Below are 111,430 nucleotides of genomic sequence, written 5' to 3' on the forward strand. Positions count from 1 at the left end.
GACCGCCGATCCCGCCGCGTCGCCTCTCAAGCACTTTGGGAGTGAAGTCAAGATTGAGCGTGAGCGGTTGGGCATGAAGCGCCAGACGCTGGGCAAGGCGGCGCACTGCGGATACTCACTTGTGGCCAAGATCGAAGCTGGGGAGCGCGTGCCAGCACTGGCCTTCGCCGAGGCGTGCGACCGCGTGTTTCCGCACTCCAACGGACGCTTCGTCAGGTTATGGCCGTTAGCACTGCGGTACGCCTTCCCACCCTGGTTCCGGCGGTATGTGGAACTGGAGGAAAAGGCCATAGGGGTGCGCATGTTCCATCCGCAGCTAGTACCTGGTTTGGTACAGACGCCAGACTATGCAAGGGCCGTATTGCGTACCGGTCGGCCAACTAACCTTGATGACCTGGTGACTGCGCGGATAGAGCGACAGCGCATCCTGACTCGCGAGAAGTCAGCGCGTCTGTGGCTGGTGCTGAACGAAGCGGTCCTGCGGAACGCCGTTGGTGACGCGGAGCTGATGCAGGGTCAGCTTGCGCACCTTCGGGACCTTGCGGAGGACCCTGCCCACCGAGTTCAGATCATTCCAGACAAGGGCAGGCACCACGGTTGGGCAAGCCCGTTCGGCCTTCTGTCGTTCACCGAAGGCGCTGACGTTGTGCACGTTGACGGGTTTCCCAAAGGGTATGTACTAGCCGAAGCGGACGACGTGGCAAGGGCGCAGGATGCTTATGATCTGCTCAAGGCCATGGCCACACCGCCGGACGAGTCGGCAGAGCTGATCGACTCCATCTCGAAGGAACGCTACTCATGACCCACGAGACCCTTGACTGGACCAGCTCCAGCTACAGCCAGAACAACGGCGGCGAGTGCATCGAGTGGGCACCGACCAGCGCCGCCGCGACTGGCATCGTCTCCGTCCGTGACTCGAAGGCCCCGCAGGGCCCGCAGCTCGTCTTCCCCGCGTCGTCCTGGACTGCGTTCGTCGCCGACATCAAGACCGGTGACTTCCGGGGGTGACCCGTCGCTAATCACTCCGGCTCCCACGCTGAACGAGCGGTCGTGAGCCCCGCGGGAACGACAAAGCGCCCCGGTCCTCCCAGCGGTGGGAGAACCGGGGCTCTGCTGTCATGGCGCCAGCACCGGGCGTTCGGGTGATCGTTCGGCGTCTTCCGCCGCCATCATCATGGCCGCGCCTATTTCGCGGGCCAGGCCGGGGAGCATGGGGAGGACGGCCGTCTGGCCGCTCCCGTCGTGTTCGTATCCCACCTCCAGGGCCACGACCCGCCGCCCAGTTCGGTCCTGGGTGGCGTAGGCCCCGCCGTGGGTGTGGCGTACGGCACTCACCGTGGAGTCGTTCACGGCCGGCCGCCCTTCAGGTAGTCAGCGACGCGGAGCACGTCGTCCAGGGACGCCGCGGGGCCGGCTAGCTTCCTGGCTGCCAGGAAGCTTTCCGCCGCTGTGGGTTCGGCCCCCGCCGGGTAGTGGAGGGGAGGGGCGGTTCCGTCGTCCAGGGATGCCCGAGGTACGTCATCCAGGGCTGTTTCGTGGCACGTGCGGCGGAGCGGGCAGTCCACGGCACACGGCTTGTTGCTGTCCGGGCAGGGCTCCGGTACGGCGTCGCTGATGTCTTCCCCCTCCAGGCTGAAGGTCGTCAGGGTGACTGTCCGGGCCAGGCGCCGGGCGGTGTCCGGTGTCAGGAGTACACCTCTGTTGTCTCTGGGGTGGTCGTCGGGGTCTGCGACTGGTCCTACGGCCAGTTCCACATAGCCGTCCGGGTCTTCCGAGACGGAGAGTTGAGTCTTTCCATCCCACTCGCATTCGTAGGTCTCGCTCATGCGTCCCGCTCCTTCAGGGCTTCTTGTTCCCAGGGGTCCGGCCACTGTCCGGACTCCGGCTCCGGGGCGTCGTCCAAGTCCATCACGGAGGCGCCGGCCAGGGTGGCGTCTTCCAAGGTCATGAATCGCATGCGCACGGGACGGCGCTTCCTTCGGTCAGGGCCCAACAGGCCAGGATGTGGGTGTACTTGGTTGCGTTGCAGGTGCGGCAGGCGGCCACGACGTTGTCCGCCGTGTCCCGGCCTCCGCGGGCGAGGGGGAGCACGTGGTCCAGCTCTTCGGCCGGGCCGTCGCAGTAGGCGCAGCCGGACCAGCGGGCCAGGACTTCGTCCCGGTCGTACGGCGGAGGTCGGCGCCGTCGCGGCGGGCGTCGAGATGGCGCCAGGCGCCTGCGGCGTCGGGTCACGCGGCCAGTTCCACGTCCAGGTCCACGCCCTCCAGGGCGAGCGTTTCGACCCTCGCGCGGAGGCGGTCCAGGGCCCGCTTCAACGTCTGCCGAGAGGCGGCCTGGGTGATGCCCAGGGCCTCCGCTATCGCGGCGTGGTCGGGTATCGGGAGGCCGTCGTGGTCGTAGCCGTTGAATAGGTGGGTCTCCGGCTCGAACCCGAAGACCATGCGGACGATGCGCCCAGCGTTGCCGGTCAGCGTCTCTAGGAGGGCATGGGCCAGGGCGGCCTTGCGCTCTCGGTCCTGGCGTGCGAGGTCGGAGGAGCCCGCTAGGCCCTCCGGCACCACGAGGGCATGCGGATCTGCCAGCGCCTCTCCCAGAGAAAACGTTTCTTCGTTGCCGGCCGGGGCATCCAGGGACTCCACGCCCTCCAGGGCCAGGCGGGCCAGATGGGCCGTCGCCGGACTCATCCGGTGACCCGCTCCAGGGAGGACCGTTGCCAGGTACTCCGCGGCCTCCATGTCGCCGCCGACGACGCCCAGACAACCCTTGAACGTGGCGAGGGTTTCGTTCGAAACCGTTGGGCCGGAGGCCGGGTTAGTCGCAAAGGACATCGCCCCCCGTATGTAGTGGTGGGCGTACGTGGAGAACTTCGACCCTCGTGACGGGTCATGGCTGGCCAGGGCCTCCAGGACCGCCACGCGGCCCTCCTGGCGGAGGTCTTCCACCCGGTCGGTGAAGTCGGGCCGGTGCCGGAGTCGCTTCTCCGCCAGGTGGTAGATCATCCCTTCCAGGCTGTTCAGCACCTGGGCAGTTGCCTCCGTGTCGCCGTTCTGGGCAACACGAATCAGGGCAGGGCAAAGCATGGGGTGGTGCTCCTTGGAAGGGGGGCCCGGATGACCGGCTCGGGGTCATGCGCTGGGGGCCGTGACAGGCAGAATCCGCACGCCTGTTCGAATGAATGAGTAGGGAGCCGCCCAGAGGGGGCGCACGCATGTTCGAATACGTGGGTAGGGGTGTGCCTTGGCGGTGCGCGGGCAGGGGGAGTGCCACGCGGGGCCGCGTGGCGCGGAGGCGTGGTCAGAGAGAGATGGGGGTCAGCTCAGAGCGAGCGGATACAGAAATGCCCCCGTCGCGGCGTGGAGCAGGTACGGGGACCTAGAGAAGGGAAAGTCCGTCCGGCTTAGAGCTGGGACGGTTCAGCAGCACCTGCGGCCTGGGACAGCCGGGCGAGGTAGGTACGCGCGCAGGCACGGTCATGCGTCACGCAGGCCATGCAGACGTGGAGGTGCCGCCGGGTGGTGCGCGGCAGGTAGCGCAGGCGGACCCCGGGGCGGGGGCGGGCTACCACGGCGAGACGCTGAGCCATGGCACGCAGAAGGCCACGGCGGAGCCAGAGGTGGAACGCGACAAGTCGCGCGGGGAGCGGAGCGCGACGGGCACGCTCAACCCGTCGCCGGATGCATTCCAATGCGTGCGCACTGAGAGTGAAATGATCTTTGATTTCGCCAAGCGAAGGGTGCAGTGCCACAATCCTGTCCGTGGTAGGCGTGAGCCCGCGGTCACTGGTCAAGGGTGAGCGGGTCTCAAAGGCTGAACATGGGCCCCCAGCAAGGGGGTGACTGGGCCGGCGCCCGGGGGCTGCAACCCCGGGGCGCCGGTTTTTCTTTACCAGTCAGTGCCGAATGCCGATCAGCTTGCGAGCACCATGCCGCTGCCCGCGATTTGCGCACCCCGCGCAGGGTCGAAGGTGAGCTGGCCCATTACGTCATCGTTGACGACGCCGGGAAGGCTGTACCGCCAGATGTCCGTGATGTATTCGTAGAGGTCGCGACGGTCGGCGAGCGCCTGCGACATGTTTTGCACTCCCGCAAAAGACGCCACGAGAGTTCTGGCGGCCCGCTTAACGTCCACGCCGGGCCGGACCTCTCCATTTTTCTGCGCCTCGGCCAGGATCGATACCGCGAATTCGACCCACAGTTGCATGGCCCGCGCCCGGTCGATGGGGTCAGTCCCCTGCTCCATCGTCAGGCGTGCAGCACCCCGCTGGATCGGATCGTTTTGCAGCCCGTAGGCGAGCAGGTAGCCAGCGTCTACGAGTTCCTGCATCCGCACGCGCTGCGGCGGTATGACCATTCCATCGAACTGCTCTTCAAGAATGGCGGCGGCGATGTACTGCTTGTGGCGGAAATGATGATAGAGGGCACCCCGCGTCACCGCGGCCTCTTTTGCAATGTCTCCCACTGCGGTTCCGGAGTAGCCGCGCCGGTCGAAAAGGGTCCCCGCACATTCGAGGATGCGCCTACGGGTGCGGATCGAGCGCTCCTGCTGAGGAGTCCGTACCGCCTGGTCCACACGAGTCACTACACGCTCCATTTCGCCTTCGTCGAGTCACGCGGTGTGTCCGAACTACTTACGAAGGTAGTTAGCATCCCGTTAAGATCACCAATGTGCAGGTTTCCTACACCTAACGGGCGAAGCGGACTGAAAATGATCCGGCGATCGGACGTTTTAGCAGGTCAGAGCCCATGTTGGTGCCGATTCGGACAGTTTGCTACCAATGACTTCGAGCACCGCAAGGGTAATCGCGTGGCGCAGATCACTGAGCATTCCACGGAGGGGGGTCTTCGCGTTTGCGGAAGACTCCGCCACCTGTGCGGGCGCCCCTCTGTAGCAAACGGCCCCCGAATCGCGCGGCTACAGCCTGGGCTCACTGCACGCGGAAACGAACCGCCTCCGGTGACGGCCGCCGCTACCTCACGGGGTCTTCGGGGCCCATTCGAGAGGCAGGCCGTATCCTCCGGCCCACGACTTGCCGTAGACCTCCGCATCAGTACTGATGGGCACTCCGAACAGGTCCATGCGGACAGTCTCCGCCACTTCCCGGGCGATCTCGGCCGCGTCCGCCAAAGGGGCCGTGCCCAACACCTCGTCATGCACCCACAGATCCAGGTACTGGGTCAGGCCCTTGGAATGAAGGTCCAGGAGCGCTTGCCCCATGGTGTCCCGGGCAGTGGATTGGCACAGATAGGCCACGCCCTTGTAGAGCTTGTCCCGATCAAGAACTAGGCGCCGGCCGACAGGAGTCCGGATCTCGCACCCATTACTCAAGGCATGGCGTTGGAGGCCACGGGCCCAACGACGAATTCCCGGATAAGCCCGTGCGTAACGGGCCAGGGTGTCCTTCATAACTGAAACGGGAAGTCCGGTCTGCTTCGCCAGCGTCGCCGCGCCCCCCTGGTACGACGTACCCAGGCCCGCAATCTTCGCCAAGCCGCGTTGGTGCTTCGTGAACTCGTCCCCGAACATCAAGGTCGCGGTGAAGTCATGCAAATTCCTCCCGTCCCGGATCGCCTGGCACATGCGCGGCTCCTGCGACAGGGCCGCCAGGACCACCAGCTCCACCGACGACTGATCCACGCTGAAGTAGACGGCGCCGGATTCCGCCACGATGCCCCGGCGTATCTCCCAGCCTTTGGACGGGAGTTGCTGGAGCGGTGGGTCCGAAACGGAAGCCCGACCCGTCTTGGCCCCGAGGGTGTTTATCCGCGGGTGAATACGATCCCGGGCGTCCCGGTTCGTCAGCATGGCCACGGCGTACGACGTGCGCCACTTGGACGCCCGCTTGGCACGGAGCACGGCGTCCGCCAGCGGGTTGGGCCTGCGGACCTCCAGCCGCTCCCACTTGTCGTTAAGGTCTGCCAGGGGGAGCAACACGTCCTTGGCCACCGACGGGGCCCCGGAGTCGGTCGTCTCCGCCCAGGTCTCCCCCATGCCCTGGAGGGCGGCCACCACCTGACGGTCCGAGTTGACGTTCTCGACGCCGTACCGGGCCGCCCTGGCGGAGTGCGTGGCCGCCTGCTCCTGGAGCCGGTCCACCAGGCCCTCCGTGTACGGCACGTCCAGGAGCATCCCGCGACGCTCCATGGCTGCGCAGATGGTCATGAGCTGGTGCTCGTACTCCACCAGCGTGTCCGGGATGCCGTGGCGGACCAGCTCCTGTTCCAGGCGGGGGCGCAGGCGGGCGGCCAGGAGAACGTCCAGGCCGGCGTAGCGCTGGTAGACCTCGTCCCGGTATGGCACTTGGGCCCAGCCGGTTTCCTTGGTCAGGCCGTAGCTGCGGAATATCTGGGTCAGGCCGGCCTGCGTGTCCGGTGCCGTCGGGTCCACGTACCAGGCGGACAACGGCTTGAGGCTGACGCCCACGCCCCCTTCGAAATCCTGCCTGCTGTCGGAGAGATGGGCGAGGATCTTGGTATCCCGCACCCTCGGTGCGACGGCCTCCAAGGGCGCGACGCCGTGGCGATCCAGGACCAGGAGGTCGTAGGCCGCGTTGTGAATCACCAGCTCCGGGCACCGGGTCACCACCGTGCGCGCCAACTCTGCGAAGGCCGGCCCGCGTTCGACCGGCACGACAAACGCCGTCTCCGCGGTGCCGTACTGGACGGTGCGCAGGCGGTGACCGGGGCTGAACGTGTCCAGGCCGGTCGTCTCGGTGTCCAAGGCCAGGGAGCGCGGCTGGTGTGTGGTCAGCCAGTCCCGAGCCTGGCGTACATCGTCCTCTGTCTCCAGGGCGTGGATGGTGGTTTGGTCGCCGGCCAGTTTGTGGCGGTGGGTGATCAACGCGGGCTCCGTGATGGTGCGTCGGCCGCCGACCCACGCCGTGGCATGCGAAAAGGGGCCGCCCCGCCTGGGACGACCCCTTGATCACGCGCCTACGTGGTCCTGGGCTGGCCGAAGATGTCTTGGCTTCCTCCATCTGCTGGGGTACGTGACAGGGCCCGGCAGTCCGCCAAGTTGGCCATGATGCGGATTCCATCGGCCTTGGATTCCCGGACGCCGGGGAACGTGCGCAGAGCGTCGTAGAATCGGTTGCGTGTCATCGGGTGACGGATGCCGCAGTCCTCGACCCACGACCGGTAGCGGTCCCAGGTCTCCGTCTTCAGGACGTGCGCGCCCACCTGGACCACGAACTCCTCCCCGATGAACCCGGCCAAGGGATGGGACGTGTCTCGGTAGTGGGTGGTCCGCCGTTCTACAGCCTCCGGGAAGTCCAGGCCCCGACCTGCCTGGTACTCCCGGTGCCAGGCCATGGCCCCGCGCACCGCCCATGCGGCGATGCCTTCCCGCTCTTGCAGCAGCGTGGCTTTGAGGTGCTTGTTCTCCCGGCCTCGGAAGTCCTCCAGCCACGGGACGACGCGTACGCGTTGCCACAGGGCTTGGTCGGTGGCGTCAACGTCGGGGGCGTAGTTGGTGTCCACCTGGACCAGGCACACCGGCCGGAAGGTGATTTCCTCCCTGGCGTACACGCCTCGCGCGGTGATCGACTGGTCTCCCGTGACGGCCTTCATGAGCGCTTGGTCAAGGGGCATGTTCGCGGGCCACTCGGAGGAGATCACCAGGCGCCGGCCGCGCAATCCTACGATGTCCGCGCGGGGGCCGCCGGACTCCCGGCGCTTTTGGAACAGGCTCGGTTCTGTTCGCTTCGTGATCTCGCCGAACACCTTCTCCAGGGTTTCCGTGAACGTCGTCTTACCGTTGGTCGTCTCGCCCACGTGCATGACGAAACACCTCTCCACGCCGTACCCAGTGATGCCGTAGCCAGTGAGCATTTGCAGAAAGGCCGACATGTCCCGCGAGTGCGGGTGGCACTCCTCCAAAAACCGTTCCCACTGGGGTGCTTGAGCCTCTGGGCGATAGTCCACGTCCAACACGGCCGTGATCATGTCCGTCGGATCGTGCGGCCGTGTCTGGCCGGTGCGGAGGTCAACCACGGCATTGCGGAATGCAAGGAGGTTCGGGTCCGCATCGAACCGGTCGGCGGTCGCGTACACGCCGGGGATGCTCGCCAGCATCTCCACCATGCCCTTGACCCGCCCGCTTTCCTGCGACTTCAGGGCCCACCGGGAACGTTTCTCCAGGTCGCGCCCGCCCTCGTCCTCCAGGGCCTGGATCACGGCCCGCACGTCGGCGTACAGAGCTTCTTTCGGTACGTGTTGCCAGCGCATCCCGCACCACTTGTAGACCCCCACGCCAGGCACCATGCGTACATGGCCGCCAAGTTGGCGGTAGAGACGCATCGCATTGCCCAGGTCGGTAAACGGCAGAGCGTTCCCGTCGGCCGGCTCCTCAGGTGAAGGGGTGTTCGGCTTCGCCTGGTCGATGACGTGGAGCGGTGCCCGGCGGACGGCCGCGTGGAGCTGCCCGGGGAATGCCTCCGGGGCGCGGGCGCGCCAGTCGGTTATGTCGTCCCCGGCATGGGGGATCTCCAGGCGTCGGACCATGACCCCGGAGCGGACCAAGGCGTCCGCCAGGGCCTGGGTGAAGGCTGCGCCGGCAGTGTCCCGGTCGCCGGCCAGGACCACGTCCCGGTCCTGGAGGCCCTTGGCCAGTTCCTCCACCAGTGCGTCATTGCGGGCCAGGCCGGCTCCGCGGATCGCCACGGCGTCGTAGCCGACGCCCACGGCCGTCAACGCGTCGCCGGGGCCTTCGGTGATCAGAACGGTGTCGAATCCGCTGTGAGCGGTGAACACGCCGTACTTGGCCCAAGTCGCGCCCTCTGGGCTGCTGATCGACAACCAACGGGCCGGACAGTTTCCGGTCAGGTCCCGGCCTTGGAGGCCGCGGGGACGGCCGCTGAAGTCGTGTAGGGGCACAGTCAGTCGGGCATGCCGCGCGTACGCGGTGGAGCGGTAGGGGAACCGGTCGTCCAGGCCGGGGTAGTCCAGGCCCAGGCCCAGGTCCACCGCGCGCTCAGGCTCCAGGCCGAACCGGTGGAGCACGTAGTCCCGGGCCGCTGGGCGCTCCGGGTCCATGAAGGCCAGGTTTGTGGTGTCCACGTACTGGGCCAGGGCGGCCAGGCATCCGGGGTCCAGGTCGCCCGGTGCGGGTTTGGCCGACACCCGTGCGCCGTCGCCGGGGGTCCAGTCGAACAGGTCCCGGGCCGACATGCCCAGGGCCGCCAGGATCGTGTCCCGGTCGCAGCCGGCCCAGCACCGGACCAGGAGTCGGCCGTCCTCTTTCAGACGGAAGAACAGCGACGGGGTCTGATCGTCGTGGACGGGACAGTGGACCCCGTACTCCCCGCGCTCCTCCAGCACCTCCGGGAAGCGGGCCAGGAACTGGGTCAGGTCCTTGGTCGGGGTCGTCAAGGGATCTCCTCATGCGAAAGCGGGCGTGTCCGAACCCGTTTGATGGGGTCCGTGACACGCCCGCTTCGGGGAGGTCAGTCGAGATTGCGAAGGGCCTGGAGGACGCGCCCGAACGTCACCAGGTCCATCACTGCGTAGGCGTCCTCCACGCGGCGCCGGGGTGCCTTGACGACCGCCACCCCGTGAGGGAATCCCGCGTTGGCGGCCTCTCTGTTCGCCTGGCGTACGTAGTCAGCCAGGCGGATGGAGCGTTCAGCCTTGCACTCGACGACGAACGGCCGGGCGTGGAGGTCTCCCACGTCCCGGGTGCCGGTCTGCGCCGGCCGGGTCACGTTGTCCGGGTCGTGGGGGTCCTTCCAGGGGTAGGCCATGTCTTTCCAGTGGTCCACGTACTGGCCAAGGGCCTGGTTCAGGTAGTGCCGGACTTCCTGCTCCCAGGCGGTCCCCTTGGCCTTGGCTCGGTTCGTCATCGACGGCTCCGTCGCACGGCCGCCAGCCCAGCCAGTCCAACAGCCATGGTCAGCAGGAAGCACGCGATGCGGCCGACGATGAACACCGCCAGAGCGATGACCGCCAGGACCAGGAGCACGTCAAACACCGGCAACCACCTCCGCCGGTACTGTCACAGCCACGTGCTCCGCCGCCACCGTTTCCACCCGGAACGTGGACCGCTTGACCCAACCGGATTCGTTGCCGGTCGGCTTCACCTTCAGCATGGGAAGAACGCGTCCCTTGTAGTTCTCGGTGTAGGTCCGCAGGACGATGGCCTCCACCATGCGGACGGAGTTCCCGCGCCGGGCCGCGTACACCAGGGTGTCTCCCTCGCGGATCTCCTGGCCGGTGAAGTCGTGGATATGGCCTCTCTTGGCCACGCTGCTCTCCTTTTTGTGCTGGAGAAGGGGCCAGCCGCGTGCCGCATCGCGTAGACGGCTGGCTCCAAGTCCACGGCCTGGAAAGGTGGTTAGAACGGGACAGCGTCCGCGGTGACGTGGGACAGTGCCGGTATGGCCTGCGCGGGGCCGTGCACCGTCAGTTCCGGCTTGCGGTAAGACACGTCCACGCCGGCCTTGGTGGTGAACTGGACCGGCTCCAGCGACAGGGTGCACAGGGCGGGGCCGCCGACGGCCTCCAGCTCCCGCCAGAGGGATTCCAGGGACTTCATGAAGTCCCAGCTCCCAGTCATCATCCGGAACTTGCCCAGCTTCGGAGCGTCGGCCAGTCGGAATTCCACGCGCTGGTCAGGCTTGGGACCCCGGTCCGCCCGCGCCGCCGCCTTGCGCTCCTGAAGCGTGGTGGGACAGCCACACGGCTGGCCGTTGCGCGGGTCCTCCGGATCGGTGAACTCCACGCCGTCGCAGGCGTGAATGGGCGTGCCCGCCATGCCGTACAGCGCCATCCGGAACGTCACGGCGTCCGGGCCGTCCACGATGACCTTGACACTGTCCGTGTCGGTCAAGACCTCTAGGGAGTCTTCCTTGGTGGTTTCCCAGGGCTGCGGCGTACCGCCGTACATCTCCGCCACGGTCTTGCCCACCTCCGGATCACCGGTCGTGATTCGCCACGCGTTTAGGGCGACGGGGCGGTTGTTGAGTTGCTGCCCAGCGCGGAACCGCCCCACGTAGTCATTGGTGAACGTCTTGGGGCGGGCGTTGGGGTCGGTGTCGAACACACGGAGGGTGCGGGCCACTGTGCTGGCTCTCCTTGGGGAAGCGCTTGGAATGAGACAGCGAAAAGGCCCGACCGCGTGGGCCGGCCTCTCGCTACTTCCATGCGCTGGGGGCCGTGACAGCCCCGGCCGGCCTACGTCGCACGCCGCTGGGTACCGGTCTCCGCCTCCCCGCCAGTGGCCACCGGCCTGCCGATCACTCCGCGCTTGCCTCCGCGCTCCCAGTCGAACACCGCCCGCAGATGAAGGAAGGTGGCGAACAGCTCAGGCGTGTGACCCACCGGGACCAGCTTCCAGCCCTCCGGCCGGACGTGGAGGACGGCCGCCGCGTCGATCCCGGGGATCGGGACGGTCTCCCCGGTGTCCGCCCGGACAATGCGGTCCGCGTTCGCATACGCGGCGAGTTGGAGCGCGACCTCCTCATGAACGCCGCTCCTGGTGGTCTTCCAGTCCAGGACCACGGTCTCCCCGCCGATGCGCGCGATAGCGTCGAACGACCCGGCGTAGTTGTGCTGGTCGGACCAGACCGCGTCTTCCAGGAACAAGAACTCTGGCTGGATGGCGTCCAGGAACTCCCGAAAGTGGGCGGCGTAGGGGCGGAGGTCCGGGTGCACCCGGGCCACGTCCTCCCCGCGGGCTAGCCGCTCGAACACGTCATGGGCCGCCGATCCGGTATCGGCCGCCTGCCTCGTCAGACGCCGGGGCGCGCCCTTCAGGTAGTCGATGGCGCCGCCCCGGTCGTTCATGGCCAGGCCCACCAGGGAGCCGATGTTGTCCACGGCTGCCGTGGCCACTTCCTTGGCCGCCCAATACTGAAGGAATCCCTTCGGGAGCATGGACAGAATGGACGTGACGCCGGGTGCCTTGGCGCCGGTCTCGGGGTCCACGTAGAACCGGCTGCCGGATCGGCTAATGGTGTTCAGTGCCGCCACGGGTCTCTCCTCGTTCGCCGGCCCGCCGGGCCGTGCTCAGTTGCTTACGGCGGAATCTGCTGGGGGTCGTGACAGGCACCGTCTGGGGCCCAAAAGCTGCGCTGGCACCCTTCTCTTTCTAAACAGACCGCTCGTGCACTGGGGCAAGATACTCAATGGCGGCGAAGTCACGGGGGCCCAATCGGGGGCGACACGAAGATCATTTACCTGAATACGGAAAGCGGTCGTCCGGTAGGTGAGGTGTTTTTCCAGCCCATGCCACGTCTTGAAAGCATCTAGCCGTAAGATCTTGCCGCCACCTAGGGTTCCGGTGATCGCAACACTTCCAGCAATAGCCTCACAAGGAGAGTTAAGATGAAAGCGAAAGTAGCCCTCATTGGGGCAGCGTTGCCTGCTGTGATGGCCCTGACTGCCGCTCCCGCACACGCGGACAGCAGCAAGCCGGGAGGCCCCAGCGGTCTCCTTCAAGCGAAGGAAGCCGCTGATATCGGCTGCTGGTACCGGGCCGATTCCCCGTACTTCTTAACCGGCGGCGGTACAAAGATATGGGCTACGGCAAAGATAACTGGCTGCACGTCAACCCCGCCCGACCGCTGCCACCTGACCGTCTCCATCGCCGGCCCCATATCCGATGTGGCGCATAAGGACGATGGATGGAAGCCGTGCAGCAAGAAGACCCTTAAGGTGGGTTACAACTGTCCCAGCCTCGTCAAAAAGTCGCAGTACACGACGGTGGCTACTCTCGCAATGGAGTATAAGGGGCGAACCAATTCGCACGTATTCTCAAGCAAGGAAGTAACTCTATGGTGCGGCTGAGTTGATCGGCTAGAATACGCTTGAGTAACTGGCCGACCGCTCTTGCGGTCGGCCAGTTATCCTATTCCCACGACTCTAGTAGCGCTTCAGCCGCCGCAACTTCTTGATCGCTTGATTCGATATGGAATACATTGCCGCCCGGGTCAGCCATGACCGCCCATCCAACATTGAGCTCCTCGTCGGCGGTCCATTTTTTCGCCAAGAAGGTGGCGCCCAGCCCTGTAAGGCGTTCCACTTCCTCGGTCAATGTTGCATTCTCTGCTCGAAGGTGTATGAACGGCGTACGTTCAGCACGTTCACCGTCGGGGCATTCCATGATGTAGAGGAAAGTATCTTCGTTGCCGCCGAACTTGATGTACACGCCATCGCGTCCGGGGCCGATAGGTGATTCGAGGACTGCACTCCAAAACCTGCCTAGGTAAATCGGATCTGAAGCCTTGATCACTACAGTCTTTAAGCCGACGCCCACTGTTCCCCTCCGCGTGCTACTCCATAGTGCGGATGAGGATATCGGAGCGTCGCCACAGGGGCCAGATGTGAAGGATTTGCGCAGGTTAGGCGCTACAGTCACTAGTAAGGCAAGTAAGAAGAAGGGCGTGAGGGCAGCTTTTCTGCCCCCCCTTACCGCGCGCCCAGGCATGGCAAAGGCCCGGACGGAACACTGTCCGTCCGGGCCCTACTGTCATCGACCGGTGCCGTCGCCCACCGACTCCTCCGGCACGGATGCCGGGTTGTACTTCGCCGCCACCTTCCGCGACGCGCCCTCACCCAGGACCAGGATCACCAGGAACGTGATCGCGTCCATGGCCTGGTCATTGACGGCCACGTCGGCTACGGCGGGAATGTAATGGCCCACCAGAACCAACAGTGCGCCTAGGGCCGTGCGGACCCTGACCGGGTTGTCGCGGATGGCCTGGCGGATCAGGTCGAACATTCAGTCTCCCAACTTGTCGAACAATGCGCGGACGCTGACGCGGAGTTCGGACAGCGTCCCTGTGTTGCGGAGCACGTGGTCCGGCGTCACGCCGTCCAGCTCCAGTTCTGAGGGGTGGAGCCCGGCGTCGCCATCCAGGCCGGCGCCCGATCGCTCCACCCGGACGACCACGGCGCCCTCCGCACGGAGCGCGTCCAGCTCGTTGGCGTAGCGGGCGTCCGCCACGACGCACGGCATGTGCCATTCGCTGCCGTGGCGGACCTGGGCCAGGACAGGGCGGACCCAGAAATCCGGGTCGCGGTCGCGGATGTCCTGGCCATACTCCTGAAGGAGCCGCCGAACCTCGGGATGGGCCTTGGCGCCCTCCCACCCGGCGTGGTCATCCAGGGCGTCCGCCAGCCGGTAGTTCTCGCAACAGGAGGAGAAGACAAGCGGGTTCAGGCGAACAAGGGCCGCTTTCAGTTCGTCGGCGAACGCCAGCCGGGTGTAGGAACCGTGGCGGACCAGCATCTGGGCCACGGTGTCTTTCCCGGACCGGGCCTTTCCAACGAGGGCAATGTGCGAAGGCATGGCTTCTCCCGTGCGCAAGGGGGCGGGCGTGCTCCTTGATGCGCTGGGGCCCGTTACGCTCCGGCCGCCTTGGCCAGGGCCGCGATCAGCGTGCCCAGGGAGGTGATGGCGGCCAGGGGGAGGGCGTAGCGCCATCGCTCCAGTCCCCGCAGCCGGCTCTCGTGATCGGCCAGGGTCTGGCTCACGGCTTCGTGGGTCTGGGTCAGGCTCCGCACGTCGCCGCGCAGCGCCACCAGCTCGTCGTAGATCTCACGGGCTCCGATCATTACGGCGCCCAGCTCGTCGCGGTCGCTCACCTCTACCCCTTCACGGTGAACCCGTGCTTGTTGCCCAGCAGTCGGAGCGACGCGATGCCGGGGATGCCGTCCGGGGGGCCGCCGACGCGGGCCCGCTGCTGCCAGTTCGCGTACGCGATGCGGGTCATGGACCCGAACGAGCCATCGCACCAGCGGGAGTCCAACAGGCCCTCCGCCTTCAGCGCCGACTCCACAGGGCGCACGTCGGCGGGGTAGGTGGTGCCGCCCTGGCCCCGGTCCGGGTCGCGGACGGCCGCCGCGCGGATATGGGCCAGGGACACCGTCGGCTTGGCCTGGGCCGGAGGCTTGGCGCCCTTCTCCGGCACGGTGATCTCGTCGCCGGGGTGGATCACGTCAGGATTCTTCACCTGCGGGTTGATCGCCAGGAGCGCGGCCAGGGAGACGCCAGCGGATGCGGCGATCTTGCCCAGGGTCTGGCCGGTCTTCACCACCACCGTCTTGCCCTTCGACGATCCGGCGTGCGAGCCGGACGTAGCCGGCCCGGAGGCCGCCGCCTTGAACGTGAACCCGCTCCTCCCCTTCAGGGCCAGGTCCGCGGTGGTCACGCCCTCCGGATACTGCGGCAGTCCGTATCCGTGGACGTAGGGGTCTCGACGCTGCCGCTTCTTGAGGTAGACGCCGTCCCCCTCAGCCGACCCGCTCACGTTGGTGTTGCCCTCCACCGTCGTGATCGTGGTCGCGTCGTAGGCAACGACCATACCCGTGTGGGAGTTGGCCGACTGCCCGAAGATCACCATGGAGCCGATGGCCGGGTACGCGGAATACCGGCCCCGGGACTTGAACCAGTTGTACGCCGTCCACACCGACGCGGTCACCGGGAACAGCGACGCCGCGCCGGCCTGCCGGGCGCACCAGGAAACGAACGTGGCGCACCACGCCTGGTTCTGGGACCACTCCAGGCCCGGCACGGCCGGGCTGTAGCGCTGGTGGTTGTTCCAGTGGCCCCCGCTGTATCCCTCGCGGTAGCCGATCTCTCCGCGCGCTGTGCGGATCACGTCTGCGGCCTTCGCCAAGCCGCCCTCCTTCTGTCGTGCGTGGAAAGGCCCCGCCGGTAGTGCCCGGCAGGACCATGGTCGTGGGTAGGTCAGGACGCGACGCCGTACAGCCGCTGAACGCACGCCCACACGGTGGACGACGCCTTGGCGCGGGCCTGGAGCTTGATCTCCGGATGCGCCCCGAAGGTGTAATTGGGGATCTTGAACGTGGCCTGGATGGTCTTGCTGGTGGAGCCGGAGGCCACGGTCTGGCCATCCACGGTGATCCGGATATCTCCACCGGCCCCGTTCGCCAGAGCCTGGGCGAAAACCTCCATCCGCGGGTGCTGAACCTCGGGCCAGGCCACCTGAAGGTCTGTCCAGTCGGTGGCCTTGGTGGAGGGCCAGTCACCTCCTTGGGCCGGGCTCATCACGACGGGCAGGTGTGGGCGGGCCAGGCCGCCGGCCACCACGTCCTCCGATAGCAGCTCGTTCCCCTGGGCGTCCTTGATGCGGACAGCCTGGGCCTGCACCGTCGTGGTGCCGTTCCATACTGAAATGGCCACGCTGCCGTCCCGGCGCCGTACGACCAGCGCGTGTTCCCCCGCGATCGGGCCGACTTCGCCCGCACGGAAGGTCTCCGCGCCTCCAGGTTGCTTGACCGAGAGGCTGCCGCCCTCCCCGATCTCCACGTCTCCGTGAAGGACCTGATTCATGGCCGGCCGTCGGTTCGCGGCCGTGGTCAGCATCCGCAACTGCGCCTCCAGGCGCCGGATGCGGTCGGTCAGATCCTGCGGGATGATCGCCACTAGGCCGCCTCCAAGAACAGCTCCGCGGACTCCTGCTGGCCGCGTTGGTCGGGGGTAACGCTCAGCCCGACGACCCGGAACGTGGCGTCCAGGCCATCGGAGAACCACGTGTCGCGGATGCGGAGCCGGACGGTTGCGCCGAGGAGCACGGGCGTCACTTCTCCGTCCAGACGAACCCGAATCGACGGGATCACCACGGGCTCCTTGGCGCGGGCCAGGTCGGCCTTTGCGTGCTCGTCCAACGTGGTCAGCCGTTCCACGGTGGTGTAGTCGCTGTGCCCGTCCAGGCGGGGCCAGCCCTCCGTCAGCTTCTCGGGGTAGGACCACTCCGTGGAGAGCAGGGGGTTCGACTGTTCGGCCTGGTTCTGGTTGTCGGTCGCGCCTCGGCTCTGCCAGGTGTTGGCCATGCCGGTGGCGTCCTGCGGCCAGGAGTAGGCGAGGACGTTGCCCGGGTACGTCAGCATCACCGGCACCGCACCAGACCGGATCTTCGGGTAACCGAGCTGAAGTCGCTTCACGCGCTCGCCGGTCTCCGCCTCCCGGTAGACCTGGACGCGCCACTCAAAGCCACCTTCGACGGCCGCCAGCCGGTCCAGGGCCTCCCGCACCGGGGTCGCGTCGTACCGGGAGTACGTCCGGTCCCGCCGGACACCGGACGTGCCGGTGTAGTCGATGCGGATGCCGATGTCCCCGCCGGCCTCGTTCGCGGCGTAGGCCGCCAGCTGCCGGGCAACGTCGAGCTGGTCCAGCTGGCGGGCCTCCAGAGTGTCCCGGATCTCGCGGCGGTCCCAGTAGGAGTCAAAGGTGGCCGCCTGGAGGGCGACCGTCGCCGCACCGCGCTCGTCCACGGCGGGCGTGGCCGTCCAGACGATGCCGCCCCACCACAGATCACGGCCCCGCTCCACCCACAGCGCCGTCCGGCCGGGCACCACGGCCCCCTTGATCCGGGCAGCCGTCGCAGCATCCGGCACCGCGAGGGTTCCCCGAAGTGATCCGGTGCGACCGATGTAGTCGTCGAAGGTGACCTGTTGGACGGGGAGCACGTCCAGGAGCTGGTCCGTGAGCAGGTCCGTGAGCAGGAACCGGTAGCCGGCCGGGGAGTGGGCGGTGGTCATGCTGGGCCTTCCCACCGCAGCGCGGCGTAGCTGTACCGCCCGGGGACGCTGTCCAGGGCAGCCGCTGAGTAGACGTTCACTTCGATGAAGTCTCCGGCCTGGAGCACAACGGGGAGGGATGCGGCGTGCCCTTGCCCACCGTTGGACCGGGCGACGAACAACATGTGCCATTCCCCGACGCCGGCGTTCTTGGTGACGGTGACGCGGGCCTGTTCGGCACCACCGGGCCAGGTCTGCTGGGCGTACACGGTGTAGAGCCCCCCGACAGGGGCCACGAGGCGCGTGGGGCTCGTCGGCGTCCACATCGATGCGTCGGTACGCGCATCGACGCCGCTCCAGCGAACGGGGGTGTAGCGGTTCGCCGGCAGGTTGTAGGTGTCGGTTTTGCGGACGGCGACGTAATGGCGTTCCGCCACACTGCGCCAGCTCACGCCGTCCCAGCGGTCCAGGCCCCGGCCGTTGTCCCGGTACTGGCCGGGGTACGCGCCGCCGTAGTTCAGGCTCCAGTCCCCGGCCTGGATACCGCCCAGGGACACGGTGGTCCGGCGACGGTCGGAGACGGCGGTGGCCCAGTCGATACCACCCGTGCCGGCAGAGGTGCCAGCGGGAACCGTGATCTCGTACAGCTTCTCTGCTGTGCCGGAGGCCGCGGGCGCCTCCGGCGTGGGGGACGGGGCGCCCTGCGCGACGATTAGGGCGGCCGTGGACTGGTCCGACCCGTCGTAGGCGGAGTCGTAGACCCGCAGGAGGACGCTGTCCTTCCGCGGATACTGCGCGTCGCCGTCCGCGATCGTCAGCGTCTCCGGCTCCGTGACCGCCATCGGATACGTGCCCTGTACGGAACTGCCGCTGATCAGGGCCCGGCCAGTGCCGATCGTGCATTGCATCGCGCCGGCCGCAGTCAAAGCGAACGGAGTTCCGCCGGGGACGACGCCGCCGCGCGAGGTGAGTTCGGCCTCCGGGGTCCAGGTACCGACGGGCACCAGCCGGGTATCCGCCCGGGTCTGTCCACCGCCCGGGGAGTCCCGGTTGACCAGCCAGCCACTACGTACAGTCATGTTGCCTCTCACCAGAAAGCCGAACGCCACCGAACGGTGACGGACGCCAAGGGGTCGTAGAAACCGGGCGCCGCCCGGAAGGCCAGGACGGAAACCCCGGGGTCGAACGTGAACGTCTGCTCCGGCACACTGGACGCGGTCACGGTGTAGAGCCGTGACGCGGTGTCGTTGAGGACGGCGGTCCCCTCGGCGCAGTCGATGCGCAGGACGTCCGACTCCGTGAGGGTGATGTCGTACTCCAGACGCCAGCCGGTGTTGAGCTGGAGCAGCGAGGGACGGACCACCGGGCCGCGGAACTCCACAATCGGATGCGTCGGAGCCTCGCCGAGGTTGGGCGCCGCGAGAGTGCCGGTGGACCCGGTGATGCCCCACTCCAGGGGGTAGTCCAGGCCGTCCGTCCAGTCCAGGCCGGGCTCCGGGGCAGGTAGCCCGCAGGTCACGCGGTTCTCCTGCGGTTCGTACCGACGGGGGTCGGAGCACTCCCACACCACCGACCCATACGGCTCCCCTCGGGTGTACCGGCGGTCCGCCGGCAGGGCCCGCCGGATCACCCGCCCCCGCATCAGCCGCCGTGCCCCGGCGAGTTGAACTACCAGATCCTGTTCCCGCTGGGTCGGAGCGGTCGCCCGGCGCAGGTCGGCCAGGAGCGCGGGGAAGCGCTCCTGGCTGTCCGGCAGGACCATGAAGTCCCACTGGAGAACCCGGGTACCGGCCAGGAGATGGCTGGGCCAGCCCCCGTGTTGGGTTGGGCGGAGAACGGTGGCCGACTCCATGTCGGGGAGGTCGTCCCATCCGGTCAGTTGCTCGCCTGCGTACTCCGTGGTCTCGCCCATGAGCAGACCCGCGAACTCGATCTGCCCGTCCTGGGTGACCTGGTCACCCGCTGCATTCAGTAGTTGTGGCACGTCACCCCCGGGCCTTCATCAGCCAGTCAAGTTCACGCGCGACCTGGGCGGGCTGCATGTCGCCAGCGTGAAAGTTCTCGATCGTGATTGCGGCCGACGAGCGGCCCCGCGGCATACCAGGCCGGGCCTGTTCGGCAGGGGCCAGTACCGGCCGTGTGCCAGCCATGGCAGGCATGTCGGCAGTGATGCCGCCCAGTTGACGCTTGAGCGCCGGGACCTGGTCCTCGATGCCGCGCATGAAGCCCTTCAGCAACAGCCGGCCGTTCGGAGCCAGGATGCGGGCGTCCAACTCCGCCGGGCCCTTCCAGTCCGGAAGCATGGACGTGATACTCCCCAGCTTGTTCTTCAGGCTGCTGATCATGGACGAGATACCGTCAATGAAGCCGCGGATCAGGCTCGCGCCCGCGTTCCACAAAGTGGAGCCCAGGTTGCCCAGGGCATCCCGAGCCCGGCCGGGAAGGCTGCGGATGGTCGCAACAGCGGACGAGATGCCGGAGGAGATCCGGTCACCCATGGACGACAGGCCAGAGCGGGCCGCCGAGACAATGTTGGAGCCCATGGTCTTGACCTGCGCCCACGCCCGTGACGCCAGGTCCGCGAAGTAGCCGACCACGGCGGAAACTCCGGACAGGACGACGGAGCCAATCTTGGTGAAGATGCTCCCGAAGAACGACGCCAGCCCCGACAGTGCCGACTTGGCTGCGTCCAGCGCTCCGGAGAAGTCGCCACGCAGCAACGCCACAATGGCGTTGATCGCCGGGACCACGATGGTGGTGATGTACTTCGACGCCAGTTCGGCCAGGACACCGGCCACCTTGCCCACCAGCGTGATCACCGGCGTAATGACCGGAACGAGGGCCTTCAACGCACCCGCCAGCAACGTGCCCAGGGCGGTGATCAGCGGACCGCAGGAGACCAGGAGGTCACCCAGTGCCTTTCCGATCGTCGCCAGAGCAGGCGCCAGGGCACTGATCAACTGGCCCACCAGGTCACCCAGGATCGGCGCCAGCTCTCCGATCACCGAAAGGATCGGTCCAAGGATGCTCGGAAGCTGGGCCAGGATCGGCTTCAAGGCCGTCAGCAGCGCTCCAGCGATCTTCGCCACCAGGCCACCGACGATCTCCAGCACCGGCCCCAAGGCCCCGGCCAGTTGGCTGATCAGTTGGGCCGCGATCGGTAGGATCGCGGCCAGGGCCTGGGCAACCACCTTGACCACCGGAGCCAGACCGGCCCCCAGGCTCTGGGCCAGTTGAACAAAGACCGGGGCCAGGGCCCCGGCCGCGCTCTGCAACGGCCCGGCCAGAGTCGTGACCAGCGTGTTCAACAGCGGCATGGCCGCCTTCAACGCGCCACCCAAAATCGTGGAGACGGCCTTGCCGACCGCCGACACGGTCTCGAAAAGGGCCCGGAACGTCTCCTGGGCCTCCGGCGTAGCCGTGACCCGCGCCGCCGTGGCTGCCAGCTCTGAGAGGACCTGAAGGGCCCCGCCCCCGGCGTCGGCCGCCGCGCCCAGGACGTTACCCAGGGCCTTGCCGACGTTGGCCAGGACACCGCCAAACTCCTTGGCCACGCCTACGGCCGCCTCGATGTCGCGTTGCATCGCGCCGGACTCGAACGCCGCGGTCATCTTGGCCCGGAGGCGGTCCAGGCCCTGGCCCATGGAGGCCGTCATCCGCTCCCACGTCGGAGCCGCCGCCGCGCCAAGCTGGACCAGGCCCTGAAGGACCGTTCCGGGAAGGCCCTTCATGTTCTGAAGTCCCCGGGTCGCCCCGCTGAGGGCCCGGCCCAGCGCGCCGTCCTGTGCCAGCGTGCGGGCCGTGGCCAGGGTGTCCTTGCCCATGGCGTTCAGTGCGGAGGCGGCGCCGGACAGCTCTGTCCGCAGCACAGGCAGGACCGCGTTCGCGGTCCGGGTGAGGGTGTCGCCCAGGCCCTGGAACAGGGAGCCTTGGACGGAACGCTTCACCTCGTCCCACGCCGGCCCCAGGGCTTTGGTCTGCGTGACGAAGTCCTGGGCAGCAGGGGCGAGTTCGGCCATGGCCTCCGCGTCGCCGGCCAAAGCGTCGCCCAGGCCGGACATGCCCACCTTCAGGGCCACGCCCGCCGATGCCAGGGCCAGGACGGCCGGCGCGGCGAACGCAGCCGCGGGGCCCATGGACGCGATGGAGGACGACAGTCCCGCCACCGCCGGAATGCTGGAGGCGGCCGTGGACAGCTTGCCCAGCGTCCCCACCAGGGACAGCACCTTGCGGCCGGCGCCGCCGGAGCTGTCTCCCACGTTGGATACGTCCCGGGCCAGCGTGGCCAGCCGGTCCCGGTCCGCCTCGACGCGGGCCGGGACTGTCATCGGCGGCCGGATGCGCGCCAGCTCCCGACGCAGCCGGGCTATCTCTCGCTCGTTGACCTCCAGGCGGACGCCAAGGCCGGCGTTCGCACCCTGGAGACGTTCGCGGAGGGTGGAGCGGAACTGGGACAGGTCCGGGTCCACGTTGACGCGGACGCGAGCGCGGACGCGCGCCAGCTTGGCGTTCAACCTCTCCCGGAACCCGTCCAGGTCCGGGATGGCCTGGACCTGGACGCGGGCCCGCCGCTCGATGCGGTCAAGGTAGCGCTGGAGACTGACGGCGAAGTTGCTCGTGTCGGGAAGGACACGGACCGAAAGGCGCCCTACCTCGCGGCCTCCGGGGCCGGCCATGAAATACCCCCTGGTGCAATGGGCTTGGCCAAGGGGTGCGTGGACAGGTCAAGGCGTGGCCGCTCGTGCTTGTCCGCCTTGACCTGTGGAACGGGAACGGGAACCGGTTCCCGTTTGAGGCGTCCGCCGGAGACGCGGACGTTGTTGGCGTCGGCGAAGCGCACGGCGTCCAACAGGGCGGCCAGCAGGTGCGTTTGCACCGTCCAGCCGCGATGTTCGAGCCCGCCAGCCAGCGATGCGGCCAGGGCGGAGTCCGGGGGCAAATGCTCGGTGAGCTGCCAGGCACGGCGAGGCGTAAGGGCACCCCTCCACAGGTCGGCCAGGTCCAGGTCGTAGTAGCGCTGGAGGTCCGCCCGCAGTGCTGCGCCGTGGCCCTGATCGATTAGCTGTCCGAGCGCGGAGCTTCCCCCACCTGGGTCTCCTCCTGCCACTCACCGATGGTGCGGACGAACACGGCCAGCGGCCAGTCCTTCATCTCCGTCTTCAGCGCGGCGGGGTCGTCGGCCACCAGGAGGAGCAGGTCACGGATCTTCGGGACCAGCTCCTCCAGGTCCGCCGACCCGGTCTCACCGAAGCGCGCGAGGATGGCGCGGGCCGCCTTCAGGCCGTCGTCGGGAAGCATGAGGATGTTGCGGAGGTGAACCGTTTCGCCGGCGCGTGTCTCCAGCGGAAGAGCCTCGTACTCCGCCGCAGCTTCCGCCATCATGTCCGCGCAAGAAAGTGCCAAGGGTCGTCCCCACAGGTCGTGTTGGTGATCCCAGGAATCAGTCCTCCGCCTGGAGGGACCGGCCAGGCAGGAGATGTTCACGAACCGTCGGCAGACGGGTTCGCTAGTCGCCGCTGTGCGGCGGGGGCGGGGGCGTCGGAGCCGCGACCTGGGCCCATTCGCCGATGGCACCGCCCAGTTTCGTGGAGCCCAGGAATGTGCCCTTGATCGGGAAGGACACGAAGTCGTCCGATGACATGCCCACCGCGTCGGAGCCCAGGAGGGAGACGCGCGGGTGGTACAGCGGCAGGTAGCTGGTGCCGTCCACCAGGACCACCAGGAGTGCCTTGGTCTGCGGGGTGGGCGTGGCCGGGATGCGGAACGACTTGTCCGCCTGGACGGCTGCCGGGCCCGCGCCGAAGTAGAGCTGATAGGTCAGGGCCGTGGCCTGGATGGACTGGAAGGTGACGGAGTACGTCACGTCCGGGGTCGTCGCGCGGAGCTTGGCGTTCTGCCAACTCCCCTTGATCTCCGGGTCGTCGCCGTCCCGACCGAACTCCGGGAGCTGATCAAGCTTGGTGTGCCCGACGTGCTCCCACGCACCGCCCGGGTTGGTCGGGTCGGCCAGGTCGCCGGGCTTCTCGGTATCAGGGTCAGCGATGAAGATGTACCCGCCGGCCGGGACAATGGCGGCGTTGTCGATCAGAGCCAAACTGTTCTCCAGGGGTAGGTCAGAGGGGCCGCGCGGTCACGCGGTAGGTGGCCTCGAACCGGAACAGGTCCGGCCCGGCCTGCGGTTCACCCACGCGGATCTCCGCCGGCCCCGATACGTCCTCGAACCGGCTCAGGTAGCCGTCGGCACCGCGGAATTGCGCTCTGCACGCCTCCGCCAGGGCGACCCGGGCCGTGCGGGCCAGGCGGGACGCGTCGCGTCGGTCGGTGGCCGCGCACTGCACGTCGATCAGGGCCACGTCGATACCGAGAGGGTTCGAGGAGCCGCCGGGCACCCGGCGAGCCACGACCAGCGGGAGACGGTCGGCCCAGTCGCCGGGCCACAGCACGCGGACCGTGGCGCCGCTCAGGCCGGCGCGAAGTGCGTCGGTCACCAGGGCGTCCACATCGGGAAGGACTGGTCTCATAGGCCCGCCTCGATCGCGTGGATGCCCGGCACCCAGCGGCCGTTGGGGGCCAGGTGTCCGTAGTTGATTGCGTACACCGCCGGGTCCTCCAGGGTCACCGTGGAGTCCGTCCGGTTCGTGCGGACCCGGGTGTGGGCCGCCAAGGCCCCGGTGTGCCGGTGCGCCTCGACGACCGCCCGCACCCGGTCGGCCCGGTGGTCCAGTTCGTCCGCAACCGCGTCCCGAACGCCCCGCAGGTGCGCCACGACGCTGTCCGCGTTGGCCTTCACCGTCGCCATGGGCTCACCCTCGTTTCCGGATCGTCGCCACGTCGTGGGCCAGGCGCCGGTCCCCGCCGAAGCGCTGAGGTTCCCCGACCACGGCCCACGTGACCCCGGCCCACTCGACGCGGGACCAGGGCCCGGCCGGCAGGGACCGGGCGTACACCCGGTACTCCGTGCCGGTCAGGTAACCGGCCTCCCCGCTCTCGTCCGTGGTCGCCGGTAGGACCCGGGCGCGGAGCGTTACCGGGGCGCCGGGGCCCGGCTTGGTGCCGCCGTACCCGTCGTCCACGTCCACCGTGGGGTAGACCGTGACCCGGTCCGGGCCGGAGTTCAACAGACTCACAGCGCACCCCCCAGGGACTCCACGGGCACCGCGAACACCCCGGACGTACCGACGGCCGCCCGGATCATCCGCGCTTCGCCGTCTGTCAGGCCGACCCCAATCGGGAGCGACGCAGGAAGCTGGTACTGGTAGGCGCCTTGCAGCTCCGACCGGTACCCCTCGGGGTTGCGGACCCGCCGCTCCGCAGCCGCCAGGACGATGGCCACCGCGACGGCCGGGGCCCGGCCCGGATCGGGCCAGGCATCCCCGTACGCCCGCACCAGGGCGGAGGCATCGGCCAACGCGGCCTCCGCCTGGACGCGCTCCTCCCCGACCAGCTCCCGCCCCAGGCGTTGTTCCAGGGCCGCTACGTCTGCCAGGGGCTTCATGCGGCTCCTACTTGTCGGCCGGGGGCTTCGACGCGGTGGGCATGTCCAGCTTCACCGCGCGCACCAGCCGCTTGGCGGGGTTCTTGCCGCCGCCCACCGGGTCCGTCATCACGTTGAACCCGGCGTACAGGTTCACGATGGAGCGGTCCCGCAGCTTGGCCGCGTCGTAGTCGCGCACCCACCGCATGGCCAGGCCGTTGTAGGACTGGGAGGAACCCGTGGTGACACCGGCCGGAATGGCCGGGGCGCGGGTTGCCAGGACGAACGCGGACGGAACGAACGCGTACGCGGCACGCGGGTTGATCGCGTTGGAGGTCACGAGGTTGAAGCCGGCCAGGTTGCCGATCATGGCCTGACGGAGCGCCGAGTCCGAACCGGACTTCGACACGTCGTTCAAGCGCCCGGACTTCAGCAGCGCGGTTTCCACGTCGGCCCCGATCAGGAGCGTCCGGTCGTTGGTCGGCACCTCGTTCTTGTTCAGGGCCGCGCGGGCGTCGATGAAGGCCGGGAACGGGTCCTTCTCATCAATGGCGATCGCCGGGACGCTGTACGTCGCGGTCTCGATCATGTTCGCCACACCCGCGTCAATGGCCTTGGCCACGGCGTTGACCTGCGGCTGGAGAACCTGGGAACCGAAATCCCGGATATCCAGGGTCAGTTCCTCGTCCGTGACCGCCACGGCGCTGTAGATGTCCTTGTTGAGCTGGACGGTCAGAGAGTCCTCCGCCAGCTCGTCCAGGACGATGTCCTCCGACCGGTCGTTTCGCCAGTCGTACTCACGGGCGTTGAGCTGGGCCGGAATCCGGACCGTGACCGAGTCGGCCTTGGCGCCGGTGAAATCAAACCCCGCGTTCGACCAGACCAGGTTGGAGAGCACCAGCTCTCGTTCCAGGAGCCCAAGGGCCGTGGCCGCGATGGTCTCCGACTTCAGAAATGCGTTTGCCATGTGCTCCGCTCAGGCTGGGCCCCGAGCCAGCACGCAGCACCCCCAGGGCCTTGGACATGAACCCTTGGTTTTGGTGCTGCTGTGAAAATGCCTACCGACGGGCGCGCGGGATGCTGGCCGCCAGCTCTCCCGGGTCGCTGGGGGCCGGCGTGACCGACGGATCAAGGCCGCCCCGGCCCATGCCGCCGGTCCTGCTGTGGAACAGCTCCGCCAAGGTCTTGGCGTCGGCCTCGCGGGCATGGTCATCGGTACCGGAGATCCGCTCCGCCAGCGCGTCCGGAAGGCTGTACTTCCGGGCCAGGCGCTCCCGCTGGAGTTCCGTTTCCAGCTCCGCCGCGCGGTCCGCCACCGCCTGGTACTCCTCCGGCGTCTTGGCTGTCTTCAGGGCCTCCGTCGTCTCCCGGGCCTTGACCCGGTATCGCGCCGCCTGGTCGCGGGCCACCTTCAGCTCCGCGCGGAGCGCGTCGGCGTCCAGCTCCTGGCCATCGTCCTGGCGCTCCGCCTGCTGGACCTCCTGGCCGTCGTCAGACGGAACATGTTCCGCCGGGGAGTCGGTCGGGTTGGGGGTGGCGGTGTCCGCCATGGGGCCTCCGTCAACGTCGTGATGATTCGATGTGGCGCCGCCAGGCCGCGCGGGCTTCCGCGCCTGCCTTGCCGCGCGTGACCTCCTGCCATTCCCGGTCGAACCGCTGGGCGTCGGGGGTCATGAAGTCGTTCCGGCTGAACACCGGGACCGTCTGGCAGTGACACCCGTTGTGGTAGCGGGTCAGGTCTTCCCGGGACACCGGGGGCCGCCGGTTCGCGCGAGCGCGCCCGTCCGGGGAGCCTTTCGGCTTGCGTCGGCCGCCACCGGCCGCCGTGGTCTGGGAGCTATAGATGGCGCCCCTGGAGGCGAGCATGGCGCAGAACGCGCACGGGTTGCCGTCGGTCACGCGGGCCCAGCCGATGGCCTGCCGGTCCTGCCTCGACGCCCGGTCGATCAAGTCCCGTCCGGCCCTTAGTGCCTCCCGGTCTGCCGCTCCGGCGGACGTACGGCCCGCCGTCCGTGATGCGTCCTCCAAATCCTGGAGGAACCCGGCCTCGTCCAGCCTGCCGCGCGCCTGCTCGTCGGCCACCTGGGCCACGTTCTGGCGCAGCTTGGCGGGGCCCTGGGATACCAGGGACGCGACGGCCGCGCGGTCGTGGGCGTCCTCCGGTTCCTCCGGCCAGTCGAAGCCGTCCAGCCGGATTTCCTCGCCGTCGTCCGGCTCCGGGGTGCGGATTGTGTCCGTCTGCTGGGCCCAGTCCTCCCGCAGCTCCCCCAGCGTCGTGGCCTCGCCCACGTGCTCCCCGGACAGGGGCGGGAGAGTGCGGCCGGTTTCCAAGGCCCGGTAGAGGCGATAGAACCCCGCCGCCTGGCTCCGGGACCTGCGCCGCTCCCCGCGGATCAGCGCCAGCATCCAGGTCAGCCACGCGGCCCCCGACTCCTCCAGGGAGTGGGGGTTCACGCGCGACCACTGGACCAGGCACTGGGCGGAGGCATCCGCACCGATGCGGGCCTGTGCGCGCCAGTGCTCATCGAGGAGGGCCGCCGTTGCTCTACTCACCGCTACCGCCGGCCAAGCGCTCCGTGTCCGGCGCCGGGGCCACGGCCGACGCCATCGCGTCCGCCATGCGTAGGCCGGGGTCGTCAGCCTCCTGGATCTGCGCCCACTCCTCCACATCCCGAGCCGTGACGCCGGGAATGCGCGACCACATGGCGCGGGCCGGAACCTGGAGCATCTGAACGGCCTTGCCCAGGGCGTCCACCGTCTGGGCCAGGGAGCGGCTTTCCGCGTCCTTCCAGAGGACTTCTGCCTGGGCGTCCGGTGCCGCGCCCACGACCGTAGCGCACAGGAACAGGACTAGTTCCCAGGACTCCCCAAGGGCGTGCTGGTACTCGTCCACCGCTCGGGAGAGCGCCATCTCGGCAGCCGCCATCGCCTCCGCCGACAGGTTCGTCAGCGACCCCACGCCCAGGTACATCGGAGGGAGCTGGGAGAGGGCGGCCAGGTGCTTGGTCGCCAGCTCGATGGCGTCCAAGAACCCCGACAACGGGGTTTCATCCAGCTGAGAGAACTTAGTGTCCACGTCGGGCGCCACCAGGAACCGGCTTGCGTCCGCCTGAATCGGAATGACCTGAGGACGCCCGTTAGCGTCGTAAAGGATCTCCCCGGTATCCGGATCACGCCGGAATTCCGGCGCCATGCCGCTGATCGTGCGCACCTTGAACGACCCGAACGTCTGCGAAACCAGCAGGTCAAACACCGTCTGATTGACACGGTCCTGGATCGGGATCATCGGCTCCACCACGCCCGTGACCCGGCCCTCCAGGTCGATGTCCGGCGCGAACCGCACGACCGGGCACACGCCCATGCCGTGAAGCCGGGACGCCAGGAGCCGGGGGCTGCCCTTCCCGCCGACCAGGAAGTCATAGACGTGGGTGGCGTCGTACAGCCAGGCCCGCGCCTCCACGCCCTCCGCATCGGGGACGGTCTCCACCTGGAGCGCCCACAGCGGGAGCGCGTCGGCTGCCGGGTCCTCGTAGGACGTGTGCATGAGCCGGGGCGACACTCCCCGGATGACCGGCCGGGCCGGGTCCGTCGGGTCGCGGAGGACCGTGGCGAACGCCTGGCCATAGGTGAGCGCGGCCCGGTGGACGGGGGTCTGGCGTGCGTCCATGCGGTTGTCCTGCCAGGCCCGCCACTCCACCGGAGTCTCCTCCGGCGTCGCCTCGTCCGGGCCTGCGCTGCGGCGGTAGCCGTCCACGGCCATGGCCTGGGAAGGGGTCTTGACCAGGAGCGGCAGCCAATTGGAAATAGCCCTCTTGGCCAGCAGCTTGTATTCCTCCGTGGCGCTGCGGGGGATGTAGGGCCCGTCATGCTCGCCACGCATGTACCGGTCTATTCGGTCCAGCCGCTCACGGTCCGCGCGGAGCCGGGAGAACCCCAACTCCGCCAGCTCCACGGGGGAGGAATTCGTGACTGCCAAAACGCTGCGCCGCTCCTAGAAAAAGAAGACGGCCCCCGATCGTTCGGAGGGCCGCGTCTTGCCGGATTCGATGAGTCGATGTCTCGCCAGGTCGGCCAGCAGCGTGGCGGCGTAGGCGTCGATCTTGTGGGCGGACTCCCGGTTGGCCTTGCCGAAGCTGAGCCCGTAGCGGTTCGGCCGACGCCGGGTGTTCAGCACGTGCCGCCGCAACGTGCGGCCAAGAGGAAACGTTTCTCCGGAGTGGCGTACCTGTCCGTTCTCGACGGCCGACACCAACCGTTCGTTGGCCAGGGTCAGTTCCTGGAGACCGCCGCGCATGTCCCGGCCCACTGCGGATTGCGGGCTGGCCTTGATGACCAGCCGCTCCCGGTAGTCCTCGCTCCAGGCATCCACGTAGCTCTCCCAGAGCGCTACGTCCGCGTGGAACGCCTGCACGTCGTACCGCTCCATGGCGTTGCGGACCGCGCCGTCCACGGCCTGGCGGTCCACCTCCCAGCCGTCCCCGGCTGGGCCGTCGGGCTTCTCCCACACGCCCAGGGGGACGATCAGGCGATCCCGCACGCGCATGGCCACCAGGGCCGTGGCGTCGTCGGTTCGCCCACCGTCGAATCCCAAGGTGATGGCGTCGCCACCCTCCAGGCGGTCATCCGTCGCGCACTCGTCCCAGTCCTCCGGACTGATCAACTGGTCCTCTGCGGTCACCAGTTGGTTCAGGAACATCCGCTGAGACCGGCTCCGGGGCATGTGGCCGGAGTAGATGGTGGAGACGATCCACTCCACATCCAGCCAGTCCGCGTCACCGCGCGCCGCGAGAATGCCGGCCCGGAGCTGGTCCGGGTCCGCCAGGTCCACGGGCGGGGACTCCACGGAGTCGTAGTACATGCCGGAATCCCGGCTCTTGCCCTCCGCGAACTTCGACCAGGCGTGCCAGGTCTGTTCCGCCACGGAGTCCTCGCCCGGCAACGGCGCGTTCGTAATCTCCATGGTTCGAGCACCGCCACCACGGGACTTGCCGACGTTGCCCGCGATGGTCATCGCCATTTCGTGGCCGCCATTGGACGAGATCCAGTGATGGGTCTCGTTCATCACCACGAACGTGGAGCAATAATCGGCCGCCCTCCAGCGCACGGGGCGAACTGGTGACGGCCTCAATCACCGCCCCACTGCGGGCGTAGATGATCTCCTTGCCCAGGTCGATGCCGTATTCCGCGATGCACTCCGGCGAGAACATGCCGGGGAACAGACGCATCGTGTTGCGGGTCTGGTCTTTGCTGACCGCGCAGACCTGGACCCACGGAGCCGGGTGCGGCACCGCGATGGGAGTCCCGTCTTCCCGCCATCCGCCGAACCGGCACGGGCCGACGAACTCCACGGCGCACAGGGCCGCCAGGAACGGGTCCTTCCCCCAGCCCTTCAGGCGCCGGATGGTGCCCTGCCGCCGGGTGAACTCCCCGGCGTCGTTGATCTCGAACCAGCGGAGCACAATCCGGACCTGTTCCGGGGTGAACCGCCAGGGCTGGCCCGCATCGGGGCCGTCCGGCTGGAGGAGGTAGCGGGAGGTCCACAGGAGCACGTCCCAGCCCAGGGTCCGCGTCAGCTCCGGAACGGTGTCCGGAGTCGTGCGCACGGGCTCAAGTCGCGCCACCACCGCCCGCCGCCGCCTTCCGGTACGCATCCATGAGAGTCACGCGGGCCGTCTCTGCCGGGTCCTCCCCGGCGCTGTCCCGCTCCAGTTCCACGCGGGCCCGACGCCGGGCCCCCTCCGTGGTGAGTAGGTCAGTCATGGCCGACATGACCGACTGAAAAAGTTGGGCACTGAACTTGGACTGGCCCAGGTTCCGGCTCATGGCCTCCGCCACGTACACCGCTGTGAGCCAGTCGCTTTGCTCGTAGAACTGGGCCTGGCCGGAGTCCTTCAGAGACTGGAACCACCGCTTCGCGATGGGGTGCCAGTCACCGGACACCCGAGGGATGGTCGGGGCCCTACCGGCCTCCACCTTCACCAAGGCCGGGCCCTCATCCGTGTTGCGCCTCCGGCGCTGGTCGGACCGCTTGGGCACGGGTCCAGGCATGGCAGGCACCCCCGGGGCCATCGGGCCCCGAACGGGGCGTTACGTACGTCTGTCGTGGTCACACTCCGGGACCGTCCGACCAGGTCACGGCGCTACTCGCTGTAGCCAATGCCCCCCTGGTGGACCTTGGAACCCGTACAGATTCCGAGCCGCTATCACCCTTCGGTCTTCCTGCCAGGCCAGAAGGGGGTTACCCCCACCCCAGACGGCCGGGACGACCACCGCGGATGCGGTGCTCATTGCGTCTTGGATGGAGAAGGCGAAGAACACCGTGGGCTGGCCACTCAGCCCAGGTCTCCCGGATGCCGGCCGACCGGCCGTCGCCGGGACACCGGCCTCCGCCGCGCCGCCGCGCCCTCCGCGCTCGACTTCCGCGCGTGATGCCACCGGCACAACGCCTGAAGGTTCGCCGAGTCGTGGTCGTCGCCCGGAACGACGTGGTCCACATCAGTGGCCGGTGCCGCACACCGCGCCCCCGTGTCCCGGAGGACGCCCCGGCACTGGAAGCCGTCCCGCTTCAACACGGACAGACGACGGACCGACCAGTCCGCCGGGAGGCGCGAACGCCGGTCGCTGCCATGCCAGGCCAGGGGTCCCCCTCAAGGCTTTTAGAATCCGTCACATGGTCGAAAAGAAGCTGACTGGGCCCGCCGTCACCACGTTTGTGGTGACCTTCAGAGACGGAAGCACGCAGACCGTAGAAGCCAAGGACGTGGACTTTGTGGAACACGGCGTTCTGTTCACCGGGCGGAAGCATCAGCAGTCGAAGGTGTTCGTGGCTTTCGTGCCGTACGACGATCTGCGGATGGTGGAGGCCCAGAAATAGAAGAAGCCTCCCGCGCGGGAGTGAGCAGTACGCTCCGGCGTATGACTGTCTACGGGTACGCGCGGACCGACTCCGCCCAGATCGACGACCAGGCCGCCGAGCTATACGAGTCGGGGTGCACCACCGTGTTCTCCGACTTCCGGATCTCCACCGACGAACCCGGCACCGGATGGCGGGACCTGGTGGGAACCGTGGAGTCCGGCGACACCGTCCGCGTCCTAGAGTGGTCCAGGATCACCCGCTCCGCAGACACCGCCCGGTTCATCCGGGACACGCTGGCGGACCTTGGGGTCCAGGTCGAGACCATCAAGGGACGGCCGTAAGCGACCCCGGCCAGAATCGAACCGGCGACCACCCGACCGACAATCGGGCGCTCTCCCATTGAGCTACGAGGTCAGGGGCTCAACTCCCGCGCAGCATCCCGGAAGACACCGGGGCGCGCGGGAGGAGCCGGGCGGGCGGGGCGCTCACGCCTCCACGTCGAACGCTGGAGTGTGCGGCACGGAACCCTCCTTCACCTGAATTAGATGGGGACCGTGACAGGTCGCCGGGAAGCCTCGACCCCGCACTCTGGCCTCAGGGCCGAAAAACGGCCCTACGCAACTACTTTCTTAGTCACGGATATAGAAAAGAAGGTTGCTAGGGCCGTTTATCGGCCCTGGAATCCGACTTTTGGCCACTCTCCGTACGCAGGACTAGCCCACCGTGAGAGGGAGTCGCACCCTTGGCGGGGCGACTCCCTCATGAAGTGATCCAGGTCTCAGTCCTGCGCGTCGTACACAATCACGTCCGCCTCCGGGTCTTCCCTCTCGATCACGAACCGCACCCGGCTTTCGTCCATCTGCGGATCGCGCTTGTCGCCGCCGGACTGCCCCTTGCTCACGTAGATCTTGACCTCAGCATCTATAAGCATCTGGCGGCGCTCGCCTATCGCCTCGCGGTGCGCTTCGTCGTACGCCTCCCAGGCCCGGACATCGGCCTGGAGGGCCGCCACATCGGCCTCGCTCATGTCCTCCAAGGACTCCGGCATGACCGGCTGATCCGACAGCAACTCACCCGGCTTGACCTTGGACCTGGGGATGGCCGGCGCCAGGCTCCGCCAGTGCTGGGCAAACGTCTCTTCAGTCTCGATGACCTCCGTGCGGGCCTCCACCTTCGGCGTGGCCTCCAGGGTGGCCGCACGACGTTCCAGCGCGTCTACTTCCTCTTGCCAGATCATGCGGCCTGTCCGGGACTTTCGGGCATCCTTGTCCTTGTACAGCTCCCGAAGCTCCCGGGTGACCTCCGCCAGCTCCGGCCCGGGGTCGTACCCCTTGTACGTGATCGTTTTAGTCATCCGGGCTGGGCCGACCAGCTCCAGGAACTTCCGTTCCCCGTACTCCTCCAGCCAGTCCGCACGGATACCGGCCGGAGAGGGGCATTTCACGCCGTGGGCCGCTGCACGGCAGTTGTAATCAGACAGGGGCACGCTCGTGCGCGGAGCCTTGTACATGCGGGTTACACACCCCTCACAGTGCGCCACCTGCAACAGCAGCGACCGGGTGTCCTTCCGACGCCGGGCACGGTGAGGCGTTCGACTGCTCAGCACTTCTTGAAGGTTGTCGAACTCGTCGCGCTCCAGGACCGGTTCGCCTATCAGGATCGGTACGCCGTCCTTGTCTCTGACAGTCTTTCCTTTGTGGGTCTTGTGGCCCATGAGGGTCGGGGTTCGCAGCACCTTGGACAGGGTGCCAGCCGTCCACTTGAACCGCTCAATCATGCGTCCGTGGCGCATCCCACCAGGCTTCCGCCCTAGGAGAACTGCTTGGTAGTCGCGCGGGGCCAATACCTGACTGTCGTTCAGGTCGAACGCGATGGACTGAAGGCTCTTGCCATCCAGCACGTTCCGGATGATGCGCTCAAGGACCTCTACAGCCGTCCCATCCGGTGCGAGTTTCCAGCCGTCGCCGTCGCCCCAGGGGCCAGGCTGCCACAGGGGGTGAACCCGTACGGCAGTGCCGTTGCCGGTTGGCTCGCCTACGACGCGGCGCGCGAGCTGTCCGAGCAGCGCGTTCTCCTCTCCGTCGAGCCCGACACCACATAAACAATCTGTTCACAACATTCCGTTGACATCGACTCATGTGCCGTCCATGCTGACCGCATGTCCTCAACTCCCGGTAAGCCCACGGGCCAGCCCACCGCCCCGTCCCCCGCCCCAACCGCCACCCCGTCCACCGACCCCTTCACGCCCCCGCACCCGGGCCAGGCGCGAGCGCATCGCGTGTACGCGTCCTTGTTCCGTATCGCCGAGCGGCATGCGGCCACCGACGAGCAGCGGCGCCGGCAGGTGCACCCCACGGCCATCGGGCCCCATGAGGCGATCAGGCTGGTGTCCTTCCTGCTCAGTGGTGCCGCGCGGGCCGATGAGGGCGAGCCGGAGGTGGACCATGCCGATATCACCGCCGCGCTGAGCCTCGTCCCGCGGGCTCGCGGGGAAATGGACGAGCTGGAGGCCGGGCTCCTCCAGATGGCTCGGGGGCGCGGCATGACGTGGCAGGAGATCGCCTTCGGGCTGGGGCTCGGCACCCAGCAGGCAGCCAGGCAGCGCTACGAACGGCTGGTCAGCCGTACCACCGCAGGCGCGGACACCGGCGCGGAGCAAGAACAGCGGTAGCGCGTGGCGAAAGGTGCGGGACAGGGGAGCGGCGGCTCACTCGTTCGGATGGCCGGCGGGGTACCGGCGCGTCGGGCACGGCCGGCGGCGTAAGGCTGGCCGCTGTCCGTGCCGCCGGCGAAAGGGGCCGCCCATGTCACCGCCACCCGAGTGTCCGGATCCGGCGTGCGGCCGTCGGCTCCTGTGGAAGGACACGACGCACACCAAGCACGGGCCGGAGTTCTGGAAGTGGACGTGTACGGGGTGCCGGAGGCAGTACGAGCCCACCCACCACGACCGTCGGCGGTACGCACACGCCGCCCCCGGCTCGGTCACCGCGGCCCCGGTCGTGCACAGCAGCCCCGGCCCGCCGCGGCCGCCTCGACAGTCCGGCCGGTGACGCCGACGCGGTGAGGACGGCCGCCGCCCCGTCCGTGTCGGTCCGCCCCGCACCGTGTCCACCGGACCGCCGTGTCCACCGGACCACCGTGTCCACCCACTCACCAGGCCCGCGGGCTCACCGGCCGGTGGCGACGGCCCCGGTGGGCCGGGATTCCCTCCGGCCCCATCACCTCCCCCGCCCGCACACCCGTACGCTTTCCGGAATGGAGATACTCGCCGTCCGCTATGACCACCCCGATGCGGTCAAGCTCGATGAACTGGTCCAGCAGGAGTACGTCCGGCGCTACGGCGACGGCGACCTGACGCAGCTGGACGCGGAGATGTTCGCACCGCCCAACGGCACGTACCTGATGGCGTACGAGGACGGGCAGCCGCTGGCCACCGGTGGCTGGCGGGTGCAGGAGGACGTGGCGGAGGGATACCGGGTGGGCGACGCCGAGATCAAGCGGATGTTCGTGCTCCCGCAGGCCCGCGGACGGGGGCTGGCGCGGCGGATACTGTCCGCTCTCGAAGCGGACGCGCGCGCCGCGGGCCGTATCCGCATGGTGCTGGAGACCGGCACCGAGCAGCCCGAGGCGATCGCGCTCTACGGCTCCAGCGGTTACCGCACGGTGGAGAAGTTCGGCTACTACCGGACGTACGAAGAGAGCATCTGCATGGCCAAGTCGCTGACCGGCCGACGGGGCGACTGACCGACGGGCGCCGGCGGGGCAACCGGCTGACGGGACGACCGGCGGGCGATCGGCAGACCCGACCGGTGGACCCCGCCGGGGCACCCATGCGGGACCGGCGGCGACCGGGCGAGGCCACGGCCGCACCGGTCGCCGCCGCCCGCCGCCCCGCCATCCCCCACCCCGCCATCACCCGGCCCTCCGCCGTCGCCCGGCCCGCGCGCCCTCGCCCGGCCCCCGACACCGTGCTACCGCCCCCTCGGCTGACGAAATCCACCGGGCCCCGAGTCGTTTGACAGGCATCCCGGCCGCTCTCCATACTCATTCCACTAATCAACTAGCTAAAGGGGGGATCCGGGTGAGCGACCCGAGCCCATGGGCGATCGAGGCCGACGGCCTGGGGAAGAAGTACCGCCGCGGCTGGGCGCTGCGGGACTGCTCGTTCCGGCTCCCGGCCGGGCACGTCTGCGCCCTCGTCGGCCCCAACGGAGCGGGCAAGAGCACGTTCCTGGGTGCCGCGACCCGGCTGGTGCAGCCGACGACCGGCACGCTGCGGCTGTTCGGGGTGCCGGTCTCCGACCCGGCCGTCCTGGAACGGGTCTCCTTCCTCGCCCAGGACAAGCCGCTCTACCCGCGCTTCACCGTGGCCGAGACGCTGCGGCTGGGCCGTGAGCTGAACCCGCGCTGGGACCAGGCACTGGCCGAGCGGATCGTGCGGTCCGGAAACGTGCCCCTCACCGCCCGGATCGGCACCCTCTCCGGCGGCCAGCGCACCCGCGTCGCCTTCGCGCTCGCCTTCGGCAAGCGGCCCGATCTGCTGCTGCTCGACGAGCCGATGTCCGACCTCGACCCGCTCGCCCGGCACGAGATGTCCGGGCTGCTGATGGCCGAGGCCGCCGAGCACGGCACGACCGTGCTGATGTCGTCCCACATGCTCTCCGAGATAGAGGACATGTGTGACTACCTCATCGTCCTCGCCGAAGGCCAACTGCGGATGGCGGGCGAGACCGATGTCCTGGTTCCCGCGCACATGCTGGTGACCGGTGTGGCCGTGGACGGCGGCGTGCCCGAGGAACTGCGCAGCCGGCACGTCGTCGTCGAAGCCCGCGTCACCGGGCGGCAGTTCAGCGCCCTGGTCCGGCCGCACGGCCCGCTCTCCGACAGCTGGGAGGTGATGTCGCCCAGCATGGAGGAGGTACTGCTCGCCTACCTGCGCTCGCCCGACGCGCCCACCCTGATCTCGGACGAGGCACGGTTCGACGGCAGCCGGGAGACGGCGGCGTGAGCGGCGTGAGCGGGACGAGCGACACGGCCGGCCGGAGCGGTGCGGCCGGTGCGGGGCGGACGAGCGGCGGAAGCGGAACGAGCATCATGGACGGTACGGGCGGCGCCCTCGGTACGGGCGGCAGGACGAGCACACCGGCGGCCGGGGGCGCGGCACCCGCCACCGCCCCGGGGCGGCGCCTGCTGCGCGGTCTCCCCTGGCTGGTGTGGCGCCGGAACCGTACCGCCCTGGGTATCGGTCTGCTGGTCACCCTCGGCGCCTGCGCGCTCTTCGCGTACGAGCGCATCGGGGTGATGGATTTCCTCCACACCAAGGGCTCTTCGCCCGGCTCCACGGGGGATCTGCTCATGGAGTTCCAGAACGAGTTCAGCTCGATGTTCAGCAGTGACACCGGGTTCCTCACGTTCGTGCCCGCCCTCGTCGCCATCTTCCTCGGCGCCCCGCTGATCGCGAGCGAGCAGGAGCGCGGCACCGTCAAGCTCGTCGCCACCCAGTCGACCGGCCGCAGCCGGTGGATCGCGACCACGCTCGCCCTGCCGCTGGCCATCGCGGTGCTGTGCACCACGCTGCTCTCCGCCGCCTTCACCTGGATGTGGTCACCGGCCCACGAACTGGCCATGTTCGGCGACTGGCTGCAAGGCGGCGCTTTCGACAGCACCGGCCCCGTCCCGGTAGCCATGACCCTCTTCCTCACCTCCTGCGGCATCGCCTTCGGCATGCTGATCAAGCGGGTGGTGGCGGCGATGGTGGCCACCGCCGTCTTCGCCGCGGCAACGTCCCTCATCTGGACCGAGAAGGTACGCGTCCACCTCGGCACGCTGCGCAGTTACACCTATCCGTTCGACGGCGAAGGTTCCGTCCTGCCGCGCGGCTCCGTACCGGTCGATGACTGGCTGGCGAGCGCGGACGGCAAGCTCTTCGGCATCAACACCTGCAACGCACCCGAGGCCACCGCCGACGCGTGCCGGGCGAAGCTGGGCATCGTCAACCGGGTGATCCAGTACTTCGACTACGGACAGATGGCGGGGATGCAGTGGCTCGGCGCGGGGATTCTGCTGGCGCTGACCGTGCTGGTGCTCGGCTTCGTCATATGGCAGGCCCGCCGGCGGCCGCTCTGAACGGCGCCGGAGGCAGCGACGGATACGGGGCGGGCCGCGGACGGGCGCCCGGTGGCCCGCCCGCGGGGCCGGGTGGCGCTTTGACACCCGGCACGGCCGGCCCGATCATCAAGCGGTCGGGCCGGACGGTCCCGACAAGACGGACAGCGCGGACAGCACGGACAGCGCGGGGAGCAGAGGCAGGAAGGTGGTGAGCGCCGTCGAGTTCCGTATCGACCGCCGCAGCGGCGTCGCCACCTACCTCCAGATCGTCCAGCAGGTCCAGCAGGCACTGCGGCTGGGCATCCTGGTGGAGGGCGACCGGCTGCCGACGGCCGCGCAGGTGGCCGCCACGACCAAGGTCAATCCGAATACGACGCTCAAGGCGTACCGCGAGCTGGAACGCGAGGGGCTGGTCGAACCGCGGCCGGGGCTGGGCACCTTCGTCAGCCGTACGCTCGCCCGTCCCCAGTCCGCGGCGGACGCGCTGCTCCGCGAGGAACTGCGCTCCTGGATGGACCGGGCCCGCGCCGAGGGCCTGGCCCGCGAGGACGTACAGGCGCTGGTGAACTCCGTGTTGCAGGACCGGTATCCGGATCGGTGACCGTTCGTCCGGGGCCGGTAGCCGGTATCCGGACCGGTGCCTGCCTGGGGTTGCCCCGGCCCGTGACGGCCGGGTCAACCCCGGGCCGGCACCGGGGCAGAGGCAGGCACCGGGGCAGAGGCAGACACCGGGGTAAGAACAGAAGCAGGCGCAAGAACGGTCGTGGGGACACGGCGGGCATCGGCTCGCGGTGTCCCCGTCCCCTTTTCCGGCCCGCACCCTTTTCCGGCCCGCATTTCTTTACTGGCCCGCACCCTCTTACTGGTCAGCACTCCCTTTCCGGCCCTCGCCCCCTTGCTCGCCCGCGCTCCCCGCACCCTTGTCGCCGTCTCCGCCGTCTTCGCCGTCCGCCGTCTCCGTACGCAGCGATCCGTTCAGGTCGAGCGTGGCCTCCGCGCCGCCGCCGGGCGGGTTGGCGAAGGCCAGCCGGGCGCCCAGCACCCGCGCCTGGCCGGCCGCGATGGTCAGCCCCAGGCCCAGCCCCGGACCGCCCGAGCCACCGCAGGTGCGGAACCGCTGGGGGCCGTGCGCCAGCAGCGCCTCGGGGAACCCGGGCCCGGTGTCCCGCACCCGCGCCACGCCGCCCTCGATCTCGACGGCCACCGGCGCGGCGCCATGCCGTAGCCCGTTACTGATCAGATTGGCGAGAATCCGCTCCACCCGGCGCGGATCGGTCTCCACCAGCCCCTCCCGGAGCACCCGTATCCGCACGGGCGGCGCGGGCGCGTCCGGGCCACCCGCCGCACCACCCGCCGCGCCGCCCGTACCGCTCCCGCGGCCCGCTCCGCCCCCGTACACCGTCGCCGCGACCGCCCGCCGGGCCAGTTCGCTCAGCGGCCGGAGTTCCCGGTCCGCCTCTTCGGTGCGCGCGTCCAGCCGGGCCACCTCCAGGACGTCCTCCATCAGCCCCCGTACGTGCTGTGCCCGTTCCTGGACCATCTCGGTGGGGCGGGACGGCGGCAGCAGACCGGCCGCCGCGACCAGCCCGGCGACCGGGGTCCGCAGCTCGTGCGCGATGTTCGACGTGACCTCGCGCTCGGCCTGGAGCCGGGCCGCGAGCGCCTCGGCCATGGTGTTCACCGCCCTGGTCAGCTGCCCGATCTCGTCCTTACCGGTCAGCGGCAGCCGCGCGCTCAGATCCCCCTGGGCGATCCGCTCGGCGGTCGCGGCGGAGGCGGTCAGCCGCCGGCCCAGCCGGTGCGCGACCAGCAGGCCCACCACACAGCCCAGCCCCGTACCGGCCGTCCCGGCCACCCACAGAATCCGGTCCAGCCCCGCTACCGTCTCCTCTTCCTTCAGATACGTGCGTTTGAGCGCGACGACGTCCTGGCCGAGCGGGCTGGCCGCCCACAGATTCGGCGTCCGGCCGCTCGTATCCAGATAGACGCCCCGTTTGCCCTGCTCGACCACCTTCCGCAGGGGCGGCGGCAGATCGCTCGGGTTGATCAGCGCCCGCCCGCTGTCCACCCCGGCCGCCCGGTCCTGCACCGCGGTCTGCAACCGCCCGTCGAGGGAGCCCGCGGCGATGTCGAGCTGTGCGTTCACCGTGTGGTGGTGGACGAGCAGGCCGACGAAGACCGCGACCACCGCGGCGGTGGCCGCAATGGCGAAGCCGATCTTGGCGCGCAGACCCATCCCGTCCCCGTCCTAGAACTCGGGGGTGTGCAGGCTGACCCTGCCCAGCTCGGCGGCTTTCGCACCGCGCAGTTCCGGCGCGACGACACCGGCCCGGGAGTAGTACGCGTGGGCCTCCTGCCGTTGCACTCCGCTGAGAGTGACCTTCACGCGGTACGGCTTGTCGGTGCATCCCGGCACACACCAGGTCCCCCGGAGATCACCGGTGGCCTCCGCGGTGGGCCCGCCCCAGTCCGTCCAGTGCAGCCCGGACACCATGGTGGACTCGTTCAGCACGAAGGAGTCCGGGCGCTTCACCGGCCGCCCCTCGTCGTCCGCCATGTAGACGGGGCCGGCGGGTATGGAGGGCGAGACGGCCGGGCCGATGACGCGCAGCCCGTGCGGTTCCGCGCACCCGGCGAGCAGCCAGGCGGTGAGAACCGTGATGACGCAGACGGTCGCGGTGGATGATCGCACGGAATCCTCAGGCAGCCGGACGGGGCATGGGTACACAGGATCGACGGGCCGTTTCCAGACAAATGTATCCGCGGTCCACCCGAAGCGGGGGCGGTGTCCGGCGTTGCCCCGGTCACCTCTCCCCTACCGACTCTCATCACTTGATTTCGGCCCATAAGTCCACATACCCCCCTATATCTCCCTGCTCTGCCTCTCTCCGTCCCGCTCCATCTCGCTCCGTCCCGCTCCTCATTCGCGTCGAAACGGGACAGCCTTGACCCTCACCCCACGTCAGGGCGCAGCATGAACGACGACACGGACGCACGGCGCGGACACGCCTCACGGACGTACGACAGGCGGGCAGCGGCCCGGCGACCCATCGACGACAGGAAAGGCGCTGCCATGGGCTACTCGGTCGGGCAGGTCTCCGACTTCGCGGGGATCACGGTGCGCACCCTGCACCACTACGACAAGACCGGGCTGCTCTCGCCCACCGAACGCAGCGCCGCCGGCTACCGCCTCTACAGCGACGCCGACCTCGCCCGGCTCCAGCAGATCCTCTTCTACCGTCAGCTCGGCTTCGCCCTCGACGAGATCGCCACCATCCTGGAAGACCCGCAGGCCAACGCCCTCGGGCAGCTGCGCGCCCGGCACCGTCTCCTCAACCGGCAGATCGCCGAACTGTACCGGCTGGTCGAGGTCGCGGAGCGGGCCATAGAGGTCCAGCGGACCGGTGTGGAGCTGACGCCCGAGGAGCGGTTCGAGGTCTTCGGGGAGATCACCTTCGACCTCAGTTACGCCACCGAGGCCGATCTGCGATGGCAGCACACCGAGGGATACCGGCACTCCATGGCACGGGCCGCCGCGCACTCCAAGGAGGACTGGGCGCAGCTCATGGCCGAGGCCGCCGCGTGGCGGCAGCGGCTGACCGCCGCATTCGACGCCGGGGAACCCGCGGCCGGGGAGACCGCGATGGACCTCGCCGAGGAACACCGGCAGCACATCACCCGCTGGTTCACGCCCTGCCCCACCGATATGCACGGCCGCATCGCGGATGATTTCGCCGCCGACCCACGCGCCTTCGCTCTGGTCGTCCCACCGGCCGAACAGCGGCCCGGTCTCGCTCCGTACCTGCGGACGGCCGTGCACGCCAACGCCGTACACCGGCCGCCCACCCAGAACACCTGACGGCCGCCCGCGCCGCCACCCACCGCCGTACACCGGCATCGGCCGACGCACCCGCGCCAATCCCTCATCCCCCACCCCCTCGATCCCCCATTCCCTCGATCCCCCATTCCCTCAATCAAGGTTGATGGTCGAAGCCCGATGAAGATCCTGATCACGGCCGCCGGATCGTACGGCGATGTCGCCCCCTACACCGGTGTCGGCGCCGGACTCCGGGAGGCCGGTCACGAGGTCACGCTCGCCACCCACGACACCTACGCTCCTCTCGTACGGGCCGCGGGGCTGTCATTCCGCCGCCTGCCGGCCGACCCGCGCGCCGCCCGCCCCGACCCCGGCCGGGCACCGGCGCCCGCCCCCAACGGCAAACGGGACCTCATGCGCAAGGCCGCCGCCTTCATCCAGGAACTGGGCGGCGGGATCGCCGAAGCCGCCACCGAGGACACCGAACTTCTCCTGCTCTCCACCACCACGGCCCCGCTCGGCCGGCACCTCGCCGAGGCGCTGGACATCCCGTCCCTGGACCTGGCGCTCCAGCCCAACGCCCCCACCGGCGACTTCGCGCCGGTCATCGGCGGCGGCCGCTCGCTGGGCCGCTGGGGCAACCGCGCCATGGGCCACCTCTCCCTGCGCGTCATCGACCGCCTCTACGCCGGCGCGGTCCGCGACCTCCGCACCCGCCTCGGTCTGCCGCCCGCCACACCCCGTACGGTCCGCCGCCGCGCCGAAGCCGCCAACCAGCGGGTCCTGTACGGCTTCAGCGAGCTCCTGGTGCCCCGGCCGAAGGACTGGCGCAGCGGTCTGGACATCGTCGGGAACTGGTGGCCCTGGCAGGCCCCGGACGCCCAACTCCCCTCCGCCGTCGAGGACTTCATCGCCGCGGGACCGCCCCCGGTCTTCCTCGGCTTCGGCAGCATGGCGGCCGGCGACGGCGCGCGCCTGAGCACCCTCGCCGTACGGGCCCTCCGCCGCGCCAAGGTCCGCGGCATCCTCCAGTCGGGCTGGGCCGGGCTGACCGCGGACACCGCCCCCGGCGCCCACCCCGACATCCTCACCGTCGGCGAGGTGCCGCACGCGCTCCTCTTCCCTCGTATGTCCGCGGTCGTGCACCACTGCGGCGCGGGCACCGCGGCCGCCGGACTGCGCGCCGGAGTCCCCACCGTTCCGGTACCGGTCACCGCTGATCAGCCTTTCTGGGCGGCCCGGCTGGCGGCCCTGGGCGCCGCCACCGCCCCGATCCCCTTCAAGGACCTCGCCAACGTCCCCACCGACGCCGCAGACCGCTCCGACAACCACTCCGACGAACCCGACGAGCGCGCCGTCGCCCGCCTCGCCGAGGCCATCACCCGCGCCACCACCGACCCCGCCCACCGCGAACGAGCCGCCGAGGCCGCCCGCCGCCTCGCCACCGAGGACGGTACGGCCGAGGTAGCCGCGGCCGTCGCCCGCCTGGCCTGAGCGCACCCCGGCTGAGCGGCCGACCGGCCAACAGACCGACAGGTCGGCCGCTCAGCCGCCGGGCCGGACAACCGGTCAGCCGCGCCGCACCGCACTCCCGCGCTCCCCCGCCGCTCCCTCCGCCTCCTCGGCCTCGCCTTTCTCCCGCTCCTCCTCCCCCTCCCCCGCGGATTCGTCGCACCGCCGCTCGCGATGCCGCCGCTCCGCTTGATACCGCCGCTGGTCGCGCTCACGCCAGCGCTGCGTCGCGGCGCCGCCCATGACCGTCATGACGACGTCATGGGCGAGCGAGTCGGTGACCGGCAGATGACCGAAGAGCACCCGGTAGTACGTGGTGGCGCCGAGCATGTCCAGGAGCAGGCCGATATCGGCGTCGGGGTGGAGGTCACCGCGTTCGATGCCGCGCCGCAGGGCCGCCTCGGTGGTGGCCCGCCTCGGGTGGAAGACCGTCTCGGTGAAGGTGCGGTCCAGCTCCGGGTCGTCGGCCAGTTCGGCCACCAGGGCGGGCAGGGTGCGACGGCCCAGACTGCCGCCGAACGCGCGGCTGAGCGTCCCGATGCCCTCGACGAGATCGCAGTAGGTGCACCCGGTGTCAGGGGTGGGGGCGGTGCCCATGGTCTCGGCGAGGGCCGAGATGACGAGGTGCTGCCGGGACGGCCAGCGCCGGCGGATCGCCGGTTTGGTCGTGCCCGCACTCCGCGCGACCGCCTCCATCGTCAGGTTGGGGTAACCGACGTCCTCCAGCAGCCGCAGCGTCGCCGCCAGGATGGCCGCGTCGAGCCGGGTGTCGCGCGGCCGTCCGGCGGAGCGCCCGACGCGGGCGGTGGAATCGGGAGTTGCCATGGGGGTCAGTATAGGTAAGGTAATTTCGTTACGTACCGGATCGGAATGTAAAAACGAACGGGGAACCATGCCCGCCTTGCCCGAACAGGAATCAACCGTCAGCCACGCTCCCGGCCGCCCCGCCGCCACCCCCGACGCCGGCCGCGAGAGCGTGTTCCGAGCCCCCTACGCCGCGCTGACCTGGGGAATCGTGCTGTCGGTCGGACTGGTGGCGTTCGAGTCGATGGGCGTGGCCACCGTGCTGCCCGAGATCGCGGGGAAACTCGGCGGCCTCAACGCCTACGGCTGGGGCCTGTCCGCGCTGATGCTCGCCAATCTGATCGGTACCGTCGCCGCCGGCCGGGCCGCCGACCGCCGCGGCACCGCCCGCCCGCTCGCCATCGGCCTCGCCGTCTTCGCGGCCGGCTGCGCACTGGCCGGGGCCGCACCGGACTGGCCCGTCTTCCTGGCCGGGCGCTTCCTCCAGGGGCTGGGCGTCGGCGCCGTCATGGCACTGGCCTACACCGCCATCTCCCTGGCCTACCCGGAACATCTGCGGGCCCGGATGTTCGCACTCGTCTCGGGCGGCTGGACCCTGCCCTCCCTGGTCGGCCCGACCGTCGCCGCCCTGATAGCCGACCGGATCTCCTGGCGCGGCGTGTTCGTGATCCTCCTTCCGCTCATCGCCCTCGCCGCCGCGCTGGCCCTGCCGCAGCTGCGCCGCCTGGGCCACCCCGGCCGGGTTCCGGCCGCGGACGGCCGGTGGTGGACCGGACCGGTGGCGCGCAGCGTGCTGCTCGCCGCGGGCACCGGCATCCTCCTCACCGGGCTACAGCTGAACGAACCGGCCCTGCTGGTCCCCCTGGTGCTGGCCGGAGCCGTCGCCGGGATCCTCGCCCTGCGCTCGGTCACGCCCGCCGGCACCCTCTCCGTACGGCGCGGGGTGCCGACCGGTGTGGTGCTGCGCTTCCTGCTGTGCGGCGCGTACTTCGGCAGCGAGGCGTTTCTGCCCCTCGGCCTGGTCCAGCTGCGCGAGCTGAGCGCCACCGAGGCCGGACTCGGGCTCTCGGCGGGCGCGATCACCTGGGTGCTCGGGGCGGCCTGGCAGGGCAGGGCCGACGACCGCTGGCGCGGCCGCTCCCGTGCCGTACCGATCGCGGCGGGGTTCGCGGTGCTGCTCGCGGGCATCGCGGTGATGGCGCTGGGCATCCTGGTCGACGCGGTACCGGCGCTGACCGCCGTGGCCGGCTGGGCGATCGGGGGCGCGGGAATGGGCGTGGCCTTCAACGCCGCGACCACGGACACCATGGAACAGGCACCGGCCGACCGCCAGGGCGGGACCAGCGGGGCGATGCAGCTCGCCCAGACCCTGGCGGTCGCCGTACTCAGCGGCCTGGGCGGGGCCGCGGTCTCCCTGGCCGGCGCCCACGGAGCCGCCGTCTCCACCGCCCTGACGGCCACCTTCGCCCTGACCGCCGCCCTGGCCGCCGCCGGGATCTTCGCCGCCCACCGCATCAGGCCGCACACCGCGTGACGCGGAGAGGTGTCACCCCCTGACGCGGGGAGCGAAGACCGGCCCGGCACCTCGGGCCGGTCCCGGCCCCACCCCGCCAACCGCCCCGGCCTCTCCCCACTCCCCCGCCCCACCCACGCGCCCCGCGTCCGGCGGACAGATCAGCCACGCCATCACCCGCGTCGCCCGCGCCCACCGCACCACGGCCGGGAACCTCCTGCGCCACCTCGGGCTCTACCCGGGGCAGGAGCTACTGATGATGCGCCTGTGGGAGGCCGGCCCCCAGCGCCAGTCCGAGCTGATCAAACTGCTGGAGCTCGACCCGTCGACCGTGACCCGCATGGTCCAGCGACTGGAGCAGCCCGGCCTGATCGGCCGCCGCCCACACCCCGGCGACCGCCGCGCCGTCCTGATCGAGACGACACCAGCGGGCGAAGCCCTGCACGAGGAGGTGGAGCGGGTCCGGCATGACCTGGAGGAGCACACGACCGCCGGCCTCAGCGACAAGGACCGCAGCGACCTCTCCCCCCTGCTGTCCCTCCTGGCACGCGAATCCGCGCGGACCCGGCAGCCGTTACGGAAGCGGACATGCGAAAGCCCCCACCGGATGGTTCCGGCGGGGGCTTTCGTGTGCGGTGGACCTGAGGGGACTCGAACCCCTGACCCCCTCGTTGCGAACTACGGGCGGGAAGGCTGCTCAGGCCGTTCGGCCTGATCACCCGGCCTGTATAGGCCGACGACGGTCACCTGAAATCGTCACGGTTGCTGTACTTCGCTGCTGTACCGCAAGATTCGGACGTGGACATCGTGGAGCTCATGGAGTGGTTGGCCGAACGCGGGTGCTCTGCGGTCTTCAAAGCTGATGGCGAGCGTTCCCCAGGAGCGCGGTGGATGGTGGTCGTTTCCGGCGGCGACCTGGGCGAGCAGTCGTTCTTCCGCGCTGACCTGGCATCCCCCGAAGCATGCCTTCAAGCCCTGCTTGATCACCTAGAGACAAGTGGTCTCTCGCCGTTCGCATGAGCTTGGGAAGCTCGATTGATCTGCGGGTAGTTGGGCGCCTGACCTGAGGGTACGTGGCCTGACGATTCTTGGCGCCAATGGCCCGTTTCCCGCCATTCCCCGCGGCTCCCCGTCCAACCGGGCACGACGGTGGCACAGCCCCAGGTTGTTATGGAGACCCGGCATCCGGGTTAGCCACCATCTTGATTGAGCACGCGCCAGACGCAACCAACGCGATTAGCCAAGATCGGCACCACAGTCAACTCCATGGCGGTGCAGCCAAGTTACGGAGGATCGACTGTCAGTCCCACCCTCTAAGGTGGGGATCGCTGGCTGGCCGGAACAGGCATAAGGAGATGTAACTTGACGGTCGTTCCTCCCACTCACCTGGTGGACCGGGCTGGGGTGTCTCGGGCCGCATACTTGGTTACCACTCAATTGGGCTGGCTCTTTCGTGAGCAGGAGACCAGCGATATTGGCATTGATGCCCATATTGAAGTGGTGGACGAGGCTGACGTCCCTGCCGGGATTTCCAGGCGAGGGACGGGCCGCCTGTTGGCCGTACAGATCAAGTCTGGCGCCAGTCAGTTTACGAAGTCGACGGATCTCGGGTGGTGGCTTTATTGCGATGCCAGCCACATTGAATATTGGAAGAACCACTCGCTTCCGGTCGCTCTCATGCTGTTCGAACCAGAATCTGAGCGGGTCTACTGGCAACATGTAAACGACGCCACAATCATTACCGCCGGGAAGAGCTATAAGGTGCTCGTCCCCCTGAAGAATCGATTGGACGGATCATGCAGAGATGAGCTAGGCGTTCCAGCTCGACGCCAGACCGGTGGCGGGGTGGCGATCGCCAAACCCACGCGAGAATCATCTGTGCGGCAGGCGGACCACGAGCTGGCGAGCGCCATCGACCTGCTAGTTGCTGGTATGGGGAAAACGCTCGAAGAAGCGACCCCAAAGGACTTCCGATTCGCTTTTGCTTCTCAGCTGCGCGCGCTATATCGCCGCGTCGGAGCGCCCAGGCTTGATGTCTTGTCTGTGAAGACCGGGTATGAAGTTGCGAAGCTAGCGGCCTACCTTGAGGGAGCAACGCTCCCTAGTAGAGGTCGGGTTGTCGCAATCGTCGAAGCGCTCATTGAGTGCGCATACGAAAAAGGAATCAAGATCCCTGGTTATTTGATGGACGTGCGCGCCTGGGAAAGGATGTGGCGTGTCGCAGATAGGCCGGGGATGCAAAAGATCGTCAAAAACAAAGCACGAAAAGGCGCTCCCCTGTCTTGACGAGCCTAGGCTCTTTCGCTTCGCACAGAGGGTCGACTACCCGACCCCGCCACTACATATCCCCGGCTTCCATCCCGTCCGCCGTCGACCCACACACCGTGGAGCGGGCGCGGTTCATGGCGTCCAGGTGGAGCGCACCACTGTACGAACGACCTGGACGCCATGGGCCGCGTCTGCTCGGCTCTGCCTGGGTCGATGGTGGACGGGATGGGAGCGCACCACGCTCGCCACGATGCGCCCGCAGCCGGGAACGGCGCCCCTCCATCCCGGTGCCGGCCGATCCCCTGCCGGAGGCATGCCGTTGACCGTGGGCCGCGTACGTCGGGTGCTCGACTCATGCCACCAGGCCAATCCACATGTGGGCGGGCGTCGGCGAAGCCGGGGCGGAGCGGGCCGAAGGCAGGAGCGGCGCCCCGAGCGGAGCCGGGAAGCCCGCCCGGCGGAGCGGAGCGCAGCCGGGTGCTTGAACCCGTAGAGAAGATTGTTACTCAGCAAGGCGTGGAGGTTTTCGGCCGTGGCGTGAACTTCTCAGCGCAGGCCGGGAGTTCGCCAGCCTCACGGTGGACCAGGCCGAGGAAGAGTACGGGCCGGGCGGTCCACTCGATGTGGGTGTCTCGGTGGCTGATGGTGACGATGTAGGGCGTGGTGTAAGCGAGGGCCTCGATGGCGCTGACGTAGCCGCCGGCCAGCCAACTACGGGCGCATGCGGCTGTCTCAGGTTCGAGGGCTGAGGTGATCCCGCGGAGTGCGACGCGGATCCATCGGACGGCTTGAACGGCGTTGCGGGCCTCGCAGGAGGCGAGTAGGACAGGGTCCTCGCCAGTCGCCGGGCTCTGGGTCCAGCATTCGCACCAGTAGCCGGGGCGAAGCGTGGGCATGGCTTCGTGGTTCATTTCGTGTTCCATGCGGGGCTCACTGACAGCGTGTAGCGGGTGGCTTCATCGGAGATCGCGAAGAGGTAGGAGTCGCCTCGCGCGAGGGTGAGCAGCGCGTACTCGTGGGCGGCGTGATCGCTGAGCCAGTGGTGAACCGGTCGGGCTACCGGGGCGTCGAGCTGGTCGGCGATGTCGATGGCTCGGCGGCGAAGCCAACGCAGAGCGAGGCGTGGAGTGGCCGCGAAACGTAAGCCGAGGGAGATGGAACGGCTCTCGTGAGGTGTGTGGGCGACGGCTTCGCACCGGTAGCCGGCACCGATGCCAGCTGCTTGATCACGGCCGATGCCGCACGCTGTCCGTCCACCGTCGCCAAACTGCTCCAGCGAACTTGGGCATTCGAGTCCAACAGCTAGGCGACTGCTCGTATACTCGTGCATACAAGCTCCTTTGCGCTGGTAGGCCGCTATGGGTAGTGGGTTCGTGCTAGATGAGTTTCACGCCGTCGTGCGCTCGCACAGCGGGTGGCGACGCCGCGTCCAGGGCGTCCAGGACGCGGATCGCGTACGCCTCGTCGGCGAGCTCGGTGACTTCTTCGCGGGTGACCCAGCGCAGGGCGCGAGTCTCCTCGCCGGTGGTTGGGGTGCCGTCTATGGCTTCGCAGCGGAAGACCATCGAGACGATCAAGCCGGTCATGTTCTTGTAGATGCCGGTCAGGGTCGCCGGGAGGGCGATCTTGATGCCGGTCTCTTCGAGTACCTCGCGCTGGAGGGCGTCGAGGATGGTTTCGCCTGGTTCGAGTACGCCGCCGGGTGGTTCCCACTGGCCGTTGTCGCGGCGCTGGATGAGCAGAGCCCGGCCCCGGTCGTCGACGATGACGCCGGCGACGCTCACGGAGTGCGGGCGCTCGGTGCTCACGGAACTTCGATCCCCTCGGCTGGCTAGGCTTCCCACCGTAGCAACAAGTGTCAGCCGCTCGTCTAGATACCTAAAGGAGTCAAAATGCCCGCACAGGCCACCGCCCCGCTCGGTGCACTGGACCCCACCAGTGACCGCGCGGTGTTCCGGCAGATCGCCGATCAACTTCGCGAAGCGATCGACAAGGGCCGGTTCAAGGAGGGCGACAAGCTCCCGTCCGAAACTGAGCTGGTTGAGCACTACGGCGTATCGCGGATGACCGTCCGCAACTCCCTGTCCCTCCTCCAGGGCGAGGGCCTGGTGGTCTCCGAGCACGGCAAGGGCGTCTTCGTCCGGCCGCGTCCGCCGGTCCGGCGGCTGGCCTCGGACCGATTCGCCCGGCGGCACCGGGATCAGGGCAAGTCGGCGTTCACCGTGGAGGCGGAAGCCGCGGGGAGCCGGCCGGAGGTGGACAGCCTTGAGGTGAAGGAGGAACGCCCCTCGCAGGACATCGCCACCCGCCTGGGCGGGCCGCGCCGGGTGCTGGCCCGTCGCCGCCGCTATCTGCTCGACGGCCGGCCGGTCGAGTTCGCCACCTCGTACATCCCGCTCGACCTGGCGACCGGCACCCCGATCGCCGAACCCAACCCCGGCCCCGGCGGCATCTACGCCCGGCTGGAAGAGATGGGCCACCGCCTCGACCACTTCGACGAGGAGATCCGCGCCCGGATGCCCGCCCCCCAGGAGGTCAAGACGCTCCGGCTGGCCTCCGGCGTCCCGGTGATTCACCTGGTCCGTACCGCGTACGACACCGAAGGCCGCGCGGTCGAGGTCTGCGACACGGTGATGGCCGCTGACGCTTACGTTCTCAACTACCAGCTCCCGGCTAACTGACACTTGGGCGGATGGAACGCTGAGGTGCTTCCGCTCCCTTCTCCGCCGACTCGTACACGCGAGAGTGGGTTCTTGTATAGACGAGTAGCCGTCTCTATGTCATAGTTGCCGCCAGGCTCCCTCGCCATAGGGGCCGCAGACAGCAGCTTGTCTAGATGACTAGCTGTCGATGGAGAAGGAGAAGGCATTGCGTTCCATCCGTGTGGAGACCTCGGCGGCCACGATCCTGCTGACCGAGGCTCCGGAGAAGAAGCTGAAGGACCGGCGGACCGGTGAGGTCGCCACCGACGCCAACACCGGTGACGTGCTGTGGACGCTCGGGGTCGTCTACATCGAGGACGGCGAGTCGTCGCTGGTCAAGGTCACCGTGCCGGAGAAGGGGCTGACCGAGGGGCTGGCGGTAGGGGCTCCGGTCTCGCTGGCCGGTCTGGTGGCCCGGCCGTGGGAGTCCACGTTCAACGGTCAGGCGCGGCACGGCATCGCCTTCCGGGCCACGGCCGTGATGCCCGCCGAGTTCCCCGTTCCGGCCGCGACGGCGGCCTGATCTCCGTGTCCGATCTGCTGACGTTGCTGGAGGTGGGTGCTCCGGTCGCCGCGTTTGGTGGCGGGGGCGCCTACCTCAGGGCGAAGCATCCGGCCGCCTTCTGGTGCACGGCCGGCCTGCCGATCTCCACGGCCCGGCTGCTCGGTACGCACGGCTCGACTATGGAGGCGTGCGGACTGACCGTCCAGCGGTCCCGCCTCCGCGCTCTGCTCGTCCAGGCCGCGACCCGGCGCGAGTACGACCGGTTCCGCCTCGTCGGGGATTGATCCGACCGACCTCGACGGGCATGCGGGTCCGGCTTCGTCTGGCTCCGGGCCAGGAGCCGGCAGACGTGGCGGCCTCGGCTGACAGGCTGCGGCACGCCTGGGGCGTCCACGCAGTTTACGTATCCGAGGTCAAGCCGGGCGTGGTCGAACTGCGGCTCGTCGGCTTCGACGTGCTCCGCAAGGTCCGGATGCCGCGGAAGACCGAGGCCGGGTTCCTCAAGGTGCCGGTGGCACTGCGGGAGGACGCGACCGCGTACGTCCGCGACTACCGCACGATCCCGCACCAACTCACCCTGGGCGCCACGCTCTCGGGCAAGTCGATGTTCCTGCGCCACCTGGTCGCCGGCCTCGCTCCACAGCCGATTGCCCTGGTCGGAATCGACTGCAAGCGAGGTGTGGAGCTGGCGCCCTTCGCCCCACGGCTGTCGGCACTGGCCACGGACCCCGGGCAGGCGGCTGACCTGCTGCCGGTGCTGGTGCGGTTGATGGAGGACCGGTACGACCTGATCAAGGCCCGGCAGAGCATCGCCCCGGGGACGCCGGACGAGGAGATCACCTCCGACATCTGGGGCCTGCCGGAGTCCGAACGCCCGGTGCCGGTGGTGATCGTCGTCGATGAGGTGGCCGAGTTGTTCATGGTCGCCACCCGCAAGGACGAGGAACGGCGGGACGAGATGGTCACCCAGCTCATCCGCCTCGCCCAACTCGGCCGCGCCGCCGGCATCTACCTCGAAGTGTGCGGTCAGCGCTTCGGCGCCGAGCTGGGCAAGGGCGCCACCATGCTCCGCGCCCAGCTCACCGGTCGCGTCTGCCACCGGGTCAACGACGAAGCCTCGGCCAAGATGGCACTGGGCGACATCGCGCCTGAGGCGGTCTCCGCAGCCTGCGGCATCGCGCCCGAACAGCCCGGCCTGGCCGTCGCCGGGGACACCTCCGGCGGCTGGTCCCGCATCCGTACCCCCTACCTGTCGCTCGCTGATGCTGCCGCTGTGTGCGCCGCCTCGGCCCACCTGGTGCCTGACGTTCCGGCGCTCGATCGCTTCCGGCCCGTCGTACCTGCTGGGCCGACCAACCCGCCGGTCTCGCTGGTCAAACCGCTGCCGGTGACCGGCTAACCCCCCTCCCCCAACGGCCGGCGCGACCGTTTCGCGCCAGTTCTCTACCCGATCCATGCCAGAAATCGGAAGGAGGTCCGCCCATGCTGCGCGCCTACCTGGGCCGTGTGGACGCGGTGCTCGTCCAAGCCGTCATCGCGGCTGCCCTGTCCTTCGCCCACCTGCACGACATCGCCGCGGCGGCCGGGCAGGACGGTTGGAAGGGCTGGGCATACCCGATCTCGGTTGACTTGTTGCTCGTGGCTGCTTGGCGACGGCTGCGATCCGGGACTGCCAAGTGGGCCGGGTGGTGCTGGTTCGTCATCGCGCTGACCGCCTCCCTTGGCGCCAACGTGGCGACCGCCGGACTGCTCGACGTGCACGCCGTACCGGCCTGGCTACGCATCCTCGTCGCCGGATGGCCCGCGGTCGCCTTCCTCGGCGGAACCCTGCTCGCGCACTCCAACCCCCGACGGGCAGAGGCGGAGGTGGCGCCCGCGCCTGAAGCGGAACAGGTCAGCGTTCCGGCGTCCAGCCTGATGCTCGCCGAGCCGGAGCCGGAGCCCGCCGAGTTCGAGTCCAACGAGGAGACGTCAGAGCCCGAACCCGCCCCGGCTGCGCCCCCTGGTCCCGCACCCTCGGCCCCGCCCGTCCCCGCCGCCCTGGTCGACCACGCCCGAAAGGTCGCCGCGGACCATCACACCCGCACCGGCACACCCATCGATACCCCGACTCTGCGCGCTCGCCTCGGCATCCCCGCACAACTCGCCGACGCCATCGCCGCCCAACTGTGAAGGAGATCGCCACATGCGTCCGTCCACCCTGCGTGCCTTGCAGCGCGCGGCCGAACTCACCCGCAACAACCGTTTCGTTGAGGCCATGGCCACCGCCGAGCCCGTCATCCTCGCCGTCGATCCGGACGAGAGCCAAGAGATCGCGCGCTGGCTCACCGAGCATGCCGACGACTTCGTACGCGAGCCGGAGGAGCGCTGATGCCCGCCAACCGCCGCTTCCGCAACGTCGTCCGCATCGGCCCCGTCCAGGTCGGCACGGCCTACGACACCCGGGGCCGGGAGAAGCACACCGCCGTATGCACGGCTCCGCGTTGCGGCTTCTCCGCCGACTACGACAGCCGTGCCGCCGCAGAACTGGCAGCCCGCACCCACCGTTGCCCCGTCCGCTGAAAGGTCCCCGTCCGTGACCGTCACCCTGCCTCTGGTCTTTGTCCTCGGCGTCATCGCCTGGGCCGCGATCAAGTTCCTGGGCATCCGCATGTGGGCCGCCATCGTGATCGCTCTCTTCGGCTTCTGGCTCGCCCACACCTTTCTCGCACCTGCCGTGGAGTCCGGCACCCGCACCGGGGTCCACATCGTCAACGGCAAACACATCTAGACGACTAGCCAACAGGAGGTTCGCCGTGTTCCTGAATCCGAAGTCCCCGGAAGCTCCGCCCCTCCCGACCGCGGCCGTGGTGATCCCGACTCAGACCACCCAGCCGGTCCACCGCCTGCCCGCTCAAGCCCCGTGCGCGTGCCACCACGCCACCTCCCCGGCGCCGGCCACGGCCCAGGCCCCGGCTCCCCGCCGTCCGATCGCTCCCTTCGTCGCAACCGGCGCCGGGGCCGTGCTCGCCGTCGTCGCGGTGGGTGTCGTGCTCACCGCACTCCTGACCGCCGTCGCGGTCGGGGCCGTCTCCGTCGCGGTCTGCGCCGTCGTCCTGCGCTCCCTGCTCGCCCACGCCAACCACCGCCGCTGAAAGGAGCCGTACACGCGATGCCCGCCCACACCACGCCGCCGATCAAACACCTGGCCGCACTGGCCTCACTGGGCACCATGCCCGCCCTGCTCCGGCAACTCCGGGGCCTGGGCGGATGCGGCCAACCCATCCGCCTCGACGGCCACCGCACCGAGATCCACCCCACCACCGGACAGATCCTCTCCGAGCTGCACGCCGCCGACCTGCCCGCCGGCCACCTCCTCGTCCGCTGCAACAACCGCCGCACCACCCGGTGCCCCACCTGCGCCGAGACCTACCGCCGCGACACCTACCAACTGATCACCACCGGCCTCCGCGGCGGCAAAGGCACCCCCGAACACGTCGCCACCCACCCCCGCGTGTTCGCCACCTTCACCGCGCCGTCCTTCGGCCCCGTCCACAACCGCCCCACAGGGCCCGGCAGAACCGTCCGCCCCTGCCGCTGCGGCACCCTCCACCCCGACGGCGCACCTGAGCTGGGCACCCCGATCAACCCCGAGACGTACGACTACGAAGCAGCCGTGCTCTGGAACGCCCACGCCGGCGCCCTATGGCGGCGCTTCTCCATCTACCTCCGCCGAGAGATCGCCAAGCGAGCCGGCCTCACCCAACGGGCCTTCCGCCACCACGCCCGCGTCTCCTTCGCCAAGGTCGCCGAGTACCAAAAACGCGGCGCGGTCCACTTCCACGCCGTCATCCGCCTCGACGGCCCCGTCGGCAGCAACACCCCACCCCCGGCCTGGGCCACGACCGACCTCCTCACCGACGCCATCCAGGCCGCCACCGCCAAAGCCACCGCCCCCGGCCCGACCGTCGACGGCAGGCCCCACACCATCACCTTCGGCAAGCAACTCGACATCCGCCCGATCCGCTCCGCGGACTTCAACGGCGGCACCGAACTGACCGAACGCGCAGTAGCCGCCTACATCGCCAAGTACGCCACCAAGGGCGCCGAGACAGCCACCGGCACCCTCGACCGCCCGCTCAAGTTCCTCGCCGAACTCGCCCAACTCGACATCAACGACCACGCCCGCCGCATGATCCGCACCGCCTGGACCCTCGGCGCACGCCGCGACCTCGAACACCTCCGGCTCCGCGCCTGGGCCCACATGCTCGGCTTCCGCGGCCACTTCTCCACAAAGACCCGCCACTACTCCACCACCCTCGGCGCCCTCCGCACCGCCCGCGCCGAATGGCAACGCCTCCAAGCCCAGCCGAACGTCCCGGAGCCGACCCCCACCACCACCGCCGAAACCACCCTCGTCCTCTCCCACTGGACCTTCGCCGGCACCGGCCTCACACCCGGCGAATCCTGGCTCGCCACCACCACCCACCACGAACACACCCGCCCCGAAGCCGAAGGAGCCAACCGGACATGACCACCACCGTGATCGAAAGGAAGTGGCACACCACCGCCGAAGTCGCGCAGATGCTCGGCTACGGCCTCTCCAAGACCAAGATGCTCGTGCTCACCGGCGAGATCCGTTCCATCAAGGACGGCCGCAACCGCCGCATCCTCCCCCGCTGGGTCGACGAGTACATCGAACGCCTCGCCCGTGACGCAGAGCTGGAGTGGTCGGCATGAGCGGCAAGCGCGGCAACGGCGAAGGCTCCATCTACCCCTACAAGAACGGCTTCGCCGCCTACGTCTGGGTCACCACCCCGGACGGCACGAAGAAGCGCAAGTACGTCTACGGCAAGACCCGCGACGAGGTCCACGACAAGTGGATCAAGCTCCACGGTGAAGCGAAGAAGGGGCCGGTGGACACCAAGTCACCGACGATCCAGCAGTACCTCGCGTACTGGTTGAAGGAAGTGGTGGACCCCGAGCTCAAGCCGAAGGCGGCCGAGACGTACAGGATGCACGTCCGCCTGTACATCGCTCCCGGGCTCGGCACGAAGCGGCTCGACAAGCTCTCCGTGCGCGACGTACGGGCATGGCTGAACAAGCTCCAGGATCAGTGCCAGTGCTGCGCTCAGGGCAAGGATGCTGCGCGCCCCAAGGAGGACAGGAACCCGGCCCGGCGGCAGAGGTGCTGTGCGATCGGCCGTTGCTGCAAGCAAGCCGTTTCCCGACGGACGGTTCAGGACGCTCGAACGGTGCTGCGCTCCGCCCTCAGCAACGCCATGCGCGAAGAGCTGATCTCGAAGAACGTGGCCGGCCTGGTCAAGGTTCGTGCTGCCCGTAAGACGAAGCCGAAGCCGTGGTCCGTGGAAGAAGCGCGCACCTTCCTCGAAGCCGCGCGCTCGGCCGCTGATCCCCTGTACCCGGCCTACGTGCTCGTCCTGGTGATGGGCTTCCGCCGGGGCGAGGTGCTGGGTCTCACCTGGAACAGCGTGAACCTGGACGCCGGGGAGATCACGGTGGAGCAGCAGTTGCAGCGCATTGCCCGCCGCCTGGTGCACGACGAGACCAAGACCGAGGCATCGACGGCCGTCCTGCCGCTTCCCGAGATCTGTGCGACGGCGCTCCAGCTCCGGCGCAAGGCCCAGGAGTCGGCGAAGCAGGCAGCCGGCGAACTGTGGACGGACTCCGGCTTCGTGTTCACCACGCGCTACGGCACCCCGATCGAGCCGAGGAACTTCAACCGGGAATTCGACGCCCGATCGGCCAAGGCCGGCGTTCGTAAGATCCGGCTGCATGACACACGCCACACCTGCGGATCGCTCCTCGCCGCGCTGGACGTGCACCCTCGGGTCGCGATGCAGATCCTTCGGCACAGCAAGATCGCCGTGACGATGGAGATCTACACGCACGTCCCGTCGGAATCGACGCGGAAGGCACTCCGGAAGCTCGGCAAACACCTCGGCGGTCAGGCCGCTCCCGAGTAGTTGCTGTACTTCGCTGCTGTACGACGCGAAAGAACCCCTCCCGGATCTCTCCGTGAGGGGTTCTGACGTGCAGTGGACCTGAGGGGACTCGAACCCCTGACCCCCTCGTTGCGAACGAGGTGCGCTACCAGCTGCGCCACAGGCCCTTGCGACGAGTGAAACTCTAGCACCTCGGTCGCGGTGCTCGGTAATCGCTTCCGGTGCTGGTCAGCGGAGGGGCTTCACTCGTTTGCGGCACGCGGGCGGTCTTCGTTCTCGTACTGGTCGAAGAGGGGGGTGCGACCGCGGGTGCGGCGGTCGGGGGTGGCGGGGCGGGCCTGCGGGGCGGTGTCCGGCTTGGGGTGGTCCGGGGCGGCGCTGGAGCGGGCGGAGCTCCAGGCGTCGTCGGCCGCCAGGTCGACATGGCTGGTGGCGCGCGGGGCGACCGGGGCGGTGACGTAGGTGGGGAGGGGGACCGGGACCGGCTCCCAGCTGCCGGCGGCGGGACGCGGGCGCTCGCGTTCGCGCTGCTGGTCGACCCACTCGGCGTGGTCGGTCTCCTCGACGAGGGCGCGGCGGCCCGCGGTCTGCGCGGGGGGCGCGGCGCGGGCGGGTTCCGGGGCGGGTTCGGCGGCGGTGTCAGCGCGGGCGCCGGCCCGGTGGTCGTCGGACGGCGGCTGGTCGGCCGCCTGTGGAGGGTGGGCCCGGCCCTCCCGCAGTCGTTGTGCTGCCGCCTCCGCCTTGCGCTGGTCCATGGTGAAGGTGAAGCGGCGCCGCTCCTGGGTGCGGAGGTAGACGATGTAGGCGCTCAGGAGGAGGGCGGGCAGCGCGGGCGCCCAGAGGAAGGCGATACCGCCGACCGCGGCGACGACGGCGCCGGCGGTGAAGGCGAGGAAGAGGATCGTCGTGGTGCGCCGGCGGCGGGCCAGGACCTTGGCGCGCTTGGTCCGCTCGGCGGCCGAGGGGCGCGGCGGGGCGGCCGTGACGCGGGCGCGGGGGTGCGTGTGCGGTTCCGCGGCGGGGGTGCGGCCGACGGGGGCCGGTGCGGGGTCGTCGAAGGACCGGACGTCGGCCGGACCGGCCGCGGCGTCCGGGTGCTGCTCGTCGCCCGCATCGTCGGCAGGGCACTCCCCCTGCCCCTTGGCGTAGCGGCGTTGCATGGCCGCACGTCCGGACAGGAGCCGGATGGCAGTGCTGAAGCGCTCGGTCGGACGCGCCTCGTTGAGCTCGTCCTGCCTACGGAGCCACATCGGCACCAGGTAGGCGGCCCAGGCCCCGACGATGACTGCGTAGATGAGGCCGCTGCTTCTCACGACTCACACGGTAGAGGGGTTTGCGTGGGGCCATCCGCCAATTGGGCCGGTGTGTCGCACGATCTGGCTGATATCTCGAACTTTTTTTGTGATTGTTGAGATCAGCAGCCCGCAAATGTGGTCATTCGGTGGACAATTTCGAACACGCATTTCATTTGTGGGATGTGCTGCGGTGCCAGCGGGTGAGCAGCCCTTCGGGCACCTCCTCCGCGGTCAGCGCGAATACCGCGTGGTCACGCCAGGCGCCGTCGATGTGCAGATAGCGCGGCCGCAGGCCCTCCTCGCGAAAACCGAGTTTCTCCACGACGCGGCGGCTGGGGCCGTTCTCCGGCCGAATGCAGACCTCGATGCGGTGCAGTCCCATGGAGCGGAAGCAGTGGTCGACGGCGAGCGCCACGGCGGTCGGCATCACGCCACGGCCGGCCACTTCCTGGTCGACCCAGTAGCCGATATGGCCCGAACACATGGATCCCCAGGTGATGCCGGCGACCGTCAGCTGTCCGGCGAGCCGGCCGCGGTGGTCGATGACGAACGGCAGCATCCGGCCGGCGTGCGCCTCGGCCCGCAGATGGCGGACCATCTGGCGGTACGTGGGGCGGTGCGGTGCGGGAACGCCCGGCGGGGGCGGCGGGATGGTCGCCTCCCAGGGGCGCAGCCAGTCGCGGTTGCGGCGGTTGACCTCGCGCCAGAGCCGCTGGTCGCGCAGCTTTATCGGCCGGAGGGTGGTGTCCTGGTCCGTCAGGACCACCGGCCAGATCGCGTTCAGCTCGGACTCCCGGCCGGTCCGGGGTGGTCGCCGCCGCGGAGCTGGTCGACGGCGTGCGGCAGCAGACCGGCGAGGACGGCGAGGCCGTCGCGTACGCCGCCGGTCGAGCCCGGGAGGTTGATGATCAGGGTCGTGCCGGCGACGCCGGCCAGGCCGCGGGAGAGCGCCGCGGCGGGGAGCTTCGCCCGCCCGGCCGCGCGGATCGCCTCGGGGATGCCGGGGACCTCGTAGTCCAGGAGCCGGCGGGTGACGTCGGGGGTGCGGTCGGTGGGCGAGATGCCGGTGCCGCCGGTGGTCAGGACGACGTCGTAGCCGGCGGCGACGGCGGCGCGCAGGGCTGCCTCGACGGGGTCGCCGTCCGGGACGACCTGCGGGCCGTCGACCGTGAAGCCCATGGCGGTCAGGCCCTCGGCGAGCAGCGGGCCGCCCCGGTCGGCGTAGACACCGGCGGCGGCGCGGTTGGAGGCGGTGACGACCAGGGCGCGGGGGCCGGTCACGGCCGGGTCCAGTCGCCGGACGCGCCGCCGGTCTTCTCCTCGACGCGGATGCCGGTGATGACCGCGGCCTTGTCGACGGCCTTGATCATGTCGATGAGGGTCAGGGCGGCGACCGAGACGGCGGTCAGTGCCTCCATCTCGACGCCGGTGCGGTCGGTGGTCCTGACCGTGGCCGCGATCTCGACCGCGTCATCGGTGACGGAGAGGTCCACGGTCACGCCGGAGACGGCCAGCGGATGGCACAGCGGGATCAGTTCGGGGGTGCGCTTGGCGCCCATGATGCCGGCGATCCGGGCGGTGGCGAGGGCGTCACCCTTGGGAACACCCTCGCCCCGCAGGAGTTCGACGACCCGCGGCGAGACCTGGACGCGGCCGCTGGCGCGGGCGGTGCGGGCGGTGACGTCCTTCGCGGAGACGTCGACCATCCGGGCGGCGCCCGCCGCGTCGAGATGGGTGAGGTGTTGCTGGCCGCTGCTCATCGTTCTCCCGGTCCGGACCGTGCCTCCTGTGGGACGCCACCGTACCCGCCGCCTCCGGGCACCAGGGGCGCCGTCCCCGGAGGCGGCGCCGGGAGGCAGGAGGCCGGGCCGGGGACAGCCCTCAGCCGAGCGGGACGACGTCCACGGCGCTGCCCGCGGCGACCTCGGTGGTGTCCTCGGGGACGATGATCAGGGCGTTGGCGCGGGCGAGGGCCTTGATGAGGTGGGAGCTCGCACCGCCGACGGGGGTGACGGTGCCGGCCTCGGGGTCGTAGGAGCCGCGCAGGAACTGCCGGCGGCCCTCGGGCGAGGAGGCGACGGCCTCGGTGCACTCGGCCCGGAGGGTCGTGCGGTGCACATCGGGCAGCCCCATCAGGGTGCGGATGGCGGGGCGTACGAACAGTTCGAAGGAGATGTAGGAGCTGACGGGGTTGCCGGGCAGGGCGAGCAGCGGGGTGCGGTCGGGGCCGATGAGACCGAAGCCCTGGGGTTTGCCGGGCTGCATGGCGAGCTTGCGGAATTCGACGCTGCCCTCTTCGGCGGAGAGGTCGGTGAGGGTTTCCTTGACGACGTCGTACGCGCCGACGCTGACGCCGCCGCTGGTGACGAGGATGTCGGCCCGGATGAGCTGGTCCTCCAGGGTGGCGCGCAGCGTCTCGGCGTCGTCGGCGACGGCACCGACGCGGTAGGCGATGGCGCCGGCGTCCCGGGCGGCGGCGGTGAGCTGGAAGCTGTTGGAGTCGTAGATCTGTCCGGGGCCCAACGCCTCGCCGGGCTGGACCAGTTCGCTGCCTGTCGACACGACGACGACCCGCGGGCGCGGGTGGACCCGGACCGAGCCGCGGCCGATGGCGGCGAGCAGACCGATCTGCGGCGGGCCGAGCACCGTGCCCGCCCGCAGGGCCGGCTCGCCCGCCGAGACGTCGCTGCCCCGGGTGCGGATGTGCGCGCCCGCGGTGACGGGGCGGTGGACACGGACCTCGCCCGCGGCGTCCTGGGGCGCGGCGCTGTGCGCGCGCATCTCGGCGGCCGGGCCCTGGCCGCTGCCGCCGTCGGTCCACTCGACGGGGACGACGGCGTCGGCGCCGGGCGGCAGCGGGGCGCCGGTCATGATGCGGGCGGCCTCGCCGGGGCCGACGGCCGGTGCCTCGCCGCTGCCCGCCGCGACATCACCGATGACGGTGAGGGCGGCGGGGAACTCCGGTGTGGCGCTCGCGACATCGGCGACCCGCACGGCGTAGCCGTCCATGGAGCTGTTGTCGAAGGGCGGCAGGGCGAGGGGGACGGTGACGTCCTCGACGAGCACACAGCCCTGGGCGTCGAGCAGTTGCAGCTCGATGGGCTCCAGCGGGTGGATCTTCGACAGGACGTCGTCGAGGTGCTCGGCCACCGACCAGACACGGTCCCGGTGGCTGCTCTGGCCAGTGGTGCCGTTCAACGTCTACATCTCCTCGGTGACATAACTGCGCAGCCAGGCCCGGAAGTCCGGGCCCAGGTCCTCACGTTCGCATGCCAGTCTGACAATGGCGCGGAGGTAGTCACCGCGGTCGCCGGTGTCATAGCGGCGGCCCTTGAAGACGACGCCGTGCACCGGCCCGCCGAGCGCCGGTTCCGCGGCCAGTATCTGGAGGGCGTCGGTCAGCTGGATCTCGCCGCCGCGGCCCGGGGCGGTCTTGCGCAGCACCTCGAAGACGGACGCGTTCAGGACGTATCGGCCGATGATGGCGAGGTTGCTGGGGGCCTCGTCGGGGGTGGGCTTCTCCACCAGGCCGGCGACCCGGACCACGTCGTCCTCGCCGGTGGGGGTGACGGCCGCGCAGCCGTAGAGGTGGATCTGCGCCGGATCGACCTCCATCAGCGCGATGACGGAGCCACCGTGCTCCTCCTGGACCTCTATCATCCGCCGCAGCAGGGGGTCGCGGGGGTCGATGAGGTCGTCGCCGAGGAGGACGGCGAAGGGCTGGTCGCCGACGTGGGGGGCGGCGCACAGCACGGCGTGGCCCAGGCCCTTGGGGTTGCCCTGGCGGACGTAGTGCATGGTCGCCAGGTCGCTGGACTCCTGGACCCTGGCCAGCCGGGACTCGTCGCCCTTGCGCTGCAGCGCCTCTTCGAGCTCGTAGTTGCGGTCGAAGTGGTCCTCCAGGGGACGTTTGTTACGGCCGGTCACCATCAGGACGTCGGAGAGCCCGGCGGCGACGGCCTCCTCCACCACGTACTGGATGGCGGGCTTGTCGACGACCGGGAGCATCTCCTTGGGCGTGGCCTTGGTCGCGGGGAGAAACCGGGTGCCGAGGCCGGCTGCCGGGATGACAGCCTTGCTGATCCGTGGGTGCGATGGAGTCATGCGCGCCACGATAACCGGCCCGTTCGCCAGGATGACGGGTGCCCGGTCGACGGAGCGGGAGAGCGGGAGGAGAGGCGCACGTGAGCACGGGCCACGAGGAGAAGCGCAGGTTGCGACGCGAGCTCCTGGAGGTGAGGAGGGCATTGCCGGCGGATGTCGTCGCGGCGTCGGGGGCCGCGCTGGCCCGGCGGGCGCGGGAGTTGGACGAGCTGCGGACGGCGGGCGGGGCGGGTACGGGTGCCGGGCGCGCGGCGTCCGGTGTGCCGCCCGCCCCGCGGACGGTCGCCGCGTATGTCTCGGTCGGGCACGAGCCCCCCACCCGGGATCTGCTGGACGCGCTGCGGGCGGCCGGGGTGCGGGTGCTGCTGCCCGTTCTGCTGCCGGACAACGATCTGGACTGGGCGGGGTACGAGGGCGCCGGGCATCTGGTGCCGGCCGGCCGCGGGCTGCTGGAGCCGGACGGGCCGCGGCTGGGCCCGGGGGCCGTCACCGGGGCCGATGTGGTGCTGCTGCCCGGTCTCGCGGTGGACGGCCGGGGGCGGCGGCTGGGGCGCGGCGGCGGTTCGTACGACCGGGTGCTGGCGCGGCTGGCGCGGGCCGCTGCGGATCCGGCGCTGGTGGTGCTGCTGTACGACACGGAGGTGCTGGCGCAGGTACCGGCCGAACCGCACGACCGGCCGGTGCACGCGGCGGTGACGCCGTCGGGGGTGCACCGGTTCGCGCGGGCGGGCGGCCGCGGGGGCCGCTGAACGCCGCCGGGCGGGCCGGAGGGATTCCGGCCCGCCCGGGGCGGTGGGGTGGCGGCGCGGGGACCGCGCCCCTACGGGGTCAGTGTCAGGGTGTCCTTCGCGGCGGCCTTGACGGCCTTCTCGCCGAACGCCCAGGGCAGCAGTTCGCCCTTGGCCCACTTGTCGGTCTGGTCGTAGTAGTGCGCGCTGTAGGCGTGCCCGGAGGCACCGGTGAGGTTGATCCAGCGGGACTTGTCGAGGTCGGCGAGGTTGACGACCATCCGCATCGACGGGACCCAGGTGACCTGGTAGCCGCCCGCGGCGTTCCAGCCGGTGGCGTTGACCGCGGCCTCGCCGCCGCCGACGTTCCAGGGGCCGCGGTTGAACAGGCCCTGGAGGACGGCGGGGCCTTCCTTGCCGAGGGTCTGGTTCTTCAGGAACATCTGGTGGAGCCGGCCCCAGTTCCAGTTGTCGATGTTCTTGCCGAGCTTGGAGGTCAGCTCGTAGCGGGCGTCCTTCATGGCGTGCGCGAGGAGCTGGTCGCGGTTCTTGTCGCCGGGGTGGCCGGGCCGGTCCTCGGTCTTCCACCAGTCGTTGCCCGGGTCGTCCAGGATGTTGCGGACGACCTCGTACCAGCGGTCGCCGCCGTCGGGCTGCGCCTGGTCGGCGGCCCGCTCGCCGCATTCGCGTACCAGCTTCTCGCGGTCGTCGGCGGGGCCGGTCTCACTGGCCGGGCGGACGGTGAGGCACTGGCCGGCCAGCCGCAGTTCCTTGGGCATCTTGTTGCCGAAGGCGAGCTTGAGGGTGTTGCGCCAGACCGCGTTGAAGTAGGCGGCCGCGGCGGAGTCGGGCTCCTGGGTGAAGTCCCAGCCCTCCAGCAGCTGCTGGGCGGGGCGGACGTACGGGTCCTTGATGTCGATCTTCGTCAGGTAGGGCGTCAGCAGCCGGGCGATCTCGCTGCTGTTGTCCTTCTGGAAGGTCTGCATATCGTCCGTCGAGACCTTGCCGCCGTCCTTGATCTTCGACTCGATGAGGTCGTTGATCCGCTGGCTGCGGGAGCCGTAGCCCCAGTCCGTGGTGAGGAGGTAGGGGTACTTGTCCTCGTCGACGACGGCCTGGTTGGCGGTCACGATGAAACCGCGCTCGGGGTTGTACTCGTACGGCAGGGACTCCTGCGGGATGTAGCCGGTCCATTTGTACTTCGAGTCCCAGCCGGGCGCCGGGTAGCTGCCGTCGAAGTGGCCGTCGCCCTTGCCGCGGATCGGGATCTGGCCGGGCGCCTGGTAGCCGATGTTGCCCTTGGTGTCGGCGTAGATCAGGTTCTGGGACGGCACCTCGAAGTGCGCGGCGGCCTTGCGGAAGCCCGTCCAGTCCTTGGCGCGGTTGAGCTCGAAGACGGCGTCCATGGACTTGCCGGGGTTCAGCGCGGTCCAGCGCAGTGATACGGCGTAGCCCTCGCCGCGGTCCGGTGCGCCGTTGCCGACCGGTGCGTTCTTGCCGACGGCGGACAGCTCGCCGTCGCGGTCGGAGACGATCGGCCCGTTCGCGGTGGCGCGGACGGTGATCTCGTGGCTCTCGCCACCGGCGACCTTGATGGTCTCCTTGCGGGTCGTGAAGGGCTTCTGCTTGCCGTCGTAGAGGTACCCGTCGGCGTTGATCTTCTCCAGGTAGAGGTCGGAGACGTCCGCGCCGAGGTTGGTCATGCCCCAGGAGATGTCCTGGTTGTGGCCGATGATGACGCCGGGCATACCGGAGAAGGTGTAGCCGGCGACGTCGTAGCCGCACTTGGCGCCGACGGTCCGGCAGTGCAGGCCCATCTGGTACCAGAGCGAGGGCATCTGCGGGGCGAGGTGCGGGTCGTTGGCCAGCAGCGGCTTGCCGGTGGTGGTGTGGGCACCGGAGACGACCCAGGAGTTGGAGCCGATGCCGTTGCCGTTGGGGCCGAGCAGCGCCGGGATCTCTTCCAGGGTCTTGGACAGCGAGGCGAGCTGCGTCTGGAAGCCCTGGCCGGCGTTGTTGGCGGTGCCGCTCTGGCCACCGGTGCCGGTCTGGGTTCCGTTGCCGGACTGGGTTCCGGTGCCGGACTGGGTTCCGGTGTCCGAGTCCTTCGGCTTGAACTCCTTGGTGAGGGAGCTGACGGTGCCGCCCTCGACGATCGTCTTGTTCCTCTTGTACGGGTACTTCGGGTAGAGCTGGTCGATCTGGGCGGGGGTGAAGCGGCTGGTGAGCAGGGAGCGGTCGATCTCCTCCTGCATGTTGCCGCGCAGGTCCCAGGCCATCGCCTTGAGCCAGGCGACCGAGTCGACCGGCGTCCACTTCTCGGGCGTGTAGTCGTTCTGGAAGCCGAGGGCCGCGTACTCCAGGGAGAGCGCCGCGCCCTGATGGTCCTTGAGGTAGGCGTTGACGCCGTCGGCATAGGACTGGAGGTACTTCTTGGTGCTCGGCGACAGCTTGGTGTCGTACTCCTTCTGCGCCACCTGGTGCCAGCCGAGGGTGCGCAGGAACTCGTCGGTCTTGACCTGGCTCTTGCCGAACATCTCCGAGAGCCGGCCGGACGTCATGTGGCGGCGCACGTCCATCTCCCAGAAGCGGTCCTGGGCCTGGACGAACCCCTGCGCGCGGAAGAGGTCCTCGTCGGTGTCGGCGTAGATCTGCGGGATGCCGTTGGCGTCGCGCGTGACGTCGACGGGGCCGGTCAGGCCGGGGAGTTTGAGAGAGCCGGTGGTCTGCGGGAGCGAGGCGCGGACGGTGCCGACGCCCCAGTACGCGCCGGAGCCGATGCCCGCCACGAGCAGAACCACGACCGTGAGCAGGACGAGGCGGCCACGCCGCCCCTTCTTCTTTTTGGGGGCTGGGCCGGACTTGTTGGCGGGCATCTCTGTCCTTCGAGGGGCAGGGTGGGAGTGCTGGAGCAACCATAGGCGCACGGATTCGGTGACCCCCACGCGGAGCCACCGCGAGCACATCCAACTTTCAAGCAATGGTAAATTGTTAGTCTCAGTAACTAGATACGGTAAGGAAAACCCGACCCGGAACCCGTGCGAGGAAGGACCCAGCTCCTGTCTGTCGACCACCTCAATGAACTCCTGCTGCTCGGCTCGCTCGTCCTGCTCCTGGCGGTCGCAGCGGTACGGCTCTCCTCGCGCAGCGGGCTCCCCAGCTTGCTCATCTATCTGGGGATAGGCGTCGCCATAGGGCAGGACGGCCTCGGCGGCGTCTTCTTCGACAACGCCGCACTGACCCAACTCCTCGGCTACACGGCGCTGGTCGTGATCCTGGCCGAGGGCGGCCTCGGCACCAAGTGGAAAGAGATCAGACCGGCACTGCCCCGGGCGGCACTGCTGTCGACGCTCGGCGTCGCGGTGAGCGTGGGGGTCACCGCGGCCGGCGCGCACTATCTGGCCGGGCTGGACTGGCGACAGGCGCTGCTGATCGGCGCCGTGGTCTCCTCCACGGACGCCGCGGCGGTCTTCTCCGTCCTGCGCAGCGTGCCGCTGCCCGCCCGCCTGACGGGAATCCTGGAAGCCGAATCCGGCTTCAACGACGCCCCCGTGGTGATCCTCGTCGTGGCGTTCTCCACGGCGGGTCCCGCGGAGCACTGGTACGTCCTGATCGGCGAGATCGCCCTGGAGCTGGCGATCGGCGCCGCCATCGGGGTGGCGATCGGCTGGCTCGGCTCGTACGCCATGCGGCACGTGGCGCTGCCCGCGTCCGGTCTCTACCCGATCGCCGTGATGGCCATCGCGGTCTCCGCCTACGCGGCCGGGGCGCTGGCGCACGGCTCCGGCTTCCTCGCCGTCTATCTGGCCGCGGTGATCCTCGGCAACGCCAAGCTGCCGCACTCCGCGGCCACCCGCGGCTTCGCCGAGGGGCTCGGCTGGATCGGCCAGATAGGCATGTTCGTCCTGCTCGGCCTGCTCGTCACTCCGCACAACCTGCTCGACGACATCGTTCCGGCGCTGCTCATCGGCCTGATCCTGACCGCCGTGGCCCGGCCGCTGTCGGTGTTCGTGGGGCTGCTGCCGTTCCGGATGCCCTGGCAGGAGAAGACCCTGCTGTCCTGGGCCGGGCTGCGCGGCGCGGTGCCGATCGTGCTGGCCACCATCCCGATGGTCAACAACGTCCCCGGCAGCGAGACGGTCTTCAACATCGTCTTCGTCCTGGTCGTCGTCTACACCCTCATCCAGGGACCGACACTGCCCTGGCTGGCCCGGCGGCTGCGGCTGGGCGACACCGAGGAGGCGGCGGACCTGGGCATCGAATCGGCGCCGCTGGAGCGGCTGCGCGGCCATCTGCTGTCCACCTCGATAGGCCCGACGTCCCTAATGCACGGCGTGGAGGTCGGCGAACTGCGGATGCCCGCGGGCGCGGCCGTCACCCTGGTCGTACGGGACGGTACGAGCTTCGTCCCGTCGCCCACGACCGTGCTGCGGCGCGGCGACGAGCTGCTGGTGGTGGCCACGGACCCGGTGCGCGACGCGGCCGAGAACCGGCTGCAAGCGGTCTCCCAGGGCGGCAAACTGGCCGGCTGGCTGGGGACGGCCGAGGCGACGGTGGGCGCGCCCGGCAAACCTGGCGTAACCGGTCGCTCCCGGGCCCGGGAGGAACGGCGCCCCAAGGGCTCCGGGTCCCGCTGAGCCCGAAGGCCGTGCGGCCGTACAGCCGAGGCGGAGACCGGGCCGCACGGCCGCACGGCCTGTAGTATGAACCGGTAATTCAACGAACCGACTCTGCCTGATGCAGAGCTGGCGCGACCGCTCGGCGGCCGCGGTCCCCCTGCCTTGTGCAGCCACTTTCCCCGGTGCGGACCACGCGGTATCACTCGGTCCTGCGCGAGAGGACAGCTCTCGGCGCGTTACCCGTGACACCTTCGCGGCGGCGCGCTACCAGGCGGCGGAAAGGCCCGGCCGTGGCATCCGCGGTCAAGGACTCGCGTCCTGGTTACGGACAACTGCTGCGCACCCCCGGTGCATGGACATTCCTGCTGCCCGGCTTTCTGGCCCGGCAGCCCTTCGCGATGCTCACGATCGGCATCGTGCTGCTCGTCAAGAGCACCACCGGCTCGTACGGCACCGCGGGTGTGGTGTCGGCCGCGACCGGTGTCTCGATGGCGCTGTTCGCCCCGCAGGGCGGCAAACTCGCGGACCGCTTCGGCCAGCGCGCGGTGCTGCTCCCCGGCGTGCTGGTGCACGTCGCGGGCGTCGCGGCGCTGATCACGCTGGCCCTCGCCCACGCGCCCCTGTGGGCGCTGCTCGCGGTGGCCGTCCCCACCGGCGCCTCGACGCCGCAGGTCGGCCCCATGGTGCGGGCCCGCTGGGCCGCCCGGCTGGGCGGAACGCCGCTGATGCCGACGGCCGCCGCCTTCGAGTCGGTGACCGACGAGTTCACCTTCGTCGTCGGCCCGGTGCTGGCGACCGCGCTGTGCACCGGCGTCCACCCGGCGGCCGGTCTGATCGCCGAGGCCGCCCTGACGCTGGCCGGCGGCCTGCTCTTCGCCGCGCAGCGGCGCAGCCAGCCGCCGGCGCACCGGCCCCGGAGCGGCGACCGCCCGCACGTCTCGGCCCTGTCGGTACCCGGCGTACGCGTCCTGATCGTGGCGTTCCTGGGCATCGGCCTGGTCTTCGGCGGAATGCAGGTCTCGCTGACGGCCTTCACCCAGGACATCGGCAGGCCCGGCATCAACGGCGTGCTCTACGGGATCTTCGCGGCGGGCAACATGCTGGCGGGCATCGCCTGCGGCGCCATCGCCTGGAAGGTCGGCCCGCGGCGCCGGCTGCTGGTCGCCTACGGGCTGCTGACGCTGGCCACCGCCCCGCTGTGGACGGTGACCGCGGTGCCGCTGCTGGGCGCCGTCGGCCTGGTCGTCGGCCTGTGCATCGCCCCCGCGCTGATCACCGGTTACACGCTGGTCGAGACGCTGGTACCGGCCTCCGCCCGCACCGAAGCCTTCACGTGGCTGACCGGCGCGGTCGCGCTGGGCCAGGCCGCCGCGGCGACGGCGGCCGGCCAGCTGGCGGACCGGTTCGGGCCGAGCTCCGGATTCCTGGTGCCGCTGGCCGGCACGGCGCTGGCGCTCGTCCTGCTGCTCGCGCTCCGCGCCCATCTGCTGCCGCACCCGTCGGCCCCGGAGGCCGGCTCCGACGGCCGGGGACCGGAGCCGCGCCAGGACGCGGCGGAGCGTGGGGTCGGTCACCGTGCGCCGGTCTCGGTGGACTGACGGGCCGGAATACTGCACTATGGAGCGTCGTTAGCACTCAACGAGTGAGAGTGCCAGGAGGAAGTCAAGTGCCGACCTACCAGTACCAGTGCACCGCATGCGGCGAGGGCCTTGAGGCCGTGCAGAAGTTCACCGATGACGCGCTCACGGTATGCCCCAGCTGTGACGGACGTCTCAAGAAGGTGTTCTCCGCGGTCGGCATCGTCTTCAAGGGCTCGGGTTTCTACCGCAACGACAGCCGCGGCTCGTCGTCCAGCAGCAGCCCTGCCAAGGCCGCCGCCTCTGCGGGCTCCTCCGACTCCGCGTCGAGCTCCTCGTCGAACGGCGGCTCCGACACGAAGTCGTCGTCCTCGTCGAAGTCCTCGGACTCGTCGGCCTCCTCGTCCGCTTCGGGCTCGTCGGCCGCCGCCAGCACCTCGGGCGCCAAGAGCGGCAGCTCGGCCGCCTGACCCGCGCTTCTTCGGACCCCGCCGTCACCGACGGCGGGGTCCGCCGCGTTTCCCCCGGGGGACGGCCCCGGTGCGGCTGCTCCCGTAGCGGCCGGCCCTGTGACGGCCGTTCCCGCCGTAACCGGACTTCACGTGGGCACGGGGCCGCCCGGCGTCCCCGCGTCCCCGCGTCCCCGATAGTGTGACCGGCATGGCTGACGCGGAGATTGGTGTAATCGGCGGGTCGGGGTTCTATTCCTTCCTCGACGACGTGACCGAGATCACGGTGGACACCCCCTACGGGAGCCCCAGCGACTCCTTGTTCCTGGGCGAGGTGGCGGGCCGCCAGGTCGCCTTCCTGCCGCGGCACGGCCGCGAGCACCACCTCCCGCCGCACCGCATCAACTACCGCGCCAACCTGTGGGCGTTGCGCTCGGTCGGCGTGCGCCAGGTACTGGGCCCGTGCGCGGTGGGCGGTCTGCGCCCCGAGTACGGCCCGGGAACGCTGCTCGTCCCGGACCAGCTCGTGGACCGCACGAGGGCCCGTACGCAGACCTATTTCGACGGTGTGCCACTGGCCGACGGCAGCATCCCGAACGTCTTCCACCTGGCCTTCGCCGACCCGTACTGCCCCGCGGGGCGCGCGGCCGCGCTGGCGGCGGCCCGCGGCCGCGACTGGGAACCGGTCGACGGCGGCACGCTCGTGGTCATCGAGGGCCCCCGTTTCTCGACCCGCGCCGAGTCGCGCTGGCACGCCGCGCAGGGCTGGTCGGTGGTCGGCATGACCGGCCACCCCGAGGCCGTACTGGCACGGGAACTGGGCCTGTGTTACACGTCGTTGACGCTGGTCACCGACCTGGACGCGGGCACCGAGACGGGCGAGGGCGTCTCCCACGAGGAGGTGCTGGAGGTCTTCGGCCAGAACGTCGGCCGGCTGCGCGAGGTGCTGTTCGACGCGGTGGCCGCGCTCCCCGGCAGCGAGGCGCGCGACTGCCCGTGCGGCGGCGTGCACGAGGGCTGGGACCTGGGCATCCAACTGCCCTGACGGCGCTTGCCCGGCCTGCCCTGACCACGCTTGCCTGCCCTGCTCCGACGGCATACACCTCCGGTGAGTGGATGGGCGTCCTGTACGGGTGGGTGCCCTGTGCGGGTGGGTGTCCTGTGCGGGTGGCCGGGTGTGCGGGTGGGCGTCCTGTGCGGGTAGCCAGGTTGTGTGGGTGGCCGGGTTGTCCACAGGTGCGGGGTTGTGCACAGGCCGGAGCGGGCCTCGGCGGATTGCGGCACGGTGGTGATCGCCGGGTCCGAACTCCTCACCGCAGGTGGTGATCACATGCCGCGTCGTCCTCCCTCCACCGGCCCCGAACCCACTCCGCCGGCTCCTCTCCCCACTCCCCCACGATGTGAAGTACCGCACTTCGCACCACTGCGGGCGGGCGGCGGGCGGCACCGTTGGCGGCGCCCGCCACGGCGGCGCATGCTGGCCGCCGGTCTGGCGATGACGGCCGCAGCACTGGCCAGCGGGGTGTCGAACGGTGCCGTACGGACCTCGCCGGGGTCCGGCTGCCCGGCCGCGACGCCCCTCGGCGGGCGGTAGCCATGCCCCAAGATCGAGTGGCATCCGCCCCCATGGCACGCGAAACTGCTGCGGGTGGCCAGGCATGCGCCGTGCGCCCCATGGGGCAGGCACCCAACGCCTACACCTCCAGCGTCATCCCCCACACCGTCGGTGGCTCCGGCGCCGGCTCACCGGCCGACCCGAGCGGGCCGCGCTGCCGGGTCCGATCGGCCTGCCGGTTCCGAACGGTCCGTCCGGTCCGCCGGGCCGGGCCGTTCCGCCGGACCGGGCCGACGCGTCCGATCGGGCCGATCCGTCCGGTCAGGCTGATCAACCGGATCCGTCCGGTCGGGCCGATCAGGCCGATCCGTACTGACGCTCTGGTCGATCGCTGGTTCGTGTTGCGCGATTGGACACTCCTGGCCCGCCCTGCCGTAAATTGCGGTGCCGATTGTTGGCGCACCGTCCGTAGTAAGCGTGGAAAGAGGCTGTCAGGTGAGCGAGAACAAGGGCGTACTTCAGGGATTCAAGGAGTTCCTGATGCGCGGAAACGTGATCGAGCTCGCGGTCGCGGTCGTCGTTGGTGCAGCCTTCACGAATATCGTGAATGCCGTGGTCAAGGGCGTCATCAACCCGATCATCGGCGCGTTCGGCTCGCAGAACCTGGACAATTACAAGGCGTGTCTCACCACCTGCCACGTGGACAAGAAGACCGGCGAATTCACCGACGGCATCTACATCCTGTGGGGCTCGGTGCTCAGCGCCGCCCTGACCTTCCTGATCACCGCCGCGGTCGTCTACTTCCTCATGATCCTTCCGATGAACAAGTGGAAGGCCCGTCAGGCGGCCAAGAACCCCGTGGACGAGACTCCGACGACCCCGACCGAGGTCGAACTCCTCGTCGAGATCCGCGATGCGCTGATCGCCCAGCGCAACGGCTCCACCGCCACGCCGTCCGCGTCCTCCGCGACGGTCATCGCTCAGAAGACGCAGCAGTAACGCAGGCGCTGCCGGCCGGCCTCCGCCGCCCCATCGCCTCGCTCAGAGGTGGTGGGGCGGCTTTTCGTCGAGGAAGCGGGCCAAGTCGGCGGCGCTGCCGGCGGCGGCGCCCGTGGGGCGTTCTCCCCAGCCGTGGTCGGTGTCGTCCGAGGACTGCTGGTTCAACGGGTCGTCGAAGACGAGGGCGGCGGCGGACCGGGGTGCCGGGCGTGCGGCGGGCGGGGCCGGCGATGCGGGCGAGGTCTCGGCGGCCGGAGCCGGAGCGATCGGAGCCTCGGAAGCGGGGGCGGCCTCGGGCTCGGGGTGCGGGGTGGGGTCGGGGGTGGCGCTCACGCCTCCAGGGTACGGCCGGGCGGGGGTGCGGCCGGGGGGAGGTGGGCTGCGGCCGGGGTTCGGTCGGGGCTGCGGACAGGGGGCGGACGGGGGTGAGCTGTGGCCTGGAGGGGACGGTCGGGTGTGGCGGCCGGAGGTGAGCTGCGGACCGGGACAGGCTGCGGACCAGGGCGGACTGCGGACCGGGACGGGCTGCGGACCAGGGCGGACTGCGGCTCCGTAACCCGGCTGCCACCCGTGACGGCCTTGCCCTCGCCCCCTACGTTAGGACGTCGTCCTGAGTACCCCCGGAGCCCACGGCCGGCTCGGAAGGAGACCGGTGGGACTGGCCGGCGAACCCGCGCGCACGCCGGTGGCCCGCATCATCCCGATGAGTCGGTACGGGCCACCGACGAATCCCCGGTGGGCTGCCGCTGAGCTACGCCGAGTCCGGCGAGGACGTTCCTATGACGACCATCAGGAACTGCGCCAGACGGCGCCGCGCTGCTCGTACTCCATGACGGACTCGACGCTGAGGGCGATGGACGGTCCGCACTCACGGGTGATCATCCAGAGCGCCAGATCGATTCCACTGGTGACACCGCCCGCGGTCACCAAGTTCCCGTCGTCAACGACTCGCGCGTCGACCACCTTGCCTCCCTGGGCAGCCAGCTCGGCCTTGGCGAGATGGTGCGTCGTACACGGACGATCTTTGGTCAAGCCTGCCGCGGACAGCACCATGACTCCCGTGCAGACACCGGCGACGATGACTCCTGCCTGCTGGGCCCGTACGAGGTTCCGGTGGACATCCGGATCGCTGATCAGCTGGTCACCGCCGCCCGGCACGATCAGAAGATCGGTATCGGTGGGCTCCCATGCGTTCGGCACCGTGACTTCGGTGCCGAAGAAACATGTCACCTCGCCAGGAGCCGATGGCCGCACCAATGTCGTTTCCACCTGGCCACCGGCCTGCGCAGCGTGCCCGAACACGTCCCGCGGCCCGATGAAGTCCTGCTCCTCGACCCCGTCGTACACGAGGATCTGAACACGTAAAGGCATCGGCCATGTCTCCTTGACTGGTGAAGCGTCCGCGGATGCCGCGGGCGCCGCGAAGGTCCCGACCGATACGAGACCGCCGGTCAGGGCGAACGATGTCAGCAGGTTTCTGCGCACCATCGGCCCGTCTCCTGACGCTCGCTCGATCTCCTGCCGAGCCGGCGCCGGCCTACCGCGAGGGACGGCACACGGGGGTGCCCCGGCGGGCCGCGAGCGTGTGGCCTTGAGGTGCCCAGCAGCGCCGGCTTGCCTCATAGGTCTGCTGCGACGGGGGAAAAGTTCCCAGCCTCGACGCATCCCCGCTGCTCACGCGCCACCTCAACTACCGCGCCTTCTTCGGCCTCGCCCTCACCCGTGCCACTGCCGACACTTCTTCCGTCGCACAGAACAGCGTGTTGATCCGGAGAAGCCGGAATAGGCAGCCGTGGTGGGAGGCCGTCGCAGGAGTGGGGACAGTCGGCCGCCAGGGGTGGCGGGTGCCGTCTGTGGTGCGGGTGCGGTGTCGCGGTGGGTGAGGGGCGGGGCGGTGTGCGGGGAGGTGGTCAGCGGTCCTTCTTGTCGAGGGACCAGAGGCCCAGGACGACGAGGAAGGAGAGGATCAGGAAACCCGCGCACCACCACGCCGAGTCGGTGTCGCCCCGCATCCAGGCGTCGACGGCGATGGACAGTGCCCACAGCTGGCCGATGACGACGGACATCGCCAGGATCAGGCGGCCGGACAGTTTCGCCGAGCGTTCCGGTTCCTGTTCGGTGCCGGCACCCGGTCCCGGGCCGGTGCTGTGCACCCGTGGGTCGCCGTAGCCGCTGGTGGGGCGGATCTGTGGGTAGCGGTCGTGCACGGGGCGGTTGAGCCGGGGGTCCGCACTGCCGGGGTGGTAGGGCGGGGGGCCGGGTGGATCGGGAGGGGTGGGCGGGCCCGGTGGCGGAGGGGAATTCGGTGGGCGAGGCGGGGTGGGGGGCGGGGCGGACGGGAAGTCGGTCATGGCCGTTCGCTCCCTCGGGCGTCAGCGGCGGTGCGGGCGTCGGCCTCGGCCCCCGTGGAGGAGTGGGCACCGGCCTGGGTACGGGCCTGCGCACCGGTCCGGGTACGGCTCCGGGTACGGGCCTCGGCAAGGGGCCTGGGGTGGGCCTGGGCGTGGTTTCCGGTGCTGTCCGCGTGGTCGCCGGTCGCGTGCGCGCGGCTGTGCCGGGTACCGGGGCAGCCGACCCGGGAGGCCAGCTCCGGGTTGTTCTGCTTGAGTTCGCGGCACAGTCCCTGGTCGATGCTCTCGCCGGAGCGGGCCGTGCCGATGGCCCAGATGCTGCCGTCCGCGCGCTCGTAGAGCACGACCTTGGGCAGGGCACGGGGTGGCGGACCGGCCGTGACATCGCCGCTGCGGGGGTCGAAGACGCCTTCGTGGCAGGGGCAGTACAGCTCGCCCTCCTCGCCGCGTTCCTTGCGCCACAGGACGGCGCAGGCGAGGTGGGTGCAGATGGCGGAGTAGCCGACGAGGGAGCCGTCGGCGAGGCGGATCGCGACCGCGCGGTCCTCGTCGCCGGGGTAGCGGAAGGCGAGGGATTCGCCGGCGGGGAGGCGGTCGGCGATGCGTTTGGCCTCCCCGCCTCCGTCGCCGTGGCGGTGCAGCACTCCCCCGGCGACGCCCAGTCCGCCGATGGCGAGGCCGCCCGAGACGGTGACGACGATGCGCAGGTAGTCGCGCCTGGTGGTGAGCGAGTCGGCGCTGATGCGGTCCCGGAGGGCGGCTTCTTCCTGGGCGGAGAGGCCGTCGCGGGGCTGCTCCGAGGGCTGGTCGGAGCCGTGTTCCGGCCGGTCCGGGTTCCCGTTCCCGGCCGGTGGCTGCTGCGTCGTACTCATCGGATATCGGCTCCCGTCACCCGCGGCTGCGACTGCGCCAGTGCTTCCGCCTTCGGCTGCGACAGCGACAGCACTTTCCCTTTCGGCTTCGGCACGCTCACACTCCCGGCGCCCTCCGTGCGCGGTGGCCGCACCGCGCTCACCGGCCGCCGCGGATCGGCTCCGTACGCGGCCGACGGCTGCTGCGTACTCATCGGACACCGGTCCCGTCCGCCGGCTGTCCGGCGTCGCCCCGCGGTGGCCGCGTATCGCGGCCGTTGACCTCGACGACCGGGAGTCCGCCCGGTACCGGCCACTGGACCTTGTCGGCGGGGACGACCATCGCGACCCCGGTGTGGACGACGGCCTCGCCGAAGACGAACGAGTCGGCGACCTCGACACCGGGGCGTTCGGCCTGGAGCTCTTCGAGGGTGCCGTAGAAGAGGGCGCCGGTCGGGCAGACGGTGGCGCACATCGGGGCCATGCCGTAGGCGGTGCGGTCGTAGCAGAGGTTGCACTTGAGCTGGAGTTTCGCCGCCAGGTCGATCTTCGGTACGCCGAAGGGGCAGGCGTTGACGCAGTTGGCGCAGCCGATGCAGCGGGTGGTGTCGGCCTGTTGCACCACGCCGTCCGGCGTGACGAGGATCGCTTCGGCGGGGCAGACCTCGGCGCAGGGGGCGACCGGGTCCGAGCAGTGCATGCAGACGGTGGGCAGGGAGGCGACGGAGCCGCCCTCGTCGGGGTAGTCGAGATGGATCATGGATTTCCCGCGGTGCGAGTCGCATTCGCGGCAGGCCGATACGCATGCCTGGCAGCCGATGCAGCGCCCCGGGTCGATGAAGATCGTCTTGCCCATCATGGCGGCGGTCAGCCCCTCTCTGCGGTGCCGCGGCCCTGGGGTGCGGTCGGCGGCAGGGGGTCGGTGCGGGAAACCTGGGTTTCGGGGTACGCCTCGTGGCCGGGCCCGGTGGGTGGTGCGGGGACCTCGTCGGGGGCGTCGGCGGCCTCGATGCGGGCGGCGCAGACCTTGTACTCGGGGATCTTCGAGCGGGGGTCGAGGGCGTCGATGGTCAGGGTGTTGGCGGCGGTGGGGTAGGGCCAGTGGTAGGGGACGAAGACGGTGTCGGGGCGGATGGCTTCCAGGACGAGGGCGGGGTAGACGGCGCTGCCACGGCGGGTGACGACGCGTACGGGGTCGCCGTTGCGGAAGCCGTGTGAGGGGTGCACCTCGACCCAGGGGCGCGGGGCCTGTTCGACGAGGGCGCCCAGGCGGCGGGTCTGGTTGCCGGAGAGGTACTGGGCGACGGTGCGGCCGGTGGTGAGGGAGAGCGGGAATTCGTCGCTGTAGGGGTCGATGGGCGGGTGCCATTCGACGGTCTGGAGGTGGATTTTCCCGTCCGGGTGGTACGTCCGGCCGTCTTCGAAGAGCCGGGGTGTGCCGGGGTGTTCGGTGGTGGGGCAGGGCCAGGAGATGCCGCCGGTTTCTTCGAGGCGTTCGTAGGTGATGCCGTAGTAGTCGTTGACGGTGCCCGCGGAGGCGGTGCGGAGTTCTTCGAATACGTCGCGGGCGCCGGTGAAGGCGAATTTGTCGCCGGCGCCCAGGCGGCGGGCGAGTTCGCACAGGACCCAGGTGTCGGTGCGTACGCCGGGTGGCGGGTCCTGGGCCTTGTTGTGTTTGACGACGCGGGCTTCGGCGTTGGCCATGACGCCTTCGTCCTCGGCCCAGACGGTGACCGGGAGGACGACGTCGGCCCGTTCGGCGGTCTCGGAGAGGAAGAAGTCGAGCTGGACGTGGAATTCGAGGGTGTCGTATCCCTCTTTGACCACGTGGTAGTTGGGGAGGGAGACGAAGGGGTTGTTGCAGACGCCGAGGAGGCCGCGGATCTCCTGGCGCCGCATCTGGTGGACCATTTCCATCATCGAGGTGCCGGCGGCCGGGAGTTCGGATTCCTCGATGCCCCAGATGGCGCAGATCTGCCGGCGGTGTTCGGGGTTGGTGATGGAGCGGCCGCCGGGCAGCAGATCGGATTTCTGGCCGTGTTCGCGGCCGCCCTGGCCGTTGCCCTGGCCGGTGAGGGTGCCGTAGCCGGCGCCGGGGCGGCCGATGTGTCCGGTGGCGACGCACATATTGATGATCGACAGGCAGTTCTCGACGCCTTGGCTGTGGTGTTCGACGCCGCGGGCGTGCCAGGCCATGGCGCGTTCGGCCCCGGCGAACCAGCGGGCGACCTGTTCGATCTGCTGGACGCTGACGCCGCAGATGCCGGCGGCGCGGTCCGGCGGGTAGTCCTGGACGGTGGCTTTGACGTCGTCCCAGCCGGTGGCGTGGCGGGCGAGGTAGGACTCGTCGGTGAGGCCCTCGCGGATGATGACGTGCAGGACGGCGTTGAAGAAGGCCGAGTCGGTGCCGGGTTTGAGCGGGACGTGCAGGTCGGCGGTGCGTGCGACGGGCGTTTCGCGGGGGTCGATGACGATGAGCCGGGCGCCGCGGTCGCGGGCGCCCCAGAGGTACTGGGTCATGACCGGGAAGCATTCGCCGACGTTGGAGCCGGCGATGAGGACGCAGTCGCTGAGCAGGATGTCGGAGAAGGGGTTGCCGGCCCGGTCGATGCCGAAGGCGAGTTTGTTGGCGCCGGCGGCGCTGACCATGCACAGCCGGCCGTTGTAGTCGACATGTTTGGTTTTCAGGGCGACCCGGGCGAATTTGCCGACGAGGTAGGTCTTCTCGGTATAGAGGGAGGCGCCGCCGAGCATGCCGAAGGCGTCCGCGCCGTGGGCTTCCTGGATGCGGCGGATCTCGGCGGCGGTGAAGTCGAGTGCTTCGTCCCAGGAGCATTCCCGGAGGGGTTCGTCGCGGCTGCGGCGGATCAGTGGCGCGGTGAGCCGGTCGGGGTGGTTGACCTGCTGGTAGGCGTTGATGCCTTTGGGGCAGAGCCGCATGCGGTTGATGTCGTGGTTGCGGGGTTCGACGCCGAATACCCGGCCGGCCTTGTTGACGCGGAGGTACATACCGCATTGCACACCGCAGAAGCAGCAGTGGGTGGGGACGAGGGTTTCGCCGCTCTGGTCGGCGCGCCAGCTGTCGGCGGGGATACCGCCGGCGTCGCGGAAGTTGCGGGTGCCGGGCGGGGCGATGGTCGGGTCGATCGGGATGGTCACTGGACTTCTTCCCCTGCTTCCCCTGGTGATGTGCGGGCCCTGCGTGGCTGTGTGCGGCACCTTTGGCTGTGCGACGTGCAGGCGGTGGCGTAACGCGCCGTTGGTCTATGCGAAGCCCCGTTTGACGTGGGTGAGGTAGGCGCTGCCGCGCAGTATCCGTTTGCAGCGCGGGCAGTAGGTGGTGAATTCGTCGAATTCCAGGTGGAGTTCGCGCATGGTGCCGCGCAGACCGTCGATATAGGGGGCGGTGTCGACGGGTTCGCCGCAGCGGCGGCAGGTGAAGATCTTGTCGTTCTGCCGGGCGGTGTATTTGAACAGCTGCATACCGACGGCGGCGGGCCGCTGCACGATGTGGAAGAACTTTCCGAACGGGATGTAGATGAGGGTGAAGACCACCGACGCCATGTGCAGGATGCCGAGGAACGCGTAGCCGCCGCCGTGCAGGAAGACCTCGGAGAAGGTCAGCAGGAGCCCGGTGACGGAGACGACGATGAGGGCGAGCAGCGGGACGAGGTCGTAGCCGAAGCGCTGTCCGGTGGTGGCGGCGCGGTCGCGCATACGGCGCCAGAGGAAGTAGCCGGCCCCGGCGATGACGAGGACGGCGGCGAGATCGAGGCCGTGGAACATGGCCCAGCCGACGACGCTCGCGGAGTCGAAGCCGATGACCTTGAAGCCCCAGATCCGCATCTCGTAGCCGGGCCCGGAGCCGGTACCGGAGGTGAAGGTGAACCATCCCCAGGTGAGCGGGAAGGTGATGACGGCGGCCAGGAGGCAGCCCCAGAAGAGGAGTTGGTGGGCGGCCCAGCGGGCGTGGGAGCGGGCGCCGAGGAATTTCTGGAAGCCGAGGTAGGTGGCGATCATGCGGGGCAGGGCGGTGGGTGCCTTGCGGAAGTTCTCCGGGGAGAAGAAGCTGCGCCAGCCCTGCCGGAAGAGCCGGCGGGCGGGCGGTGCGCTGATCCAGACGGTGTAGCGGTAGGCGACGCCGAAGGCGAGGAAGACGGTGGCCACGGCGTAGGGGAGCAGGGCGGAGTCGAAGTTCCGCAGCAGGCGGCTGCCGAGGACGATGGCGGCGATCAGGAGGAGGGCGACGGCCGAGGCCACCAGCGTCGCGCGGACGGCTGGTGGCCTCGGCCGGGGCGGCGCCGCTGCTTCCGGGGCGGGCGCCGGGGCGGGTGGGGCGGCTGATGGCTGTGGCACGGGGCCCACGGTAGGGGCTTGTGCGAGTTATGGCCCGTTTTGTCGGCCTAGTGGGTGAGGGCCGGGGCGCGTACGTACCGGTGGGGCGTACGGGGTGGGGGCGTAGATGGTGGGGCGTACGTGACAGGGGCGCGCCCGTGCGGGTGACGGGCGGCGGCCCCATGGCGGCCCCGGCCGCCCCGCCGCGACCGGGGGCCGGGGGCTGGGGAACCCGGTCCGGGGCCTGGGAGCCAGGCCCCGGAGAACCGGGGCCGGACCGTTCAGCCCCGTCGCTCCCGTCAGACCGCCGTCAGCCCATGGCCCGCGAACACCTCGCGGGCCGCGGCCAGCTGCTGTGCGGTGGGCGACGGGGTGTCGCGGAGGGTGAAGTCCAAGCCGAGGCGGTCCCATTTGGACTCGCCCAGCTTGTGGAACGGCAGGACGTCCACCCGGGAGACATTGCCGAGGGAGGCGGCGAAGGCGGCGACGCCCTCGATGTTGGCCGGGGCGTCGGTGAGGCCGGGTACGAGGACGAAGCGGATCCACACCTCGGTGCCGAGACCGGCGAGGCGGTGCGCGAAGTCCAGGGTGGGCCGCAGCTGCCGGCCGGTGAGGCGCTGGTAGAGGGCGCGGTCCCAGGACTTGATGTCCAGCAGGACCAGATCCACATCGCGCAGCATCGCGTCGGTGGCGCGGGCGCCGAGGAAGCCGGAGGTGTCCAGGGCGGTGTGCAGGCCGAGTTCGTGCCGGAAGCGGTGCAGGAGTTCACCCGTGAAGACCGGCTGGAGCAGCGCCTCGCCGCCGCTGATGGTGGCGCCGCCGCCCGCGGCCCGGATGAAGGTGCGGTACTTGGCGGCCTCGGCCACCACCTCGTCGGCGGAGGTGCGCTTGCCGTTGCGCATCTTCCAGGTGTCGGGGTTGTGGCAGTACAGGCAGGAGAGCGGGCAGCCGGCCAGGAAGGTCACGAAGCGCGTGCCGGGGCCGTCGACGCCGGTGGACAGGTCCCAGGAGTGCACGGAGCCGGAGATGGGGCGGTGCTGGACGGCGGCCGCGGGGGTGACCGGCTCGTTCGTCGGGTCCCAGGCGGCGGGTACGCCTACGGGTATGTCGGAGCCGAGCAAGACGGCCATGGCAGGACCTCCTGAGCTGGGTGGATACGGAGCTGTGGGATGCGGGGGGGCGGGGCCGGGACGGATACGGGGGTACGCGGCGCCGGTGCCGGGGTGAGGGCCCGGCACCGGCGCCGCGGGCTCGGTGGGCCGGCCGGAGGGGCCGGCCCGTGGGGTACGGGTCAGAGCGACCCGTGGAAGGTGCGGTTGATGACATCGAGCTGCTGCTCGCGGGTCAGCCGCACGAAGTTGACCGCGTATCCGGAGACCCGGATGGTCAGCTGCGGGTAGTTCTCCGGGTGCTCCATGGCGTCCTGGAGGGTCGCCTTGTCGAGCACGTTGACGTTCATGTGGAAGCCGTCGCTGGCCATGAAGCCGTCCAGCACTCCGGCGAGGTTGTCGACCCGCTCCTGGGGGGTGCGGCCGAGCGCGTCGGGGGTAATGGTGTTGGTCAGCGAGATGCCGTCCTCGGCGTCGTCGTACGGCAGCTTGGCGACCGACATCGCGGAGGCGATGTAGCCGTGCTCGTCGCGGCCGTTCATCGGGTTGGCGCCGGGCGCGAAGGGGGTGCCGGCGCGCCGCCCGTCGGGGGTGTTGCCGGTCTTCTTGCCGTAGACGACGTTCGAGGTGATGGTCAGCACGGACTGGGTGTGCAGCGCGTCACGGTACGTCGGGTGCTTGCGCACCTTCTGCATGAACTCGTGCACCAGCGAGCGGGCGATGTCGTCGGCCCGTTCGTCGTTGTTGCCGTACGCCGGGTACTCGCCCTCGATCTCGTAGTCGGTGGCCAGGCCGGTCTCGTCGCGGATCACCTTCACCCGGGCGTGCTTGATGGCCGACAGGGAGTCCGCGGCGACCGAGAGTCCGGCGATGCCGCAGGCCATGGTGCGCAGGATGGCGCGGTCGTGCAGCGCCATCTCGATGCGCTCGTAGGCGTACCTGTCGTGCATGTAGTGGATGACGTTGAGGGCGTGGACGTACGTCTTGGCCAGCCACTCCAGCATCGCGTCGTACTGCGGCGCGACGGTGTCGTAGTCGAGGTACTCGCCCTCGACGGGCGTGAAGCCCTGCACCACGGTCTTGCCGGTCTTCTCGTCCCGGCCGCCGTTGATCGCGTAGAGCAGCGCCTTGGCGACGTTGACCCGGGCCCCGAAGAACTGCATCTGCTTGCCGACGGCCATCGCGGAGACGCAGCAGGCGATGGCGGTGTCGTCGCCGTACTTGGGGCGCATCAGCTCGTCGGACTCGAACTGGATGGCCGAGGTGTCGATGGCGACCTTGGCCGCGAAGTCCTTGAAGCCCTGCGGGAGTTGCGGGGACCAGAAGACGGTGAGGTTGGGCTCGGGGGCCGGGCCGAGGTTGTAGAGGGTCTGGAGGGCGCGGAAGGTCGTACGGGAGACGAGCGGGCGGCCGTCCTCACCGATACCGGCCATCGACCAGGTGACCCAGGTGGGGTCGCCGGAGTAGAGCTCGTTGTACTCGGGGGTGCGCAGGAAGCGGACGATGCGGAGCTTGATGACGAAGTCGTCGATGTACTCCTGGGCCTGCGCCTCGGTGAGGCGGCCGGCGTCGATGTCGCGCTGGAGGTAGATGTCGAGGAAGTTGTCGATGCGGCCGATGGACATGGCCGCGCCGTTCTGCTCCTTGACGGCGGCGAGATAGCCGAAGTAGAGCCACTGGACGGCCTCCCGGCCGGTGGCGGCGGGGCGCGAGATGTCGAAGCCGTAGCGGGCGGCCATCGCCTTGAGCTCGCCGAGCGCCTTGATCTGCTCGGCGGTCTCCTCGCGTTCGCGGATGACCTCTTCGGTCGGCCACTGCGCGTCGGCGTCGGCCTTGTCGGCCTTCTTGTCCTCGATGAGGCGGTCCACACCGTAGAGGGCGACACGGCGGTAGTCGCCGATGATCCGGCCGCGGCCGTAGGCGTCCGGGAGGCCGGTGATGATGCCGGAGGAGCGGCAGGCGCGGATCTCGGGGGTGTAGGCGTCGAAGACCCCGTCGTTGTGGGTCTTGCGCAGGTGAGTGTAGATCTCCCGGACCTGCGGATCGGCCTCGTAGCCATAGGCGTTGAGGGCGCCTTCGACCATCCGCCAGCCGCCGTTGGGCATGATGGCGCGCTTGAGCGGGGCGTCGGTCTGGAGGCCGACGATGAGGTCGAGGTCCTTGTCGATGTAGCCCGGGGCGAACGCGTCGATGCGCGAGGGGGTGTGCACATCGACGTCGTGGACGCCTTCGGCCAACTCCTGCGGGAACATGCCCAGGAGCTTCTGCCACACCGCGGTGGTGCGCTCCGTCGGTCCCGCGAGGAAGGCGCTGTCGCCCTCGTAGGGGGTGTAGTTCTGCTGGACGAAGTCACGGACGTCGACGGCATCCCGCCAGAGGCCGCCCTTGAAACCGTCCCAGGCTTCGCCGCTCGTCGTCTTCTCCGCGGGTGTTGCGGTCATGATGCACACCTTCCGAATCGCTGTGCCCTCGTCTCTTCTATTGGACTCCTTTTGATCGATCGGACGGCTCGGCATTGGTCCCCGAAAAGAGTCCGAAAGTCCCGACCTTGACCGTCACCCCACCTTGACACCCACCTTGACCTGGACTTTCGTCAGGGACTTTCGACCCTGGTTTACTTGTGAACGCATTCACAAGAATTTTCCGAAAGGTCGCGTAAAGCCGCGAAGGAACCACGGAAACCCCACGAGGCCCCCGCACGCCGGACGGCGGGGCGACCGGACCGGGTCCGGTCGCCCCGCCGTCCGGCAATGCGCCGGCAGAGGGTGGGCGGGTGCGTCAGCCGAACGGACCCGCCGCCGTCAGCTGGGCGCCTCCGCGCCCTTGCGCGCGTAGAACCACCACGCCACCGCGATGCAGCTGAGGTAGAAGGCGACGAAGCCCCACATCGCACTGGTCACCGCGATCGAGGCGAACAGCGCCGGGATGAAGAAGAAGCCGTAGGCCGCGATGGCGGAGGTGAAGCCGGTGACCGCGCCCGCCTCCATCTCGGCCTGCTTGAGCGCCGCGGCGTAGGCGGGGGTGCCCTCCTCCAGGCCCTTCAGATGCTGGTCCCGGAAGATCACCGGGATCTGCCGGAACGTCGAGCCGTTGCCGATACCGGAGAAGAGGAAGGCGCTCAGGAAGCAGCCGAAGAAGCCCCAGAACGAACCGTTGTCGCCGCCGGACGGCAGGAAGTTGATGACGCCGACGATCGAGGCCGCCATGCCCACGAAGGACAGGATGGTGACCCGGGCCCCGCCGATCTTGTCCGCGAGCCAGCCGCCGGCCCAGCGGGCCAGCGCGCCGACCGCCGGGCCCATCCAGGCGTAGGTCGCCGCCGAGTACGACGCGTCGATCGGGGTGAACGTGGTCTTGATCAGCATCGGCAGCGCGGCCGCGAAGCCGATGAACGAGCCGAAGGTGCCGACGTAGAGCCAGGTCATCAGCCAGTTGTGCTTACGCCGGAAGATGACCTTCTGCTTGCTGAACGGGGTGGACGCGACCTTCAGGTCGTTCTGCCCGAACCAGGCGACCACCGCCAGCGCCACCAGGACCGGCACCCAGAGGAACGCCGCGTTCTGGAGCCAGACGGACGTGCCGTCGGCCTTGTGCTGGGCGGAGCCCAGCGCCAGCACCGAGCTGGTGATGACGATCGGGGTGACCAGCTGGACGACGGAGACGCCGAGGTTGCCCAGACCGCCGTTGATGCCGGTGGCGTTGCCCTTCTCCCGCTTCGGGAAGAAGAAGCCGATGTTGGCCAGCGAGGAGGCGAAGTTGGCGCCGCCGATACCGCACAGCGCGGCGATGGCCGCCATCACGACGTACGGGGTGTCGGGGTTCTGCACCGCAAAGCCGAGCCAGATCAGCGGCACGATCAGGACGACCGTGGACAGCGCGGTGAAGCGGCGCTGGCCGACGATGGGGCCGAGGAAGGTGTAGAAGATCCGGGCGGTGCCACCGGTGAGTCCGGGGATGGCGGTCAGCCAGAACAGCTGCGAGGTGCTGAAGCCGAAGCCGACGTCCTTGAGGTTGGTGGCGGTGACGCTCCACACCTGCCACACCACGAACGCCACCAGCAGCGCGGGAACGGCGATCCACAGGTTGCGGTTGGCGACCTTCTTGCCGACCGACTTCCAGAACAGCTCGTTCTCCGGCTGCCAGTCGGTGATCGTACGGCCCGGCCGGTACTGACCTGGATCGAACTCCTCCGGCGGGACCGGACCGGCCGCCTGTGACGGCGACCCCTTCACTGCGGGACTCATGGTGCTTCCCCTATTTCGGCTGAGAGACCTGTGCCTTTCCACGGTGCTCCGCCGAGAAGAAGCGCGTTAGAGCCGTTGGCCGCCCGCGGGAGCGACCGAGGTCACCGAAATACCCGGGACCTTCGGCACGTGATTAGCCCGATATCGCGCGAAAAAACACGAGAACCGGCCGACGTCGCCGGCCACCGCCGCCGTGCCGGCTCCTGGTGCCCGCCGCCCGCGCCGCCCGCCGCTCAGACCTCTTCGAGGACCTCGTGCCACCAGCGGTCGCGGCCCGGCGTCCAGGAGACCGGCCGCGCGCACCGGTTCACCACCAGCACCGTCCGCCGCGCCGCGGGATCCGGGCCCGCGCCCCGCGCCAGGGCGTGGTCGAGCAGCGCCTTCACCGGCCGTACCGCCCCGTCCCAGAACGCCGCGTCCGCGGTGATCAGCACCCGGGCCCCCGACTCCCGTACCCGCGCGGCCAGTTCGGGCACGGTCAGGGAGACCGGCAGCGAGCTGCGGATCGCGTCCAGCCGCCCGCAGGCGATCGTGGCGATCACCGACTCGGGCACCAGCGGCAGATGCACCGCGACCCGGTCACCGGCCCGTACCCCGTACCGGCTGAGCGCGGCGGCGGCCCGCTCCGCCTGCTCGATGAGCACACCGTGCGTCATCTCCTCCATCCGGCCGGGCTCTCCGGTCCAGGTGAGGGCGATCCGCGACGCCTGCTGCTCTTGCAGTTCACGGGCGTTTTCTGCATGCTCTGAAGTCACACGGTGCAACATGCGGTTCAGCTTGGTGATCGCCGATCAACGAACGCTGAACGTCCGCTGTACGGGCTCACGCCCCCTTCCGCACCCTTTCCCGCACCCGCTCGCGCCCCTTCGCGCCCCCGGGCGGTCACCCCGCCCTCGCGAGCCACCCGGGCCTGCCGGCCCCCTTCCGGTGCACTCCTTCCCCTCTCGCACCCCCCGTATCCCACCCACCCGTGAGAGGTGTCCCCGTGCCCGCATCCCCCTGCCGTCCGGCCGCAGTGCCGTATCCCCCGCCCGCCCGCTGGGCACTCGCCGCCGTCGCCACCGGCGCCTTCTGCGTCCAGCTGGACTCCTTCGCGCTGAACCTGGCGCTGCCCGTCGTCCGCGCCGCCCTGCCCGGGTCCGCGACGGCCCTCCCCTGGGTGATCAGCGGCTACCTGCTGGCCGCCGGTTCGCTGATGCCGGTCGCCGGGCGGCTGGGCGATCTGTACGGCAGGCGCCGGATGCTCCTCCTCGGCCTGGCGCTCTTCGGCACCGCCGCCGCCCTCTGCGCGCTCGCCCCGTCGCTGCCCCTCCTGGTGGCGGCACGGATACTCCAGGGCGCGGGCGGTGCGCTGATCATGCCCGCCGGGCTGGCCCTGCTCACCACCTCCTTCCCCCCGGGGCACGGCCGCCGGGCGACCGGCCGGGCGCTGGGACTGGCCGGTCTGGCCACCGTCTGCGGGCCGTTCCTCGGCGGCGCCCTCGCCCAGGCCGTCTCCTGGCGGGCCGTCTTCTGGCTGACGGTGCCGCTCACCGTGGCGGCCGCGCTGTGCGCCCGGCGGGCGGCCGAGTCCCGCGACCCGGCCCCGGGGCACCGCCTCGACCTCCCCGGCGCGGCCGCCGCGACCGGCGCGCTGGTCTGCCTGTCCCGGTGGGTGGAGCACGGCGCGGCCTGGGGCTGGGCGGCCGGTGCGGCGCTGCTGGCCGCGGTGTTCGTACGGGCCGAGCGGCGCTCCCGTGCCCCGCTGGTGGACCTCGCGCTCTTCCGCAACCGGCCGTACGTCCGGCTGACGGCGGCCGGTGCGGTCGCCAACTCCGCGACCGTGGCCCTGCTGTTCGCCGTCCCGTTGACGCTCCAGGAGGACCGGGGGCTGTCGGTGCTGGGGGCGGGGGCGGCCTTCCTCGTCCCGGCCGCCGCGCTGGCCGCCGGTGGCCCCCTCGCCGGCCGGGTGCGGCCCGCGGCCGCCGTACCGGTGATGGCGCTCTGTCTGGCCGCCGCCGCGGCCACGCTCTGGGCTGCCTGTCCCGGTGGGGGAGCCGGTGCGGCCACGCCCGCCCTGCTGACGGCCACGACCGGGGCCGCGGCCGCGCTGGGCGTGGCGGGCGGCCTGGCCCTCACCGGCACCCAGGCCGTCGTCCACCCGGCCCGCGCGGGCGAGGCGTCCGGGGTGACCAAGTCCGCCCTGACCGTCACGGCGGGCCTCGGCCTCGCCCTCACCGGCGCGGGCGCCCACCCCTCACTCCTCGGCCCGGCCGCGGTATGCCTGATCGCCTCGCTGGTGCTGGCGCTGCCCCTGGTACCGGGCGGGGCACGGGCGCTGCGCGGGGCCGCGCGCCGACGGCGGGGGACGGGGCCCGCCTCCGGCGGGTGAGCCGCCGCCCCGGTTCCGCCGCCCCGGTTCCGCCGCTCCGGTTCCGCCGCTCCGGTTCCGCCGCTCCGGTTCCGCCGCTCCGGGGCGGACCGGTGGCCGTCCCGGCCCGCCCACGAGGAGCGGGGGCGGGCCCGCCGTCCGGTGGCCACGGCTCCCGGCCCGCGCGCCGATACCGCCGCACGGCTTGGCCGGCGTACGGCCTTGCGGTTCGCGGCGTACGGCCTGACAGCTCACGGCGTACGGCCTTGCGGTTCGCGGCTCACGCGCACCCGGCCGGGGCCTCGGCCGAGATCGGCGACCGGGCCGGCGTCGTCGGCCGTACCAGCTCGGCGAACGCGGCGAGCATGGCTCGGTCCAGCGGTTCGGTGTCCAGTTCCGTACGGAGGACGGTGGCGTAGCCGGCGGCGACGGTGTCGTAGGCGGCCCGGGTGGCGCGCAGGTGAGCGGGTTCGGTCACGGCCGGGGACAGCAGCCTGCCGCTCTCGGACCGACATGGCGTCAACGGGCCACGGCAGCCCGGCGCCACGCACACCGGGGCCTCGGGGAGCGGGCGCCGCGTCAATGCCCTGCCGGCACCGCGTCGGCGCGCTCCCGGCGACCCCACGGCCCACCCCGTTCACCCCGCGCCGGCCGTCTCCCGTTCTCCGGCCTCGACCGCCGCGTAACCCCCCAGCACATCGCAGACCTCGCCGAACCCGCGCGCCTCCAGCAGCGCCGCGGCGATGGCCGAGCGGTTGCCACTGCGGCAGTAGAGGACGACGGGGCGGGCGGGGTCCAGGTGGGTGATGCGGTCGAGGAGACCGGCCAGCGGGATGTTGAGCGAGCCGGGCAGGGCGCCCGCGGCGTGTTCGGACGGGTTGCGGACGTCTATCAACTGGTCGGAAGCGGCGGGGAGTTGGTCGATCGAGATGCGGTTGCTGCGGGAGGTCAGCGCGGGTTCGCGGGCCAGTGCGGCGGCCGGGTCGGGGACGTGGCCGAGGACGTGGTCGTAGCCGATACGGGCGAGGCGCAGGCGGGCCTCCGTCTCGGTGCCGGGGTCGGCGAGCAGCACGATCGGCGTGCCCGGGGCGACCACGCTGCCGGCGTACTCGGCGAACCGGGTGTCCAGTCCGGCGTGCAGCGAACCGGTGAGATGGGCCTCGGTGTAGGCGGCCAGGGGGCGGCAGTCGAGGAGGGCGGCGCCCTGTTCGGCGCGGGCCGCACACGCCTCCGCCAGGGTGAGGGCGGCCGGCGGGCCGGGCTCCAGGAGGGGGTGGCCGTCGCGGTTGAGGGCCACGTCATGGGCGAAGTAGCCGGGGGCGGCGGGCTGGTCCGCGGTGACCAGGCGGACGAAGTCGGCCTCCGGCATGGGTTGCAGGGCGTAGTTGACGCGGCGCTGCTCGCCGATGGTGGAGGTGGTCTCGGTGGACAGGTTGCGGCCGCAGGCCGAGCCCGCGCCGTGTCCGGGAAAGACCCGGGTGGCGTCGGGGAGGGTCAGGAGTTTGCCGTGCAGCGAGCGGTGCAGACGGACGGCCATGTCGTGCGGGGTGTGCCCGGCGGCGGAGAGCAGATCGGGGCGGCCGACGTCGCCGACGAAGAGGGTGTCGCCGGTCAGTACGCCGTACGGCACGGCGTCGCCGGGGTGTTCGTGGACGACCAGGCAGATGGATTCGAGGGTGTGGCCGGGGGTGGCGAGGACGGTGAGCGTGACGCCGCCCGTCCTGTCGTCGCCGAGGGCGATGCGTTCACCGTCCCGTAGCCGCCGGATGGGGAAGCCGGTCCCGGCGGCCTCGCCGAAGGCGATGGCGGCGCCGGTCGCCCGCGCGAGTTCGAGGTGGCCGGAGAGGAAATCGGCGTGCAGGTGCGTCTCGATGACGAGTTCGATGCGCAGGCCCGCCTGTGCCGCGTCGCGCAGGTATTCGTCGATGTCACGGCGCGGATCGACGAGGACGGCGCGTCCGGTGGTCTCGTCGCCGATCAGGTACGACGCCTGGGAGAGGCAGTCGAGGTAGTACTGCGCGAAATGCACGGTCGGCCTCCAGGGGTGCGCGGAGCCCGTGTGCACTGCCTCGGGCCCGCTCGGGCGTACTGCATGATGCGTTGTGCGGATGCACGGATGTACGTACATTAGGCATCCGAGAACGTGACGACAACCCGGTGCACCCCGGAACCTCCCGTCTCGGCCACCGCCATCGCCTCACCCGCACCTCCGTGGAGGAACCCCGCCATGACGACCGAGCCGCCGGACGGCGAGCACGCGCCGCGCCCCCTGGACCGGCGCTCGCCGCTGCCCCTGTGGGCCCAGCTCTTCGCCGATCTGCGCCGCCGGATGGAGGCCGGCGCGTTCACCGAGGAGTTCCCGGCCGAGCACCGGCTCACCGGTGAGTACGAGGTCAGCCGGCACACCGTCCGCGAGGCGCTGCGCAAACTGCGCGCCGACGGCCTGGTCATCGCCGAGCGGGGCCGCGCCAGCCGGCTGGACACCCGCCGCATACAGCAGCCGCTCGGCTCGCTCTACAGCCTCTTCCGCGAACTGGAGGGCCAGGGCGTGGAGCAGCGCAGCGAGGTGCTGCGGCTGGAGCGGACAGTGGACGGCACGGTCGCCGGGCAGTTGGAGCTGGCCCCGGACGCACCGCTGGTCGTACTGGAGCGGCTGCGGCTGGCGGACGGCGAACCGCTCGCGCACGACACCGCGTATCTGCCCGCCGAGATCGCCGAACCGCTGCTGGACGCCGACTTCGGGCACACCGCGCTCTACAGCGAGCTGACGCGGCGCTGCGGGGTGAAGGTCACCGGCGGCCGGGAACGTATCCATCCGTTCCTGCCGGACGTCCGGCAGGCGTGGCTGCTGGGACTGGCCGACCGCGAGGCGGCGTTCGCCATCGAGCGGCTGGGCCGGGCCGGGGAGCGGCCGGTGGAGTGGCGCGAGACGGCGGTGCGCGGTGACCGGTTCGCGTTCGTCGCGCAGTGGTCCGACGACAGCCGGTCGGTCGATCTCGCGCCGCGGGCCTCGTGTCCGTCGGCATAGCCGTCACGGCGCTCCCGTGCGGGCTGCTGATCGGTCTGCTGCTGGGCGCGCTCGGCGGCGGCGGTTCGGTCCTGGCCGTACCGGTCCTGGTCTATCTGCTGGGCCAGTCGCCGCACGAGGCGACCGCGGGCGCCCTGGTCGTGGTCGCGGTCGGCTGTGTCACCGGCCTGGCCTGTCACGCGCGGGCGGGCCGGATCCGCTGGGCGGCCGGCGCGGTCTTCGGCGCGCTGGGCACGGCCGGCACCTACCTCGGCTCCCGCTGGAGCGCGGCCCTGGACCCGGCCCTGCTGATGTCGGGGTTCGCCCTCCTGATGCTCACGGTGGCGGTGCTGATGGTGGTGCGCACCGTGCGGGAGCGGCGGGCGAGGCCCGGCGGGCGGCCGGGGGACGTGCCGCTGTGCCGTGCGGAGCCGGACGGCACCCGGCCGGGCGGCGCGCAGCCGGCCGGGACACCATCGGGCGGCGCACAGCCGGACCGCGCCCGGCCCGATCACGTACAGCCCGATCGCGCACGGCCGGACGGCGCACGGACGAATGGCACACGGACGGACGGCACACAGACGGACGGCACGCGGCCACCCGCCGGACCTACGGACCTCGGCGAGCCGGACCGGCACCCGGACCACCGGCACCCGGATCGCCGGGAGCCGGACCACCGGGAGCCGGCCCCCGTCCCCGCGCTTCCGCCCCGCTCCCGCCCCGTCCGTATCGCCGCCACCGCGACCGCTGTCGGGCTGCTCACCGGATTCTTCGGCGTCGGCGGCGGCTTCGTCGTCGTCCCGGCGCTCACGCTGGTACTGGGTCTGGAGATGCCGGTCGCCATCGGCACCTCGCTCCTGGTCATCCTCGTCAACTCCGGTACCGCGCTGGCCACCCGGGCCGGTACCGGCGCGCTGGACTGGCCGCTGCTGGCCGGCTTCGCCGCCTGCGCGGCGCTGGGCAGCTACCTCGGCAACCGGCTCACCACCCGGCTGCCCCCGCAGCTCCTGACCACCGCCTTCGCCTCCCTCGTCACCCTCCTCGCCGTCACCATGGCGGCCGCCGCCCTCCCCCACCTGTGACGGCGCCGCCCCCAACACCCCCACGCGCCCAACTCATCCCCCGTACACCGCTCTTGTCCCTCAGGAGGATCCGTATGACGCCCGCCGCCGCACCGTCCCACCACCCCGTTCTGATCGTCGGGGGCGGGACCGCGGGTATCACCGTCGCCGCCCGACTGCGCCGCGCCGGCGTCCGGGGCATCGCACTGCTGGAACCGTCCGAAACGCACTGGTACCAGCCGCTGTGGACGCTGGTCGGCGGCGGTCAGGCCCCGCTGCGCGCCTCGCTGCGTACGGAGGCGGAGGTCATCCCGCCCGGTGTGCGCTGGCTGCGCGAGCGCGCCACCGCCGTCGATCCGGCCGCCCGCACGGTCACCACCGCGTCCGGCCGGGTGCTGTCCTACGGACGGCTGGTGCTCGCGCCCGGCCTGCGGCTCGACTGGGACGGCGTACCGGGCCTGGCCGCGGCCCTCGGCCACTCCGGCGTGACCAGCAACTACCGGCCCGATCTCGCCCCGCTCACCTGGGACCTGATCCGGCGGATGCGGCGCGGCACTGCCGTCTTCACCATGCCGTCCGGGCCGGTGAAGTGCGGCGGCGCCCCGCAGAAGATCGCGTATCTGGCCGCCGACCACTGGCGCAAGCGCGGTGTGCTGGGCGCGATCCGGATCATCCTGGTCATCCCGGAGCCCACCCTGTTCAAGGTGCCGGTCTTCGACCGGGCCCTGACGGAGACGGCCCGGCGCTACGGCATCGAGGTGCGGCTGCGCTCGGAGCTGACCGGTCTCGACGGCGCGGCGCGCGAGGCCGAGCTCACCGATCACGCCACCGGTACGACGGAGACCGTCCGCTACGACCTGCTGCACGCCGTACCGCCGCAGGCCGCCCCCGAGTGGCTGGCCGAGGGCCCGCTCGCCGACCCCGCCTCCCCCTACGGGTACGTCAAGACCGACCGGGAAACCCTGCGGCACCCCGACTTCCCGGACGTGTTCGTCCTGGGCGATGTCGCCAACCTGCCCACCTCCAAGACGGGCGCGGCCATCCGCAAGCAGGCGCCGGTCGTCGTCGCCAACCTGCTGGCCGGGCTCCGCGGCCGCCCCGCCGCCGCCCGCTACGACGGCTACACCTCCTGTCCCCTGGTCACCGCCCGGCACAAGATGCTGCTCGCCGAGTTCGACTACGACCTGAAGCCGACGCCGTCGTTCCCCTTCATCGACACCACCCGGGAGCGCACCGACATGTGGTACCTCAAGCGCTACGGGCTGCCGCAGCTCTACTTCAGGGGGATGCTCAAGGGGCTGGCGTAGCGCCGTCCGGGCTCCGCTGCGCGCGCCCGATCAGTGTTCCGCGGTGACCGGGCTCCCAGCGGCTTGAGCCGACCGGACCGACGAGGCCCCGGGACCCAACTGGCCGGCACGGCACCGCACAGCGTGACCGATCTGCGCGGCCCGACGGCATCAGCACCGCATCAGGCAGCTGACGGACACCACACCACGGCGCCCCGCGCATCATCCGCGCGGGGCGCCGTCGGCGTACCGGGGAGGGTGCCCCGCCCTGCCCGTTTCCGGACGGCAAACGTGTTGTGGCTCGGGGAGGTACGAGTCCAGGGAATCTCGCACCCGCACGAAGGGGGCCGGCTCTACAGGGGCCAGGCGTCTTGTGGATCGTCCAGCCAGGCCCGTTGGCCGTCCTTGTCCACGGTCAGTCCGAAGCGTGTGAAGCCAGGGTGCCCGTGCGCGTCCCACCATCGGTAGGCGGTCTCCGCCTCGTCCCAGAGCCGACGGGGTCCCGACTGCCAGACGCGCGCCGTGTCCCCGTCGCGGAACATCACACACGCCCACGAACGGTCGGCCGGTCCGTAGAACCACACAGGCCGTGCCCCGTCGCGTTTGCCGGCAACGGTGTGACGGCAGTCGCGGACCCGGAGCCCCACAGCGAACCGTCCGGGGCTGAACCTCTCCCCGACGAATTCGGCTTCCGTGACCGCCGTAGCGGACTCGTCCCCCTCGGCCACGCTGCCGGTGACGTATTCGGCGTGCACCACGGGCGGGCGCCGCTGCGCCCTCAGCTTCATGAACTCCACGGGCCCCGTGAAGGCGCCGGACGCACTCGCACCGTCCCGCGCCACGACCAGCCGGGCCACCGCGTCCCCGTTGCTGTAGTGCGTCCCCCATGGGGCCACGACGACCCCACCCGGCCGACACTGCCGCACCCAGGCAAACGGGACGGCCCGCAGGCCACACGTCGCAATGATCCGGTCGTACGGCGCGCCCTGCGGATATCCCAGGAACCCGTCCGCATGAACAACACGGACGGGCAACCCGAAACGCTCAAGAGCCGCCCGCGCGGCAGCCGCGATGCCGTCGTCCACTTCCACCGTGACGACGTTCCCGGCCCCCAACCGGTGAGCCAGCAGCGCGGCGTTCCAGCCCGTACCGGTACCGATCTCCAATGCCTTCGCGCCGGGCTGCACATCCAGGTCCCGGAGCATGCGGAACACGACACCGGGCATGGAAGCCGAGCTGGTCGATTCCTCACCCGGTTCCTTGCCGCGGTGCTTCCCGTCGTCCCATTGCGTGACGATGGGTACGTTCGCGTCCGCGTATCCCTGCCACGCAGCCGGATCTTCCGCCTTGGAAACAGCGCAGCTCTGCCCCGCGTCCATGTCGAACGGCCACATCAGGCCGGGCAGGAACGCGGAGCGGGGCACCGCCTCGAATGCCGGTTCCCAATCCGTGGAAAGCGCCTTTGATTCGCGCAGGGACCGGCCCAGCGCGGACCGGCCCCCTTCACGCTCAGTCGCGGTCAACGGTCAGGCGCCCACGCGCGGGCCGCCATCGGGGTGCGGCTTCTCGTCGGGGACCGGCCACGGCTCGCCCGGTACCTTGTCCCCGCCGCCTCCGCCGCCGCCTCCGGTGATGCGCCATCCGTGATTCATGCTGAACTCTCCCTCGCCGGCTTCGGTTTCACTGTGCCCCGCCTGGTGGGCGGGAGTCTGTCGATGGTGCGGCTGCGCCCTGCTCGGACGAGGTCGCCTTGGCCGCGTGCCGCTTCCCCGACGATCGCTTCTCAGCCTGCCCTTGACAGCTGCCTACATGCCCACCCACGCGGCCAGCGATGCCAGTCCTTCCGGCGCCCGTCGCTGCCTGCGGACCAGCACAGCGATGGTCTCTCGCATCAGCGGGTGATACCTGGCCTGCTGTGGGGCGATCTCCCTCGCGCGATGCAGCGAGCCAGTCGTCCAGCGACGGGGGCAGCAGCAGGACCTGGTGCGGGTCGAACGCCCTGAACCGCTTGTCCACCCCCGCCGGACGGCCCTGCGGCTGCTGCTTCTCCACCGGCTCGACCTCGAACAGCCCATCCCCACCACGCATGCCGCGAGCCTTCCGCACCTACGGTCATCAACCGGAGGCGGGGTGCTGTCCGGTCGGATAATCCAAGTGCGGTCCGGTCGTCCCGCGTGATACCCCTCCCGACTATGGGCGATCTTGTGACAGCGCGGCTCGTGCTTCATCCGATGACCGTCAGCGAGGCTGAGCGAGTGGTGGCGGGCGAGTCGGATGGCGGGGCCCGATGGGCGCCCGGATACCCCACCGATGGGGACGTGTCCGCCGCCAGGCGCTTCCTGGGCACCTGCGCGAACACCGGTGATCCCCGACCGTTCGGGAACTATGAGGTCCGTCGCCGCGAGGACGGTCAGGCGATCGGCGGCCTGGATTTCCACGGACCTGCGGACGAGAACGGCAGCGTCACGATCGGCTACGGCCTCATCCCGTCAGCGCGAGGCAAGGGATACGCCTCCGAAGCCCTCCGCAGGCTGCTGTTGTTCGCGCGGGCACGCGGCGTCACCTGCGTAAAAGGCGACGCCGACCACGACAACATCGCGTCCCAGCACGTCATGACGGCAGTCGGCATGCGGCCGGCCGGAGAAGACGAACGCGTCAGGTACTTCGAGATCGCCTGGACCGACACGGCGGCGGATACTGACCCGCGCTCCTAGGCCGCCATATCCGCCACCACACAGGCGACGTTGTCCGGCGCCCCCGCCGCGTGGGCGAGCGCGACCAGATCCCGTACGGCCTGGGCGGGGTCGGCGGCCGTGGTCAGCACGTCCTGGACGGCCTCGGGTGGCGCCACGGCGGAGAGGCCGTCGGTGCACAGCAGATAGCGCTCCCCCGGCCGTGCCTGGAGCAGTTGCAGATCGGGGGCGAATGCCGGGCCGCCGTCCAGCGACCGCAGCAGCAGGGCGCGCTGCGGGTGGCCCGGTGCCTCCTCGGGGGTGAGCCGGCCCTCGTCGACCAGCGACTGGACCAGGCTGTGGTCGTGGGTGATCCGGAAGAGCCCGGAGTCCCGCAGGACGTACGCGCGCGAGTCCCCGACGTGCACCAGCGCGAGCTGTGAACCGGCGCGGAGCAGCGCGGTGAGGGTGCTGCCGGTCGCCGTGTCCCCGGGCGGGACGGCGGCGCGGTTGGCGCGGTGGGCCGCCTCCTCCAGGGCGGTGAGCAGGTCCGTGGAGGTCAGGTCCGTCTCCTCCACCGCCTTGAGCTGCTCGATCGCCGCGGTGGCGGCCGGGCCGCCGCCCGCGCCGTAGCCGTCGGCGACCGCGAGCAGCCGCGGTCCCGCGTACGCCGCGTCCTGGTGGGCGGTGCGGACCAGTCCCCGGTCGGTCAGGGCGGCGCAGCGCATCGTCAGCGCGGTGTGCGGTTCGGTCATGTCCATGTGCTCCCTTGTCCTCGACAGCTGATCGACGAGGAAGGCGGCCAGGTCGCGGCGGGCCGCGGTGTCGGCCTCGACCCGCTCCCAGTACGCGGCGACCGCCCCGGCCGCCGCCGCGGGTGCCAGCTCGCACACCTCGCGGATGCGGGCCAGCGGCATGCCGAGCCGGCGCAGCCAGGCGACCAGCCGGGCCCGCGCCAACTGGGCGGGGGCGTAGTGGCGGTAGCCGCTGACCGGGTCGACGCGGGCGGGCGTCAGCAGTCCGAGCTCGTCGTAGAGCCGCAGCGCCTTCGGCGAGAGCCGGGACGCCCGTGCGAACGCCCCGATCGTCAGCAGTCCGGCGTCCGTGCGCCGCTCTCCGTCCACCTGTCGCCCGGCCTTTCCTGCCCACCCGCGCAGCCTTTTCCCGCACCCACGCAGCCTTTTCCCGCCCACCCGCGCAGTCTTCCTCCCGCCCACCCGCGCAGCTTTTTCCCGCCCACCCGCGCAGCTTTTTCCCGCCCACCCGCGCAGCCTTTTCCCTTGCACCCGCCCGGCCTTCTCTCGCACCGGGCGCGTCGCCCGGCACCGCCGATGCTGTGGCTTCCCCCAGGGGCAAGGTCAACCGTCCGTCCGGCCGCCCGCCGCCAGCCGGTCCAGTGCCGCGACCGTCAGCGCCTGGACTCCCGTGGTCAGCGTCGGCCGGACGACGGGGACGAAGCGGGGCGAGTGGTTGGAGGGGATGTCCGCCAGCCGCCCGGCCGCGAACGCGGTACGGAACTCCTCGGGGTCCCAGCCGCCCAGCCACCAGTAGTACAGCGGCGCACCGGCGGCGGTCGCCAGCAGCCCCACATCCTCACTGCCCGCGACCGGTTCGTAGGCGAACAGCTGCTGCGGGCCGAGGAGTTGGGCGAACGCCTCGTTGACCTCCCGCAGTGTCCCGGGCTCGTTGACGGTGACCGGGAAGGACTCCCGCGCCTCGATCTCCGGCTCGCGCGGCGCCCCGGACGCGGCGGCCTCGGCGCGTGCGATGCGGTCGATGGCGGCCAGGACCCCGGTCCGTACCGTCTCGTCGAAGCTGCGGACGCTGAGCCGTAGGACGGCCCGGTCCGGGATGACATTGGCGGTGTCCCCCGCGTGGAAGGAGCCGACGGTGACCACCGCCTGGTCCTTGGGCGCGACCTCGCGGGCCACCACCGACTGCACCCGCTGTACGAACGCCGCCGCCATCAGGATCGGGTCGACGGTGGTCTCGGGCCGCGAGCCGTGCCCGCCGGTGCCGTGGAAGGTGATCTCCAGGCTGTCGGACGCGGCCATGCAGGCGCCGGGGCAGTACGCGATGAGCCCGGCGCCGAACGGGGCGACGTGCTGGCCGAGCACGACATCGGGGGTGGGCACCAGACCCTTGCGGTAGAGGCCGTCGTCCAGCATGGCGCGGGCGCCGCTGCCGGTCTCCTCGGCGGGCTGGAAGAGCACGACCAGCGTGCCGGACCAGCGGTCCCGGCCCGTGGCCAGCAGGTCCGCCGCGCCCAGCAGGCAGGTGACGTGCACATCGTGCCCGCAGGCGTGCATCCGGCCGGGAACGGTGGAGGCGTACGCCAGGCCGGAGCGTTCGGTGACGGGCAGCGCGTCCATGTCGGCGCGCAGCAGGACCACCGGCCCCGGCCCGTTGCGCAGCACACCGGTGACACCGGTACCGCCGATACCGGTGGTGACGTCGTAGCCGAGGGCGGTCAGCCGGCGGGCGGCCTCAGCGGCCGTACGGGTCTCCTGGAAGCCGAGCTCCGGATGCCGGTGCAGGTCCTCGTACAGCGCCACGAGGTCCGCCAGGCGGCCGTCGAGCGGGGCCAGAACTGCGGCGTACGGAGACGCGGGAAGGGAAATACCACTAGCGCTCATACAAACATTCGACCATGGAAGAACCCGCCCCTCCGGCACCGCCGCGCCACCACGGCCACCGGCACGCCCCGGCTGACCCTGGCCGGACTTCGCGGGTGGGCGGCGGGGTTTCGTGACACCCGGGGCCACGGCTGCCACCGTGGATCAACCTGCCCAAGACGATGACCGGAGGCGGACGTTGGCCACTTCATCCACCCAACCGACCGGTGAGCCCGACGACATCGCGACCCATCTGTTGGACCAGGCCATGGGTCACTTCTTCTCCGCCGCGCTGCGCACCGCGGCCCACTACCGCATCGCCGACCGGCTCGCCGAGGGACCGCGCACCGCCGAACAGCTGGCCGACGCCACCGGCACGCACCCGCCGCACCTGCGGCGCGTACTGCGCTATCTCGCCACCCGCGGCATCTTCCGGGAGGACGCCGCCGGCGCGTACCAGCTGACACCCACCGCGAGACAGCTGTGCACCGACTCCCCGGACTCGCTGCACAGCGCGATACTGATGATCACCGACGGCATGTTCCTGCGGACCTCGGCCGCTATGCAGGAGGCGGTGCAGCACGGCGGAGCGGCGTTCGAGCGGCTCTTCGGAGCGCCGTTCTTCGACCATCTGCTGTCGGATCCGGCCCAGCGCGATCTCTTCGACCGCGGTATGTCCTCACTGTCCGCCCCGGTGGACGAGGCGGTGTCCGCCGCGTACCCGTTCCCCGAGACCGGCACCGTCGTCGACGTCGGCGGCGGCCGCGGCGGCCTGCTCCGTGCCGTACTGCGCCGGTACCCGCGGCTGGACGGCATCCTCTTCGACCAGGCCCCGCCGCTGGCCCAGCACCTGCTGGACGGCGACGAGCTGAAGGGCCGCTGGCGCACCGAGGAGGGCGACTTCTTCGCCGCGGTACCGGAGGGCGGGGACCTCTATGTCCTCAAGCACGTCCTGCACGACTGGCCGGACGACGCCTGCCGCCGCATCCTGCGCGCCTGCCACGCGGCGATGGGTACGGGCAGCCGGCTGCTGGTCGTCGACTGCGTACTGCCGCAGGGCAACGCCCCGCATTTCGGCAAGACGATGGACATCGCCATGATGGCCCTCGTCGACGGGCAGGAGCGCACCGCCGACGAGTTCGCCACCCTGCTCTCCGCGGGCGGCTTCCGCCTGACCCGCGTCCTGCCGACCGCCGCCTTCCCGTCGATCGTGGAGGCGGTGCCGGAGTAGCGCGCGGCCGCCCCGGGGGAACCCGTGGGCCTGGGGCCCGCGCAGCCGCCGGGGACGGCGGCGGACAGATGCCGGAGGGGAGGCACCGGGTGCCCCCTCCGGCCCACTCCGGACGGCGGACAGCGCTGCGCGGCGGGTACGGCACCACCGTCCCCGCGCGCGGGGACCAGCCCGCTTCTCAGCCGCCGGCCGCCACCGGCGTCACCCGCACCGCGTGCACCGGCAGCGCCCGCTCCGGATTGTCCGGCTCGTCCAGGCACCGTCCCGTCCGCAGATCGAAGAGGTGCTTGTACATCGGCGAGGCGACCGTCGGCGCACCGTCCACACTGCCCGTGATGCCGTTGGCGATGACCTGCGCCCGGGAGAACGGGTCGAGGTTGCCGACCGCGTACACCGCACCGTCCCGGTCCCGGAAGAGCGCCGCCTGCGAGCCGTCCGGCAGCTTGGCCGCGACGCCCCGCGCCGGCTCCAGGTCCCCGTAGGCGCAGATCGTGATCCACTCACCGGTGGTGGTCTTCAGCTGGACAGGTGCGGTGGCGTCCATGGCTCGTAACTCCTTTGTCTGCCGAGACGGATGGGGCCGCGGGTGCGGCGCGTGCTCGTACTGCCGGGGAACCGGGGCCGCGGGCCGTACGCCGCCCCGTCTACCCGGCATGCGCCGGCTCGTTCACGAACTCCGCGAACCGCCGCAGCTTCTCGGGGTCGTCCAGCACCGCCGCCCACTCATCGCGGTACGCCGCGATATGCCGCTCCATCTGCTCCTCCAGTTCGGCGCAGATACCGAGCGCGTCCTCGACCACGATCTCGCGCAGCCGCTCGATCCCGCCCTCCAGCCGCTCCAGCCAGGCCGAGGTGCGCTCCAGCCGGTCGCCGGTGCGCAGGTAGTACATGAGGTACCGGTCGGTGATCCGGAAGAGCTCGGCGGCGGACAGATCGGCGGCGAGCAGCTCGGCGTGGCGCGGGTTCGTCCCGCCGTTGCCGCCGACGTAGAGGTTCCAGCCGTTCGCGGTGGCGATGACGCCGACGTCCTTGCCGCGCGCCTCGGCGCATTCGCGCAGGCAGCCGGAGACACCGCCCTTGAACTTGTGCGGGGCGCGCAGCCCGCGGTAGCGCAGTTCCAGGTCGATGGCGAGCTGCACGGCGTCGCCCTGCCCGAAGCGGCAGAACTTGCTGCCGACACAGGACTTGACGGTCCGCAGCGACTTTCCGTAGGCGTGCCCGGACTCGAAGCCGGCGTCGACCAGCCGCCGCCAGATGGCGGGCAGCTGATCCTTGCGGGCGCCGAAGAGGTCGATCCGCTGGCCGCCGGTGATCTTCGTGTAGAGGCCGTGGTCGCGGGCGATCTCACCGATGACGATGAGGTTCTCGGCGCTGATCTCGCCGCCGGGGATGCGCGGTACGACGGAGTAGGTGCCGTCCTTCTGGAGGTTGCCCAGGTAGAGGTCGTTGCTGTCCTGGAGGGCGGCCTGTTCGCCGTCGAGGATGTGGGACAGGCCGAGTTCGGGGGCGAGCGAACCGAGGACGTTGCCGACCACCGGTTTGCAGACCGCGCAGCCCGCGCCGCCCGTCCCGTGCTTCTCCAGCAGTTCGGTGAACGAGCGGATGCGCTCGGTGCGGACGGTCTCGTACAGCTCGGCGCGGGTGAGGTCGAAGTGCGGGCAGAGGCCGCGGGCCTTCACCACGCCCAGCGCGTCGAGTTCGGCGTCCAGGATGTGCTGGAGGGTACCGGCGCAGCCCCCGCAGCCGGTGCCCGCCTTGGTACAGCGTTTGACGCCGCCGAGGTCGGTCAGCCCGTGCTCGGCGACGGCCGCGCGGACGGCGCCCTTGGTGACGTTGTGGCAGCTGCAGACGACCGCGTCGTCGGGCAGCGTGTCGGCGCCCGGCAGCGCGCCGACGCCATCGGCCGGGAGCAGGAACGCCTCGGCGGGTGCGGGCAGCGGCCGGTCGGCGCCGGCGTGCGGCCGCAGCGAGCCGTAGGCGTCCGCGTCGCCGACGAGGATGCCGCCCAGCAGCTGTCCCTCGGGGCCCAGCAGCAGTTTCTTGTAGACGCCGTCGCGGTTGTCGGAGAAGACGACGGACACCGCGCCGCCCTTGCCCTCGGCGGCGAACGGGTCGCCGAAGGAGGCGACATCGGCGCCGAGCAGCTTGAGTTTGGTGGAGGTGTCGGCGCCGGTGAAGACCGAACGGCCCTCGCCCGCGAGGCGGTCGGCGACCACCTCGGCCATCTGGTAGCCGGGCGCGACCAGTCCGTGGACCCGGCCGTCCGCGGTCTGCGCGCACTCGCCGATGGCGTACACATACGGGTCGGCGGTGCGGCAGTGCTCGTCGACCAGGACACCGCCGCGGTCGCCGACGGCCAGTCCGCTCATCCGGGCGAGCTTGTCGCGCGGCCGTACGCCGGCGGAGAAGACGACGAGGTCGGCGCTGATCCGGGTGCCGTCGGAGAGGACGAGGCCGCGGGTCAGACCGTCGGCGTCCACATCGACCTCGTGCGCGCCGACACCGGTGTGCACGGCCACGCCCATCGCCTCGATGGTGGTGCGCAGCGCGGCGGCCCCGCCGTCGTCCACCTGCATCGGCATCAGCCGCGGCGCGAACTCGACGACATGGGTGGTCAGTCCGAGGGTGCGCAGCGCACCGGCCGCTTCCAGGCCGAGCAGTCCGCCGCCGACGACGACGCCGGTCGTCGCGTGGCGGGCGTAGTCGGTGAGCGCGTCGACGTCGTCGAGGGTGCGGTAGGTGAAGCAGCCGGGGGCGTCGGCGCCCTCGATGGGCGGTACGAACGGGTAGGAGCCGGTGGCCAGTACCAGCGCGTCGTAGGAGAGGGTCAGGCCGGACGCGGAGGTGACGGTGCGGGCGGTGGTGTCGATGGCCGTGGCCGGGTCGCCGAGGGCCAGTTCGATACCGTGCCGGGCGAAGAAGTCGCTGTCGGCGAGGGTGAGTTCGTCGTGCGGGGTGCCCGTGAAGGTGGCGGTCAGGTGCACCCGGTCGTACGCGGGCCGGTCCTCCTCGGCCAGCACCACCACATGCCAGCCGGGGAGGTCCGGGTTCCCGATGTCGGCGAGCGCGCCGCGCTCGGCCAGCGCCTCCAGCAGACGCTGTCCCACCATGCCGTGTCCGACGAGCACCAGGGTCTGGGACCGGGACCGGTTCGCAGTCATGGGACTCTCCTCGCATACGGCGTGGCACCGGCGGCGGCGACATCGCAGCCGGACCGCCGCGGCTCTTCGACACCCCCGACCGTAGTGGCGGGCACCGGCCGGACCATTCCGAAAAAGACCTGCTTCCAAGGGACTTGAGTCCCCCCGCCGATGGCCCTATGGCCTGCCCCTACAGGGCTTTGGCCGCCTGTTTTCGGCCACTGCGGGCAGTAGCGTGGCGCCTACGGGCCGCGCCTCCCCGACCAGCGGCGACGGCCCGGCACTCCACCGGCCCCGCCCCGGGCCGACCGCGACGCCCCTCGGGAGGCCGCCATGCCGCAACTCGTCCTGGCCGTGCACGGCAGCGCCGATCCCGAGGCCGCGGACACCATCGCCCGGCTCGCCGCACTGATCACGGGCCTTGGCGGGATCCAGCCCCTGATCGGCCATCTCGATGTGCAGCGGCCGAGCCTGGCGGACGTCCTGGCACGGCTGTCCGAGGACGGCCGGGGCCGGGGTCCGGAGCAGGGCCGGGACCGGGGTCCGGACGAGGACCCGTACGCGAACCCGTACCCGGACCCGTACGCGGCCCCTTACCCGGACCCGGAGCGGGCCGCCCGCGGCGCGGTCGTCGTGCCGCTGCTGCTGGGCGACGGCTACCACCGCCACATCGACCTCCCCGCCACCGTCGCGGCCGCCCGCGCCCGCGGGCTGGACTGCGCGCTGACCGCCGGGCTGAGCGGCGAGGTGTCGGTGGCCTTCTCGCTGTACGAGCGGCTACGCGCGGCGGAGCGGCGGGCCGGCGGGAAGGCCGACGCGATCGTGCTGGCCTCGGCCGGCTCCGGCCGCCCCGGCGGCACCGACGGCGCGGTGCGGGCCGCGCGGCAGCTGCGGCAGCTGCTGGGCGGCGAGCGTGGCCCGGTCCCGGTCCGGGCCGCCTACTGCTCGTCGACCGGACCGGACGCCCCGGCCGTCCCCGAGATGATCGAGCGGCTGCGCGTCGCCGGTCACCGCCGTATCGCCCTCGCCACCCACCTCCTCGCCCCCGGCCGTTTCATCCGGGCCCTCGCCGGTACGGACGGCGTCTGGGCGGTCTCCGCACCGCTCGCCGACCATCCGCGCCTGGCCCACCTGGTCCTGCGCCGCTACACCGCCGGCCGGCTCGCCCTCACCCCCGGCCTCGCCGCCTGACCCACCCGGCCCGGCCGCCGCTCCCGCCCCGCGACCCGGCACCCCGCCCGACGGCCCACCCTTTCCCGGCGCCACCCCCGACGCCCGCGCCCCGCCCCGGCCCGCGGCGACACGACACGCGCACCCCGCTCCCTCGTTGGCGGCACCGCCCGCCCGCGCTGTACTGATCCCACCCGGCCCCCACCCGCGGCCGGAACCAGCGCAAGGAGCCCGTATGAGCAGCGCCGCCACCCCCGCCGCCGACCTCCCGGCCCCCGTCCGGCGCGCCCTGCGCTCCGCCAACGGCGGCGACACCGACGGGTTCCTCGACGCCTTCACCGACGACGGGGCGGTCGACGACTGGGGCCGCGAGTTCCGCGGCGCGGACGCGATCCGCGGCTGGAGCGACGCGGAGTTCATCGGCAAGCAGGTCACCCTGGACGTCACCGGCGTACGCACCGAAGGTGCCACCACCACCGTCAGCGCCCAGGTCGGCGGCAACGGCTTCACCGGGCCGTCCGACTTCGCCTTCACCGTCCAGGGCGACCGCATCGCCCTGCTGCGCATCACCGGCTGACGGGCGGCGCCGACATGCCGGTCCCGATGCGGGCGCGCCGCCCTGACGAGCCGCACCGCACGGCCACCCCCCTGGAGCTCTTCTTCGACCTGTGCTTCGTCGTGGCGATCGCGCAGGCCGGCCGGCAGCTGGTGCACGCCCTGGCCGAGGGACACCCCGGACACGGCATTGCCGGCTATCTCATGCTTTTCTTCGCCATCTGGTGGGCGTGGGTCAACTTCTCCTGGTTCTCCTCGGCGTACGACACCGACGACGCGTTCTACCGCGCGGTGACGCTCCTCCAGATGGCGGGCGTGCTCATCCTGGCCGCCGGTGTCCCGCGCGCCTTCGGCAGCGGCGACTTCACCGTCGGCTGGTTCGGCTATCTGGTGATGCGGCTGGCGCTGGTCATCCAGTGGCTGCGGGCGGCGCACGGCAGCCGGGGGGCCGAGCGGCGCACCGCGCTGCGCTACGCGCTGGGGGTGACCGTGTGCCAGATCGGGTGGCTGGGGCTGATCCTGCTGCCCAAGGGGGACATCCCGTGGGTGTTCCTGGTCATGGGCCTGCTGGAGCTGTCGGTACCGGCGGTCGCCGAGTGGGAGCGGCAGACGCCCTGGCATGCGCACCACATCGCCGAGCGCTACGGCCTGTTCACCATCATCGTGCTCGGCGAGACGGTCTCGGCCGCCACCGTCGCCGTGCAGTCCGCGCTGGACGAGCACGACGAGCTGGGCACCCTGCTGCCGCTCGCGGCCGGCGGTCTGCTGCTGGTCTTCGCCGCGTACTGGATCTATTTCGCGGTCCCCATCCATCTGCATCTGCGCACCAACCGCCAGGCGTTCGGATGGGGCTACGGCCACTATCTGGTGTTCGGTTCGGCGGCGGCGATCGGCGCGGGCATCGAGATCGCGGTGGAGGAGTCGGTCGGCCGGACGCAGCTGTCGACGTTCGCGGCGTCCGCCTGCGTGACGCTGCCCGCCGCCCTGTTCATGTGCACGGTCTGGCTGATCCACTCCCGGCACCAGAAGCGCGGTGCGGCCCAGCAGCTGGTGCTGCCGGTGTCCTCGCTCGCCGTACTGGCCTGCACGTTCGCCGGGCATGCCGCGGTCCTGCTGGCCGGGCTGGTCGCCTCGCTGACCGTGGCCGTCGGCGTCACGTTCTCGGCCCGCCAGGGCGGGGCCCTACAGGAGTAGCCTCGGCGCAAGCACGCCACGTCGCCCATAAGCGTGCCGAACGGCCGTCCGCAGCCCGCGCACCGGTCCCCCGCCCCGTCCGCCCACTCCACACCCTCCGTACACCACACCTCGCCCAGCGACATCGCACACCCCCGTCAACTCCACTCCCGATCACACGAGTTGAGAGAATTCCGGCCAACTTCCCACCGCCTCGTCCGACCCCCCACACCGGCACCACCCCGCCCGTGAACCCCATCAATTCACCGTCAATGAGCCCCACTTCCCGGGCCGCCGCCCGCGCGTTCCCCGCCGGTCGCCGGGCGTCGCGACAGCGGCCCCGCAGAGACGCGGTAGGGTGCAGATTGCCCTTTTTATGCCCGCAGAGAGCTCGCGCGGACATTCCGCAGGGGCCGCTCACCCGTCCGCATCTGAGGAGACGCAAGCCATGGCCCCCCGCCACGCCCAGTCCCCCGCGCGCAAGAGTCTGACCCGGCGCGGCAAAGCCGTGAGCGGTCTCGCCCTCACCACCTTGGTGGGTACCGCCCTGTGGGCCTGGCCCGCCTCGGGCGACGACCACAACAGCCACCAGGACGCCAAGCACGGCACCCCCACGACGACTTCCCGCCCGGAAGCCGCCGCCCCCGAGGCCGCCCTGGCCTCCCGGCCGATCCCGGGCCTGAGCGACGCCGCCCGGAAGCAGATCCCGGCCGGCACCCGCCAGGTGCTGGTCGTCACCGGCCAGAGCGCGAACTCCGCCGGCTCGGCCGTCGTGCTCTACACCCGCGCCAAGGGCTCCCAGAACTGGCGGCCGGGCCCCACCTGGGCCGCGCACAACGCCGCCCACGGCTGGACCAAGGACCACCGCTACGGCGACCTGCGCTCCCCGGAGGGCGTCTACGCGCTCACCGACGCGGGCGGCCGGCTGGCCGCGCCCCGGGGCACCAGGCTCCCCTACGACCACAACAACAGCTTCGTCGCCCATGGCACCGGCGTCGAGGGCGAGCCGCTGGCCGGCGCCTTCGACTACGTCATCGCCATCAACTACAACCGGGTGCCGGGCTCCTCGCCGCTGGACGCCCGGCGCCCGCTGGGCGCGTCCAAGGGCGGCGGCGTCTGGCTGCACGTCGACCACGACGGCCCCACCCAGGGCTGCGTCAGCCTCAAGCCCGCGGTGATGAAGGAACTGCTGCGGACCCTGGACCCGGCCCAGCACCCCGTCATCGTGATGGGCCCGCCCGGACACTGACGGCCATCGCACGGGCCACCGGCCGCGCACCGGGCACCCCGCGCCGCCGCCCGGCCGTACCGCCGCCCGGCCCGCCCGTGGTACCCATGACGCATGGCTGACACGGGTCGTCGGGGACAGGAAGCACAGCACCGGCCGGACGGGCCGGACGCGGCGGCCGGGGCACCCCACCCGCCGGGCCCGCAGGACGCGTTGACCGATATCGCCGGCCTCCGCGTCGGACACGCCCAGCGCGTCGGCGGCGGCCACCTCACCGGCACCACCGTCGTCCTCGCCCCCGAGGGCGGTGCGGTCGCGGCCGTCGACGTCCGCGGCGGCGGCCCCGGCACCCGGGAGACCGACGCGCTGGACCCGCGCAATCTCGTCCAGCGGATCGAGGCGATCGTGCTGACCGGCGGCAGCGCCTTCGGACTGGACGCCGCGTCCGGGGTGGCGCGCTGGCTGGAGGAACAGGGCCGCGGCTTCCGCGTCGGCCCCGACCCCGCGCAGGTGGTACCGGTCGTGCCGGCCGCGGCCCTCTTCGACCTGGGGCGCGGCGGCGACTGGCGGGCCCGCCCGGACGCCGCTCTGGGCCGGGCCGCGGCCGAGGCGGCGGCTCGTTCGGCCGCCGGCACACCGCCCGCACAGGGCACCACGGGTGCCGGTACGGGTGCGGTGGCCGGCGGGTTCAAGGGCGGTATCGGCACCGCGAGCGCGGTGCTGCCGTCGGACATCACGGTGGGGGCGCTGGCGGCGGTGAACGCGGCGGGCTCGTTCGCCGATCCGCGGACCGGCGCGCTGTACGGCCGGCTGCACGAGGGCCCGGAAGTCTTCCCGGCCGCCGCCGTGCACGCCGCCGCCCGGCGCCGGCTGGCCGCCGCCCAGGAGACCACCCGGGCCCGCTCGGCCGCCTCGGCGCGACCGCCGCTCAACACCACGCTCGCCGTCGTCGCCACCGACGCCGTCCTCACCCGCGCCCAGGCCCACAAGCTCGCGGGCACCGCACACGACGGTCTGGCCCGCGCCATCCGCCCGGTCCATCTGCTCTCCGACGGCGACACGGTCTTCGCCCTGTCCACCGCCGTCCGCCCGCTCGCCCCCGCCGAGGCGCTCGCCGACCCGGTGTTCGGGGTGCACGCGCAGGCCGGCGCGCTGAACGAGATCCTGGCCGCCGGTGCGGACGTCCTGACCCGCGCCGTGGTCAAGGCCGCCCTCGCCGCCGAGACGGTGGACGGTCCGGGCGGCGTCTTCCCCTCCTACCGCGATCTGTACGGAGCCTGAGGGGCGGGACGGCGGCCGGCCCAGGAACGAGGCCGGCACGTGGAGACCGCTTCGTACGGCCCGTACGGGCGCGGGGCCCGGGACTGACGCGGGGGGGGCGGCGAGGTCCGGTGCCCGGCGCATCCGCCGCGTACGGGGCGGGGCCCGGATCAGGTCCCGGCCGCGCCCAGCAGCGTCCCCGCCACGTACGTCACCGCCATCGCCAGCGCGCCGCCCACGACGTTGCGCAGCACCGCGCGGCCGGGCGGGGCGGCGCCCAGCCGGGCGCCGGACCAGCCGCACAGGGCGAGCGCCGCGAGCACCGCGACCACGGTGACCGGCAGCCGCACGGCGGACGGCGGCAGCACGATCGCCAGCAGCGGCAGCAGCGCGCCGACGGTGAAGGCGAGGAAGCTGGCACCGGCGGCGTGCCAGGGGTTGGTGAGCTCGTCGGGGTTGATGCCCAGCTCGACCTCGGCGTGGGCGCGCAGCGCGTCGTGCTCGGTGAGCTGCGCGGCGACATCGCGGGCCAGTTCGGCGCTCAGCCCCTTGCCCTCCAGCAGTTCCGTCAGCTCGACGAGTTCGGCCTGCGGTTCCTTCGCCAGCTCGCACTTCTCCAGGGCCAGCGCCGCCTTCTCGGAGTCGCGCTGGGTGGAGACCGAGACGTATTCGCCCGCGGCCATCGACATCGATCCGGCCAGCAGTCCGGCCAGCCCGGCGGTCAGCAGGACGCCGCTGTCACCGGTGGCTCCGGCGACGCCGACGACGAGTCCGGCCGTGGAGACCACACCGTCGTTGGCGCCGAGGACCGCGGCGCGCAGCCAGTTGAGGCGGCTGCCCAGTACGCCGCTGTGGGCCTCGTCATGACCGGGGCTCGGAACGCTCACCGGCCGAGCGTCTCATCCGTACCGGCCGCGCTCCGTCCGACGCCCCCGCGCCACGCCGGATTCGCCGGTGGTAGAAACGGCCGTATGTCCGCACCTCCGCCGCCTCCGCCGCCCACGCTGGTCCAGCCGGCGCCCCCCGAGCCCGCACGGCGCCGCCGTCTGTGGTGGCACCGGCTCCTCATCGGGCTGTGGCACCGGCCGGTGGAGATCCTGGACGAGGCGCGGGACCGCAGCGTGTGGGGCGCGGCGCTGCTGCTCTGTCTGGTCAGCGGCGCGATCGGGGTGCTGTCGATGGACGCGTTCCGGCAGCAGTGGGCGGTGAACCGCACGCATGCGCTGCAACTGGCCGGGCTGGCCGAGGCCGGGGTGCTGATCGCCAGCCTCGTCCTGGGCGCGGTGACCCATGCCATCGCCCGCACCCTCGGCGGCAGCGGCCGCTTCGCGCCGACCGCGAGCCTGTTCATCGTGGTGTTCTGGGTGACCGATCTGCCCCGGCTGGCGATGGCGTCCTGGCTGCCGCCCGGTTCCACCTTCGTACAGGCCGCGACCTGGGCGACCTGGGGCTTCGGCTACGTCCTGGCGGTGCTGCTGGTCCGCGGCCACCACCATCTCCCGACCCGCAAGGCCGCGACCGCGGTATCGGTGCAGCTGCTGGCGGCGCTGGCGCTGCTGAAGCTGGGGACCGTCCGTTAGCAGCGCGACGGTGCCGCCCGGTACCGCGGGCCCAGGGGCGGGTTTCAGAGTCTGCTGTCAGGGGGGGCAGGGGGCCTGTCCCCCGGTGAGCCGGGCCCCGCACGGTCGTCCCCGTCCGGTGGACCGGCGGCCCCTCACGTACGGCCCCTCGCGTACGGCCTTCGGGTACTGGCCCTCGCCGCGGCCCGGCGGTCTCAGTACCGGCTCGTCAGTTGCCGTACGAGGCCCTCGAACGCCTCGCGCTCGGCGGCGCTCAGCTCCACGCTCTCGGCGGGCGGGCCGAGCGGCCCCGTCTGCCGCGGCACTCCGTCGAGCAGCTGCCGGGGTCCCTGCCGGGGCGCCGCCTCGACCCCTTCGTGCCGGGTCAGCTTGAGCAGCCCGATGACCCAGACGACCGTCGCGGCGAACAGGACGGCGAGGCCGATCTGCTGGAGAATCGAGACGGCGGTGGGCATGCGGTCCTCCAGGACGGGCGAGGCGTGGGACGCGTCCCAGTAGACACCACGGCGCGGGACTTCCGACAGAGGATCTTGGGACCTAAGTCCCCAAGTTACCTAATTCCTAAGACATTTCGCCACTTTCCCGCCATGCCCCGGTGCCGCGGTCCGCACCCCCTCGCCGCCTCCCCCGCCCGCCCCGCGCACCCCTCCGCCGTGGCAGATTCCGGCCCGCCCCCTTGGACACCCCGGAGGCTTCCGGCGGCGGGGACGCCCCCCGACGATGACGGCACACCGTACGCGACGTGAGGAGTACGCACGTGCCGCAGCCTCAGCCGCTCCCGCCGGAGCCGTCCGCCGGCCCGGACCGGGCCCCGGCCCCCGCCCGCGCGCTGGACGGCGTCCTCGTCGCCGACTTCAGCCGAGTGCTGGCCGGGCCGCTGGCCGCCGCGACGCTCGCCGACCTCGGCGCCGACGTGATCAAGGTGGAGCGGCCCGGGACCGGCGACGACACCCGCGCCTGGGGCCCGCCGTTCGCGGCGGACGGCACCGCCGCCTACTTCGACGCCGCCAACCGCTCCAAGCGCGGCCTGGCCCTGGATCTGGGCGATCCGGACGATGCCGCGGCCGCCCGCGAACTGGCCCGCCGGGCGGACATCCTGATCGAGAACTTCCGCCCCGGGGCGCTCGCCAAGTACGGTCTGGACCCCGCCGCCACCCGCGCCGCCCACCCCGGTCTGATCCACTGCACGATCACCGGCTTCGGCTCCGGCGAGGGCGCCCCGCTACCGGGCTACGACTTCGTGGTGCAGGCCGTCGGCGGACTGATGAGCATCACCGGTGAACCCGGCGGTACGCCCCTGAAGGCGGGCGTCGCCCTGGTCGACGCACTGACCGCCAAGGACGCCGTCACCGGCATTCTCGCGGCCCTGCGCCACCGCGACCGGACCGGCGAGGGCCAGTCGGTGGAGGTCAACCTGCTCTCCTCCCTCCTCGGCTCGCTCGTCAATCAGGCGTCCGGCCACCTGGCCACCGGGCGCGATCCGGGGCCGATGGGCAACCGGCACCCGAGCATCGCCCCGTACGAGACGCTGACCTGCCGGGGCGGACTGCTCGCGGTGGCGGTCGGAAACGACCGTCAGTTCCGGGCGCTCGCACAGGTGCTGGGGGCGCCCGGACTCGCCGAGGACACCCGGTTCCGCCGCAACCAGGACCGCGTACAAAATCGAACAGATCTTGTCAAAGCACTCGAAGAGCGCCTGGCGGCCGATACGCCGCAAGGATGGACGGTTCGCCTCAGTGCCGCGTCCGTGCCGTGCGGGCCGGTCAACACCCTCTCCGAGGCACTGGAGTTGGCGGCGCGACTCGGGCTCGACCCGGTCGCTACCATCGGAGACGGCCGGATTCCCCAAGTCCGCAGTCCGCTGCGACTGTCCGGGACACCGGTCACCCAACCTTTCGCCCCACC

116 protein-coding genes, 2 tRNA genes and 2 pseudogenes (2 of these 120 cut by a window edge) are annotated in these 111,430 nt (G+C 70.7%); 46 read left to right on the forward strand and 74 right to left on the reverse strand.

Annotated features, from left to right (window positions below):
• Together ACLJWH_RS03670 and ACLJWH_RS03675 are read left to right on the forward strand one after the other, a co-directional pair.
• Positions 1 to 802 carry the 3' portion of a helix-turn-helix domain-containing protein gene (locus ACLJWH_RS03670; protein WP_411140078.1) on the forward strand. The gene continues 26 nt to the left of window position 1, outside the view, so only the last 802 of its 828 coding nucleotides appear in the window; its start codon lies off the left edge, out of view; its stop codon occupies positions 800 to 802.
• Positions 799 to 1,008 carry a DUF397 domain-containing protein gene (locus ACLJWH_RS03675; protein ID WP_411140079.1) on the forward strand — a complete coding sequence of 70 codons (210 nt, stop codon included), beginning with the start codon at positions 799 to 801 and terminating at the stop codon, positions 1,006 to 1,008. The genes ACLJWH_RS03670 and ACLJWH_RS03675 overlap by 4 nt, the downstream gene beginning before the upstream one ends.
• 108 nt (positions 1,009 to 1,116) lie before the next feature.
• Here the strand turns inward: ACLJWH_RS03675 and ACLJWH_RS03680 are convergent, their stop codons facing one another.
• The 14 genes from ACLJWH_RS03680 to ACLJWH_RS03745 form a co-directional block, all read right to left on the reverse strand.
• Positions 1,117 to 1,350: a hypothetical protein gene (locus tag ACLJWH_RS03680; protein WP_411140080.1), complete on the reverse strand. Its 234-nt coding sequence runs from the start codon at positions 1,348 to 1,350 to the stop codon at positions 1,117 to 1,119.
• Complete coding sequence (locus tag ACLJWH_RS03685; RefSeq protein ID WP_411140081.1) at positions 1,347 to 1,826, reverse strand: hypothetical protein; 480 nt, start codon at positions 1,824 to 1,826, stop codon at positions 1,347 to 1,349. The genes ACLJWH_RS03680 and ACLJWH_RS03685 overlap by 4 nt, the downstream gene beginning before the upstream one ends.
• Positions 1,823 to 1,948 carry a hypothetical protein gene (locus ACLJWH_RS03690; RefSeq protein ID WP_411140082.1) on the reverse strand — a complete coding sequence of 42 codons (126 nt, stop codon included), beginning with the start codon at positions 1,946 to 1,948 and terminating at the stop codon, positions 1,823 to 1,825. Before ACLJWH_RS03690 ends, ACLJWH_RS03685 begins: the two co-directional genes overlap by 4 nt.
• Complete coding sequence (locus ACLJWH_RS03695) at positions 1,945 to 2,232, reverse strand: HNH endonuclease (RefSeq protein ID WP_411140083.1); 288 nt, start codon at positions 2,230 to 2,232, stop codon at positions 1,945 to 1,947. The genes ACLJWH_RS03690 and ACLJWH_RS03695 overlap by 4 nt, the downstream gene beginning before the upstream one ends.
• Positions 2,229 to 3,080, reverse strand: a complete 852-nt coding sequence (locus tag ACLJWH_RS03700; protein ID WP_411140084.1) for a sigma-70 family RNA polymerase sigma factor — start codon at positions 3,078 to 3,080, stop codon at positions 2,229 to 2,231. The genes ACLJWH_RS03695 and ACLJWH_RS03700 overlap by 4 nt, the downstream gene beginning before the upstream one ends.
• A 317-nt stretch (positions 3,081 to 3,397) precedes the next feature.
• A complete protein-coding gene (locus ACLJWH_RS03705) occupies positions 3,398 to 3,583 on the reverse strand; it encodes a hypothetical protein (RefSeq protein ID WP_411140085.1) in 186 nt (61 codons plus the stop codon).
• 323 nt (positions 3,584 to 3,906) lie between these two features.
• Positions 3,907 to 4,578, reverse strand: a complete 672-nt coding sequence (locus ACLJWH_RS03710; RefSeq protein WP_411140086.1) for a ScbR family autoregulator-binding transcription factor — start codon at positions 4,576 to 4,578, stop codon at positions 3,907 to 3,909.
• 393 nt (positions 4,579 to 4,971) lie between these two features.
• Positions 4,972 to 6,837: a DNA polymerase gene (locus tag ACLJWH_RS03715; RefSeq protein ID WP_411140087.1), complete on the reverse strand. Its 1,866-nt coding sequence runs from the start codon at positions 6,835 to 6,837 to the stop codon at positions 4,972 to 4,974.
• Positions 6,838 to 6,929: 92 nt separating this feature from the next.
• A complete protein-coding gene (locus ACLJWH_RS03720; RefSeq protein WP_411140088.1) occupies positions 6,930 to 9,365 on the reverse strand; it encodes a phage/plasmid primase, P4 family in 2,436 nt (811 codons plus the stop codon).
• 74 nt (positions 9,366 to 9,439) lie between these two features.
• Entirely contained in the window at positions 9,440 to 9,835 is a 396-nt protein-coding gene (locus ACLJWH_RS03725) for a hypothetical protein (RefSeq protein WP_411140089.1), read from the reverse strand.
• On the reverse strand, positions 9,832 to 9,963 hold the full coding sequence (locus ACLJWH_RS03730; protein WP_411140090.1) for a hypothetical protein: 132 nt from the start codon (positions 9,961 to 9,963) through the stop codon (positions 9,832 to 9,834). The genes ACLJWH_RS03725 and ACLJWH_RS03730 overlap by 4 nt, the downstream gene beginning before the upstream one ends.
• Positions 9,956 to 10,237, reverse strand: a complete 282-nt coding sequence (locus tag ACLJWH_RS03735) for a hypothetical protein (protein WP_411140091.1) — start codon at positions 10,235 to 10,237, stop codon at positions 9,956 to 9,958. The genes ACLJWH_RS03730 and ACLJWH_RS03735 overlap by 8 nt, the downstream gene beginning before the upstream one ends.
• Positions 10,238 to 10,326: 89 nt before the next feature.
• Positions 10,327 to 11,052 carry a hypothetical protein gene (locus ACLJWH_RS03740; RefSeq protein WP_411140092.1) on the reverse strand — a complete coding sequence of 242 codons (726 nt, stop codon included), beginning with the start codon at positions 11,050 to 11,052 and terminating at the stop codon, positions 10,327 to 10,329.
• Between the two features lie 113 nt (positions 11,053 to 11,165).
• A complete protein-coding gene (locus ACLJWH_RS03745) occupies positions 11,166 to 11,963 on the reverse strand; it encodes a hypothetical protein (RefSeq protein ID WP_411140093.1) in 798 nt (265 codons plus the stop codon).
• A gap of 354 nt (positions 11,964 to 12,317) precedes the next feature.
• On the opposite strand from ACLJWH_RS03745, the gene ACLJWH_RS03750 reads away from it, so the two are divergent.
• The gene (locus ACLJWH_RS03750) at positions 12,318 to 12,779 is read left to right on the forward strand and encodes a hypothetical protein (protein ID WP_411140094.1); all 462 of its coding nucleotides are present in this window, start codon (positions 12,318 to 12,320) and stop codon (positions 12,777 to 12,779) included.
• A 61-nt stretch (positions 12,780 to 12,840) separates the two neighbouring features.
• Here ACLJWH_RS03750 and ACLJWH_RS03755 read toward each other — a convergent pair whose 3' ends face one another.
• The 23 genes from ACLJWH_RS03755 to ACLJWH_RS03865 form a co-directional block, all read right to left on the reverse strand.
• Positions 12,841 to 13,419, reverse strand: a complete 579-nt coding sequence (locus ACLJWH_RS03755) for a VOC family protein (RefSeq protein WP_411140095.1) — start codon at positions 13,417 to 13,419, stop codon at positions 12,841 to 12,843.
• Positions 13,420 to 13,461: 42 nt separating this feature from the next.
• Positions 13,462 to 13,713 carry a hypothetical protein gene (locus ACLJWH_RS03760; protein ID WP_411140096.1) on the reverse strand — a complete coding sequence of 84 codons (252 nt, stop codon included), beginning with the start codon at positions 13,711 to 13,713 and terminating at the stop codon, positions 13,462 to 13,464.
• A complete protein-coding gene (locus tag ACLJWH_RS03765; protein WP_411140419.1) occupies positions 13,714 to 14,223 on the reverse strand; it encodes a hypothetical protein in 510 nt (169 codons plus the stop codon).
• Positions 14,224 to 14,336: 113 nt separating this feature from the next.
• A complete protein-coding gene (locus tag ACLJWH_RS03770; RefSeq protein ID WP_411140097.1) occupies positions 14,337 to 14,579 on the reverse strand; it encodes a hypothetical protein in 243 nt (80 codons plus the stop codon).
• 2 nt (positions 14,580 to 14,581) lie between these two features.
• Positions 14,582 to 15,613, reverse strand: a complete 1,032-nt coding sequence (locus tag ACLJWH_RS03775) for a LysM peptidoglycan-binding domain-containing protein (protein WP_411140098.1) — start codon at positions 15,611 to 15,613, stop codon at positions 14,582 to 14,584.
• 71 nt (positions 15,614 to 15,684) lie between these two features.
• On the reverse strand, positions 15,685 to 16,383 hold the full coding sequence (locus ACLJWH_RS03780) for a hypothetical protein (RefSeq protein WP_411140099.1): 699 nt from the start codon (positions 16,381 to 16,383) through the stop codon (positions 15,685 to 15,687).
• On the reverse strand, positions 16,383 to 17,498 hold the full coding sequence (locus ACLJWH_RS03785; protein ID WP_411140100.1) for a hypothetical protein: 1,116 nt from the start codon (positions 17,496 to 17,498) through the stop codon (positions 16,383 to 16,385). The genes ACLJWH_RS03780 and ACLJWH_RS03785 overlap by 1 nt, the downstream gene beginning before the upstream one ends.
• The gene (locus ACLJWH_RS03790; protein ID WP_411140101.1) at positions 17,495 to 18,556 is read right to left on the reverse strand and encodes a hypothetical protein; all 1,062 of its coding nucleotides are present in this window, start codon (positions 18,554 to 18,556) and stop codon (positions 17,495 to 17,497) included. The genes ACLJWH_RS03785 and ACLJWH_RS03790 overlap by 4 nt, the downstream gene beginning before the upstream one ends.
• 8 nt (positions 18,557 to 18,564) lie before the next feature.
• Positions 18,565 to 19,461 carry a phage distal tail protein gene (locus ACLJWH_RS03795; protein ID WP_411140102.1) on the reverse strand — a complete coding sequence of 299 codons (897 nt, stop codon included), beginning with the start codon at positions 19,459 to 19,461 and terminating at the stop codon, positions 18,565 to 18,567.
• Position 19,462: 1 nt separating this feature from the next.
• Positions 19,463 to 22,153, reverse strand: a complete 2,691-nt coding sequence (locus ACLJWH_RS03800) for a hypothetical protein (protein WP_411140103.1) — start codon at positions 22,151 to 22,153, stop codon at positions 19,463 to 19,465.
• On the reverse strand, positions 22,126 to 22,584 hold the full coding sequence (locus ACLJWH_RS03805; protein ID WP_411140104.1) for a hypothetical protein: 459 nt from the start codon (positions 22,582 to 22,584) through the stop codon (positions 22,126 to 22,128). The genes ACLJWH_RS03800 and ACLJWH_RS03805 overlap by 28 nt, the downstream gene beginning before the upstream one ends.
• Positions 22,536 to 22,880, reverse strand: coding sequence for a phage tail assembly protein (locus ACLJWH_RS03810; protein WP_411140105.1), 345 nt, complete (start codon positions 22,878 to 22,880; stop codon positions 22,536 to 22,538). The genes ACLJWH_RS03805 and ACLJWH_RS03810 overlap by 49 nt, the downstream gene beginning before the upstream one ends.
• A 103-nt stretch (positions 22,881 to 22,983) precedes the next feature.
• On the reverse strand, positions 22,984 to 23,571 hold the full coding sequence (locus tag ACLJWH_RS03815; RefSeq protein ID WP_411140106.1) for a hypothetical protein: 588 nt from the start codon (positions 23,569 to 23,571) through the stop codon (positions 22,984 to 22,986).
• A gap of 19 nt (positions 23,572 to 23,590) precedes the next feature.
• Entirely contained in the window at positions 23,591 to 23,998 is a 408-nt protein-coding gene (locus ACLJWH_RS03820; protein ID WP_411140107.1) for a hypothetical protein, read from the reverse strand.
• Positions 23,995 to 24,276, reverse strand: coding sequence for a DUF5403 family protein (locus ACLJWH_RS03825; protein WP_411140108.1), 282 nt, complete (start codon positions 24,274 to 24,276; stop codon positions 23,995 to 23,997). The genes ACLJWH_RS03820 and ACLJWH_RS03825 overlap by 4 nt, the downstream gene beginning before the upstream one ends.
• A 4-nt stretch (positions 24,277 to 24,280) precedes the next feature.
• The gene (locus ACLJWH_RS03830) at positions 24,281 to 24,604 is read right to left on the reverse strand and encodes a hypothetical protein (RefSeq protein ID WP_411140109.1); all 324 of its coding nucleotides are present in this window, start codon (positions 24,602 to 24,604) and stop codon (positions 24,281 to 24,283) included.
• Positions 24,601 to 24,972 (reverse strand): hypothetical protein, encoded by a 372-nt coding sequence (locus tag ACLJWH_RS03835; RefSeq protein WP_411140110.1) that lies wholly within the window; start codon positions 24,970 to 24,972, stop codon positions 24,601 to 24,603. Before ACLJWH_RS03835 ends, ACLJWH_RS03830 begins: the two co-directional genes overlap by 4 nt.
• Before the next feature lie 7 nt (positions 24,973 to 24,979).
• Positions 24,980 to 25,918 (reverse strand): P22 phage major capsid protein family protein, encoded by a 939-nt coding sequence (locus ACLJWH_RS03840; protein WP_411140111.1) that lies wholly within the window; start codon positions 25,916 to 25,918, stop codon positions 24,980 to 24,982.
• Positions 25,919 to 26,009: 91 nt separating this feature from the next.
• Positions 26,010 to 26,501, reverse strand: coding sequence for a hypothetical protein (locus ACLJWH_RS03845; protein WP_411140112.1), 492 nt, complete (start codon positions 26,499 to 26,501; stop codon positions 26,010 to 26,012).
• 10 nt (positions 26,502 to 26,511) lie between these two features.
• Positions 26,512 to 27,504, reverse strand: coding sequence for a hypothetical protein (locus ACLJWH_RS03850; RefSeq protein ID WP_411140113.1), 993 nt, complete (start codon positions 27,502 to 27,504; stop codon positions 26,512 to 26,514).
• Positions 27,497 to 28,927, reverse strand: a complete 1,431-nt coding sequence (locus ACLJWH_RS03855; protein WP_411140114.1) for a phage portal protein — start codon at positions 28,925 to 28,927, stop codon at positions 27,497 to 27,499. Before ACLJWH_RS03855 ends, ACLJWH_RS03850 begins: the two co-directional genes overlap by 8 nt.
• A 15-nt stretch (positions 28,928 to 28,942) precedes the next feature.
• Positions 28,943 to 30,013, reverse strand: coding sequence for a terminase (locus tag ACLJWH_RS03860; RefSeq protein WP_411140115.1), 1,071 nt, complete (start codon positions 30,011 to 30,013; stop codon positions 28,943 to 28,945).
• Between the two features lie 545 nt (positions 30,014 to 30,558).
• On the reverse strand, positions 30,559 to 30,891 hold the full coding sequence (locus ACLJWH_RS03865; protein WP_411140116.1) for a hypothetical protein: 333 nt from the start codon (positions 30,889 to 30,891) through the stop codon (positions 30,559 to 30,561).
• A 730-nt stretch (positions 30,892 to 31,621) separates the two neighbouring features.
• Here ACLJWH_RS03865 and ACLJWH_RS03870 point away from each other — a divergent pair.
• The gene (locus tag ACLJWH_RS03870) at positions 31,622 to 31,825 is read left to right on the forward strand and encodes a hypothetical protein (protein WP_411140117.1); all 204 of its coding nucleotides are present in this window, start codon (positions 31,622 to 31,624) and stop codon (positions 31,823 to 31,825) included.
• Between the two features lie 41 nt (positions 31,826 to 31,866).
• A complete protein-coding gene (locus tag ACLJWH_RS03875) occupies positions 31,867 to 32,148 on the forward strand; it encodes a recombinase family protein (protein ID WP_411140118.1) in 282 nt (93 codons plus the stop codon).
• Position 32,149: 1 nt separating this feature from the next.
• Here ACLJWH_RS03875 and ACLJWH_RS03880 read toward each other — a convergent pair.
• Together ACLJWH_RS03880 and ACLJWH_RS03885 are read right to left on the reverse strand one after the other, a co-directional pair.
• A tRNA-Asp gene (locus tag ACLJWH_RS03880) sits at positions 32,150 to 32,221 on the reverse strand.
• A gap of 364 nt (positions 32,222 to 32,585) precedes the next feature.
• A complete protein-coding gene (locus ACLJWH_RS03885; RefSeq protein WP_411140420.1) occupies positions 32,586 to 33,872 on the reverse strand; it encodes a recombinase family protein in 1,287 nt (428 codons plus the stop codon).
• 93 nt (positions 33,873 to 33,965) lie between these two features.
• Between ACLJWH_RS03885 and ACLJWH_RS03890 the strand changes: the two genes are divergently transcribed.
• The 5 genes from ACLJWH_RS03890 to ACLJWH_RS03910 all read left to right on the forward strand — a co-directional run bounded on the left by ACLJWH_RS03890 (position 33,966) and on the right by ACLJWH_RS03910 (position 38,516).
• A complete protein-coding gene (locus tag ACLJWH_RS03890) occupies positions 33,966 to 34,478 on the forward strand; it encodes a DNA-binding protein (RefSeq protein WP_411140119.1) in 513 nt (170 codons plus the stop codon).
• 584 nt (positions 34,479 to 35,062) lie between these two features.
• A complete protein-coding gene (locus ACLJWH_RS03895; protein ID WP_411140120.1) occupies positions 35,063 to 35,551 on the forward strand; it encodes a GNAT family N-acetyltransferase in 489 nt (162 codons plus the stop codon).
• Between the two features lie 337 nt (positions 35,552 to 35,888).
• Positions 35,889 to 36,815 (forward strand): ABC transporter ATP-binding protein, encoded by a 927-nt coding sequence (locus tag ACLJWH_RS03900; protein WP_411140121.1) that lies wholly within the window; start codon positions 35,889 to 35,891, stop codon positions 36,813 to 36,815.
• Positions 36,812 to 37,933: an ABC transporter permease subunit gene (locus tag ACLJWH_RS03905; protein ID WP_411140122.1), complete on the forward strand. Its 1,122-nt coding sequence runs from the start codon at positions 36,812 to 36,814 to the stop codon at positions 37,931 to 37,933. The genes ACLJWH_RS03900 and ACLJWH_RS03905 overlap by 4 nt, the downstream gene beginning before the upstream one ends.
• Before the next feature lie 187 nt (positions 37,934 to 38,120).
• Positions 38,121 to 38,516, forward strand: coding sequence for a GntR family transcriptional regulator (locus tag ACLJWH_RS03910; RefSeq protein WP_381534286.1), 396 nt, complete (start codon positions 38,121 to 38,123; stop codon positions 38,514 to 38,516).
• 258 nt (positions 38,517 to 38,774) lie between these two features.
• On the opposite strand, the gene ACLJWH_RS03915 is transcribed toward ACLJWH_RS03910, so the two are convergent.
• Both ACLJWH_RS03915 and ACLJWH_RS03920 read right to left on the reverse strand, forming a co-directional pair.
• The gene (locus ACLJWH_RS03915) at positions 38,775 to 40,151 is read right to left on the reverse strand and encodes an ATP-binding protein (RefSeq protein WP_411140123.1); all 1,377 of its coding nucleotides are present in this window, start codon (positions 40,149 to 40,151) and stop codon (positions 38,775 to 38,777) included.
• Positions 40,152 to 40,163: 12 nt separating this feature from the next.
• Positions 40,164 to 40,607, reverse strand: coding sequence for a hypothetical protein (locus tag ACLJWH_RS03920; RefSeq protein WP_411140124.1), 444 nt, complete (start codon positions 40,605 to 40,607; stop codon positions 40,164 to 40,166).
• A 381-nt stretch (positions 40,608 to 40,988) separates the two neighbouring features.
• Here ACLJWH_RS03920 and ACLJWH_RS03925 point away from each other — a divergent pair, with 381 nt between their 5' ends.
• On the forward strand, positions 40,989 to 41,774 hold the full coding sequence (locus ACLJWH_RS03925; protein ID WP_411140125.1) for a MerR family transcriptional regulator: 786 nt from the start codon (positions 40,989 to 40,991) through the stop codon (positions 41,772 to 41,774).
• Positions 41,775 to 41,912: 138 nt separating this feature from the next.
• A complete protein-coding gene (locus ACLJWH_RS03930) occupies positions 41,913 to 43,226 on the forward strand; it encodes a glycosyltransferase (RefSeq protein ID WP_411140126.1) in 1,314 nt (437 codons plus the stop codon).
• Positions 43,227 to 43,301: 75 nt separating this feature from the next.
• On the opposite strand, the gene ACLJWH_RS03935 is transcribed toward ACLJWH_RS03930, so the two are convergent.
• Positions 43,302 to 44,069: a TetR/AcrR family transcriptional regulator gene (locus tag ACLJWH_RS03935; RefSeq protein WP_411140127.1), complete on the reverse strand. Its 768-nt coding sequence runs from the start codon at positions 44,067 to 44,069 to the stop codon at positions 43,302 to 43,304.
• A 67-nt stretch (positions 44,070 to 44,136) separates the two neighbouring features.
• Between ACLJWH_RS03935 and ACLJWH_RS03940 the strand changes: the two genes are divergently transcribed.
• The 4 genes from ACLJWH_RS03940 to ACLJWH_RS03955 all read left to right on the forward strand — a co-directional run bounded on the left by ACLJWH_RS03940 (position 44,137) and on the right by ACLJWH_RS03955 (position 47,847).
• The gene (locus ACLJWH_RS03940; protein WP_411140128.1) at positions 44,137 to 45,582 is read left to right on the forward strand and encodes an MFS transporter; all 1,446 of its coding nucleotides are present in this window, start codon (positions 44,137 to 44,139) and stop codon (positions 45,580 to 45,582) included.
• Between the two features lie 235 nt (positions 45,583 to 45,817).
• On the forward strand, positions 45,818 to 46,276 hold the full coding sequence (locus ACLJWH_RS03945) for a MarR family winged helix-turn-helix transcriptional regulator (RefSeq protein WP_411140129.1): 459 nt from the start codon (positions 45,818 to 45,820) through the stop codon (positions 46,274 to 46,276).
• Between the two features lie 83 nt (positions 46,277 to 46,359).
• Positions 46,360 to 46,581 carry a hypothetical protein gene (locus ACLJWH_RS03950; RefSeq protein WP_411140130.1) on the forward strand — a complete coding sequence of 74 codons (222 nt, stop codon included), beginning with the start codon at positions 46,360 to 46,362 and terminating at the stop codon, positions 46,579 to 46,581.
• A gap of 342 nt (positions 46,582 to 46,923) precedes the next feature.
• Positions 46,924 to 47,847 (forward strand): DUF4365 domain-containing protein, encoded by a 924-nt coding sequence (locus ACLJWH_RS03955; protein ID WP_411140131.1) that lies wholly within the window; start codon positions 46,924 to 46,926, stop codon positions 47,845 to 47,847.
• A gap of 488 nt (positions 47,848 to 48,335) precedes the next feature.
• Here the strand turns inward: ACLJWH_RS03955 and ACLJWH_RS03960 are convergent, their stop codons facing one another.
• Genes ACLJWH_RS03960 through ACLJWH_RS03970 form a run of 3 tightly spaced genes read right to left on the reverse strand, consistent with a single transcriptional unit; the run spans position 48,336 to position 49,613 of the window.
• On the reverse strand, positions 48,336 to 48,740 hold the full coding sequence (locus ACLJWH_RS03960) for a hypothetical protein (protein ID WP_411140132.1): 405 nt from the start codon (positions 48,738 to 48,740) through the stop codon (positions 48,336 to 48,338).
• Complete coding sequence (locus ACLJWH_RS03965; protein ID WP_411140133.1) at positions 48,737 to 49,159, reverse strand: hypothetical protein; 423 nt, start codon at positions 49,157 to 49,159, stop codon at positions 48,737 to 48,739. Before ACLJWH_RS03965 ends, ACLJWH_RS03960 begins: the two co-directional genes overlap by 4 nt.
• 46 nt (positions 49,160 to 49,205) lie before the next feature.
• Positions 49,206 to 49,613: an NUDIX hydrolase gene (locus tag ACLJWH_RS03970; RefSeq protein WP_411140421.1), complete on the reverse strand. Its 408-nt coding sequence runs from the start codon at positions 49,611 to 49,613 to the stop codon at positions 49,206 to 49,208.
• Between the two features lie 108 nt (positions 49,614 to 49,721).
• Here ACLJWH_RS03970 and ACLJWH_RS03975 point away from each other — a divergent pair, with 108 nt between their 5' ends.
• The 11 genes and pseudogenes from ACLJWH_RS03975 to xerC all read left to right on the forward strand — a co-directional run bounded on the left by ACLJWH_RS03975 (position 49,722) and on the right by xerC (position 57,002).
• Positions 49,722 to 50,510, forward strand: coding sequence for a GntR family transcriptional regulator (locus tag ACLJWH_RS03975; protein ID WP_411140134.1), 789 nt, complete (start codon positions 49,722 to 49,724; stop codon positions 50,508 to 50,510).
• Between the two features lie 187 nt (positions 50,511 to 50,697).
• Entirely contained in the window at positions 50,698 to 51,054 is a 357-nt protein-coding gene (locus ACLJWH_RS03980; RefSeq protein ID WP_411140135.1) for a hypothetical protein, read from the forward strand.
• Positions 51,055 to 51,059: 5 nt separating this feature from the next.
• Positions 51,060 to 52,435 (forward strand): annotated as a pseudogene (locus ACLJWH_RS03985) (FtsK/SpoIIIE domain-containing protein).
• 86 nt (positions 52,436 to 52,521) lie between these two features.
• Complete coding sequence (locus tag ACLJWH_RS03990; RefSeq protein WP_411140422.1) at positions 52,522 to 53,208, forward strand: DUF2637 domain-containing protein; 687 nt, start codon at positions 52,522 to 52,524, stop codon at positions 53,206 to 53,208.
• A 13-nt stretch (positions 53,209 to 53,221) separates the two neighbouring features.
• Entirely contained in the window at positions 53,222 to 53,407 is a 186-nt protein-coding gene (locus ACLJWH_RS03995) for a hypothetical protein (protein ID WP_411140136.1), read from the forward strand.
• A complete protein-coding gene (locus ACLJWH_RS04000; protein WP_411140137.1) occupies positions 53,407 to 53,598 on the forward strand; it encodes a mobile element transfer protein in 192 nt (63 codons plus the stop codon). Before ACLJWH_RS03995 ends, ACLJWH_RS04000 begins: the two co-directional genes overlap by 1 nt.
• A 13-nt stretch (positions 53,599 to 53,611) precedes the next feature.
• The gene (locus ACLJWH_RS04005) at positions 53,612 to 53,806 is read left to right on the forward strand and encodes a hypothetical protein (protein WP_411140138.1); all 195 of its coding nucleotides are present in this window, start codon (positions 53,612 to 53,614) and stop codon (positions 53,804 to 53,806) included.
• A gap of 25 nt (positions 53,807 to 53,831) precedes the next feature.
• A complete protein-coding gene (locus ACLJWH_RS04010) occupies positions 53,832 to 54,170 on the forward strand; it encodes a hypothetical protein (RefSeq protein ID WP_411140139.1) in 339 nt (112 codons plus the stop codon).
• A gap of 17 nt (positions 54,171 to 54,187) precedes the next feature.
• Entirely contained in the window at positions 54,188 to 55,549 is a 1,362-nt protein-coding gene (locus tag ACLJWH_RS04015; protein WP_411140140.1) for a replication initiator, read from the forward strand.
• On the forward strand, positions 55,546 to 55,755 hold the full coding sequence (locus ACLJWH_RS04020) for an excisionase family DNA-binding protein (protein WP_411140141.1): 210 nt from the start codon (positions 55,546 to 55,548) through the stop codon (positions 55,753 to 55,755). The genes ACLJWH_RS04015 and ACLJWH_RS04020 overlap by 4 nt, the downstream gene beginning before the upstream one ends.
• Positions 55,743 to 57,002 (forward strand): tyrosine recombinase XerC, encoded by a 1,260-nt coding sequence (xerC, locus tag ACLJWH_RS04025; protein ID WP_411140142.1) that lies wholly within the window; start codon positions 55,743 to 55,745, stop codon positions 57,000 to 57,002. Before ACLJWH_RS04020 ends, xerC begins: the two co-directional genes overlap by 13 nt.
• 73 nt (positions 57,003 to 57,075) lie before the next feature.
• Here the strand turns inward: xerC and ACLJWH_RS04030 are convergent.
• The 7 genes from ACLJWH_RS04030 to galU form a co-directional block, all read right to left on the reverse strand.
• A tRNA-Ala gene (locus tag ACLJWH_RS04030) sits at positions 57,076 to 57,148 on the reverse strand.
• A 75-nt stretch (positions 57,149 to 57,223) separates the two neighbouring features.
• The gene (locus tag ACLJWH_RS04035; RefSeq protein WP_411140143.1) at positions 57,224 to 58,294 is read right to left on the reverse strand and encodes a hypothetical protein; all 1,071 of its coding nucleotides are present in this window, start codon (positions 58,292 to 58,294) and stop codon (positions 57,224 to 57,226) included.
• A 151-nt stretch (positions 58,295 to 58,445) separates the two neighbouring features.
• Positions 58,446 to 59,042, reverse strand: coding sequence for a GNAT family N-acetyltransferase (locus ACLJWH_RS04040; RefSeq protein ID WP_411140144.1), 597 nt, complete (start codon positions 59,040 to 59,042; stop codon positions 58,446 to 58,448).
• Positions 59,043 to 59,056: 14 nt separating this feature from the next.
• Entirely contained in the window at positions 59,057 to 59,557 is a 501-nt protein-coding gene (locus ACLJWH_RS04045; protein ID WP_411140145.1) for a molybdenum cofactor biosynthesis protein B, read from the reverse strand.
• On the reverse strand, positions 59,554 to 60,036 hold the full coding sequence (gene moaC / locus ACLJWH_RS04050) for a cyclic pyranopterin monophosphate synthase MoaC (protein WP_411140146.1): 483 nt from the start codon (positions 60,034 to 60,036) through the stop codon (positions 59,554 to 59,556). The genes ACLJWH_RS04045 and moaC overlap by 4 nt, the downstream gene beginning before the upstream one ends.
• A gap of 121 nt (positions 60,037 to 60,157) precedes the next feature.
• Positions 60,158 to 61,474, reverse strand: a complete 1,317-nt coding sequence (gene glp / locus ACLJWH_RS04055; RefSeq protein WP_411140147.1) for a gephyrin-like molybdotransferase Glp — start codon at positions 61,472 to 61,474, stop codon at positions 60,158 to 60,160.
• A gap of 3 nt (positions 61,475 to 61,477) precedes the next feature.
• Positions 61,478 to 62,380, reverse strand: coding sequence for a UTP--glucose-1-phosphate uridylyltransferase GalU (gene galU / locus ACLJWH_RS04060; protein ID WP_411140148.1), 903 nt, complete (start codon positions 62,378 to 62,380; stop codon positions 61,478 to 61,480).
• Positions 62,381 to 62,460: 80 nt separating this feature from the next.
• Between galU and ACLJWH_RS04065 the strand changes: the two genes are divergently transcribed.
• Positions 62,461 to 63,129 (forward strand): 5-formyltetrahydrofolate cyclo-ligase, encoded by a 669-nt coding sequence (locus ACLJWH_RS04065; protein WP_411140149.1) that lies wholly within the window; start codon positions 62,461 to 62,463, stop codon positions 63,127 to 63,129.
• Between the two features lie 71 nt (positions 63,130 to 63,200).
• Here the strand turns inward: ACLJWH_RS04065 and ACLJWH_RS04070 are convergent, their stop codons facing one another.
• Positions 63,201 to 65,984 (reverse strand): penicillin acylase family protein, encoded by a 2,784-nt coding sequence (locus ACLJWH_RS04070; protein ID WP_411140150.1) that lies wholly within the window; start codon positions 65,982 to 65,984, stop codon positions 63,201 to 63,203.
• Positions 65,985 to 66,167: 183 nt separating this feature from the next.
• On the opposite strand from ACLJWH_RS04070, the gene ACLJWH_RS04075 reads away from it, so the two are divergent.
• From ACLJWH_RS04075 to mscL, 5 genes are all read left to right on the forward strand, one after another.
• Positions 66,168 to 67,745, forward strand: coding sequence for a potassium/proton antiporter (locus ACLJWH_RS04075; RefSeq protein ID WP_411140423.1), 1,578 nt, complete (start codon positions 66,168 to 66,170; stop codon positions 67,743 to 67,745).
• A 272-nt stretch (positions 67,746 to 68,017) separates the two neighbouring features.
• Positions 68,018 to 69,325, forward strand: coding sequence for an MFS transporter (locus tag ACLJWH_RS04080; RefSeq protein ID WP_411140151.1), 1,308 nt, complete (start codon positions 68,018 to 68,020; stop codon positions 69,323 to 69,325).
• Between the two features lie 68 nt (positions 69,326 to 69,393).
• Entirely contained in the window at positions 69,394 to 69,774 is a 381-nt protein-coding gene (locus tag ACLJWH_RS04085; RefSeq protein WP_411140152.1) for an FmdB family zinc ribbon protein, read from the forward strand.
• A 190-nt stretch (positions 69,775 to 69,964) separates the two neighbouring features.
• A complete protein-coding gene (locus ACLJWH_RS04090) occupies positions 69,965 to 70,798 on the forward strand; it encodes an S-methyl-5'-thioadenosine phosphorylase (protein ID WP_411140153.1) in 834 nt (277 codons plus the stop codon).
• A 1,005-nt stretch (positions 70,799 to 71,803) separates the two neighbouring features.
• Positions 71,804 to 72,307 carry a large conductance mechanosensitive channel protein MscL gene (gene mscL, locus ACLJWH_RS04095; RefSeq protein WP_411140154.1) on the forward strand — a complete coding sequence of 168 codons (504 nt, stop codon included), beginning with the start codon at positions 71,804 to 71,806 and terminating at the stop codon, positions 72,305 to 72,307.
• 42 nt (positions 72,308 to 72,349) lie between these two features.
• Here mscL and ACLJWH_RS04100 read toward each other — a convergent pair whose 3' ends face one another.
• The 11 genes from ACLJWH_RS04100 to ACLJWH_RS04150 form a co-directional block, all read right to left on the reverse strand.
• Positions 72,350 to 72,640 carry a hypothetical protein gene (locus tag ACLJWH_RS04100; RefSeq protein WP_411140155.1) on the reverse strand — a complete coding sequence of 97 codons (291 nt, stop codon included), beginning with the start codon at positions 72,638 to 72,640 and terminating at the stop codon, positions 72,350 to 72,352.
• Between the two features lie 456 nt (positions 72,641 to 73,096).
• Positions 73,097 to 73,678 carry a DJ-1/PfpI family protein gene (locus ACLJWH_RS04105; RefSeq protein WP_411140156.1) on the reverse strand — a complete coding sequence of 194 codons (582 nt, stop codon included), beginning with the start codon at positions 73,676 to 73,678 and terminating at the stop codon, positions 73,097 to 73,099.
• A gap of 539 nt (positions 73,679 to 74,217) precedes the next feature.
• Positions 74,218 to 74,658, reverse strand: coding sequence for a hypothetical protein (locus ACLJWH_RS04110; RefSeq protein WP_411140157.1), 441 nt, complete (start codon positions 74,656 to 74,658; stop codon positions 74,218 to 74,220).
• The gene (locus ACLJWH_RS04115; RefSeq protein ID WP_411140158.1) at positions 74,655 to 75,530 is read right to left on the reverse strand and encodes a ubiquinol-cytochrome c reductase iron-sulfur subunit; all 876 of its coding nucleotides are present in this window, start codon (positions 75,528 to 75,530) and stop codon (positions 74,655 to 74,657) included. The genes ACLJWH_RS04110 and ACLJWH_RS04115 overlap by 4 nt, the downstream gene beginning before the upstream one ends.
• 190 nt (positions 75,531 to 75,720) lie before the next feature.
• Positions 75,721 to 76,368 carry a 4Fe-4S dicluster domain-containing protein gene (locus ACLJWH_RS04120; protein WP_411140159.1) on the reverse strand — a complete coding sequence of 216 codons (648 nt, stop codon included), beginning with the start codon at positions 76,366 to 76,368 and terminating at the stop codon, positions 75,721 to 75,723.
• An 8-nt stretch (positions 76,369 to 76,376) separates the two neighbouring features.
• A complete protein-coding gene (locus ACLJWH_RS04125; RefSeq protein WP_411140424.1) occupies positions 76,377 to 78,662 on the reverse strand; it encodes a molybdopterin oxidoreductase family protein in 2,286 nt (761 codons plus the stop codon).
• Between the two features lie 111 nt (positions 78,663 to 78,773).
• The gene (locus tag ACLJWH_RS04130) at positions 78,774 to 79,874 is read right to left on the reverse strand and encodes an MFS transporter (RefSeq protein ID WP_411140160.1); all 1,101 of its coding nucleotides are present in this window, start codon (positions 79,872 to 79,874) and stop codon (positions 78,774 to 78,776) included.
• Positions 79,875 to 80,143: 269 nt separating this feature from the next.
• Complete coding sequence (gene pflA, locus ACLJWH_RS04135; protein ID WP_411140161.1) at positions 80,144 to 80,974, reverse strand: pyruvate formate-lyase-activating protein; 831 nt, start codon at positions 80,972 to 80,974, stop codon at positions 80,144 to 80,146.
• A 161-nt stretch (positions 80,975 to 81,135) separates the two neighbouring features.
• The gene (pflB, locus tag ACLJWH_RS04140) at positions 81,136 to 83,394 is read right to left on the reverse strand and encodes a formate C-acetyltransferase (protein ID WP_411140162.1); all 2,259 of its coding nucleotides are present in this window, start codon (positions 83,392 to 83,394) and stop codon (positions 81,136 to 81,138) included.
• Positions 83,395 to 83,754: 360 nt separating this feature from the next.
• Entirely contained in the window at positions 83,755 to 85,197 is a 1,443-nt protein-coding gene (locus ACLJWH_RS04145) for a NarK family nitrate/nitrite MFS transporter (protein WP_411140163.1), read from the reverse strand.
• A gap of 233 nt (positions 85,198 to 85,430) precedes the next feature.
• Complete coding sequence (locus ACLJWH_RS04150) at positions 85,431 to 85,952, reverse strand: AMP-binding protein (protein ID WP_411140164.1); 522 nt, start codon at positions 85,950 to 85,952, stop codon at positions 85,431 to 85,433.
• Positions 85,953 to 86,182: 230 nt separating this feature from the next.
• Between ACLJWH_RS04150 and ACLJWH_RS04155 the strand changes: the two genes are divergently transcribed.
• Positions 86,183 to 87,568 carry an MFS transporter gene (locus ACLJWH_RS04155; protein WP_411140165.1) on the forward strand — a complete coding sequence of 462 codons (1,386 nt, stop codon included), beginning with the start codon at positions 86,183 to 86,185 and terminating at the stop codon, positions 87,566 to 87,568.
• A gap of 266 nt (positions 87,569 to 87,834) precedes the next feature.
• Here ACLJWH_RS04155 and ACLJWH_RS04160 read toward each other — a convergent pair.
• Positions 87,835 to 88,025: pseudogene (locus ACLJWH_RS04160) on the reverse strand (SAM-dependent methyltransferase); the annotation flags it as partial.
• A gap of 159 nt (positions 88,026 to 88,184) precedes the next feature.
• A complete protein-coding gene (locus ACLJWH_RS04165) occupies positions 88,185 to 89,576 on the reverse strand; it encodes an MBL fold metallo-hydrolase (protein ID WP_411140166.1) in 1,392 nt (463 codons plus the stop codon).
• A 198-nt stretch (positions 89,577 to 89,774) separates the two neighbouring features.
• Here ACLJWH_RS04165 and ACLJWH_RS04170 point away from each other — a divergent pair, with 198 nt between their 5' ends.
• The 3 genes from ACLJWH_RS04170 to ACLJWH_RS04180 all read left to right on the forward strand — a co-directional run bounded on the left by ACLJWH_RS04170 (position 89,775) and on the right by ACLJWH_RS04180 (position 92,922).
• Positions 89,775 to 90,575 (forward strand): GntR family transcriptional regulator, encoded by an 801-nt coding sequence (locus tag ACLJWH_RS04170; RefSeq protein WP_411140167.1) that lies wholly within the window; start codon positions 89,775 to 89,777, stop codon positions 90,573 to 90,575.
• Positions 90,560 to 91,636, forward strand: coding sequence for a TSUP family transporter (locus ACLJWH_RS04175; protein WP_411140168.1), 1,077 nt, complete (start codon positions 90,560 to 90,562; stop codon positions 91,634 to 91,636). Before ACLJWH_RS04170 ends, ACLJWH_RS04175 begins: the two co-directional genes overlap by 16 nt.
• A gap of 74 nt (positions 91,637 to 91,710) precedes the next feature.
• The gene (locus tag ACLJWH_RS04180) at positions 91,711 to 92,922 is read left to right on the forward strand and encodes an FAD-dependent oxidoreductase (RefSeq protein WP_411140169.1); all 1,212 of its coding nucleotides are present in this window, start codon (positions 91,711 to 91,713) and stop codon (positions 92,920 to 92,922) included.
• A gap of 332 nt (positions 92,923 to 93,254) precedes the next feature.
• On the opposite strand, the gene ACLJWH_RS04185 is transcribed toward ACLJWH_RS04180, so the two are convergent.
• Together ACLJWH_RS04185 and ACLJWH_RS04190 are read right to left on the reverse strand one after the other, a co-directional pair.
• Complete coding sequence (locus ACLJWH_RS04185; RefSeq protein ID WP_411140170.1) at positions 93,255 to 94,325, reverse strand: methyltransferase domain-containing protein; 1,071 nt, start codon at positions 94,323 to 94,325, stop codon at positions 93,255 to 93,257.
• Between the two features lie 102 nt (positions 94,326 to 94,427).
• Positions 94,428 to 94,553 carry a hypothetical protein gene (locus ACLJWH_RS04190; RefSeq protein ID WP_411140171.1) on the reverse strand — a complete coding sequence of 42 codons (126 nt, stop codon included), beginning with the start codon at positions 94,551 to 94,553 and terminating at the stop codon, positions 94,428 to 94,430.
• 540 nt (positions 94,554 to 95,093) lie between these two features.
• Here ACLJWH_RS04190 and ACLJWH_RS04195 point away from each other — a divergent pair.
• Entirely contained in the window at positions 95,094 to 95,615 is a 522-nt protein-coding gene (locus tag ACLJWH_RS04195; RefSeq protein ID WP_411140172.1) for a GNAT family N-acetyltransferase, read from the forward strand.
• Here the strand turns inward: ACLJWH_RS04195 and ACLJWH_RS04200 are convergent.
• Positions 95,612 to 96,697, reverse strand: a complete 1,086-nt coding sequence (locus ACLJWH_RS04200; RefSeq protein ID WP_411140173.1) for a MerR family transcriptional regulator — start codon at positions 96,695 to 96,697, stop codon at positions 95,612 to 95,614. The two genes, ACLJWH_RS04195 and ACLJWH_RS04200, sit on opposite strands and share 4 nt — an antisense overlap.
• Positions 96,698 to 96,931: 234 nt before the next feature.
• Positions 96,932 to 98,209 carry an amidohydrolase gene (locus ACLJWH_RS04205; protein WP_411140174.1) on the reverse strand — a complete coding sequence of 426 codons (1,278 nt, stop codon included), beginning with the start codon at positions 98,207 to 98,209 and terminating at the stop codon, positions 96,932 to 96,934.
• Positions 98,210 to 98,387: 178 nt separating this feature from the next.
• Here ACLJWH_RS04205 and ACLJWH_RS04210 point away from each other — a divergent pair, with 178 nt between their 5' ends.
• Positions 98,388 to 99,419 carry a methyltransferase gene (locus ACLJWH_RS04210; protein ID WP_411140175.1) on the forward strand — a complete coding sequence of 344 codons (1,032 nt, stop codon included), beginning with the start codon at positions 98,388 to 98,390 and terminating at the stop codon, positions 99,417 to 99,419.
• A gap of 178 nt (positions 99,420 to 99,597) precedes the next feature.
• Here ACLJWH_RS04210 and nirD read toward each other — a convergent pair whose 3' ends face one another.
• Complete coding sequence (nirD, locus tag ACLJWH_RS04215) at positions 99,598 to 99,963, reverse strand: nitrite reductase small subunit NirD (RefSeq protein ID WP_411140176.1); 366 nt, start codon at positions 99,961 to 99,963, stop codon at positions 99,598 to 99,600.
• Positions 99,964 to 100,063: 100 nt separating this feature from the next.
• On the reverse strand, positions 100,064 to 102,580 hold the full coding sequence (gene nirB, locus ACLJWH_RS04220) for a nitrite reductase large subunit NirB (protein WP_411140177.1): 2,517 nt from the start codon (positions 102,578 to 102,580) through the stop codon (positions 100,064 to 100,066).
• 312 nt (positions 102,581 to 102,892) lie between these two features.
• On the opposite strand from nirB, the gene ACLJWH_RS04225 reads away from it, so the two are divergent.
• The 5 genes from ACLJWH_RS04225 (at position 102,893) to ACLJWH_RS04245 (ending at position 107,966) form a co-directional block, all read left to right on the forward strand.
• The gene (locus tag ACLJWH_RS04225) at positions 102,893 to 103,750 is read left to right on the forward strand and encodes a sirohydrochlorin chelatase (protein ID WP_411140178.1); all 858 of its coding nucleotides are present in this window, start codon (positions 102,893 to 102,895) and stop codon (positions 103,748 to 103,750) included.
• Positions 103,751 to 103,964: 214 nt separating this feature from the next.
• Positions 103,965 to 104,306: a nuclear transport factor 2 family protein gene (locus ACLJWH_RS04230; RefSeq protein WP_411140179.1), complete on the forward strand. Its 342-nt coding sequence runs from the start codon at positions 103,965 to 103,967 to the stop codon at positions 104,304 to 104,306.
• A 14-nt stretch (positions 104,307 to 104,320) separates the two neighbouring features.
• Entirely contained in the window at positions 104,321 to 105,478 is a 1,158-nt protein-coding gene (locus tag ACLJWH_RS04235; protein WP_411140180.1) for a low temperature requirement protein A, read from the forward strand.
• Between the two features lie 427 nt (positions 105,479 to 105,905).
• Positions 105,906 to 106,706: a L,D-transpeptidase family protein gene (locus tag ACLJWH_RS04240; RefSeq protein ID WP_411140181.1), complete on the forward strand. Its 801-nt coding sequence runs from the start codon at positions 105,906 to 105,908 to the stop codon at positions 106,704 to 106,706.
• Positions 106,707 to 106,799: 93 nt separating this feature from the next.
• Positions 106,800 to 107,966 (forward strand): P1 family peptidase, encoded by a 1,167-nt coding sequence (locus ACLJWH_RS04245; protein ID WP_411140182.1) that lies wholly within the window; start codon positions 106,800 to 106,802, stop codon positions 107,964 to 107,966.
• 149 nt (positions 107,967 to 108,115) lie between these two features.
• On the opposite strand, the gene ACLJWH_RS04250 is transcribed toward ACLJWH_RS04245, so the two are convergent.
• Positions 108,116 to 108,832: a VIT family protein gene (locus ACLJWH_RS04250; RefSeq protein ID WP_411140183.1), complete on the reverse strand. Its 717-nt coding sequence runs from the start codon at positions 108,830 to 108,832 to the stop codon at positions 108,116 to 108,118.
• Positions 108,833 to 108,916: 84 nt separating this feature from the next.
• On the opposite strand from ACLJWH_RS04250, the gene ACLJWH_RS04255 reads away from it, so the two are divergent.
• Positions 108,917 to 109,525 carry a Yip1 family protein gene (locus ACLJWH_RS04255; protein WP_411140184.1) on the forward strand — a complete coding sequence of 203 codons (609 nt, stop codon included), beginning with the start codon at positions 108,917 to 108,919 and terminating at the stop codon, positions 109,523 to 109,525.
• Positions 109,526 to 109,719: 194 nt separating this feature from the next.
• On the opposite strand, the gene ACLJWH_RS04260 is transcribed toward ACLJWH_RS04255, so the two are convergent.
• The gene (locus ACLJWH_RS04260; RefSeq protein WP_411140185.1) at positions 109,720 to 109,980 is read right to left on the reverse strand and encodes a hypothetical protein; all 261 of its coding nucleotides are present in this window, start codon (positions 109,978 to 109,980) and stop codon (positions 109,720 to 109,722) included.
• A gap of 302 nt (positions 109,981 to 110,282) precedes the next feature.
• On the opposite strand from ACLJWH_RS04260, the gene ACLJWH_RS04265 reads away from it, so the two are divergent.
• Positions 110,283 to 111,430, forward strand: partial view of a CaiB/BaiF CoA transferase family protein gene (locus ACLJWH_RS04265; RefSeq protein WP_411140186.1) — the 5' portion only. It continues 79 nt past the right edge of the window; the window shows 1,148 of its 1,227 coding nt (coding positions 1–1,148); it begins with the start codon at positions 110,283 to 110,285; the stop codon falls past the right edge of the window.

This window comes from Streptomyces sp. x-80 (assembly GCF_046549095.1).
GTDB classification, from domain to species: domain Bacteria; phylum Actinomycetota; class Actinomycetes; order Streptomycetales; family Streptomycetaceae; genus Streptomyces; species Streptomyces celluloflavus.

Bases quoted from the DNA above. Each gene is read 5' to 3' on its own strand.
- ACLJWH_RS03675 (WP_411140079.1), top strand. From the start codon at position 799: ATGACCCACGAGACCCTTGACTGGACCAGCTCCAGCTACAGCCAGAAC.
- ACLJWH_RS03685 (WP_411140081.1), bottom strand. From the start codon at position 1,826: ATGAGCGAGACCTACGAATGCGAGTGGGATGGAAAGACTCAACTCTCC.
- ACLJWH_RS03690 (WP_411140082.1), bottom strand. From the start codon at position 1,948: ATGACCTTGGAAGACGCCACCCTGGCCGGCGCCTCCGTGATGGACTTG.
- ACLJWH_RS03700 (WP_411140084.1), bottom strand. From the start codon at position 3,080: ATGCTTTGCCCTGCCCTGATTCGTGTTGCCCAGAACGGCGACACGGAG.
- ACLJWH_RS03705 (WP_411140085.1), bottom strand. From the start codon at position 3,583: ATGGCTCAGCGTCTCGCCGTGGTAGCCCGCCCCCGCCCCGGGGTCCGC.
- ACLJWH_RS03725 (WP_411140089.1), bottom strand. From the start codon at position 9,835: ATGACGAACCGAGCCAAGGCCAAGGGGACCGCCTGGGAGCAGGAAGTC.
- ACLJWH_RS03750 (WP_411140094.1), top strand. From the start codon at position 12,318: ATGAAAGCGAAAGTAGCCCTCATTGGGGCAGCGTTGCCTGCTGTGATG.
- ACLJWH_RS03755 (WP_411140095.1), bottom strand. From the start codon at position 13,419: ATGCCTGGGCGCGCGGTAAGGGGGGGCAGAAAAGCTGCCCTCACGCCC.
- ACLJWH_RS03760 (WP_411140096.1), bottom strand. From the start codon at position 13,713: ATGTTCGACCTGATCCGCCAGGCCATCCGCGACAACCCGGTCAGGGTC.
- ACLJWH_RS03765 (WP_411140419.1), bottom strand. From the start codon at position 14,223: ATGCTGGTCCGCCACGGTTCCTACACCCGGCTGGCGTTCGCCGACGAA.
- ACLJWH_RS03785 (WP_411140100.1), bottom strand. From the start codon at position 17,498: ATGACCACCGCCCACTCCCCGGCCGGCTACCGGTTCCTGCTCACGGAC.
- ACLJWH_RS03790 (WP_411140101.1), bottom strand. From the start codon at position 18,556: ATGACTGTACGTAGTGGCTGGCTGGTCAACCGGGACTCCCCGGGCGGT.
- ACLJWH_RS03800 (WP_411140103.1), bottom strand. From the start codon at position 22,153: ATGGCCGGCCCCGGAGGCCGCGAGGTAGGGCGCCTTTCGGTCCGTGTC.
- ACLJWH_RS03820 (WP_411140107.1), bottom strand. From the start codon at position 23,998: ATGAGACCAGTCCTTCCCGATGTGGACGCCCTGGTGACCGACGCACTT.
- ACLJWH_RS03825 (WP_411140108.1), bottom strand. From the start codon at position 24,276: ATGGCGACGGTGAAGGCCAACGCGGACAGCGTCGTGGCGCACCTGCGG.
- ACLJWH_RS03835 (WP_411140110.1), bottom strand. From the start codon at position 24,972: ATGAAGCCCCTGGCAGACGTAGCGGCCCTGGAACAACGCCTGGGGCGG.
- ACLJWH_RS03840 (WP_411140111.1), bottom strand. From the start codon at position 25,918: ATGGCAAACGCATTTCTGAAGTCGGAGACCATCGCGGCCACGGCCCTT.
- ACLJWH_RS03845 (WP_411140112.1), bottom strand. From the start codon at position 26,501: ATGGCGGACACCGCCACCCCCAACCCGACCGACTCCCCGGCGGAACAT.
- ACLJWH_RS03860 (WP_411140115.1), bottom strand. From the start codon at position 30,013: ATGAACGAGACCCATCACTGGATCTCGTCCAATGGCGGCCACGAAATG.
- ACLJWH_RS03870 (WP_411140117.1), top strand. From the start codon at position 31,622: ATGGTCGAAAAGAAGCTGACTGGGCCCGCCGTCACCACGTTTGTGGTG.
- ACLJWH_RS03875 (WP_411140118.1), top strand. From the start codon at position 31,867: ATGACTGTCTACGGGTACGCGCGGACCGACTCCGCCCAGATCGACGAC.
- ACLJWH_RS03890 (WP_411140119.1), top strand. From the start codon at position 33,966: ATGTCCTCAACTCCCGGTAAGCCCACGGGCCAGCCCACCGCCCCGTCC.
- ACLJWH_RS03895 (WP_411140120.1), top strand. From the start codon at position 35,063: ATGGAGATACTCGCCGTCCGCTATGACCACCCCGATGCGGTCAAGCTC.
- ACLJWH_RS03915 (WP_411140123.1), bottom strand. From the start codon at position 40,151: ATGGGTCTGCGCGCCAAGATCGGCTTCGCCATTGCGGCCACCGCCGCG.
- ACLJWH_RS03925 (WP_411140125.1), top strand. From the start codon at position 40,989: ATGGGCTACTCGGTCGGGCAGGTCTCCGACTTCGCGGGGATCACGGTG.
- ACLJWH_RS03930 (WP_411140126.1), top strand. From the start codon at position 41,913: ATGAAGATCCTGATCACGGCCGCCGGATCGTACGGCGATGTCGCCCCC.
- ACLJWH_RS03935 (WP_411140127.1), bottom strand. From the start codon at position 44,069: ATGGCAACTCCCGATTCCACCGCCCGCGTCGGGCGCTCCGCCGGACGG.
- ACLJWH_RS03940 (WP_411140128.1), top strand. From the start codon at position 44,137: ATGCCCGCCTTGCCCGAACAGGAATCAACCGTCAGCCACGCTCCCGGC.
- ACLJWH_RS03945 (WP_411140129.1), top strand. From the start codon at position 45,818: ATGATGCGCCTGTGGGAGGCCGGCCCCCAGCGCCAGTCCGAGCTGATC.
- ACLJWH_RS03960 (WP_411140132.1), bottom strand. From the start codon at position 48,740: ATGAACCACGAAGCCATGCCCACGCTTCGCCCCGGCTACTGGTGCGAA.
- ACLJWH_RS03965 (WP_411140133.1), bottom strand. From the start codon at position 49,159: ATGCACGAGTATACGAGCAGTCGCCTAGCTGTTGGACTCGAATGCCCA.
- ACLJWH_RS03975 (WP_411140134.1), top strand. From the start codon at position 49,722: ATGCCCGCACAGGCCACCGCCCCGCTCGGTGCACTGGACCCCACCAGT.
- ACLJWH_RS03995 (WP_411140136.1), top strand. From the start codon at position 53,222: ATGCGTCCGTCCACCCTGCGTGCCTTGCAGCGCGCGGCCGAACTCACC.
- ACLJWH_RS04000 (WP_411140137.1), top strand. From the start codon at position 53,407: ATGCCCGCCAACCGCCGCTTCCGCAACGTCGTCCGCATCGGCCCCGTC.
- ACLJWH_RS04015 (WP_411140140.1), top strand. From the start codon at position 54,188: ATGCCCGCCCACACCACGCCGCCGATCAAACACCTGGCCGCACTGGCC.
- ACLJWH_RS04020 (WP_411140141.1), top strand. From the start codon at position 55,546: ATGACCACCACCGTGATCGAAAGGAAGTGGCACACCACCGCCGAAGTC.
- moaC (WP_411140146.1), bottom strand. From the start codon at position 60,036: ATGAGCAGCGGCCAGCAACACCTCACCCATCTCGACGCGGCGGGCGCC.
- galU (WP_411140148.1), bottom strand. From the start codon at position 62,380: ATGACTCCATCGCACCCACGGATCAGCAAGGCTGTCATCCCGGCAGCC.
- ACLJWH_RS04070 (WP_411140150.1), bottom strand. From the start codon at position 65,984: ATGCCCGCCAACAAGTCCGGCCCAGCCCCCAAAAAGAAGAAGGGGCGG.
- ACLJWH_RS04090 (WP_411140153.1), top strand. From the start codon at position 69,965: ATGGCTGACGCGGAGATTGGTGTAATCGGCGGGTCGGGGTTCTATTCC.
- ACLJWH_RS04105 (WP_411140156.1), bottom strand. From the start codon at position 73,678: ATGCCTTTACGTGTTCAGATCCTCGTGTACGACGGGGTCGAGGAGCAG.
- ACLJWH_RS04110 (WP_411140157.1), bottom strand. From the start codon at position 74,658: ATGACCGACTTCCCGTCCGCCCCGCCCCCCACCCCGCCTCGCCCACCG.
- ACLJWH_RS04115 (WP_411140158.1), bottom strand. From the start codon at position 75,530: ATGAGTACGACGCAGCAGCCACCGGCCGGGAACGGGAACCCGGACCGG.
- ACLJWH_RS04120 (WP_411140159.1), bottom strand. From the start codon at position 76,368: ATGATGGGCAAGACGATCTTCATCGACCCGGGGCGCTGCATCGGCTGC.
- pflA (WP_411140161.1), bottom strand. From the start codon at position 80,974: ATGGCCGTCTTGCTCGGCTCCGACATACCCGTAGGCGTACCCGCCGCC.
- pflB (WP_411140162.1), bottom strand. From the start codon at position 83,394: ATGACCGCAACACCCGCGGAGAAGACGACGAGCGGCGAAGCCTGGGAC.
- ACLJWH_RS04145 (WP_411140163.1), bottom strand. From the start codon at position 85,197: ATGAGTCCCGCAGTGAAGGGGTCGCCGTCACAGGCGGCCGGTCCGGTC.
- ACLJWH_RS04170 (WP_411140167.1), top strand. From the start codon at position 89,775: ATGACGACCGAGCCGCCGGACGGCGAGCACGCGCCGCGCCCCCTGGAC.
- ACLJWH_RS04180 (WP_411140169.1), top strand. From the start codon at position 91,711: ATGACGCCCGCCGCCGCACCGTCCCACCACCCCGTTCTGATCGTCGGG.
- ACLJWH_RS04190 (WP_411140171.1), bottom strand. From the start codon at position 94,553: ATGAATCACGGATGGCGCATCACCGGAGGCGGCGGCGGAGGCGGCGGG.
- ACLJWH_RS04195 (WP_411140172.1), top strand. From the start codon at position 95,094: ATGGGCGATCTTGTGACAGCGCGGCTCGTGCTTCATCCGATGACCGTC.
- ACLJWH_RS04205 (WP_411140174.1), bottom strand. From the start codon at position 98,209: ATGAGCGCTAGTGGTATTTCCCTTCCCGCGTCTCCGTACGCCGCAGTT.
- nirD (WP_411140176.1), bottom strand. From the start codon at position 99,963: ATGGACGCCACCGCACCTGTCCAGCTGAAGACCACCACCGGTGAGTGG.
- nirB (WP_411140177.1), bottom strand. From the start codon at position 102,580: ATGACTGCGAACCGGTCCCGGTCCCAGACCCTGGTGCTCGTCGGACAC.
- ACLJWH_RS04225 (WP_411140178.1), top strand. From the start codon at position 102,893: ATGCCGCAACTCGTCCTGGCCGTGCACGGCAGCGCCGATCCCGAGGCC.
- ACLJWH_RS04230 (WP_411140179.1), top strand. From the start codon at position 103,965: ATGAGCAGCGCCGCCACCCCCGCCGCCGACCTCCCGGCCCCCGTCCGG.
- ACLJWH_RS04235 (WP_411140180.1), top strand. From the start codon at position 104,321: ATGCCGGTCCCGATGCGGGCGCGCCGCCCTGACGAGCCGCACCGCACG.
- ACLJWH_RS04240 (WP_411140181.1), top strand. From the start codon at position 105,906: ATGGCCCCCCGCCACGCCCAGTCCCCCGCGCGCAAGAGTCTGACCCGG.
- ACLJWH_RS04245 (WP_411140182.1), top strand. From the start codon at position 106,800: ATGGCTGACACGGGTCGTCGGGGACAGGAAGCACAGCACCGGCCGGAC.
- ACLJWH_RS04255 (WP_411140184.1), top strand. From the start codon at position 108,917: ATGTCCGCACCTCCGCCGCCTCCGCCGCCCACGCTGGTCCAGCCGGCG.
- ACLJWH_RS04260 (WP_411140185.1), bottom strand. From the start codon at position 109,980: ATGCCCACCGCCGTCTCGATTCTCCAGCAGATCGGCCTCGCCGTCCTG.